General features: G+C 72.8%; 82 protein-coding genes and 2 pseudogenes. 30 read left to right on the forward strand and 54 right to left on the reverse strand.

What is annotated here, in order from left to right; all coding sequences use genetic code 11:
- Window positions 1–73: 73 nt before the first annotated feature.
- Complete coding sequence (locus AB0B76_RS25840) at window positions 74–463, reverse strand: hypothetical protein (RefSeq protein ID WP_360379910.1); 390 nt, start codon at window positions 461–463, stop codon at window positions 74–76.
- 119 nt (window positions 464–582) lie between these two features.
- Window positions 583–1,326 carry a hypothetical protein gene (locus AB0B76_RS25845; RefSeq protein WP_360379912.1) on the reverse strand — a complete coding sequence of 248 codons (744 nt, stop codon included), beginning with the start codon at window positions 1,324–1,326 and terminating at the stop codon, window positions 583–585.
- 64 nt (window positions 1,327–1,390) lie between these two features.
- Here AB0B76_RS25845 and AB0B76_RS25850 point away from each other — a divergent pair, with 64 nt between their 5' ends.
- Window positions 1,391–2,578 carry a DNA recombination protein RmuC gene (locus AB0B76_RS25850; protein ID WP_360379915.1) on the forward strand — a complete coding sequence of 396 codons (1,188 nt, stop codon included), beginning with the start codon at window positions 1,391–1,393 and terminating at the stop codon, window positions 2,576–2,578.
- Window positions 2,579–2,590: 12 nt separating this feature from the next.
- Here AB0B76_RS25850 and AB0B76_RS25855 read toward each other — a convergent pair whose 3' ends face one another.
- The 3 genes from AB0B76_RS25855 to AB0B76_RS25865 are packed head-to-tail and all read right to left on the reverse strand — an operon-like array spanning window position 2,591 to window position 6,659.
- A complete protein-coding gene (locus AB0B76_RS25855; RefSeq protein ID WP_360379918.1) occupies window positions 2,591–3,583 on the reverse strand; it encodes a 4-hydroxy-3-methylbut-2-enyl diphosphate reductase in 993 nt (330 codons plus the stop codon).
- Entirely contained in the window at window positions 3,580–5,904 is a 2,325-nt protein-coding gene (locus AB0B76_RS25860) for an ABC transporter permease (protein WP_360379921.1), read from the reverse strand. The genes AB0B76_RS25855 and AB0B76_RS25860 overlap by 4 nt, the downstream gene beginning before the upstream one ends.
- Window positions 5,901–6,659: an ABC transporter ATP-binding protein gene (locus AB0B76_RS25865; protein WP_360379923.1), complete on the reverse strand. Its 759-nt coding sequence runs from the start codon at window positions 6,657–6,659 to the stop codon at window positions 5,901–5,903. Before AB0B76_RS25865 ends, AB0B76_RS25860 begins: the two co-directional genes overlap by 4 nt.
- Window positions 6,660–6,769: 110 nt before the next feature.
- Between AB0B76_RS25865 and AB0B76_RS25870 the strand changes: the two genes are divergently transcribed.
- From AB0B76_RS25870 to AB0B76_RS25885, 4 genes are all read left to right on the forward strand, one after another.
- Window positions 6,770–8,008, forward strand: coding sequence for a sensor domain-containing protein (locus tag AB0B76_RS25870; protein WP_360379926.1), 1,239 nt, complete (start codon window positions 6,770–6,772; stop codon window positions 8,006–8,008).
- 19 nt (window positions 8,009–8,027) lie between these two features.
- A complete protein-coding gene (locus AB0B76_RS25875; protein ID WP_360379929.1) occupies window positions 8,028–8,669 on the forward strand; it encodes a response regulator transcription factor in 642 nt (213 codons plus the stop codon).
- A 9-nt stretch (window positions 8,670–8,678) separates the two neighbouring features.
- Complete coding sequence (gene xseA / locus AB0B76_RS25880; RefSeq protein WP_360379932.1) at window positions 8,679–9,890, forward strand: exodeoxyribonuclease VII large subunit; 1,212 nt, start codon at window positions 8,679–8,681, stop codon at window positions 9,888–9,890.
- A gap of 68 nt (window positions 9,891–9,958) precedes the next feature.
- A complete protein-coding gene (locus AB0B76_RS25885) occupies window positions 9,959–10,717 on the forward strand; it encodes a GNAT family N-acetyltransferase (protein ID WP_360379935.1) in 759 nt (252 codons plus the stop codon).
- A gap of 6 nt (window positions 10,718–10,723) precedes the next feature.
- On the opposite strand, the gene AB0B76_RS25890 is transcribed toward AB0B76_RS25885, so the two are convergent.
- Window positions 10,724–11,410, reverse strand: a complete 687-nt coding sequence (locus AB0B76_RS25890) for an SDR family NAD(P)-dependent oxidoreductase (RefSeq protein WP_360379938.1) — start codon at window positions 11,408–11,410, stop codon at window positions 10,724–10,726.
- Between the two features lie 108 nt (window positions 11,411–11,518).
- Between AB0B76_RS25890 and AB0B76_RS25895 the strand changes: the two genes are divergently transcribed.
- Window positions 11,519–12,127, forward strand: a complete 609-nt coding sequence (locus tag AB0B76_RS25895; RefSeq protein WP_360379940.1) for a TetR/AcrR family transcriptional regulator — start codon at window positions 11,519–11,521, stop codon at window positions 12,125–12,127.
- A 59-nt stretch (window positions 12,128–12,186) separates the two neighbouring features.
- On the forward strand, window positions 12,187–12,381 hold the full coding sequence (locus tag AB0B76_RS25900; protein WP_360380124.1) for an exodeoxyribonuclease VII small subunit: 195 nt from the start codon (window positions 12,187–12,189) through the stop codon (window positions 12,379–12,381).
- Here the strand turns inward: AB0B76_RS25900 and AB0B76_RS25905 are convergent.
- Window positions 12,378–13,076: a TetR/AcrR family transcriptional regulator gene (locus AB0B76_RS25905; RefSeq protein ID WP_360379943.1), complete on the reverse strand. Its 699-nt coding sequence runs from the start codon at window positions 13,074–13,076 to the stop codon at window positions 12,378–12,380. The genes AB0B76_RS25900 and AB0B76_RS25905 overlap by 4 nt on opposite strands.
- 117 nt (window positions 13,077–13,193) lie before the next feature.
- Here AB0B76_RS25905 and AB0B76_RS25910 point away from each other — a divergent pair, with 117 nt between their 5' ends.
- Window positions 13,194–14,084 carry an NAD-dependent epimerase gene (locus AB0B76_RS25910; RefSeq protein ID WP_360379946.1) on the forward strand — a complete coding sequence of 297 codons (891 nt, stop codon included), beginning with the start codon at window positions 13,194–13,196 and terminating at the stop codon, window positions 14,082–14,084.
- A gap of 51 nt (window positions 14,085–14,135) precedes the next feature.
- Here the strand turns inward: AB0B76_RS25910 and glpX are convergent, their stop codons facing one another.
- Window positions 14,136–15,122, reverse strand: a complete 987-nt coding sequence (glpX, locus tag AB0B76_RS25915; protein WP_360379949.1) for a class II fructose-bisphosphatase — start codon at window positions 15,120–15,122, stop codon at window positions 14,136–14,138.
- A gap of 95 nt (window positions 15,123–15,217) precedes the next feature.
- Between glpX and AB0B76_RS25920 the strand changes: the two genes are divergently transcribed.
- On the forward strand, window positions 15,218–15,745 hold the full coding sequence (locus AB0B76_RS25920) for a DUF4245 domain-containing protein (RefSeq protein WP_360379951.1): 528 nt from the start codon (window positions 15,218–15,220) through the stop codon (window positions 15,743–15,745).
- Here AB0B76_RS25920 and AB0B76_RS25925 read toward each other — a convergent pair.
- The 9 genes from AB0B76_RS25925 to AB0B76_RS25965 all read right to left on the reverse strand — a co-directional run bounded on the left by AB0B76_RS25925 (window position 15,735) and on the right by AB0B76_RS25965 (window position 24,595).
- Window positions 15,735–15,983 (reverse strand): ATP-binding protein, encoded by a 249-nt coding sequence (locus AB0B76_RS25925; protein ID WP_360379954.1) that lies wholly within the window; start codon window positions 15,981–15,983, stop codon window positions 15,735–15,737. The genes AB0B76_RS25920 and AB0B76_RS25925 overlap by 11 nt on opposite strands.
- Window positions 15,984–16,080: 97 nt before the next feature.
- Window positions 16,081–16,269 (reverse strand): hypothetical protein, encoded by a 189-nt coding sequence (locus AB0B76_RS25930; RefSeq protein WP_360379957.1) that lies wholly within the window; start codon window positions 16,267–16,269, stop codon window positions 16,081–16,083.
- A complete protein-coding gene (locus AB0B76_RS25935) occupies window positions 16,266–17,303 on the reverse strand; it encodes a CHASE domain-containing protein (protein ID WP_360379959.1) in 1,038 nt (345 codons plus the stop codon). Before AB0B76_RS25935 ends, AB0B76_RS25930 begins: the two co-directional genes overlap by 4 nt.
- Window positions 17,304–17,504: 201 nt before the next feature.
- Window positions 17,505–18,521 carry an NAD(P)/FAD-dependent oxidoreductase gene (locus AB0B76_RS25940; protein WP_360379962.1) on the reverse strand — a complete coding sequence of 339 codons (1,017 nt, stop codon included), beginning with the start codon at window positions 18,519–18,521 and terminating at the stop codon, window positions 17,505–17,507.
- A gap of 9 nt (window positions 18,522–18,530) precedes the next feature.
- A complete protein-coding gene (locus tag AB0B76_RS25945) occupies window positions 18,531–19,178 on the reverse strand; it encodes a rhomboid family intramembrane serine protease (protein ID WP_360379964.1) in 648 nt (215 codons plus the stop codon).
- A gap of 73 nt (window positions 19,179–19,251) precedes the next feature.
- Entirely contained in the window at window positions 19,252–19,944 is a 693-nt protein-coding gene (locus AB0B76_RS25950; RefSeq protein ID WP_360379966.1) for a lytic transglycosylase domain-containing protein, read from the reverse strand.
- A gap of 250 nt (window positions 19,945–20,194) precedes the next feature.
- On the reverse strand, window positions 20,195–21,475 hold the full coding sequence (locus AB0B76_RS25955; RefSeq protein ID WP_360380127.1) for a PhoH family protein: 1,281 nt from the start codon (window positions 21,473–21,475) through the stop codon (window positions 20,195–20,197).
- 403 nt (window positions 21,476–21,878) lie between these two features.
- The gene (locus tag AB0B76_RS25960; protein ID WP_360379969.1) at window positions 21,879–22,649 is read right to left on the reverse strand and encodes an isoprenyl transferase; all 771 of its coding nucleotides are present in this window, start codon (window positions 22,647–22,649) and stop codon (window positions 21,879–21,881) included.
- Window positions 22,650–22,768: 119 nt separating this feature from the next.
- Window positions 22,769–24,595, reverse strand: coding sequence for a phosphoenolpyruvate carboxykinase (GTP) (locus AB0B76_RS25965; RefSeq protein WP_360379972.1), 1,827 nt, complete (start codon window positions 24,593–24,595; stop codon window positions 22,769–22,771).
- A 277-nt stretch (window positions 24,596–24,872) separates the two neighbouring features.
- Between AB0B76_RS25965 and AB0B76_RS25970 the strand changes: the two genes are divergently transcribed.
- Both AB0B76_RS25970 and AB0B76_RS25975 read left to right on the forward strand, forming a co-directional pair.
- Entirely contained in the window at window positions 24,873–25,382 is a 510-nt protein-coding gene (locus tag AB0B76_RS25970; RefSeq protein ID WP_360379974.1) for a GtrA family protein, read from the forward strand.
- A gap of 62 nt (window positions 25,383–25,444) precedes the next feature.
- Window positions 25,445–26,071 (forward strand): GtrA family protein, encoded by a 627-nt coding sequence (locus AB0B76_RS25975; protein ID WP_360379977.1) that lies wholly within the window; start codon window positions 25,445–25,447, stop codon window positions 26,069–26,071.
- 21 nt (window positions 26,072–26,092) lie between these two features.
- Here the strand turns inward: AB0B76_RS25975 and AB0B76_RS25980 are convergent, their stop codons facing one another.
- Together AB0B76_RS25980 and AB0B76_RS25985 are read right to left on the reverse strand one after the other, a co-directional pair.
- Window positions 26,093–26,632, reverse strand: a complete 540-nt coding sequence (locus AB0B76_RS25980) for a PH domain-containing protein (protein ID WP_360379979.1) — start codon at window positions 26,630–26,632, stop codon at window positions 26,093–26,095.
- A gap of 99 nt (window positions 26,633–26,731) precedes the next feature.
- A complete protein-coding gene (locus AB0B76_RS25985; RefSeq protein ID WP_360380129.1) occupies window positions 26,732–27,556 on the reverse strand; it encodes a biotin--[acetyl-CoA-carboxylase] ligase in 825 nt (274 codons plus the stop codon).
- Window positions 27,557–27,599: 43 nt separating this feature from the next.
- Between AB0B76_RS25985 and AB0B76_RS25990 the strand changes: the two genes are divergently transcribed.
- On the forward strand, window positions 27,600–29,186 hold the full coding sequence (locus AB0B76_RS25990; RefSeq protein WP_360379981.1) for an acyl-CoA carboxylase subunit beta: 1,587 nt from the start codon (window positions 27,600–27,602) through the stop codon (window positions 29,184–29,186).
- A 2-nt stretch (window positions 29,187–29,188) separates the two neighbouring features.
- On the opposite strand, the gene AB0B76_RS25995 is transcribed toward AB0B76_RS25990, so the two are convergent.
- Together AB0B76_RS25995 and AB0B76_RS26000 are read right to left on the reverse strand one after the other, a co-directional pair.
- The gene (locus AB0B76_RS25995) at window positions 29,189–30,994 is read right to left on the reverse strand and encodes a serine/threonine-protein kinase (protein WP_360379984.1); all 1,806 of its coding nucleotides are present in this window, start codon (window positions 30,992–30,994) and stop codon (window positions 29,189–29,191) included.
- Between the two features lie 64 nt (window positions 30,995–31,058).
- On the reverse strand, window positions 31,059–33,191 hold the full coding sequence (locus AB0B76_RS26000) for a hypothetical protein (RefSeq protein ID WP_360379986.1): 2,133 nt from the start codon (window positions 33,189–33,191) through the stop codon (window positions 31,059–31,061).
- Between the two features lie 191 nt (window positions 33,192–33,382).
- On the opposite strand from AB0B76_RS26000, the gene AB0B76_RS26005 reads away from it, so the two are divergent.
- On the forward strand, window positions 33,383–33,553 hold the full coding sequence (locus AB0B76_RS26005) for an acyl-CoA carboxylase subunit epsilon (protein ID WP_360379988.1): 171 nt from the start codon (window positions 33,383–33,385) through the stop codon (window positions 33,551–33,553).
- A gap of 238 nt (window positions 33,554–33,791) precedes the next feature.
- On the opposite strand, the pseudogene AB0B76_RS26010 reads toward AB0B76_RS26005, so the two are convergent.
- Window positions 33,792–34,067, reverse strand: a pseudogene (locus tag AB0B76_RS26010) (MscL family protein); the annotation flags it as partial.
- A 27-nt stretch (window positions 34,068–34,094) separates the two neighbouring features.
- On the opposite strand from AB0B76_RS26010, the gene AB0B76_RS26015 reads away from it, so the two are divergent.
- On the forward strand, window positions 34,095–34,691 hold the full coding sequence (locus tag AB0B76_RS26015) for a nucleoside triphosphate pyrophosphatase (RefSeq protein ID WP_360379991.1): 597 nt from the start codon (window positions 34,095–34,097) through the stop codon (window positions 34,689–34,691).
- 12 nt (window positions 34,692–34,703) lie between these two features.
- Window positions 34,704–35,363 (forward strand): class I SAM-dependent methyltransferase, encoded by a 660-nt coding sequence (locus tag AB0B76_RS26020; protein WP_360379993.1) that lies wholly within the window; start codon window positions 34,704–34,706, stop codon window positions 35,361–35,363.
- A 3-nt stretch (window positions 35,364–35,366) separates the two neighbouring features.
- On the opposite strand, the gene AB0B76_RS26025 is transcribed toward AB0B76_RS26020, so the two are convergent.
- The 4 genes from AB0B76_RS26025 to AB0B76_RS26040 all read right to left on the reverse strand — a co-directional run bounded on the left by AB0B76_RS26025 (window position 35,367) and on the right by AB0B76_RS26040 (window position 39,053).
- The gene (locus AB0B76_RS26025; protein WP_360379996.1) at window positions 35,367–36,536 is read right to left on the reverse strand and encodes an MFS transporter; all 1,170 of its coding nucleotides are present in this window, start codon (window positions 36,534–36,536) and stop codon (window positions 35,367–35,369) included.
- A gap of 87 nt (window positions 36,537–36,623) precedes the next feature.
- Window positions 36,624–37,379 (reverse strand): ABC transporter permease, encoded by a 756-nt coding sequence (locus tag AB0B76_RS26030; protein WP_360379999.1) that lies wholly within the window; start codon window positions 37,377–37,379, stop codon window positions 36,624–36,626.
- Between the two features lie 3 nt (window positions 37,380–37,382).
- Window positions 37,383–38,336, reverse strand: a complete 954-nt coding sequence (locus AB0B76_RS26035; protein ID WP_360380002.1) for an ATP-binding cassette domain-containing protein — start codon at window positions 38,334–38,336, stop codon at window positions 37,383–37,385.
- An 81-nt stretch (window positions 38,337–38,417) separates the two neighbouring features.
- The gene (locus AB0B76_RS26040; RefSeq protein ID WP_360380005.1) at window positions 38,418–39,053 is read right to left on the reverse strand and encodes a PadR family transcriptional regulator; all 636 of its coding nucleotides are present in this window, start codon (window positions 39,051–39,053) and stop codon (window positions 38,418–38,420) included.
- Between the two features lie 89 nt (window positions 39,054–39,142).
- On the opposite strand from AB0B76_RS26040, the gene AB0B76_RS26045 reads away from it, so the two are divergent.
- Window positions 39,143–40,891 (forward strand): biotin carboxylase N-terminal domain-containing protein, encoded by a 1,749-nt coding sequence (locus tag AB0B76_RS26045; protein WP_360380008.1) that lies wholly within the window; start codon window positions 39,143–39,145, stop codon window positions 40,889–40,891.
- A gap of 9 nt (window positions 40,892–40,900) precedes the next feature.
- On the opposite strand, the gene AB0B76_RS26050 is transcribed toward AB0B76_RS26045, so the two are convergent.
- From AB0B76_RS26050 to thrS, 5 genes are all read right to left on the reverse strand, one after another.
- Window positions 40,901–41,239, reverse strand: a complete 339-nt coding sequence (locus tag AB0B76_RS26050) for a heavy metal-binding domain-containing protein (protein WP_360380011.1) — start codon at window positions 41,237–41,239, stop codon at window positions 40,901–40,903.
- A gap of 132 nt (window positions 41,240–41,371) precedes the next feature.
- The gene (locus AB0B76_RS26055) at window positions 41,372–42,448 is read right to left on the reverse strand and encodes a hypothetical protein (protein WP_360380013.1); all 1,077 of its coding nucleotides are present in this window, start codon (window positions 42,446–42,448) and stop codon (window positions 41,372–41,374) included.
- Entirely contained in the window at window positions 42,445–42,954 is a 510-nt protein-coding gene (locus AB0B76_RS26060; protein WP_360380016.1) for a SigE family RNA polymerase sigma factor, read from the reverse strand. The genes AB0B76_RS26055 and AB0B76_RS26060 overlap by 4 nt, the downstream gene beginning before the upstream one ends.
- 58 nt (window positions 42,955–43,012) lie before the next feature.
- Window positions 43,013–43,744: a DUF3152 domain-containing protein gene (locus AB0B76_RS26065; RefSeq protein WP_360380018.1), complete on the reverse strand. Its 732-nt coding sequence runs from the start codon at window positions 43,742–43,744 to the stop codon at window positions 43,013–43,015.
- Between the two features lie 14 nt (window positions 43,745–43,758).
- Window positions 43,759–45,024 (reverse strand): threonine--tRNA ligase, encoded by a 1,266-nt coding sequence (gene thrS / locus AB0B76_RS26070; RefSeq protein ID WP_360380020.1) that lies wholly within the window; start codon window positions 45,022–45,024, stop codon window positions 43,759–43,761.
- A gap of 152 nt (window positions 45,025–45,176) precedes the next feature.
- Here thrS and AB0B76_RS26075 point away from each other — a divergent pair, with 152 nt between their 5' ends.
- Together AB0B76_RS26075 and AB0B76_RS26080 are read left to right on the forward strand one after the other, a co-directional pair.
- A complete protein-coding gene (locus tag AB0B76_RS26075) occupies window positions 45,177–45,989 on the forward strand; it encodes a DNA-formamidopyrimidine glycosylase family protein (RefSeq protein ID WP_360380022.1) in 813 nt (270 codons plus the stop codon).
- On the forward strand, window positions 45,962–46,504 hold the full coding sequence (locus AB0B76_RS26080; protein ID WP_360380025.1) for a 2'-5' RNA ligase family protein: 543 nt from the start codon (window positions 45,962–45,964) through the stop codon (window positions 46,502–46,504). The genes AB0B76_RS26075 and AB0B76_RS26080 overlap by 28 nt, the downstream gene beginning before the upstream one ends.
- Here the strand turns inward: AB0B76_RS26080 and AB0B76_RS26085 are convergent.
- From AB0B76_RS26085 to AB0B76_RS26095, 3 genes are all read right to left on the reverse strand, one after another.
- A complete protein-coding gene (locus AB0B76_RS26085; protein ID WP_360380028.1) occupies window positions 46,471–47,193 on the reverse strand; it encodes a DUF4386 domain-containing protein in 723 nt (240 codons plus the stop codon). The two genes, AB0B76_RS26080 and AB0B76_RS26085, sit on opposite strands and share 34 nt — an antisense overlap.
- Before the next feature lie 146 nt (window positions 47,194–47,339).
- The gene (locus tag AB0B76_RS26090; RefSeq protein ID WP_360380029.1) at window positions 47,340–48,992 is read right to left on the reverse strand and encodes a cellulose binding domain-containing protein; all 1,653 of its coding nucleotides are present in this window, start codon (window positions 48,990–48,992) and stop codon (window positions 47,340–47,342) included.
- Window positions 48,993–49,110: 118 nt separating this feature from the next.
- Window positions 49,111–50,523, reverse strand: a complete 1,413-nt coding sequence (locus tag AB0B76_RS26095) for an NAD(P)H-quinone dehydrogenase (protein WP_360380030.1) — start codon at window positions 50,521–50,523, stop codon at window positions 49,111–49,113.
- 155 nt (window positions 50,524–50,678) lie between these two features.
- Between AB0B76_RS26095 and AB0B76_RS26100 the strand changes: the two genes are divergently transcribed.
- On the forward strand, window positions 50,679–51,137 hold the full coding sequence (locus AB0B76_RS26100; RefSeq protein WP_360380033.1) for a gamma-glutamylcyclotransferase family protein: 459 nt from the start codon (window positions 50,679–50,681) through the stop codon (window positions 51,135–51,137).
- A gap of 2 nt (window positions 51,138–51,139) precedes the next feature.
- Here the strand turns inward: AB0B76_RS26100 and AB0B76_RS26105 are convergent, their stop codons facing one another.
- From AB0B76_RS26105 to AB0B76_RS26120, 4 genes are all read right to left on the reverse strand, one after another.
- The gene (locus tag AB0B76_RS26105; protein WP_360380036.1) at window positions 51,140–52,048 is read right to left on the reverse strand and encodes a GNAT family N-acetyltransferase; all 909 of its coding nucleotides are present in this window, start codon (window positions 52,046–52,048) and stop codon (window positions 51,140–51,142) included.
- A gap of 9 nt (window positions 52,049–52,057) precedes the next feature.
- Entirely contained in the window at window positions 52,058–52,807 is a 750-nt protein-coding gene (locus tag AB0B76_RS26110; protein ID WP_360380039.1) for a hypothetical protein, read from the reverse strand.
- Between the two features lie 95 nt (window positions 52,808–52,902).
- Complete coding sequence (locus tag AB0B76_RS26115) at window positions 52,903–53,700, reverse strand: hypothetical protein (protein WP_360380042.1); 798 nt, start codon at window positions 53,698–53,700, stop codon at window positions 52,903–52,905.
- A gap of 67 nt (window positions 53,701–53,767) precedes the next feature.
- Window positions 53,768–54,400, reverse strand: coding sequence for an MBL fold metallo-hydrolase (locus AB0B76_RS26120; protein ID WP_360380044.1), 633 nt, complete (start codon window positions 54,398–54,400; stop codon window positions 53,768–53,770).
- Window positions 54,401–54,507: 107 nt separating this feature from the next.
- Here AB0B76_RS26120 and AB0B76_RS26125 point away from each other — a divergent pair, with 107 nt between their 5' ends.
- The gene (locus AB0B76_RS26125) at window positions 54,508–55,644 is read left to right on the forward strand and encodes a DUF4349 domain-containing protein (RefSeq protein ID WP_360380047.1); all 1,137 of its coding nucleotides are present in this window, start codon (window positions 54,508–54,510) and stop codon (window positions 55,642–55,644) included.
- Window positions 55,645–57,848: 2,204 nt separating this feature from the next.
- Here AB0B76_RS26125 and AB0B76_RS26130 read toward each other — a convergent pair.
- Entirely contained in the window at window positions 57,849–59,099 is a 1,251-nt protein-coding gene (locus AB0B76_RS26130; protein WP_360380131.1) for an amidohydrolase, read from the reverse strand.
- An 836-nt stretch (window positions 59,100–59,935) separates the two neighbouring features.
- Here AB0B76_RS26130 and AB0B76_RS26135 point away from each other — a divergent pair.
- Window positions 59,936–61,711, forward strand: coding sequence for a serine/threonine-protein kinase (locus AB0B76_RS26135; protein ID WP_360380050.1), 1,776 nt, complete (start codon window positions 59,936–59,938; stop codon window positions 61,709–61,711).
- A gap of 19 nt (window positions 61,712–61,730) precedes the next feature.
- Window positions 61,731–63,362 (forward strand): phospho-sugar mutase, encoded by a 1,632-nt coding sequence (locus AB0B76_RS26140; RefSeq protein ID WP_360380053.1) that lies wholly within the window; start codon window positions 61,731–61,733, stop codon window positions 63,360–63,362.
- On the opposite strand, the gene AB0B76_RS26145 is transcribed toward AB0B76_RS26140, so the two are convergent.
- Together AB0B76_RS26145 and upp are read right to left on the reverse strand one after the other, a co-directional pair.
- Window positions 63,357–63,572 (reverse strand): hypothetical protein, encoded by a 216-nt coding sequence (locus AB0B76_RS26145; RefSeq protein WP_360380056.1) that lies wholly within the window; start codon window positions 63,570–63,572, stop codon window positions 63,357–63,359. The genes AB0B76_RS26140 and AB0B76_RS26145 overlap by 6 nt on opposite strands.
- 96 nt (window positions 63,573–63,668) lie before the next feature.
- Window positions 63,669–64,310, reverse strand: a complete 642-nt coding sequence (gene upp / locus AB0B76_RS26150; RefSeq protein ID WP_360380058.1) for a uracil phosphoribosyltransferase — start codon at window positions 64,308–64,310, stop codon at window positions 63,669–63,671.
- A 25-nt stretch (window positions 64,311–64,335) separates the two neighbouring features.
- On the opposite strand from upp, the gene deoC reads away from it, so the two are divergent.
- From deoC to AB0B76_RS26175, 5 genes are all read left to right on the forward strand, one after another.
- Window positions 64,336–65,274 carry a deoxyribose-phosphate aldolase gene (deoC, locus tag AB0B76_RS26155; protein ID WP_360380061.1) on the forward strand — a complete coding sequence of 313 codons (939 nt, stop codon included), beginning with the start codon at window positions 64,336–64,338 and terminating at the stop codon, window positions 65,272–65,274.
- Between the two features lie 2 nt (window positions 65,275–65,276).
- Window positions 65,277–66,707 (forward strand): aldehyde dehydrogenase family protein, encoded by a 1,431-nt coding sequence (locus AB0B76_RS26160; protein WP_360380063.1) that lies wholly within the window; start codon window positions 65,277–65,279, stop codon window positions 66,705–66,707.
- A complete protein-coding gene (locus tag AB0B76_RS26165; protein WP_360380065.1) occupies window positions 66,697–67,554 on the forward strand; it encodes an aldehyde dehydrogenase family protein in 858 nt (285 codons plus the stop codon). Before AB0B76_RS26160 ends, AB0B76_RS26165 begins: the two co-directional genes overlap by 11 nt.
- Before the next feature lie 92 nt (window positions 67,555–67,646).
- A complete protein-coding gene (locus AB0B76_RS26170; RefSeq protein WP_360380067.1) occupies window positions 67,647–68,885 on the forward strand; it encodes a DNA primase in 1,239 nt (412 codons plus the stop codon).
- A 227-nt stretch (window positions 68,886–69,112) separates the two neighbouring features.
- The gene (locus AB0B76_RS26175) at window positions 69,113–72,571 is read left to right on the forward strand and encodes a hypothetical protein (RefSeq protein WP_360380070.1); all 3,459 of its coding nucleotides are present in this window, start codon (window positions 69,113–69,115) and stop codon (window positions 72,569–72,571) included.
- A gap of 291 nt (window positions 72,572–72,862) precedes the next feature.
- Here the strand turns inward: AB0B76_RS26175 and AB0B76_RS26180 are convergent, their stop codons facing one another.
- From AB0B76_RS26180 to AB0B76_RS26200, 5 genes are all read right to left on the reverse strand, one after another.
- Window positions 72,863–73,465 carry an ATP/GTP-binding protein gene (locus AB0B76_RS26180; protein ID WP_360380073.1) on the reverse strand — a complete coding sequence of 201 codons (603 nt, stop codon included), beginning with the start codon at window positions 73,463–73,465 and terminating at the stop codon, window positions 72,863–72,865.
- Window positions 73,446–73,823 (reverse strand): DUF742 domain-containing protein, encoded by a 378-nt coding sequence (locus AB0B76_RS26185; RefSeq protein ID WP_360380076.1) that lies wholly within the window; start codon window positions 73,821–73,823, stop codon window positions 73,446–73,448. Before AB0B76_RS26185 ends, AB0B76_RS26180 begins: the two co-directional genes overlap by 20 nt.
- 98 nt (window positions 73,824–73,921) lie before the next feature.
- Window positions 73,922–74,326, reverse strand: coding sequence for a roadblock/LC7 domain-containing protein (locus tag AB0B76_RS26190; RefSeq protein WP_033358336.1), 405 nt, complete (start codon window positions 74,324–74,326; stop codon window positions 73,922–73,924).
- Entirely contained in the window at window positions 74,323–77,916 is a 3,594-nt protein-coding gene (locus AB0B76_RS26195) for a nitrate- and nitrite sensing domain-containing protein (protein ID WP_360380081.1), read from the reverse strand. Before AB0B76_RS26195 ends, AB0B76_RS26190 begins: the two co-directional genes overlap by 4 nt.
- A gap of 324 nt (window positions 77,917–78,240) precedes the next feature.
- A complete protein-coding gene (locus AB0B76_RS26200; RefSeq protein ID WP_360380084.1) occupies window positions 78,241–79,332 on the reverse strand; it encodes an adenosine deaminase in 1,092 nt (363 codons plus the stop codon).
- 17 nt (window positions 79,333–79,349) lie between these two features.
- On the opposite strand from AB0B76_RS26200, the gene AB0B76_RS26205 reads away from it, so the two are divergent.
- A complete protein-coding gene (locus tag AB0B76_RS26205; protein ID WP_360380087.1) occupies window positions 79,350–80,171 on the forward strand; it encodes a putative RNA methyltransferase in 822 nt (273 codons plus the stop codon).
- On the opposite strand, the gene AB0B76_RS26210 is transcribed toward AB0B76_RS26205, so the two are convergent.
- From AB0B76_RS26210 to AB0B76_RS26245, 8 genes are all read right to left on the reverse strand, one after another.
- Window positions 80,168–80,848 carry a DUF4272 domain-containing protein gene (locus AB0B76_RS26210; protein WP_360380090.1) on the reverse strand — a complete coding sequence of 227 codons (681 nt, stop codon included), beginning with the start codon at window positions 80,846–80,848 and terminating at the stop codon, window positions 80,168–80,170. The two genes, AB0B76_RS26205 and AB0B76_RS26210, sit on opposite strands and share 4 nt — an antisense overlap.
- Before the next feature lie 37 nt (window positions 80,849–80,885).
- Window positions 80,886–82,163 carry a thymidine phosphorylase gene (locus AB0B76_RS26215; RefSeq protein ID WP_360380093.1) on the reverse strand — a complete coding sequence of 426 codons (1,278 nt, stop codon included), beginning with the start codon at window positions 82,161–82,163 and terminating at the stop codon, window positions 80,886–80,888.
- On the reverse strand, window positions 82,160–82,882 hold the full coding sequence (locus AB0B76_RS26220; protein WP_360380096.1) for a cytidine deaminase: 723 nt from the start codon (window positions 82,880–82,882) through the stop codon (window positions 82,160–82,162). Before AB0B76_RS26220 ends, AB0B76_RS26215 begins: the two co-directional genes overlap by 4 nt.
- A 7-nt stretch (window positions 82,883–82,889) precedes the next feature.
- Window positions 82,890–84,146, reverse strand: a complete 1,257-nt coding sequence (locus AB0B76_RS26225) for an ABC transporter permease (protein WP_360380098.1) — start codon at window positions 84,144–84,146, stop codon at window positions 82,890–82,892.
- Entirely contained in the window at window positions 84,143–85,318 is a 1,176-nt protein-coding gene (locus tag AB0B76_RS26230; RefSeq protein WP_360380101.1) for an ABC transporter permease, read from the reverse strand. Before AB0B76_RS26230 ends, AB0B76_RS26225 begins: the two co-directional genes overlap by 4 nt.
- A 168-nt stretch (window positions 85,319–85,486) precedes the next feature.
- Window positions 85,487–87,004 (reverse strand): ABC transporter ATP-binding protein, encoded by a 1,518-nt coding sequence (locus AB0B76_RS26235; protein ID WP_360380103.1) that lies wholly within the window; start codon window positions 87,002–87,004, stop codon window positions 85,487–85,489.
- 77 nt (window positions 87,005–87,081) lie between these two features.
- A complete protein-coding gene (locus tag AB0B76_RS26240; RefSeq protein ID WP_360380106.1) occupies window positions 87,082–88,140 on the reverse strand; it encodes a BMP family ABC transporter substrate-binding protein in 1,059 nt (352 codons plus the stop codon).
- A 190-nt stretch (window positions 88,141–88,330) separates the two neighbouring features.
- Window positions 88,331–88,678: a hypothetical protein gene (locus AB0B76_RS26245; RefSeq protein ID WP_360380109.1), complete on the reverse strand. Its 348-nt coding sequence runs from the start codon at window positions 88,676–88,678 to the stop codon at window positions 88,331–88,333.
- Between the two features lie 57 nt (window positions 88,679–88,735).
- Here AB0B76_RS26245 and AB0B76_RS26250 point away from each other — a divergent pair, with 57 nt between their 5' ends.
- Together AB0B76_RS26250 and AB0B76_RS26255 are read left to right on the forward strand one after the other, a co-directional pair.
- On the forward strand, window positions 88,736–89,650 hold the full coding sequence (locus AB0B76_RS26250; protein ID WP_360380112.1) for a MerR family transcriptional regulator: 915 nt from the start codon (window positions 88,736–88,738) through the stop codon (window positions 89,648–89,650).
- 10 nt (window positions 89,651–89,660) lie between these two features.
- Window positions 89,661–90,512 (forward strand): annotated as a pseudogene (locus AB0B76_RS26255) (alpha-amylase family glycosyl hydrolase); the annotation flags it as partial.
- Window positions 90,513–90,599 lie beyond the last annotated feature (87 nt).

A 90,599-nucleotide genomic window follows, 5' to 3' on the forward strand; every position in this document is an offset into this window, starting at 1 on the left:
TCCGCGCCGCGACTTATCGGATATTTCGGTTATGCCGGAATGTGCCCGACGCGACCAAGGCGGCCAGCAGACCTCAGCGGGCGGTGGCGATGACGCTCACCGGCGGGTCGCCGTGGCGGTACAGGGTGTCGACGACCACCCGCAGGCCCGGGTTCGCCAGCACGCGGTCGTAGCTGCGGTCCTTGATGCGATCGCGGTCGAACTCGATGCGGCCGGCGGCGCCCGGCTCGTACCGCACCCAGGTCTCCTCCCCGACCATGGGCCCGGCCGTCCCGCGGAGCTTGACCTTGATCGCGGCCTCGAACGAGGCGGCGTCGTCGGGGTACACGCGGACGCGCACCGTGTACCGCGCCGAGCGGGCGTGGCCGTGCCCGTCGACGTTCTGCAGGCCGAGGTCGACGTGCACGATCTCGCCGCGCGCGGTGATCGCCTGGGCGCCGGGCTTCCGGCCGAGTCCGAACATGGGCGCGACGCTAGAACCCCGCGGGCCGCGGCTCGATCATGTCCGCGACAGACGCGAGTCAGAGATCTTCCGAGCGAGCGCGGCGGCCCCGGGCGCGAGACCCGGGGCCGCCGGCCAGGTCAGAAGTCGCCGCCGAAGTCGCCGCCGTCGAAGCCGCCGCCGTCGTCCCAGCCGCCGCCGTCGCCACCGTCCCAGTCACCGCCGTCGCCGTCACCGCCGCCGTCGTCCATGGCCTGGTCGAAGCCCTGGTCGTACCCCTGGTCCTGGCCCTGGTCGAAGCCGGCGTTGTACGCCGCGTCGTAGCCGTGGTCGCCGAAGGAGTTGTCGAAGAGGGCGTCGAAGACCAGGACCGAGCCGATGCCCCACGCGCCGGCCACGAGGGCCGTCTTCCACCAGGGCTCGGAGTACCAGCCCGCGGGTACCCCGCGGCCGGCCACGGCGCCGCCGGGGTAGTAGTACGGCGTGCCGTTCGCCGGCTGGGGGCTGGCGCGGTACGAGTGGCCCTGGACGTTGACCTCGCGCTCCTTGGTGATCTGACCGGCCCGGGCGCCCGCGAGCGGGGGCAGGTCGGGGCCGGGGTCGAGGCCCATCGCCGTGCGGGCCGCGCGGATGTAGGCCAGGCCCTCGAGCGCGGTCTCGCGCGCGAGGTCGAACTGCTTGAGGCTTGTCGCGCGCTCGAGCTGCCCGCCTGAGGCGTTGTACCGCTCGCTCGCGTCCACCAGCGCCTGCTTGACCGCCGGCTGGTCGCCGGAGAGATTCATGAGCTGCCCACCGAGCCGCTCGTACCAGCGCAGGGCCTCCTCCCGCGCATCGGCCAGCTGCTGCGCCTCACGCTTCCTGCGCCCGAAGCCGAACACCGTCACCACTCCAACCAGGACGAGTAACCCATGCCTCCGACGGTACCGGTTTCTGTCATACCCCTACGGCATGCTGAATACCGTGGATCTCGTCCTCCTGATCATCGGTCTTCTGCTCGGTGCCGCGCTCGGCTGGTACGCCGCCCGGTCGCGCTCGGCCGTCGACCTGGCCAAGCTCGAGGCGACGCTGCAGGCCACCCGCGACGGGGAGGCGCGGCTGGAGTCCTCGCTGCGCGCGCTGACGCTCGAGGCCCGCGGGCAGACCCAGGACGCCGTGGCCGACGCGGTGGCGCCGCTCAACGAGGCGCTGCTGCGCTACGAGCGCCGGGTGGCGGAGCTGGAGCGCGACCGCGTGGGGGCCTACGAGTCGCTGCGCGAGCAGGTGCGCGCCATGCACGAGGTCTCCGGCGAGCTGCGCACCGAGACGCATCGCCTGGTCTCGGCCCTGCGCGCGCCCACGGTCCGCGGCCGCTGGGGCGAGCAGCAGCTGCGGCGGATCGTCGAGGCCGCGGGCATGCTCGAGCACTGCGACTTCGACGAGCAGGTCAGCGCCGCGACCGAGGACGGCGTCGTGCGCCCCGACCTGGTCGTGCGCCTGCACGGCGGGCGCCAGGTGGTCGTGGACGCGAAGGCGCCCCTGGAGGCGTACCTGTCGGCGCTGGAGTCCCCCGACGAGCAGAGCCGCACGGCCCGGCTCACCCAGCACGCCAAGCACGTGCGCGCCCACGTCGAGGCCCTCTCGGCCAAGTCCTACTGGACCGCGTTCGAGCCCGCCCCCGAGTTCGTGGTCCTGTTCGTGCCGGCCGACACGTTCCTCGACGCGGCGCTCCAGCACGACCCGGGCCTGCTCGACCACGCCTTCGCGCGGAACGTGATCCTCGCCACCCCGGCCACGCTCGTCGCCCTGCTGCGCACCGTCGCCTACGCGTGGCGCCAGGACTCCCTGACGACCAACGCCCTCGCGGTCCACCAGACGGGCCGCGAGCTGTACGCGCGGCTGAGCACCATGGGCGAGCACCTGGCGAAGGTCGGCACGTCCCTGGCGACGGCCGTGACGTCGTACAACCGGGCGGTCGGCTCCCTGGAGGGCCGTGTCCTGGTCAGCGCGCGCCGGCTCGCCGAGCTGGGCGTGAGCGGCGACGACCTGCCGGCCCCGCCCCAGGTCGAGGCCACCCCGCGCCAGCTGCAGGCCCCGGAGCTGGTCGACGACGAGTACGAGGCGCTGCTGGCGGCGCTGCGAGAGGAGCCGCCGAAATAACGCCGGAAAAGATCAGGAGAGGGTCTTGGCCACCTCGGCCGAGCGGGCCGCGGCCTGGGCCTTCATGTCGCGCTTGAGCTCCTGGGGCAGCGAGAAGACCAGCTTCTCCTGGGCCGTGGTGATCTCGGCCACGTCGGCGAAGCCGCGCTGGGCCAGGAAGTCGAGCACGTCCATCACCAGCTCCTCGGGGACCGAGGCGCCCGACGTCACGCCGACCGTGGTCGCGTCGGTGAGCCACTCGTCCTGGATCTCCGACGCGTAGTCGATCAGGTAGCCGGCCTTGGCCCCCGCGTCCACGGCGACCTCGCGCAGGCGCTGGGAGTTCGAGGAGTTCTGCGAGCCCACGACCAGGACGATGTCGCAGTTCGGGGCCATCGCCTTCACCGCGTCCTGGCGGTTGGACGTGGCGTAGCAGATGTCGTCGCTCGGCGGGGACATGAGCAGGGGCAGGCGCTGCTTGAGCCGCGCCACCGTCTCCAGCGTCTCGTCCACCGACAGCGTGGTCTGCGACAGCCAGACCACCTTCGCCGGGTCCCGGACGGTCACCTTGTCGGCGCCGTCCGGCCCGTCGACCAGCTGGATGTGGGCCGGGGCCTCGCCGGTGGTGCCGACGACCTCTTCGTGCCCCTCATGCCCGATGAGCAGGATGTCGTAGTCGTCCGCGGCGAAGCGGCGGGCCTCCTGGTGGACCTTCGTGACCAGCGGGCAGGTCGCGTCGATCGCGCGCAGGGAGCGGGCCTTGGCCTGGTCGTGCACCTCGGGGGCGACCCCGTGCGCGGAGAAGACCACGATCGCGCCCTCGGGCACCTCGTCGTTCTCGTCGACGAAGATCGCGCCCTTGCCCTGCAGCGTGCTGACCACGTGCTTGTTGTGCACGATCTCCTTGCGCACGTAGATCGGAGCGCCGTACAGCTTCAGCGCCTCCTCCACCGTCTGGACCGCACGGTCCACACCGGCGCAGTAGCCGCGGGGCTTGGCGAGCAGGACACGCTTCGAAGCAGTCACCCCGCCATGGTACGTGCCACCGCCCCGCCGCCCCGGGCCCGCAAAGTCGGCAGCACGGCCGCCAGCACCGCCAGAACTCCACACACGCTCACCACCGCCGCGAGCGTCCCCCACGGCATGACCAGCGTCACAGGCGCCCCGATCTCGTCCTGCAGCCCGGCCCGGCTCTCGAACAGCGCCGGCACGGCGACCGCCAGCCCGAGGAGCGACCCGACGAGCACGCAGAGCAACGCCTCGCTCACCACCACGCGCACGATCTGCCCGGTGGTCGCCCCCGTGCGGTGCAGGGTGTCGAACTCGGGGCGCCGCGCGTTCGTGGCCATGAGCAGCGTGTTGGCCACGGCGAGCCCGGTGTACCCGACCGAGATCGCCAGCAACACCCCCAGGAACAGGTCGATGAGGTCACCCTCCTCGGCCGCCTCCCGCTCCACGAACTGCCGCGCCGTCATCCGCACGGCGCCCGGCGCGGGGGCGAAGTCGCCCGCGAGGTACACCACATCGGTGAGGGCCGCCGGGTCGTGCGCGCGGACCAGATCCCGGGGAAGCTCGACGGACCCGACCCGGTCCGACACGGCGGCGACCGGCACCGCCACCACCGCCCCGTCGGCGAAGCGCAGGGGGACGGTCTGCCCCGCGGCCCAGCCGAGCTCGGGCGAGGCCACGAGACCGGCGGATCCCGGCACGCCACTCGCGACCAGGGGCCGCCCCGATTCCAGGTAGACGGTGCTGGTCAGCACGGACCGCCCCGGCTGGGCCCGCACCGCGGCCTCCGACAGCCCGGGGGTGTCGCCGGAGCGCGCGGCCACCGCCGACTCCGGGATCTTCGCGGTGTCCTCGATCCCGACCGCCGCGTCCGCCGTCTGGAACGTGCCCACGAGCAGCACCCCGAAGCCGACCGCGGCGAGCACGGGCGCCGCGGTCGAGGCCACCCGGCGGGCCGACACCCGCGCGCCCTCGCGCACCAGCAGGCCGGTCGGGCCGCGGCGGGCCGGCCAGGTGACCAGGCGCACGATCGGCACCACGAAAACCGGCGCGAGGAGGGCGGCCGCCACCAGCAGGACCATCGCCGAGCCCAGCACGATCGTGGGCTTCTGCTCGGCCGAGGACCCGGGCAGGAGCAGGGCCAGGCCGCCGCCGAGGGCGAGCAGCGCCAGGCCGGTGATCCACCGCGCGAGCGTCATCGGGCGCGGCTCGGCCGCGGCCACCCGCAGCGCCTCCAGCGCCGGCACCCGCGAGGCCCGGCGGGCCGACAGCCACACCCCGAGCCCGGCGACGACGAGCCCCACCGCGATCGCGGCGACGGGCGCCCACCAGGTGAACCCGACCCGGAACCCGGCCGGCTCCAGCCCGGTCGCCACGAACGGGCCGGCCGCCAGCGGGGCCAGCGCGACGCCGAGCAGCGCGCCCGGCACGCCGGCGCCGAGCGCGACCAGCAGGGCCTCGCCGAGCAGCATCCGGCGGACCTGGCCGGGCGTGGCCCCGACGGCCCGGAGCAGGCCGAGCTCGCGGCGGCGCTGGGCCGCCGAGAACGCGCACGTCGAGGCGACCACGAAGATCGCGACGAAGGTACCGACGAAGACCACGGCGATGATCAGCTGCGCGCCGATCCAGCGGGTGCGCTGATCGCTCTCGGGCTCGGCCGCGCCGCGGGCGTCGCCGGTCAGCGCCGTGCCGAGGCCGCCGAGCACCGCGGGGAGCCGGCCCGCCACCTCGGCCGCGCCGGCGCCCGGGGCCAGCCACAGCGCGATGAACCGCGGGCCGGCCGCGAGCCCGTCGGCGGTGGCCGGCGCGACGTAGAAGCCGGGCCGATCGCTGGTGCCGCTCACGGTCCACGTCGCCGGGCCGGCCGCGGTGAGCACCGGCAGCGCCGCGCCCACCGGCACCCCGAGCGCCGCGTCCACCACGACCTCGCCGGGGCGGGACGGCGCGGCGCCCGCGGTCAGGGCCGCGGTCCCGGCCCACGGCCGGCCGCTGTGCAGCGCCTCGCGCCGGTCCCCCACCGGCCGGCCGTCGACGATCCGCTGCACGTAGAAGGGCCGGTCGGGCACGGCCGCGGCGACCCCCGGCACCGCGGCCAGGTCGGTGGTGAGCCGGTCCAGCTCGCCGGCCGACCATGGGCGGAAGGTCGGGAAGCCCCCGTCGGGCGGGTCGTACCGCGGCGCCGCGACGATCACGGCCGCCCCGGCCAGCTCGCCGGGCACGCGCGGGCGCGCCGCGGCCCAGAGCGACAGGCTGCCCGCGAGCACCGCGACCCCGAGCAGCAGCGCGGCGAAGGTGCCGAGGAAAGAGCTCCAGCGGTACCGAATCATGGCCAGACTCATCGCGGGGCTCCGGTCTCCAGGTGGGCCATGCGGGCGGCGATCTGCTCCGCCCCGCGGGGCTCGCGCAGCTCGTCGACGATGCGCCCGTCGGCGAGGAACAGCACCCGGTCGGCGTGCGCGGCCGCGAGCGGGTCGTGGGTGACCATCACGACGGTCTGCGCGTGCCGGTCGACGGCGGTGCGCAGCAGCCGCAGCACCTCGCGCGACGACGTGTTGTCCAGCGCGCCGGTCGGCTCGTCGGCGAAGAGCACGGCGGGCGCGGTGACCAGCGCGCGGGCGATCGCCACCCGCTGCTGCTGGCCGCCGGAGAGCTCGCCCGGGCGGTGCCCGGCCCGATCGGCCAGCCCGACCTCGGCGAGCACCGCGGCGACCTGCCCGGCGGCGGCCCGGCGGCCGGCCAGGCGCAGCGGGAGCTCCACGTTCTGCTCGGCGCTGAGCGCGGCGACGAGGTTGAACGCCTGGAACACGAAGCCGACCCGGTCGCGCCGGAGCCGGGTGAGCGCCTTCTCCGACAGCGGGCCGAGGTCCACGCCGTCGATGAGCACCCGGCCCGCGGTGGCCCGGTCGAGCCCGGCCGCGCAGTGCAGCAGCGTCGACTTGCCGGAGCCGGACGGGCCCATGACCGCGGTGAAGCTGGCCGGGGCGAACCGGGCGGATACGTCGTCGAGGGCGGTCACCGCGTGCTCCCCCGCGCCGTAGCGCCGGGTCACGGACCACAGCTCGACCGCCTGATGGGTCTGCAGTGTCGTCGTCACGCCATTGATCGAAGCCGGTCGAGGCCGCCGGCACAGTCGCGCGGCGGTGAGATCTCCCGGTAACGCCAGCACTACCGCAACGGAGGCGCGCCGCCGGTACGGTCGGCAGCATGCAGCCCCGATCGGTCATGGATGCGCTGCGGCTGCCCCCGATGCGGTTCATCACGTCCTGGTGGCCGTGGCGGTCGCTGCTGTACCTCACCACCGGCGGCGCCGTCGGCCTGGCCGCGGGCGCGGTGCTGCTCGGGCTGCTGCTGGCCGGCGCGGCGCTGAGCCTGCTGGTCATCGGGCTGGCCGGCTTCCTGGCCGCGGCCCTGTCCGGCATCGTGGTCGCCCGCGTCGAGCGCCGGCGCCTGCGCATGGTCGACGACATCCGCCTGACCGACCCGCACCGCCGCCCCGACCGGCCCGGCCTGCGCCGCTGGGTCGCGACGCGGCTCGCCGAGCCGGCGACGTGGCGGGAGCTCGGCTACACGATGCTCATGGTCACGGCCCTGTGCTGGCTCGACGGGATGGTCGTGGCGCTGTGGTTCTGGATCGTGACCGCGCTCGTGGGCGGCCCGCTCTACATCCACGACGACACCCCGCTGTCGCTGACCCTCGCCGGCGCCGTCTTCGGCGTCATTCTCGGGATCGTCCTGCTGTACCCGCTGAGCGCCTGGGCCGCCGCCCGCGCCGCGATCACGCAGGCGGTGCTCGGCCCGCGGATGGAGACCAGCGCCGAGCTCACCGAGGTGGCCCGCTCCCGGGCCCGGCTCGTCGACGCCTTCGAGGTCGAGCGCCGGCGCATCGAGCGCGACCTGCACGACGGGGCGCAGCAGCGGCTCCTCGCGCTGAGCATGCAGCTCGGCCTGGCCCGGCTCGAGCTGCCGCCGGGCGCGCCGGGCGCGGAGCCGGTGGCCCGCGCGCACGAGCTCGCCAAGGAGGCGCTGACCGAGCTGCGCGAGCTCATTCGCGGGGTACACCCGAAGATCCTTTCCGACCGGGGACTGCACGCGGCCCTGCTGGAGGTGGCCGACCGCGCGCCGCTGCCCGTCGACGTCGAGGTCGCGCTGCCGGAGCGGCTGCCGGGGGCGGTGGAGGCGTGCGCGTACTTCGTCGTCGTCGAGGCCCTCGCCAACGTGGCCAAGCACAGCGCGGCGACGCGGGCACGGGTGGTCGCCTCGGTCTCCGGCGGCCGCCTCACAGTGCAGGTGCGCGACGACGGGCGGGGCGGGGCCGACCCGGCGCGCGGGAGCGGCCTGTCGGGGCTCGCCGACCGGGTCGCGGCCGGGGAGGGCACCGTGGCGCTGGCGAGTCCGGTGGGTGGGCCTACGGTGGTACACGTGGAGCTTCCTTGCGGTTCGTGACCGCCTCCGGAGAACCGTCTTGCGGGTCGTGATCGCCGAGGACGGCGTGCTCATCCGCGAGGGCATCGCCGGCCTGCTGCGCCGCTTCGGCCACGAGGTCGTCGCCGCCGTCGGTGACGCGGACGCACTGGTCGAGGCCGTGCGCGAGCACAGGCCCGGCCTCGTCGTCACCGACGTGCGGATGCCGCCCGGGTTCGGCGACGAGGGCCTGCAGGCCGCGATCCGGCTGCGCGCCGAGGACCCCGGGCTGCCCGTGCTGGTCCTCAGCCAGTACATCGAGCAGACCTACGCCGCCGAACTGCTCGAGTCGGGCCGCCGGGCGGGCGTCGGCTACCTGCTCAAGGACCGCATCGGCGACGTGGCCGAGTTCGCCGACGCCGTCGCCCGCGTCGCCGCCGGCCACACCGTCGTCGACCCGGAGGTGGTCGGGCAGCTGCTCGGCCGCCGCCGCGACCCGCTCGCCCGGCTCACCCCCCGCGAGCGCGAGGTGCTGGCGCTCATGGCCGAGGGCCGCTCGAACGCGGCGATCGCCCGGGCCCTGGTCGTGTCGGAGGCGGCCGTCGCCAAGCACATCAACGGCCTGCTCGCCAAGCTGGACCTGCCGCCCGACGACGACGTGCACCGCCGCGTCCGCGCGGTGCTGGCGTACCTGCGTGGTTAGGGTGTTGCGGTGACCGATGAGGCGTCGAGCAGTGAGAAGCCCTGGCCGGTCCGGGTCGTCAGCAACAAGATCGCGCAGTGGATCGGCCGGCTCGGCTGGATCTGGGTCGACGGGCAGGTCGCGCAGGTCACGCGGCGGCCCGGGACCAACACGGTCTTCCTCACGCTGCGCGACCCGTCGGCCGACCTCAGCCTGACCGTCACCACCAACCGCGACGTCGTCGACCTCGGCGCGCCCAACCTGACCGACGGCGCCCGGATCGTGGTCCACGCGAAGCCCGAGTTCTACGCCGCGCGCGGCTCGCTGAGCCTGCGCGCCGACGAGATCCGCCAGGTCGGCGTCGGTGAGCTGCTGGCCCGCCTGGAGCAGCTCAAGAAGCTGCTCGCCGCCGAGGGGCTCTTCGCCCGCGAGCGCAAGCGCCGGCTGCCGTTCCTGCCCCACCGCGTCGGCCTGATCACCGGCCGGGCCGGCGCGGCCGAGCGCGACGTGCTCACCAACGCACGGCGCCGCTGGCCGACCGTGGACTTCCGGGTGATAAACGTCGCGGTGCAGGGGCCGTCGGCGGTACCGCAGATCCTCGACGCCCTCGCCGTGCTCGACCGCGACGAGACGATCGACGTGATCGTCCTGGCCCGCGGCGGCGGCTCGATCGAGGACCTGCTCCCCTTCTCCGACGAGGCCCTGTGCCGCGCGGTGTTCGCCTGCCGCACGCCGGTCGTCTCGGCGATCGGCCACGAGACCGACGTGCCGCTGGTGGACTTCGTCGCCGACCTGCGCGCCTCGACCCCGACCGACGCGGCCAAGCGCATCGTGCCCGACCTGGCCGACGAGGTACGCCTCATCGGCCAGGCCAAGCAGCGCCTCGACCGCGCCCTGCGGGGCCGGCTGGACCGTGAGCAGCACCGCCTCGACGCGCTGCGCTCGCGGCCGTCGGTTGCGCGCCCGCTGACCATGGTCGAGACCCGGGCCGCCGACGTGTCCGCCCTGCGGGCCCGCGCGACCCGCAACCTCGTGCACCGCCTCGACCGGGCCGGCAGCGAGCTCGAGCACACCCTGGCCCGGCTGCGGACGCTGTCCCCGTTGGCGACGCTGCAGCGCGGGTACGCGATCGTCCAGCGCGCCGACGGCGCCGTCGTGCGCGCCCCGGCCGACGTGGCCGAGGGTGAGCGGCTGCGCATCCGGCTGGCCGAGGGCGAGCTGGGCGCGAACGCCGCCTCTTGACGTTTGCCATTTATGCGGGATGATGTCGTTCCGGCCAGTTTAGGACCGATTTCTCCGGAAGGAACGCTGTGTCCCGACGACTCCAGGACTACATGCTGGCCAGCGCCAAGAGCGGCCGCGAGGTGGTGCAGGCCGGCCCGTTCACGGTGACGATCACCGAGCACGACCCGAACGTGTACCTCAACTACGCCGTCCCGGCCCCCGGCGCCGACCCGGCCCCGGCCGACGTGGAGGCGCTGATCTCCGCGTTCACGAGCCGCGGCCGCACGCCCCGCCTGGAGTACCTGCCCGGCCTGGCCCCGGCGGTCGAGCCGGCCCTGCTCGCCGCGGGCTTCACGGTCGCCGACCGCCTGCCGCTCATGGAGTGCGGGCCGGACACCGCCACCGAGCAGCCCGTGCCGGCCGGCTTCGAGCTGGTGACCCCGACCACCGACGAGGAGATCGAGGCGATGCTCGCGGCCCAGCACGAGGCCTTCGGCGAGGCGCCCCCGACCGCGGCCCACGTCACCGCCACGCGCGCCAAGGCCGCGTCGGGCCAGATCCAGCTCCTGGCCCGCGAGACCGCGACGGGCGAGACGGCGGGCGGCGGGATCGCGGTGGCCGTGCGCGACGGGATCAGCGAGGTCGCCGGGATCGCGGTGCGGCCGCGGTACGAGCGCCGGGGCCTCGGCGCCACGCTCACCTCGCACCTGACCGGCGCCGCCTTCGCCGCGGGCGCGACCCTGGCCTTCCTCACGCCGGCCGGCGAGCCCCAGGAGCGCGTGTACGGGCGCGTAGGTTACCGGCGCGCGGGCGAGGTGCTGTTCCTGTCGTACTCCGCCACGTGAAGCGCGCTACCAGCTCAGCGCTCCGGACTCGTCGGTAAGGGTGCCGGTCGGGCCGTCCGCGCCGAGGGTGGCCAGGCGCACGACGGTCCGGGCGCTCTCCGCCACCGGCCGGCCGACCCCGAAGGCGGCCGTCATGTCGGTGGCGGTGGTGCCGGGCTCCAGGGCGTTGAACTTGATGCCCGGGTGGGCCTTGGCGTACTGGACGGTGAGCATCGTGGCCGCCGCCTTGGACGCCGAGTAGAGCGCCAGCGGCATGCCGAACTCCGGCCGGTCGGGGTTGTTCACCGCCCAGAACGAGCCGAGGCTGCTCGAGAGCGTGACCACCGTCGGGTTCGCCGACCGCCGCAGCAGGGGCAGCGCCGCCTCGGTGACGCGCACGATCCCCACCGCGTTGGTGTCGAACACGCGCAGCGCCGTCGGCCCGTCGATGACCCCGGCCCCGAGGATGCCCGCGTTGTTCACCAGGACGTCGAGCCGGCCCTCGGCCGCGTCGACGACCGCCAGCGCGGCGCGCACCGAGTCGTCGTCGGTCACGTCGAGCGGCACGAAGCGCGCCCCCAGCTCCGCGGCGGCCTTCTCGCCCCGCTCGGCGTCGCGGGCGCCGATGTACACGTCGTGGCCCAGCTCGAGCAGCTGCCGGGCGGTCTCGAAGCCGATGCCCTTGTTCGCGCCGGTGATCAGTGTGACGGTCATGCGTCGCCTCCATTTTGTACCGCTCGGTTGGAAATCCACCGTAGCAACTTTTGTACCGGACGGTTGGTGAGCCGGGTCACGATCTGTACCGAGCGGTAGGCTGGACCCATGAGCACCGAGACGCCCACCGTCGGACGACCGCGGGCCTTCGACGAGGAGACCGTCCTCGGCCGGGCCGCCGAGGTCTTCTGGCGCCACGGCTACGAGGGCGCGTCGCTGAGCGCCCTCACCGGCGCGATGGGCATCAACCGGCCGAGCCTGTACGCCGCGTTCGGCAGCAAGGAGCAGCTGTTCCAGCGCGCCTTCGCCCGCTACCACGAGGCCCAGGTGGCGACCGCTCGCGCCGCCCTCGACCGGCCCACCGCGTACGCCGCCGTCGAGGCCTTCCTGCGCTCCAGCGCCGACGGCCTCACCGCCGCCGACCACCCCGCGGGCTGCCTGTCCATCCAGGGCGGCCTCGCCTGCTCGCCGGAGAACACCCGCGTCTCCGAGATCCTGGCCGCCGGCCGGGCCGCCACCGAGTCCGCCCTCGAGGAACGGCTGTCCCGCGCGGCGCGGGAGGGCGACCTCCCGGACGGCGTCGACCCCCGGGCGCTGGCCCGGTTCGTGATGGCGCTCAGCGAGGGTCACGCGGTCCACGCCGCGGCCGGCGCGAGCCGCGAAGATCTCCAGGCCTCCGTCGACGTCGCCCTGCGCGCCGTCGCGCTCCGCCCCTGAGTGCCGTCGCGCTCCGTCGCGGAGCGTGTGCAAGGATCGACCACGTGAGCGAGCGGAAGATGGCCGAGCCGGGCTCGACGCTGACCTACGAGCAGGCGCGTGCCGAGCTGGCGACCGTCGTCGAGCGGCTGGAGTCGGGCGGCTCGACGCTGGAGGAGTCCCTGGCGCTGTGGGAGCGCGGCGAGGAGCTGGCGACGATCTGCCAGGGCTGGCTGGACACCGCCCGCGCGCGCCTGACCCCCACCGAGTCCTAGGCCGGAGCCTCCAGCCCGATGTACCGCGCGTGGGCGCGCATCTGGTGCTCGAAGAACTCGGCCGGGTGGTTGATCGTGTTGCTCAGCTGCCCGAAGATCTCGAAGCTCACCTGCCCGAAGAGCGCGACCCACGCCGAGAGCGCCCGCGCCAGGGTCGCCGCCGGCACGCCGGGCGCGATCGCCGCGCGGATGCGGTCCAGGTCGGCGACCGAGCCGGCCGGCGGGAGCCCGTCCTCGTTCGGCCGCAGGGCGCCGGCCTCACTCGCCGCCTGCAGGATGCCGCCGAGCACCGTCACCGCCCGGGTCGCCGCGGCCACGGTGTCCGCCGGGGCGCGGTAGCCGGGGACCGGGCTGCCGTAGATGAGCGCGTACTCGTGCGGGTGCTCGATCGCCCAGTCGCGCACGGCCCGGGCCAGGGCGAGCCAGCGCGCGGCGTGGGCTTCGGCCGGTACCGCCGCCACCGCCTTTTCCGCGCTGCCGCCGAGCGCGTTGTAGGCGTCCAGGATCAGGGCGGTCAGCAGGTCGTCGCGGCTCGGGAAGTAGCGGTAGATCGCCGAGCTCACCATGCCCAGGTCGCGGGCGACGGCGCGCAGTGACAGGTTGGCGCCGTCGGTGGCGAGGTGGCGGCGGGCGATCTCCTTGATCTCGTCCGTCATCTCGGCGCGGACGCGGGCCCTGATCGAGTTCGCCTTCATGTGTCCATCATGACACACGCTCCGGAACGAGAGCACTGCTCTTGCTTTTTCAGGTGCACCCGTCCTATGCTCCATTTCGAGAGCACTGCTCTCCAAGCGGAGCACTAGGAGGCTGTCATGCAGGTCATCGTCGGGTCGGGCTCGGTCGGCGGCGCGGTCGCGCTTGAGCTGGCCGGGGCCGGGGAGCGGGTCCGGATCGTCACGCGCAGCGGCAGCGGGCCCGAGCACCCGCTGATCGAGCGCGTCGCGGCGAACGCGAGCGACGCCGGCACCCTGGTGCGGATCTCGGAGGGCGCGAGCGTCGTGTACAACTGCGCGAACCCGCAGTACTTCGAGTGGCCGACCGCCTGGCCGCCGATGCACAACGCGATGCTCGAGGCGGCCCGGGCGCACGGGGCGGTGCTGGCGATCACGGCGCCGCTGTACGGGTACGGGCCCGTGGACCGCCCGATGACCGAGGACCTGCCGCTGGCCGCGCAGTTCGTCAAGGGCCGGGTGCGCGCGAAGATGTGGCTGGACACGCTCGCCTCGGGCGTCCGCGCGGTCGAGGTGCGCTCGTCGGACTGGATCGGGCCGAAGTACTCCCTGATCGACCAGGCCCTCCCGGCCATGCGCGCCGGGAAGACCGCCTGGCTGCCGGCCTCGGTGGATATGCCGCACACGTACACGTACACCGGCGACGCCGCCCACACGCTCGTCACCCTGGCCCGCGACCCGCGCGCGTGGGGCCGGGCCTGGCACACCCCCTCGGTGCCGGCGATGACCGCGCGGGAGCTGCTCACCCGGGTCGCGACCCTGGATGGGCTGGGAACGCCGAAGCTGCGGCGGTACCCGCGCCCGGTCGTGCGCGCGGCCGGGCTGTGGGACAAGTTCGCGCGGGAGTTCGAGGAGGTGCGCTACCAGCACGACCGCCCGTTCGTCATGGACTCCTCGCGCGTGACCGCCGAGTTCGGCCTGCACGCCACCCCGCTGGACGAGGCCATCCGCGAGACCCTCAAGCACGTCTAGCCGCGTCCGCGCGGGACGCCACCCGGCGCCCCGCGCGGAACCCCGGAAACCTCAGGAGAAGTCGACAAGCGAGTAGGCCCGCAGCTTCTCCAGGCGGTGGAACGAGTCGATCCACCGGATGGTGCCGGAGCGCGAGCGCATCACGATCGACTGGGTGTACGCGCCGCCCGCGCGGTAGCGCACGCCCTTCAGCAGGTCGCCGCTCGTCACCCCGGTCGCGCAGAAGAACATGTTGTCGCCGCTGACGAGGTCGTCGGTGTGCAGCACGCGCGAAAGGTCGTGGCCCGCGGCCAGGGCCTTCTCGCGCTCGGCGTCGTCGCGCGGCCACAGCTTGGCCTGGATCGCCCCGCCCATGCACTTGAGCGCGACGGCCGCCACGATCCCCTCCGGCGTGCCCCCGACGCCCATGAGCACGTCGGTCTCCGAGTTCTCGCGGGCCGCGCTGATCGCCCCCGCGATGTCGCCGTCGGAGATGAAGCTGATGCGGGCGCCGGTCTGCCGCACCTGCTGCACGAGCTCCTGGTGGCGCGGGCGGTCCAGGATGCAGACCGTCAGCTCGGAGACGCTGGAGCGCTTCACCCGGGCGATCCGGCGCAGGTTCTCCTCGACCCCGGCGTCGATGTCCACGACGTCCGCACAGTCGGGGCCCACCGCCAGCTTCTCCATGTAGAACACCGCGGACGGGTCGAACATCGCGCCCCGCTCGGCCACCGCCAGCACGGCGAGGGCGTTGGGCATGCCCTTGCTCATGAGCGTCGTGCCGTCGACGGGGTCGACCGCCACGTCGACCTCCGGGCCGGTGCCGTCGCCCACGCTCTCGCCGTTGTAGAGCATCGGCGCGTTGTCCTTCTCACCCTCGCCGATCACCACCGTGCCGCGCATGGGCAGCGAGTTGATCAGCAGGCGCATCGCGTCGACGGCCGCGCCGTCGCCGCCGTTCTTGTCGCCCCGGCCGACCCACCGGCCCGCGGCCATCGCCGCGGCCTCGGTGACCCGGACGAGGTCCAGGGCCAGGTTCCGGTCCATCTCACGACTCATACCGTGCACTCCTCGCGCCTCGTTGCGTGGGTGTGTCCATCACCACTGACCATCCTCGCAGCGATCCGGCCCGCACGACCTGTCAAGATGGTCACGTGGCAAGTACGACCGAGCAGCCCAAGGCGCCCAAGGCCCGCCGGCCCCGCGACATGGCGCTGTCGATGCTGGTCCTGATCGTGCCGGTGTTCCTCATCGTGGCCTTCTACCGGTACCTCGGCCACGAGACCCCGCCCACCGTCGACACCACCGAGGTCTACGCCTCGGTGCAGCGGGCCGGGAAGTTCCAGCCGCTGCGGCCCGAGGGCCTGCCCGACGGGTGGCGGATCGCCTCGGCCACGTTCACCGGCGGCGTGCTGCGCATCGGGGTGACCGCGCCCGACAACGGCGCCGTGCAGCTGGTCGAGGGCGCCGATCCGGCAACGGTACTCGTCCCCGCCATCGTCGGCGCCCACCCTCACGACGACGGGGAGACGACCATCGCCGGCCTGCAGTGGCACCGCTACTCCGAGGGTCGCCCGGGCGAGCGCGCGATCGTGCAGGAGAGCGGCGGCCGGACGGTGATCATCGTGGGCCAGGCCAAGGAGAGCCAGCTCGCCGAGCTGGCGACCCGCCTCAGAGCGTAGGCAGCGGCAGCCCGAAGCCGACCGTCGTCCCGCCGCCCTCGATCGAATCGAGGGCGACCCAACCGCCGTGCGCCTCGACGATCGCCTTCGCGATGGCCAGCCCCAGCCCGCTGCCCTTGATCGCGCGTCTCTGCGCGTCGGCGGTGCGGAAGAAGCGCAGGGTGAGCCGCAGCCCGGCGGTCTCGATCGCCGGGTGGATCGCCTCGGCGGCCGCGTCGACGAGCCCGCGCACGCGCACCCGGCCCCAGGTCGAGGGTGAGCGTGCCCGACTCGATGCGGGAGAACGTGAGCAGGTCCTCGATGAGGTCGAGGATCGCCTGCGCCGTCGGGTTCAGTCAGGCCGCGCGCCCCTCGCTGTCGATCACCGCCACGCCGTCGGCGATGGTGTCCATCACGCCGCTGAGCAGCGTCGCCTGCGTGCGGGCGGTGGCCCCGGCGACCCGCAGCTCGGCCGTGGCCTCCTCCACGCGCTCCTCGGCGCGGCGGCGGGACGTTGCCAGCCTGTACACCAGCAGCGCCGTCACGATCGTGAGCGCGACCCCGCCGAGGAACATGCCGTCGTCGAGGTGCCCGCCCCGACGAGCGTGCCGGAGTCGGCGGCCACCCGCGTCCGCCACTTCCGGTCGGCGACCTGCACCTCGGCCGTGTGGTGCAGGTCGGCCCGGCCGTCCCCGCGGTGGATCGCGGCGATCGTGCGCAGCTCCGTCCCGGCGTACGCGGCCAGGCTCACGTCGAGCAGGTCGCGCGCGGGCTGCAGCATCGTGTCGCCGAAGAAGTCCTGGACGCGCACGGTCAGCTGGAGGTACCCGCGCAGCGCCCCGGTCCGCCGCTCGATCACCCGCTGCACGAGCGCGACGGTCTGCGGCTGCGGGTCGTCGGTACTGGCCACGTCCCGCAGCGCCACGTACGGCTCCGACGCCGCCGGCAGCCCCGTCCGCTCGGCGCGCTCGACCGCGGCGCCGGCCTGCGGGGTCGCGGCCAGGTCGCGCCCCGCCCCCGGCCCGCCCGCCCCGCGCCCGCCGAGCGTGCGGGCCAGCACGGCGAAGTAGTGCACGGTGATGCCCGGCGCCGGGGCGAGGCTCAGGTCCGCCGCCCCGCGCTCGCGCCAGGCCGCCTGGGCCGCGTCGACGCCGGCGTCGGGCCACCGCCACCACGTAGTCGACGCCGGTGGCGCCGGGCAGCCACAGCCGGCCCAGCGGCTCGGTGGCGGTGGTGAAGGCCGCGGGGTCCGGCTCGGCCAGCGCCTCGAGCCCGCCCGCGACGAGCTGGAGCGCGTCGACGTACCGCTGGGTCGCCGAGCCGGCCGCGTCCTGCACGGCGGCGGTGCGCCGGTCGATGCCCTGGTCGGCGTTGTCCCGCTCGACGCGGTGGATGAGCAGCCCCGCGCCGCCGGACACCAGCAGGCCGAGGAGCACCACGCCGAGGACCTGCAAGCGGACGCCCACCACGCAATGTCCCATCGGCGGTGCGCCGCGGGGCTTGAGAAGTTGCCGTTCGAACGCGGTCCCGCCGCCGACGGGCCGACCGCCTCACCGCCGAACCACCCGTCCGAGCGCACCCCTTGCCGCCGAACCAGCCGACCTGGGCGTGTGGCCCGACCACTGCTACGTCGACCGCTCCACAGCCGAATAAGCCGTTCGGGTGCGGCCCGCCCGCGCGACGCCGGCCGTGCGTGCCCCTCACCGCCGATATGTCGGCCGCTTCGCGGCCGAACCGACCGACATATCGGATTTTTCGCCCGACAGGGTATTCGCGCCGATCAACCGTTGTCGGACGAGTGGCCGGGGAACAGGTGCGCGGCCGGATCGATGATCACGGCGGCGTTGTTCACCGCGGTCGCCGCCTCCCCGAAGCCCACCGCGATCAGGCGGACCTTCCCGCTGTACTCGCTGATGTCCCCGGCCGCGAAGACCCTCGGCAGGTTCGTCGCGGTCGTGCTGTCCACGCGGATGTGCCGCTTGGACAGCTCCAGCCCCCAGTCGACGAGCGGCCCGAGGTCGGCGGTGAACCCGAGCGCGGCCACCACGGTGTCGGCCGGCAGCGTGCGCACCTCGGCGCCGCGCACCGCCACGTCGACCCCGCTCACCCGGGCGTCCCCGTGCAGCTTGGTCACCTCGGCGTTGACCACGATCTCGATCGGCAGCGCCCGCACCCGGGCGACGGTCGAGGCGTGGGCGCGGAACTTGTCCCGCCGGTGCACGAGGGTGACCGAGCGGGTGATCGGCTGCAGCGCGAGCGCCCAGTCGAAGGCCGAGTCGCCGCCGCCGACGATGACGACGTCGTGGCCGGCGAGGTCGGCCAGGTGCGGTACGAAGAACACCAGCCCCTCGCCGGTGAAGCCCTCGGCCGCCGGGAGCGGGCGCGCGGTGAAGCTGCCCAGGCCGCCGGTGATGAGCACCGCCCCGCAGCGCAGCGACTCGCCCGAGGACAGCCCGAGCACCGGGCGGTCGTCCACATAGGACAGCTCGTCGGCCCGCACGCCCAGCAGGTACTCCGGGTTGAACTGGGCCGCCTGCTCGACGAGGTTCGCCACGAGGTCGCGACCGCGGATGCCCGGGAAGCCGGCCACGTCGAAGATCATCTTTTCCGGGTACATGGCGGTGACCTGGCCGCCGGGCTCCGGCAGCGCGTCGATCACCGCCGTCGACAGCCCGCGGAATCCCGCGTAATAGGCGGCGAAGAGCCCCGCCGGTCCCGCACCAACGATGGCGAGGTCAACTGAACGACACAGGCCTTGTCGGTCGAGACCCGATCGGCCGGCGCCGGCTTCCCGCATGCCATGACGCTACGACAGCTCCGGCCCCAGGGATAGGGGAACGGCGCGGGGGCGGCGCCGCCGGAAGAGAACCGCGGCGACCAGCCCGGCGAGGAACCCGCACAGGTGACCCTGCCACGACACCTCCGGGTCGCCGGGAAGCACGCCGAAGAGCTGCCAGCCGTAGAGGAGCCCGACGAGGAGGCCGACGCCGATGTACCACAGCCGCCGGCCGACCACTCCGCGCATGAGGATCACGCCGAGGTACCCGAAGATCACCGCACTCGCCCCGACCACGACCGTGTTCGCGTCGCCGAGGAACCAGACCCCGACCCCGGCCACGATCGCGATGAAGGCGGTCGTGATCCAGAACCGGGCGCCCCCGTCGGCGAGCACGAAGGTGCCCAGCAGGATCAGCGGGATGCTGTTACCGAGCACGTGGTCGAAGCTGGCGTGCAGGAACGGCGCGAAGACGATGCCGTCCAGCCCGTCGATGTGGTGCGGGCGGATGCCGCCCTCCTGGTCGAGCCGGTTGCCGCTGAGCTTGTCGAAGAACTCGATCAGGAACAGCACCGGCACGAACGCGCACATGGCCACGAAGGCCCGCCCGATGGAGGCGTAGAAGGCCTCGGTCCCGAAGCGCGTCGGGTCGGAGGCGCGGTCGTTGTCGGTGGCCACGCCCAAAGTGGTAGCAGAGACGCACCAGCGCCGCCACACGAGGAGCGTGTGACGGCGCCGGCGGCGGAAGGTTCTAGTACCAGCCGGAGGACTGGCTGTGCGACCAGGCGCCGCACGGAGTCTTGTACCGGCTCTTGATGTAGTTGAGGCCCCAGCGGATCTGCGTCTCGGGGTTGGTCTTCCAGTCGGCGCCGACGGAGGCCATCTTGCTGCCCGGGACCGCCTGCGGGATGCCGTACGCCCCGCTGCTGCCGTTGGAGGCACTGACGTTCCAGTGGCTCTCCTTGTCCCACAGCTTCTCCAGGCACGGCATCTGGTCGAGGCCGAAGCCGTAGCCGACGAGGACGGCGCAGCCGATCTTCTTGTTGCCCGAGTAGGCGTCGCACGAGCTCGGCACCGGGTACTTCGGGGCCGAGTTGGTCGGCGGCGCGCTGGTGCGCGTCTTGTTCCGGCTCGCCTCTTCCTCGGCCTTCTTGCGGGCCGCGTCGTCGGCGGCCTTGGCCTCCGCGGAGGCCTCCTCGGCGGCGGCCTGGGCCTTGGCCAGGGCGTCAGCCTCGGCGGCACTGCCCGGCGAGCGCGACGCGGACGGCGTCGCGGAGGACGAGGAGACGGGGAACGCGGCGGTGTCGGCAGCCTTGACGGCGCTGGCCGAGTCGTCGTCGTGCTGGGTCAGGCCGGCGATCACGAGGCCGCCGACGAGACCCGCGAGGATCACGAGGGCGAATACGGCTCGGATGGTGCCGACCCGGTGCCACAGCCGGATCACAGGGTCATCCATTCGTAGGGGACAGGAACCGGCGCCGCCCCTCGCGGAGCGGGCCCGGACGGGGTGTTACCCGCCGCCCGGACCCTTACGCACCGTGAGCGCCTGATGTCCACTTGCGTGGCGTCATGCGCTCGAAACCCACCATCGCCCAGCACGATCGCGGGTGAGAACCCGAACCGTACCTTCTGTGATCCTAATCACGCCGCAATTCGGACGGTTGTTGTCAAGTCCGGCTCGCGACCGCCGATGATCAGCGCTCGAACGGCAGGTCCTCCAGCAGATCGGTGACCACCTCGGCGATCGGAGAACGCTCCGAACGGGTGAGGGTGACGTGTGCGAAGAGCGGATGGCCCTTCAGTGCCTCGATGACCGCGGCGATGCCGTCGTGCCGGCCGACGCGCAGGTTGTCACGCTGAGCGACATCGTGGGTGAGGACCACCCGCGAGTTCATCCCGATGCGGGACAGCACCGTGAGCAGAACCCCTCGTTCGAGGGACTGGGCCTCGTCGACGATCACGAACGCGTCGTGCAGGCTCCGGCCCCGGATGTGGGTCAGCGGCAGCACCTCGAGCATGCCCCGCCCCGCGACCTCCTCCATCACGTTGTCGTGCACGAGCGCCCCGAGCGTGTCGAAGACGGCCTGCGCCCACGGCGACATCTTCTCGGCCTCGTTGCCGGGCAGGTAGCCCAGCTCCTGGCCGCCGACCGCGTACAGGGGCCGGAAGACGATGACCTTCTTGTGCTTGCGCCGCTCCATCACGGCGTCGAGCCCGGCGCACAGCGCCAGCGCCGACTTGCCCGTGCCGGCGCGCCCGCCCAGCGAGACGATCCCGATCGAGTCGTCGAGCAGCAGGTCCAGCGCCACGCGCTGCTCGGCCGAGCGCCCGCGCACGCCGAACGCCTCGCGGTCGCCCCGCACCAGCCGCACCGACTTGTCCGCCCCGACCCGGCCCAGCGCGGAGCCGTTCTGCGAGGTGAGCACGAGCCCGGTGTGCACCGGCAGGTCCCCGGCGCCGTCGAGGTCGAGGGCCTCCCCGGCGTACAGCTGCTTGACCTCGGCCTCGCTGACGCCCAGCTCGACCATGCCGGTCCAGCTGTGATCGGCGGCCGGGCCCGGCTGGTACTCGTCCGCGGCCAGGCCCACCGAGCCGGCCTTGACCCGCAGCGGCATGTCCTTCGTGACCAGCAGGACGTCCTTGCCCTCGGCCTGCAGCGCGAGCGCCACGGCGAGGATCCGGGCGTCGTCGGTGTCGGCCCGGAACCCGGCCGGCAGCACGTGCTGGTCGGCGTGGTTGAGCTCGACCCGCAGGGTGCCCCCGGCGTCGGTCAGCGGTAGCGGCTCGTCCAGGCGGCCGTGCTTGGCCCGCAGCTCGTCCAGGAAGCGCAGCGAACGCCGCGCGAAGTAGCCCAGCTCGGGGTGGTGCCGCTTACCCTCCAACTCGGAGATGACGACCAGCGGCAGGACGACGTCGTGCTCGCCGAAGCGCAGGAAGGCGCCCGGATCGGACAGCAGCACGGAGGTGTCGAGCACGAAGGTGCGCCGCGCGGGGACGGGAGTCTCCTCGGCCTTCTTCCGGGTTCGCCGGACGGCCTTGGCGAGCGGGGGCGCCACGGCTGGCGCCGGCTCCGCGGAGGTGGAGGAGGAGGATGCTGAGGGACTACGGCGAACGGTCACGGGATCTCCGGGGGCGGGCACCTCGCCGCCCGCACTCGCGTCCTCCGACGCCCGCACGGGGTCGGGTGCTTGGCCCCGTGGCTTCACATGCGTTCGCTCGGTCCGGGCCTCGGATGCCGGGGAAAACCCCCGCCACAGCAATGACGCTAACGGGTACCAGCAAAATCCACTAGATCAGCCAGCCTTTTCCCAGCCGATGGGGTCCGAACACCCGGCAAACAAAGAGCTGGCGCGGCCTGTGGAGGCCGCGCGCAGAAACTCAGGCGCCGTAGCGGCGCTGGCGGTTGGCGTACGAACGCAGGGCACGCAGGAAGTCGGTGCGGCGGAAGCTCGGCCAGTGCACGTCGCAGAAGTAGAACTCCGAGTGGGCGCTCTGCCAGAGCAGGAAGCCCGACAGCCGCTGCTCCCCCGACGTCCGGATGACCAGGTCGGGGTCGGGCAGGCCGCGCGTGTAGAGGTGGTCGGAGATGTGGTCGACGTCGAGGATCTCGGCGAGCTCCTCGATCGTCGTGCCGGCCTTCGCGTGCTCGTGCAGCAGGGAGCGCACGGCGTCGGCGATCTCACGGCGGCCGCCGTAGCCCACGGCCAGGGAGACCTGGGCGCCGCCGGTGCGCTCGACGGTCCGCTCCTGGGCCGCCTTGAGGGCCTGGGCGCTGGCCGCGGGCAGCAGGTCGAGCGCGCCCACGATGCGCAGCTGCCAGGGGTTGCGGTCGTCGGCCAGGTCGGCCGCCAGGCTCTCGATGATCTGCAGCAGCGGGTCGAGCTCCTGGGCCGGGCGCGACAGGTTGTCGGTGGACAACAGCCACAGGGTGACGTGCTTCACTCCGGCGCCGTCGCACCAGCGGAGGAGCTCCTTGATCCGCTCCGCGCCGACCCGGTGGCCGTCGTTGGGGTCGACGTACCCCATCTCCCGCGCCCAGCGCCGGTTGCCGTCGACGATGACGCCGACGTGGTGCGGTTTCGGCTTGCCGAGCAGCCTCCGGGCGAGACGCTTCTCGTACAACGAATAAACCACGTCACGCAGGCCCACGGCAGAGAAGACTAGCGACCCGGCGGGCGAAGCAACACCGCCAGCCGGGCACCGGACAGTACCGGTTCAATAAAGTCATGAGCGGCCGGTCACCCGACGAACCGGCCGCTCACCAGCGGCTACTCCTCGCCGAGGCGGGCCCGCAGCGCGTCGAGTTCGGCCCAGAGAACTCCTGGCAACTTCTCGCCGAACTGTTCGAACCACGCCTGGATCTGCGGCAGCTCCGCGCGCCACTCGGCGGCGTCGACGCGCAGCGCCGCGGCCACGTCGTCCTCGGTGAGGTCCAGGCCGGCCACGTCGAGCGCGCCCGGGGCCGGCACCGCGCCGATCGGCGTCTCGACCGCGGCGGCGGTGCCCTCGATGCGCTCGACCACCCACTTGAGCACCCGGGAGTTCTCGCCGAAGCCGGGCCAGAGGAACCGGCCGTCGTCGCCGCGGCGGAACCAGTTCACGTAGAAGATCCGGGGCAGCTTGGCGGCGTCGCCGTCCACGCCCTTGCCCATCTCGATCCAGTGGGCGAAGTAGTCGCCGGCGTGGTACCCGATGAAGGGCAGCATCGCCATCGGGTCGCGGCGCACCACGCCGACCTTGCCGACCGCCGCCGCCGTGGTCTCGCTCGACAGCGTGGCGCCGAGGTAGACGCCGTGCACCCAGTCGCGCGCCTCGGTGACGAGCGGCACGGTGGTCTTGCGCCGGCCGCCGAAGAGGATCGCGTCGATCGGCACGCCGCGCGGGTCGTCGTACTCGGGCGCCAGGATCGGGCACTGCGAGATCGGGGTGCAGAAGCGCGAGTTCGGGTGCGAGGAGAGCTCGCCGGAGTCCGGGGTCCAGTCCTGGCCGCGCCAGTCCGTCAGGTGCGCGGGCGGCTCGCCCATGCCCTCCCACCAGATGTCGCCGTCGTCGGTGAGCGCCACGTTGGTGAAGACCGAGTTGCCCCGCGCGAGGGTGCGCATCGCGTTCGGGTTGGTCTTCCAGTCGGTACCGGGGGCGACCCCGAACAGGCCGAACTCCGGGTTGACGGCGTAGAGGCGGCCGTCCTCGCCGAAGCGCATCCAGGCGATGTCGTCGCCGAGCGTCTCGACCTTCCAGCCCGGGACCGTCGGCTCCAGCATCGCCAGGTTGGTCTTGCCGCACGCGCTCGGGAACGCCGCGGCGATGTACTTGACCACGCCCTCGGGGCTGGTCAGCTTGAGGATGAGCATGTGCTCGGCGAGCCAGCCCTCGTCGCGTCCGATGACGCTGGCGATGCGCAGCGAGTAGCACTTCTTGCCCAGCAGCGAGTTTCCGCCGTATCCGGAGCCGAAGCTCCAGATCTCCCGGGTCTCGGGGAAGTGGGAGATGTACTTCGTGTCGTTGCACGGCCAGGCGACGTCCGCCTGCCCCTCCTCCAGCGGGGCGCCCACGGAGTGCAGGCAGGGCACGAATGACGCGCCGGAGCCCATCTTCTCCAGCACTGCGGCGCCCATCCGGGTCATGATCCGCATGGAGGCGACGACGTACGGCGAGTCGGTCAGCTCGACCCCGAACATCGGATTGTCGGCGGTGAGCGGGCCCATGCAGAACGGGATGACGTACATCGTCCGCCCCTGCATGCACCCGTCGTACAACTCGGTCATTCGCCGTTTCATCTCGTCCGGCGCCATCCAGTTGTTCGTCGGCCCCGCGTCGGCCTCGTCGGCCGAGCAGATGAACGTGCGCTCCTCGACCCGGGCCACGTCCGACGGGTCGGTGCGGGCCCAGAAGGAGTTCGGGCGGGCCTCGAGGCGGACCAGGGCCCCGCTTTCGACCAGCTCATCGGTCATGCGGCGCCACTCCGGCTCCGAACCGTCGCACCAGACGACGCGTTCGGGTCTCGTGAGCTCGGCGACCTCGCGGACCCAGGCGAGCAGCCGGGGGTGGTCGGTCGGCGCCTGATCCAGGCCGGGCACGGTAACCGGGGCAGACATGCGGTGACTCCTCGTTGGTCGGCGTTGACCTCGACCCGGCCGGACGGAGCGCCAGAAAACTGTGCGCAGCAGCGCGGCGCGCGATGGTGCAAGCGCGTCGTGAAAATCCGGCGGGTTTCTCCCAGCCTAGGCCCGCAGGCCGGGACCGGCATCGTGAGACCTTGTGAAAACCTGCACAAGAGCGGGAGACTTTCAAGCCCGTTCGCAGAATTGCGCGCGAACTTTTCGTTCAGCGCGCATTACTGCGCAAAGCCTCCGGTGGCTTACCCTTTCCTGCGTGACCGACCTGCAGTCGACGCCGCCGCCGCCCTCCCTCGTGCGCAAGCTCTACACCCGGTTCGAGGGCCTGGTGCGCGAGGTCGGCAAGTTCGGCACGATCGGCCTGATCACCTTCGTGATCGACACCGCCGTGTTCAACCTGCTGTGGGGGCCGCTCAACACGCTGGTCGCCGGCGCCATCTCGATGACCGTGGCGGCCACCTGCGCGTTCATCGGCAACCGCTTCTGGACCTGGCGCGACCGGGCCCGCACCGACCTGCGCCGCGAATACGCGCTGTACTTCCTGTTCAACCTCGTCGGCCTGCTGATCGCGCTGACCTGCCTCGGCGTGAGCCACTACGTGCTGGGCTTCACCAGCCAGCTCTCCGACAACATCGCCAAGAACGGGGTCGGGCTCGTCCTGGGCACCCTGTTCCGCTTCTGGTCGTACCGTCAGATCGTCTTCCGCAAGTCGCCGGACGACACCGCGAGCACCCCCGTCGTCACGGGGAGTGAGGCCGCGGGGTGACCTGTCCCCCACTCGACCTCGGGCCCGCGCGCGAATTTGGTCGCTTACCGTAAGGTTGGCCGGTGCGATTCGCCAGCAGACTCCGCGACCGCTTCCTCCCCGAGCGTTACCACTCGCTCGCGACGGAGCTGTTCAAGTTCGGCGCGGTCGGCTGCGTCAACACGGCCGTCGATTTCATCCTGGTCAACGCCCTGCTGTTCATCGGGCCGCTGAAGGCCAAGATCGTCGCGGTGGTCGTCGGCACGGTCGTGTCGTACCTGCTCAACCGCCAGTGGACCTACAAGGACCGCGACAGCGGGAGCGCGCGCCGGGAGTATGTGCTGTTCTTCGCGCTCAACGGCGTCGGCCTGCTCATCCAGGAGGCGGGCCTGGCCGTGGCGAAGTACGGCCTGCACTTCAGCGAGTCCAACCCCGACGACCGGCTGGCGTTCAACATCGCCAACGCCGCGGGCATCCTGCTGGCGACGTCGTTCCGCTTCTGGGCGTACCGGACCTGGGTGTTCACCCCGGGCAGCACCGAGGACCGCGAGATCGAGGCGCTCGAGGTGGCGTTCTCGGACAGCGTCCCCATCGCCCCCGACGAGCGGCAGATGGAGGAACTGGAGGCGGCCTTCGCGGACCCCGCGGCCGCCCCGCCGGCGCCCCGACCGGCCGCCGACGAGCTGGAGACCCCCGTCGCGAAGCGCTGACGGGGGCCGCCCGGCCGGGTCTCAGTCGTTCTTGATCTCGTTGACGAGGGCCTCGCGGTCGTCGTCGCCGAATGTGTGCTTCTGCCGGTCGGCGTCGACCAGCTCGTAGAGCATGCTCTGGGTCTTCTCGACCTGCGGCAGGTCGGTGAGCTGCACCTGGCCCCGCTCGCCGGCCGACTCGATGGTCAGCGTGCCGCAGCCCAGCATCCGCTCGAAGAGCGAGTGCGAGAACGACACGTCGTTGATCCGGCCCATCGGGATGTCGCGGCCACTGCGCGAGAAGACGCCGCTGCGCATGATCACCCGCTCGTTGGTGAACACGTAGTGCGTGGTCCGCCACCTGATCCACGGCCACACCGTGACCACCACGACGAGCACGAGGGCCACGCCGCCCACGATGAGCATCGGGATCAGGCCCCAGCCCGTGAAGATCGCCAGGACGACGACTGCCGCCACGGCCAGCACAAACCAGACCACCGGCAGGAACAACGCCTTCCAGTGGGGGTGCAGGTGCAGCACCACCTGCTCGTCCTTCGTCAGGACGCTTTCCGGGAACCCCACGCGAACCCCTCCTCGTTCATGAATGTCGAGGTGAGGCTAGACCCTGACCGCCACTCGGCGGCATTGCCTACCCAGCCGGATCCTGCCGTGCCGGACCGTCTAGGTGAGGCGCGCATGTACGACATCTCCGGCGGCGACCGAGTGCACAATCTGGTCGCGGCCCGTGACCTGCAGTCTTCCGTCGCCGTCCACGCCCGAGGCGAGCCCTTCGAGCGTCGTGCCCCCGGGCAGCTCCACGGTGACGCGGCGGCCGATGGTGCCGCAGTGGAAGACGTACGCCTCCCGCAGCCCCGAGGCCTCCGGGTCGCCGCCGTGCTCGGTGTAGCGGCCGTACCACTCCGCGACCGCCCGCAGCAGCGCCCGCAGCAGGGGGTCACGGTCCGTGGCGGCGGCCCCGCCCAGCGCGAGCGACGTGGCGTCGGGCCGGGGCAGCTCGTCCTCGCGCAGCGTGACGTTGAGGCCGATGCCGAGCACGACCGCGCCGTCGGCCGCCTCGGCGAGGATGCCGGCGGTCTTCCGGTCGCCCTTGAGCAGCAGATCGTTCGGCCATTTCAGGTACGCGTCGACGCGCGCCACCCGCCGCACGGCCTCCGCCAGCGCCACCCCGGCCAGCAGCGGCAGCCAGCCCAGCCGGGCCGGCGGCACGTCGGGGCGCAGCAGCACGCTCAGGGCGAGGCCGGCCCGCGGCGGCGACTGCCACTGCCGGCCCAGGCGCCCCCGGCCCGCGGTCTGCCGCTCGGCGACGATCACCAGGCCCTCGGCCGCGCCCTCCCGGGCGGCCGCGGCGGCATCGGCGTTGGTCGAGCCGGTCTCCTCGACGATGCGCAGGTCGCGCCAGAGGCCGCCCGGCACCAACAGGGCCCGGCGCAGGGCGGGTGCCCGCAGCGGCGGCCGTTCGAGGTCGGACCAGGCCCCGGTGGAAATGTTCACAGCTCGACCCTATGTCGGCGCGATTAAGCTGCCGAGAGTGACCACGAAGCAGGCGGACATCCACTCGACGGCGGGCAAGCTCGAGGATCTGCAGCGGCGCACCGACGAGGCGGTCCACGCCGGGTCGGCCCGCGCGGTGGAGAAGCAGCACTCCCGGGGCAAGAAGACCGCCCGCGAGCGCATCGACCTGCTGCTCGACCCCGGCTCGTTCGTCGAGCTCGACGAGCTGGCCCGGCACCGGTCCACCAACTTCGGGCTGGAGGGGACGCGGCCCTACGGCGACGGCGTGGTCACCGGCTACGGCACCGTCGACGGCCGCCAGGTGTGCGTGTTCGCCCAGGACTTCACCGTCTTCGGCGGCAGCCTCGGCGAGGTCTTCGGCGAGAAGATCGTCAAGGTCATGGACCTGGCGATGAAGATCGGCTGCCCGGTCGTGGGCATCAACGACTCCGGCGGCGCGCGCATCCAGGAGGGCGTGGTCTCCCTGGGGCTGTACGGCGAGATCTTCTTCCGCAACGTGCGCGCCTCGGGCGTCATCCCGCAGATCTCGCTGATCATGGGCCCGTGCGCGGGCGGCGCGGTGTACTCCCCTGCCGTCACCGACTTCACGGTCATGGTCGACCAGACCTCGCACATGTTCATCACCGGCCCCGACGTGATCAAGACGGTCACCGGCGAGGACATCGCCTTCGAGGAGCTCGGCGGGGCCCGCACGCACAACACGAAGTCGGGCAACGCGCACTACCTCGCGACCGACGAGGACGACGCGATCGACTACGTGCGGGCGCTGCTGTCCTACCTGCCGTCCAACAACATGGACGACGCGCCGGTGGTGGGCCCGGGCGAAGGGGCGCCCGGGGTGCTCGAGGTGACCGACGACGACCGCGCGCTCGACTCGCTGATCCCCGACTCGGCCAACCAGCCGTACGACATCCACGCCGTCATCGAGGCCGTCGTCGAGGACTTCCTCGAGGTCCAGCCGCTGTTCGCGCAGAACATCGTGGTCGGCTTCGGCCGCGTCGAGGGCCACCCGGTCGGCGTGGTCGCCAACCAGCCGATGCACTTCGCCGGCTGCCTCGACATCGACGCGTCGGAGAAGGCCGCCCGCTTCGTGCGCACCTGCGACGCCTTCAACATCCCGATCCTCACGTTCGTCGACGTGCCCGGGTTCCTGCCCGGGGCCAGCCAGGAGTGGGACGGCATCATCCGCCGCGGCGCGAAGCTGATCTACGCCTACGCCGAGGCGACGGTCCCGAAGGTCACGGTCATCACGCGCAAGGCCTACGGCGGCGCCTACGACGTGATGGGCTCCAAGCACCTCGGCGCCGACCTCAACTTCGCCTGGCCGACGGCGCAGATCGCGGTGATGGGGGCGCAGGGCGCGGTAAATATTCTGTACCGCCAGGAGCTGCGCGACGCCGAGGACCCGGCCGCGCTGCGGGCCGAGCTCGTGCAGGAGTACGAGGACACGCTGGCCAACCCCTACGTCGCGGCCGAGCGCGGTTACGTCGACGGGGTCATCCCGCCGTCCACCACCCGGGTCGAGATCGTGCGGGCGCTGCGGCTGCTGCGCACCAAGCGCGAGACGCTGCCGCCGAAGAAGCACGGCAACATTCCCCTGTAGGCCTACTCCGGCCGGGGCTGGAAGCTGCTCTTGATGAGGGCGTAGATGTTCTGGGCCGTGGCCTGGGTCCACATGTCGGCCGTGCACTCCCAGTAGATGGCCTGCCCGAGGTCGGGGCGGATCCGGCAGCCGAGGTTGGACACGTGCATGTGCCCCTGCGGGCTGTCGTACGTCCACTGCCAGTCGGCGCAGGCCTCGCCGAGGTACGTCACCGGCACGATCTTGAGCTTGTGGTAGTTCGGGTACATGTTGTCGGCCAGCCGCGCGGCCTCCTGCTGCTCCCAGTCCTTGACCGGGTCGCCCTTGAACGGCTTGTCGGTGGTGTCGATGCCGACCCGCATGCCGGGCACGATGTTGGACTCGTAGTAGACCATCGTGTCCGACGTCGGGTGCGGCTTGCGGCTCCAGCCGACCGGCAGGGCCAGCTTCCAGCCGAACTCGGGATCGGTGATCCACTCGAAGCCGTCCGGCAGCTGGATCTCGTCGCCGCCGATGTTGCCCCGCACGATCGGCGACCTGGTCGTGACCGCCGTCGCCGATGCCGGTTCCGAGGCCCGCGCGGACGCGGCCGGGAGTGCGGTGCCCTGCGGGCCGCCGGCGCCGCGGTCCCCCTCGTCGCCGGAGTCGGCCAGCAGCAGCACCGCGGTGACCACGAGGGCCACGACGGCCGCGGTCGCGGCGACCCAGCGCCAGGGCGACGTCCGGGGCACGGTGCGGTCCAGGTCGTCGTCGGCGGAGTGCAGCGGGACGAGCTGGTAGCCGTCGCTGTTGCTGTTGCTCGTCGCCGCCGGTCGCGGGCCGGGACCGAAGAACGAGACCAGGTCGGGCGAGACGTTCGCGGCGGCAGCGGGCTCCCGGCCGACCGGCGCGGCCGCGGGGGCGGCGGCCGCGACGGGGCGCAGGCTCCCGCCGGAGGTCGAGCCGGAGTGGCCCTCGCGCGAGCGGCGCGGCCGGGGCAGGGCGGGCATGCTCCACCAGGCGCGGCCCTCGCCCGACAGGGCGCGCTGGAGCAGCCGCTCGGTCTCGGCCGTCCCGGCCCGGGCCCGCGGGTCCTTGCGCAGCAGGGCGGCCAGCACCGGCTTCAGCACGCCGGCCCGGGCGGGCGGGTCGGGCTCCTCGGTGGCCAGGGCGGTCAGGGTGGCGTACGTCGTCGAGCGCGCGTACGGCGAGCGGCCCTCGACCGCGGCGTACAGCGTGGCGCCGAGCGACCACATGTCGGCCTCGGGGCCGGAGGTGCCCTCGCGGGCGCGCTCGGGCGAGATGTACTGCGGCGAGCCCAGGATCAGCCCCGGCCGGGTCACGGCGCCGTCGCCGCCCTCGAACACGGCCAGGCCGAAGTCGGTGAGCACCACCCGGCCGGTGTCGGCCAGCAGCACGTTGCCGGGCTTGACGTCGCGGTGCAGGACCCCGGCGGCGTGCGCGGCCCGCAGCGCGCTCAGCACGGCGAGGCCGATCCCGGCGACCCGCTCGGCCGGCAGCGGGCCGTCCTCGGTGATCACCTGGTGCAGCGAGCGGGACGGGACGTACTCCATCACGATCCACGGCGCCTGCTCGGTGTGTACCACGTCGTAGATCCGCACCACGTTGGCGTCGTTGAGCCGCGCCGCCGCCCGTGCCTCGCGCAGGGTGCGCATCCGCAGCTCGTCGCGCTCCTGCGGGGTCAGCCCCTCGGGCGGGATGACCTCCTTGACGGCCACGTCGCGGCGCAGCATCTCATCGCGGGCCAGCCAGACCCGGCCCATGCCGCCGGAGCCGAGCTGCTCGATCAAGCGGTAGCGCTCGGCGACCAAGACCCCGGGGTAGGTCATCACCAAGCAACGTACCCAACGCATGCACCTCCGAAAAACCCCGGTTCCGGTGAAGATCTCAAGGTCAGTCGGTGCGGGAGCGCAGCACCATGATGAGCAGGATCAGCAGACCGAGCCCGACGAGCCCGGCCCCGATGAGCGCGACCGGCAGAACCCGGACCGTGTCGAGGATCTTCTGCTGGGTCGGGCCCGCCGCGCCCGTGTCGAACGTGACGGTGACGACGACGGTGTACTCCTCCGTGTCCTGCGCGTTGTCCGCGCCGACCTGAACCACCCCGGGGATCGCCAGCGGCCCGCTGCCCGGGTTCGGGTCGACCGAGCCGGCGAACGAGACCTGCGCGTTCTTGGCCGCCGGGGCCTGCGGCGGCTGCACCGTGCACTTCGTCGGGCTCAGGAAGCCCAGCGGCGCCGGCAGCGAGGCCTCGCCGTTGTCGTCGCCGCCGAGCACGGCCCGGCCGCTCGAGCCGTCCTCGCAGTCGATGTCCACGACGAGCGCCCCGGCGCGTCCGGCCGCGCTCCCGGCGAAGCGCACGGTGAGCTGGAGCTGCCGGGCCGGCTCGAAGGTGTACGTGGCCGTGCACGTCGCGGCCGCGTCGGCCTTGCTCAGCGGTACCGCCGCCGCCGCACCCTCGTCGGTGCCGGACGACTGGCCGGGGTCGCAGGCGAACGAGCTCAGCCGCCAGCCGCCGTCCACCGTCGAGAGCGGCGCGATCGGCGTGACCAGGTATTCGGCGAACGTCAGCGACCCGGGCACGTCGCCCTGGGCCACCGCCGGCTCGCCCACCGCCGCCGTCGTCGCCACGCCGGACCAGCCGGCCAGGCCCTGCTTGCGCGGCGTGACCGCGAACGCGGCGGCCGCGGTGCCGCCGATGGTGACCGCGCGCAGCTCGATCGCGCCGGCCTTGCGGGTGACCCGCAGCGCGCAGTCGGTCGGGGTGGTCGACAGCGTGACGGTGACCGTCATCGCGTCGGGCTTGAGCTCCTGGTCGCCGCAGCCGACGCCGGCCAGGCTCCACGCGGCGGCGGCGTCGCCGGCCGGGGCGGTGAGCGTGACCGCGTAGGCGCCGGGCAGCAGCGTGCCGAGGTCGGCGCCGGTCGCGACGGACGCGGAGCCGTCGCCGGTGGCGGTGGCGCTCAGGTGCCGGGGCGGGCCGCCGGCCGGGTCGGCGACCGCGAGGTCGAAGGCGCCGCCGGCGGTGTCGGAGTACAGCCGCAGCGTCAGCCCGGGCGCGGCGGGCGGCGGCGTGAAGGTGAACGTGCACGTGACGACCTCGCCCGCGGCGAGCGTGACGGTCGCCGCGGCGGTCGGCACGTCGGTCGTGGTCAGGCTCCGCCCGGCGCCGGTCTTCGTGCAGTCGACGCCGGCGACGGTCCAGCCGGCCGGCGGGTGCGCCACGACGGTGCCCGGCGCGCCGCCCGCGCTGCGCACGAAGGTGGCGTCGGTCTTGGCGTCGATGTCGACCCGCCGCTGCGGGTTGTAGCTCGGGCTCGCGTCGAACGTGAAGCGCTGCGGGTAGCCGGGGCCGGTCGTGGTGCGGGCCCGCACGATGAGGGTGCCGGTCGGCTGGGCGCCCTTGACGTAGTACGCGTAGCAGAAGACGTGCCGCGCACCCGCCGGGAAGCCGACCCACTGCACGTTGGCGCCGGCGTGGCCGTCGATGCCGCAGCGCAGGACGCCGAAGCCGTAGCCGCCCGCGCCGGTCGGCAGCGGGTCGCCGGGGCTGCCGCCCTGCGCCCAGAGCTGGTGGCGGGCGGCCGCCTTGGCCTGCTCGTCGGTGAGCGTGACGGTGACCGCGCCGTCGATCGTCTGGCCGGACTTCTGCCCGGTGCGGCCGAGCAGCGCAGCGGCGGCCGCGGTCGGCCCCGAGCCGGTGGCCGGGGTCGTGACGGTCGACAGGGCGCCCTTCTTCTCGTGCCCGGCGCCGAGCGAGAACTGCCACCCGTTCAGCGGCGTGCAGCCGCCGGAGCTGGCCGCCTCGACGCCCGGGTCGACCTCGTCGCCGTCGTGGTACGCGCTGTCGCGCCCGGCCGGCGCCGCGCTCTCGGCGTTGTCGTCGCGCACCCGGTTGCCCATGACGCTCTGGTAGCTGTCGCAGGCCCGGGCCACGAAGGTGACCTGGTAGTGCAGGGACGCGGAGATCGAGGCGGGCGCCTCGCCCTCCCGCGCCGACGCCGGAGCGGCCGCGGTGACCAGCATAACAGCGACAATGATCGATATAGTCGCACAGACTTGGCGACCCAGGACGTTTGTCAATGCGTCCCCCAATTCGCCATCGACACGCGCTCCGTTGGGAACGAGTATGCGCCGATGAGGTGTGCGAATGCTCGCAGGACGGCAACGTTTCGCGAACGTATGCTGTCGGGACGCGATGTGTTCGGGAGGCTTACGTGGCCGAGGAGCCGCTGTTCAGGGTGGTACGCGGGGCGCCGACGGCCGAGGAGGTGGCCGCGATCGTGGGCGCGCTGTTCAGTCTCGCTCCCGCGCCGGCGGCCCCGGCTCGTCCGCGGTCACGGTGGGCGCTGAGCGCTCGTCCGGGTCAGCCTCGTCGCTGGCGCTGACCCCGCCGCTGGTGCCGCGCCGCCGCGGGATGGCGATCGGCGGCAGGGCCGGCCACCGGCGCGCCTCCCGCTCCAGCTGCAGCCGCTCCGCCGCCTGCGGGTCGGGCAGCTCGGTGACCAGCTGCTGGCCGCACGAGCGGCAGGTGAGCGCGGCCGTCGGGATGCGGTCGAGGCAGTACGGGCAGTTGCGCAGCTCCAGCGACCGGCCGCGGTCGACGCCGATGAGCGTCATGAACTTGATGACGACGAAGAGACCGACGGCGAGCAGCAGGAACTGGAGCAGGTCGTTGAGGAACGTGCCGTACCGGATCGGCGTGTGATGCACCGTGATCGCCAGGTTCTTGAAGTCCGGCTCGCCGGCCACGGCCGCGATGGCCTGCAGGAACAGGTTTGTCACGAACGACTGGACCAGGGTCGCGAACGCCGTGCCGATGATGAACCCCAGCGCCAGGTCGAGGACCGTGCCCCCGATGGCGATCGCCTTGAACTCCGCCCACAGCTTCCGCACGGACATAGATCGTAGTTCGCTAACGTTGCGGCCGTGAGAACGTTCATCCTCGCCTCGGCGAGCCCCGCGCGGCTGAAGCTGCTCGCCCAGGCCGGCATCGCGGCCACGACCGTCGTGAGCGGCGTCGACGAGTCCGTGGTCCAGGCCGGCGACGCCGGCACCCTGGCCGGCACGCTGGCCGGGATGAAGGCCCGCGCCGTGCTGCCCGCGGTCGCCGGCACCGACGCCCTGGTGCTCGGCTGCGACTCGGTGCTCGGCTTCGACGGCGAGATCCTGGGCAAGCCCGAGTCGGCCGCGGCGGCGACGGCCCGCTGGCAGGCGATGCGGGGCCGCTCGGGCGTGCTGTACACCGGGCACTGCCTGCTCGACGCGGCCACCGGCGCCGCGGCCGAGGAGGTCGTGGCCACGACTGTGCACTTCGCCGACCCGGACGACGACGAGATCGCCGCCTACGTGGCCACGGGCGAGCCGCTGGAGGTGGCGGGCTCCTTCACGATCGACGGCCGCGGCGGCGCGTTCGTCGCCGGCATCGAGGGCGACCACACGAACGTGGTGGGCCTGTCGGTGCCGACCCTGCGCCTCCTGCTGGCCCGGCTGGGCGTTCCGATCGTCTCCCTCTGGGACGCGTGACACTCTTTGGTCATGACCAAAGTGACGCTCGCGCTGACCCCGGCCCTCCAAGACTACGTGGTGGCCAACGGCAGCACCCCCGACGAGATCGTCCGCGACCTGATCGAGGAGACGGCCCGGGTCCTGCCGGCCGACCAGGGCATGCAGATCGCCGCGGAGCAGGCCGGCTTCATGACCCTGCTGACCCGCATCGTGGGCGCCCGCAACGCGGTCGAGATCGGGACGTTCACGGGGCTGTCGTCGATCGCGATCGCCCGCGGCCTGGCCGAGGGCGGCCGCCTCACGTGCTTCGACGTGTCGGACGAGTACACGAAGATCGCCCGCCGTTACTGGGACCGCGCGGGCCTGGCCGACCGGATCGAGCTGCGCATCGGCCCGGCGTCGCAGACCCTCTCGACGCTGCCGGCCGAGCCGCACCTGGACCTGGTCTTCATCGACGCCGACAAGACCGGCTACCTGGACTACTGGGAGCAGCTCGTGCCCCGCATGCGCCCGGGCGGCCTGATCCTCGTGGACAACGTCCTGCGCCACGGCCACATCGTCGACCCGGACCCGCGCGACGAGGGGACCGTGGCCATGGTCGAGTTCAACCGCCACGTCCTGGCCGACGCCCGGGTGGAGTCGGTACTGCTGCCGATCGCGGACGGCCTCACGATCGCCCGCCGGATCTAGGGGCTAGGCGGGGCTCGTCAGCGGCCGGGTGATCCGGTCCAGCCGCAGGACCGCCGCGGCCGAGAGGGCCACGAACACCGGCACCAGCAGGAACGCCGGGTGCGGGCCCACCCGGTCGGCCAGGGCGCCCAGCGCGAACGGGGCCAGGCCGAAGGAGACGCCGACCGCGGCGGACGCCCGGGCCGCGGCCAGGTCCGGCTGGCCGTCCGAGTGGGCCAGGGCCAGGCCGATGCCCAACGGGTAGTGCAGGCCCATGCCCGCGCCGCACACGCACAGGGCGGCCATGGCCAGCCACGGGGTGCTCGTCACCCAGAAGACCGCGAAGCCGGCCAGGCTCACGCCCAGCGCGGCCAGCAGCATGCGCGACGGGCGGAAACGGAGCAGGAGGCGGCCGCCGGCCAGGCGGCCCGCCACCATCCCGGCGATCAGGGCCGACACCGCCGCGGTGGCCACGCCCGCCGAGACGTGGGCGTGCTCGCGCAGGACGTCGCTGCCCCACAGCGTCAGGCAGATCTCGACCGAGCCGGTCGCGAAGAGGCTGGTCAGCGCCAGCCAGAACGCGACCGGCAGCCGGCGGTGGGCGACCGGCGGGGCGCCGAAGCCGGCGGGCTCCGGCGGGCGGACGCCGTGGGCCCGCGCGTACCAGGCGATGCCCAGCACCGGCACCACGACCACCGCGAGGCCGAGCCGCCAGCCCCAGCCGGCCGCGAAGGTCGCGCCCACCACGAGCGGCGCCACGAGGCCGAGCGCCGCCGCGGCCGCGTTCGCCTCGCTGATCGCGGCCGGGGCGGCGGTGCCGTGGTGGTCGGTGAGGCCGGCGTTTATGGCGTTGACCTCGAGCGCGGAGCCGGTGCTGGCCAGCGTGGCGAACGCGAGGGTCAGGGCGAGGTGGTGCGCGGTGTACATGCCGACGGCCGCGGTACTGATGCACGCGAGCCCGATCCAGATGAGCCGCCCGCGGCCGAGGCGGCGGGTCAGGCCCGGCAGCATCAGGCCGCCGACCACACCGCCGACCGCGAACGCGGTGCCGTGCAGCCCCGCGAGGGTGCGGCTGATGTGCAGCTCGTCCCGCAGGATCGGCGCGACCGGGCCGAAGCCGTAGAGGAAGTAGACCCACAGGGCGAGCTGGACGTACATGACCCAGGTGAGCCGATCACGAACGAGACGAGGCACGGCGCAAACGCTGTCACGCGCCTCACCGCCGCGGAAGGGTCCGCGACGGTGAGGCTCATTACCGGTACAGCCGAATCCGGCGCGATCTCAGCGAACGCCCTTGGCGAAGGCCCGCGACGCCCACACCACCGTGATCAGAGCCAGGCCGCCGATGACGACCGCGGCCTGCCAGACCGAGTCGGCGCCCGGGTGGCCGTCGAAGAGCGCGCGCACGCCGTCCACGGCCCAGGAGAACGGGTTCCAGTCGGCCACCGTCTTGAGCCACTTCGGGGCCCAGGTCAGCGGCAGGAGGATGCCCGCGGTGAGCAGCAGGGGCTGGGTGATGGTGTTCAGCAGCGGGGCCAGGGCGTCCTCGCTGCGCAGCTTGAGTGAGATCGCGTAGGAGAAGGCCGAGAGCATCAGCGAGATGACCGCCATCAGCGCGAACGCGCCGACCACGTCCAGGGCGTTCACGCGCAGGCCCACCGCGACCCCGATGAGCACGATCAGCAGGGCCTGGAACAGCAGCGACACCACGTCGCGCAGGGACCGGCCGATCAGCAGGGCGAAGCGGCTGACCGGGGTGACGCGGCTGCGCTCGATGACGCCGGCGCGCAGCTCGGCGATGAGGCCGAAGCCGGTGAACAGCGAGCCGAACATGGCCAGCAGGACCAGCAGGCCCGGGACGAACACCTGGTACGCCTCGGCGTTGGTCTGCACGCCCAGCGCCGGCTTGAGCAGCGGGGCGAAGAGCAGCAGGTAGAACAGGGGCTGAATGATGCCGACGATCAGCCAGACCGGGTTGCGCAGCATGAGCTGCATCTGGCGCTGGAAGACGAGCCACGTGTCGCGGAGGAACTTCATCGGTCAGCTCTCCCTCAGGGAACGGCCGGTCTTGGTGAGGAACACGTCGTCGAGGCTCGGGCGGTGCAGCTCCATCTCGCCGAGCGTCACGCCGGCGTGGTCGAGCAGGCGCAGGATGTGCGGGATGGCGGTGGCGCCGTCGGTGACGTACAGCCGCAGCCGGCCGTCCACGCGGTCGATGTTGCGCACGTAGTCCTGGTTGGCGAGCAGGCCCATCGCGGTCTCCGAGCTGCCGTTGACGCCGACGGTGACCACGTCGCCGGCCACCTCGCGCTTGAGGGCGTCGACGGTGCCCTCGGCGACGATCTCGCCGTTGTCCATGATCGCGATGCGGTCGCACAGGGCGTCGGCCTCGTCGAGGTAGTGCGTGGTGATGAAGACCGTCATGCCCTCGTCGCGCAGGCGGCGCACCTCGTCCCACATGTGGGCGCGGCTCTGCGGGTCGAGGCCGGTGGTCGGCTCGTCGAGGAAGACGATCCGCGGCTCGTGGATGATGCCGAGCGCGATGTCGACGCGGCGGCGCTGGCCGCCGGAGTAGGTCTTGCAGCGGCGGTCGGCGTACTCGCTCAGCTGGAACGCCGCCAGCGCCCGGGTCACGCGCCGGTGCGCCTCGGCCTTGCCGATGCCGTAGAAGCGCGCCTGGAGCACGAGCTCCTCGCGCGCGGTGCTCTCGTCCCACGTGCTGCCGCCCTGGGCGACGTAGCCGATGCGCCGGCGCACCTCGCCCGGGTCCTTGAGCAGGTCGGTCCCCGCGATGGTGGCCTCGCCCCCGTCGGGCGTGATGAGCGTGGCCAGCATGCGCAGCGTGGTGGTCTTGCCCGCGCCGTTGGGCCCGAGGAAGCCGTAGATCTCCCCCTCCTTGACGGAGAGGTCGACGCCGCGGACGGCCTCGACGACCTTCTTCTCCCGACCGGCGCGGGAGCGGAACGACTTGCGCAGGCCCCTCGTCTCGATCATGGTCCGTCCCCCTGTCTGAGTGTTCGCAGGGAGACAGTAACGCGATATAGTTTTATGGGTCAAGCTTGAGTATGTCGCGTACTACTCGTCCTCGTCGTCGACCGGCTCGCCGTACTCGGCCCGGATCGCCCGGCGCCACTCCTCGGCGCCGTGGCCCTCGGGGTGCTCGCTGTGGTGATCACCCTCGCCGGCCTCGATGCGGGCGGCGATGTCGTGGCACCAGCGGGCCTCGGCCTCGCAGCGCGCCATGGTGAGCTCGAACTGCCAGCCCACGTGCGGCGGCTTGTGCTCCATCCACTTGTCGGCATTGTCGCGATAGGACGTGACCCAGCCCTCGAGCAGCCGGGCCCGGGCCCGCAGCGCGCCGACCGCCTCCGCACGAGGCAGGCTGGGCAGGAACGCGAAGGCGGCCAGGAACGGGTCCTGCGGCTCCTGGTACTCCCACCAGTACCGCCGCAGCAGCGCCTGGTACTCGGCCGTGCCCGGCGTGGTGAGCCGGTAGAGGGTGCGCGCCGGCCGGTTGTTCACCTGCTCGGTCGCGACCTCCTCGAGCAGGCCCTCCTCGGTCATCTTCCGCAGCGCGTGGTAGATCGAGCCCGGCTGGACGTTGGCCCAGCTTTCGACGTTCCAGCTGGTCAGCTCCTTGCGGATGTCGTAGCCGTGCACCGGCTGGAGGTACGACACGAGGCCCAGGATCATCAGGCGCGTAGAGGACACGACATAAGCGTAATAGGAAAAGTTGACTAGTGCCGGGAGTGACTTTCTTGGCAACGGAAAGTGTCGGACCCTGGGCATAGACTGCCTGCGTGCGCAAGGTACTGATCGCCAACCGGGGCGAAATCGCCGTTCGGGTCATCCGGGCCTGCCGCGACGCGGGCCTGGCCAGCGTCGCCGTCTACGCCGACTCCGACCGCGACGCGCTGCACGCCCGGCTGGCCGACGAGGCCTACGCGCTCGGCGGCGACTCGGCCGCCGAGACCTACCTGCGCATCGACAAGCTCGTCGACGTGGCCGCGCGGGCGGGCGCCGACGCGGTGCACCCCGGCTACGGGTTCTTGTCCGAGAACGCGGACTTCGCCCAGGCCGTCATCGACGCCGGGCTCATCTGGATCGGGCCGAGCCCGCAGTCCATCCGCGACCTCGGCGACAAGGTCACCGCCCGGCACATCGCCCAGCGCGCCGGCGCCCCGCTCGTGCCGGGCACCCCCGAGCCGGTCGCCGACGCCGACGAGATCGTCGCGTTCGCGCGGGAGCACGGCCTGCCGGTGGCCATCAAGGCGGCCTTCGGCGGCGGCGGGCGCGGGCTCAAGGTGGCCCGCACGCTGGAGGAGATCCCGTCGCTGTTCGAGTCGGCCGTCCGCGAGGCGGTCGCCGCGTTCGGGCGCGGGGAGTGCTTCGCCGAGCGCTATCTCGACCGGCCCCGCCACGTCGAGGCGCAGGTGCTCGCCGACCAGCACGGCAACGTGATCGTGGTCGGCACCCGCGACTGCTCGCTGCAGCGGCGGCACCAGAAGCTCGTCGAGGAGGCGCCGGCGCCCTTCCTCACCGACGGCCAGCGCGCGCAGATCCACGAGTCGGCCAAGGCGATCTGCAAGGAGGCCGGATACCACGGGGCCGGGACGGTGGAGTACCTCGTCGGCAACGACGGCACCATCTCCTTCCTTGAGGTCAACACCCGGCTGCAGGTCGAGCACCCGGTCAGCGAGGAGACCACCGGCATCGACCTGGTGCGCGAGCAGTTCCGCGTCGCCGACGGCGAGAAGCTGCGCTTCGACGCCGACCCCGCCCCGCGCGGGCACGCGATCGAGTTCCGCATCAACGGCGAGGACCCCGGCCGCAACTTCCTGCCCGCCCCCGGCACCGTCACCGCGCTGGTCCTGCCGACCGGCCCGGGCGTGCGCGTCGACACCGGCATCGAGTCGGGCAGCGTCATCGGCGGCAACTTCGACTCGTTGCTGGCCAAGGTCGTCATCGTCGGCGAGACCCGCGCGCAGGCGATCGAGCGGGCCCGCCGGGCCCTCGACGAGATGGTCGTCGACGGCATGGCGACCGCGCTGACGTTCCACCGCAAGGTGCTGCGCGACCCGGCCTTCGCCGACGAGCCGTTCCGTGTGCACACCCGCTGGATCGAGACCGAGTGGGTAAACGACGTACCGGCCTTCGCCGCGCCGGCCGAGGCCGCCGCCGAGCCCGCCGCGCGCTCGACCGTGGTCGTCGAGGTCGGCGGCAAGCGGCTCGAGGTCTCGCTGCCCGGCGGGTTCGGGTCCGTCGGCCCGGCCGCGCCGGCCGCGGCCCCGCGCAAGCGCGCCGGCGCCAAGAAGGCCGGCGCGACGGCGAGCGGCGACGCGCTGACCAGCCCGATGCAGGGAACGATCGTGAAGATCGCGGTGGCCGAGGGGGACACCGTCGCCGAGGGCGACCCGATCGTGGTGCTCGAGGCGATGAAGATGGAGCAGCCGCTCAACGCGCACAAGGCCGGCGTGGTGACCGGGCTGGCGGCGGCGGTGGGCGAGGTCGTGTCGGCGGGCGCGGTCATCGCGGAGATCAAGTCGTAGGTCCCGCCCTCAGGCGGCGTGCGCTCCGTTGCGGACGTGGGCCGGGACGGCGACCACCGCGGTGCCGTAGGCGCACAGCTCCACCCACGTGTTCGTCACGTCCCGGTGGTCGAAGCGCATGCCGACGATGGCGCTGGCGCCCCGGTTCTCGGCCGCCTGCACCATCTGCCTCACCGCCCGGGCGCGGGTCTGCACCAGGAACTGCGACATGTCCTGCCCGGGCCCGCCCTCGGTCGAGCGCAGCCCGACCGCGAACGGGTTACGGGACGTGGCGACCACGCCGATCACCTCGCCGAGTACGGCGGTGATGTCGTAACCGGCAAGCCCTTCGGTCGTTACTACCAGCACGAAATCGATGGTATGCAGGGATATACTCCTTACGGGGCGATCTGGGCGAATCATCCGATATCTGACCCCGATTCGGGCGTCGGGTGGGGGCTCCCCATCCGGCGGCCGGTCCTAACCCCGTCACCCCCGAAATCAGCCCTGGCTCACCTGCGCGGACGGGCGCACCTCGATGCCGGCCGCGAAGCGCAGCAGTACGTCCGTCGGCAGCGCGGCCCGCGGGCCGATCTGCAGCAGCAGCGAGCGGCCGCCCTCGACCGGGACCTGGAGGAACTGCCCATCCGACGTCGTGGTGAGCCACCCCCGGCGGTCGCCCACGGTTACCGCGACGGTCTCCGGGCCGGCCAGCTTCGGCTCCACCCCCGCCGCCTCGTCCAGCTGTACGGCGATCTTGTCCACGAACGACTCGTCGGCCGCGACCCCGGGCGGGGCGAACGTCACCACCGCGTGGCTGATGTTGTCGACCGTCCAGCCACCCGGCATCACCTTGAACGAGAACGGCGCCTCGGCCTTGATCCCTCCGGGCGTGAATGCGCCGGCGTACGCGCTCAGCAGCGGCAACGCCACCGCCGCGTCGGCGTCGACGCGGAGCCAGGTGCGCGCCGCCGGGTGCCAGACGAGCGAGAGGCGCCGGCCCGTGTCCGGGTTCGCCGGGTCGTCGTCGGACCACGACCACTCGTACACCGTCGCCGCCTGCCCGCCGACCTTCGCCGGGCTCGCCTGCGCCTTCGAGGTCGGCCTCGCGGGCTCGGACTCGTAGGCCTTCACCGTCATCGGCGCGCCGGTCGGCAGGCTCTGCAGCAGCGTCGGGCGGCCGGCGGCCAGCATGACCATCGGGGGGCCGTACCCGTCCCCGGTCGGGGCCGAGAACGGGAACGCCACGGACCCCGGCACCGTGGCCGGCACGAGCGTGGCGGGCGCCGGGGCGCCGGCGAGCGTGGCGGAGCCGGCGGGCGACGGTACCGACGCGACGGGCGACGGCGGGGCCGCGACCGGCTCGGGCGCCGGGGCGCCGCGCAGGGCGAAGGGCACCGCGGCGCCGATCGCGACTAGGGCGGCCGCGCCCGAGGCGAGGGTCGCCAGCCGGGCCCGGCGGCCGCGGCGGGCCGACTCGGTGGTGACGGTGGTGAGCATCGACACGCCGGGCGGGGCGTCCCCGGCGAACTGGTGCAGGGCGTTGCGAAGCCGGTCCGCGACCTCGTCGTCGTTCATGATCTGCCTCCCGGCGTGGGGGCGGCCTGCCGGTCGTTCGCCAGGGCCGCCCGAAGCTTTTTCAGTGCGTGGAACGCGTGTACTCGAACGGTGGACTCGGCGCACCCGAGGAGCCGGGCGATCTCGGCGTCCGGCAGGTCCTCGTAGTAGCGCAGGACGACGACGGCGCGCGGCGAACGGGGCAGCGTGCGCAGCAGGGCCCACATCGCGTCGGCCTCGGCCACCCGGGCCGCCGCGTCGGCCGTCGCGAGCTCGGGGATGTCGGCGACGGGTCGTTCGGCGAACGAGCGGCGGCGGCGCCAGGAGAGGTACTGCCGCAGCATCGTCTTGCGCACGTAGGGCTCGGGCCCCTCAGCCCCCACGATGCCGGACCAGCGGCGATGGGCCCGCACGAGCGCCTCCTGCACGAGGTCCTCGGCGAGATGCCGGTCCCCGGTGAGCAGGTAGGCGAAGCGCAGCAGCGCCTGCGACCGCCCGAGCACGAACTCGGTGAACTCGACCTGCACGGACACCCTCCCCCGCCACGGCTCCACCCACGTAGACGAGGGATCACGGCCGTGGCGTTTACGGGTCCCGCGGAGTCGGGTCGTCGTACTGCCCGGAACGCCCCGAGTACTCCCGCCCGTCCGCGATCGGCCAGGCGTTGGCGACACAGCCGTGCAGGCCGAGCGTCTGCTGCTGCATGACCGGCGCGGGCCGGCCGGGGCCGGGGCACAGCTCGTGGCCGTGGTAGAGCCGGTGCCCGGTCTCGTGGTTGATCACGTACTGCCGGTAGGTCACCAGGTCGGAGCCGTAGTCCGGCACCCCGCGCACCCAGCGCGCCACGTTGATCACGACGCTGTTGCCGTTGCGGCAGCTGGTGTACCGGTCGTATGAGCTGCCGCACAGCCGGTCCCGCGTCGCCGGGGTGGCGAGGTAGATCGTGAAGTCGTAGCGGTCCCCGGCCCCGGCCCGGCCCAGCCGCCACTTGCCGGTGCCGGGCCAGCTGCGCGGGTCGGCGAAGACGGCCTCGACCGCCTCGGCGAACCCGGCGGCGGAGATACCGGTGATGTCGCGTTCGACGGCGATGCGGTAGGTCAGCAGCTGTCCCGCGGTACCGATGACGGGACCTCCGGCCGCGGCGATCTCATAGGCGCCACCGCCCTGCGCGGGATAGCCGATCTCGGGCACCCGGGCGGCGTGCCCCGCCACGGGCGGCGGCGAGCCCGGCGACGACGCGGAGGCGGCCGGGGCGGGGGGCGGGGCGGAGTAGGACGGGGGTGCGGAGCACGCGGCCAGCGCGAACACCGCACCCACGAGGCGAAGAACCTTCACACGGAGACAGACGGGGCCGGCACCCGCTCCTGTTTAGGCGCACGGCACTCGTTTTCCAGGCGGGCCAGGGCCGCCGGCACCGGCAGCACCTCGACCGCGCCGCCCCGGGAGCGCAGCGAGACGGTGCCCGCCGCCACCTCGTTCGCCCCGAGCACGGCCACGAAGGGCACCTTGCGCCGGGCGGCGTCGCGGATACGGGCGGAGAGGCTGCCGGCGTACGACTCCTCGATGCGCAGCCCGAGCGCCCGGGCGCGATCGGCGAACCCGCGCACATCGGCGTCCCCGACCGCCAGCACCTCCAGCTGGACCGGCGCGAACCAGGCCGGAAAGGCGCCGTCGTGGACCTCGATCAGCTGCGCGAAGAGCCGCTCCATGCTGCCGGCGGCGCTGCGGTGCACCATCACCGGCCGCTTCCGGGCCCCGTCCGCGTCCACATAGGACAGCTCGAAGCGGCGCGGCATGTAGTAGTCGACCTGGACGGTGGCGAGGGTGCTCTCCCGGCCGGCGTGGTCGAGCAGCTGGATGTCGATCTTCGGCCCGTAGAAGGCGGCCTCGCCCGGCCCGTCGACGTAGTCCACGCCCGCGGCCGCCAGCGCCCGGCGCAGCACCTCGGTCCCGCGCCGCCACATCTCAGGGTCGTCGACGTACTTCGGCCCGTCGCCGCGCAGCGACAGCCGCCACGACGACGGCGCGAAGCCGAGCGCCGCGTGCGCCTCCCGCATCACCCGCAGCGCCGCGACCACCTCGGCCTCGACCTGGTCCTCGGCGCAGAAGACGTGCCCGTCGTTGAGCGATATCGCGCGTACCCGCGACAGCCCGCCCAGCACCCCGGAGCGCTCGGCGCGGTACTGCCCGCCGATCTCGCCGATGCGCAGCGGCAGCTCGCGGTAGGAGCGCCCGCGCGCGGCGAACACCGCGATATGGTGCGGGCACAGGCTCGGCCGCAGCACGAGGGCGTTGTCGGCGTCGAGCTCCATCGGCGGGAACATGTCGTCGGCGTAGTGCGGCAGGTGCCCGGACCGGTGGTACATCTCGGCCTTGGCCAGCGGTGGGGAGTACACGTGCTGATAGCCGTGCCGGCGTTCCAGGTCGAGCAGGTAGTCCTCGACGGCGCGGCGGGCCGCGGCGCCCCGGGGCAGCCAGAGCGGCAGACCGGCGCCGACGAGCGGGTCGGAGTGGAACAGCTCGAGCTCGCGGCCGAGCTTGCGGTGGTCCTGCATGACGAACTCCTCAAATTGTTCGGAGCGTCGCCTCGGGCCCATGAAAAAGCTCCGGAGCGCATCGCTCCGGAGCCGGCTGAAATGGTCGATCAGCGCCGCCGGGCGATTCCCGGCGTCGTCGTGAACAGTGCGCTGCGACTCATGGCACCGAGAATAGCGCGCCGCGCGGCGAACGGGCCGGGTATAAATGCCCGGTGCCCGAAGGTCACACCATCCACCGACTGGCCGAGCGGCACCGCAAGCTGTTCGCGGGCCGCCCGGTCGCCGTCGCCAGCCCGCAGGGCCGCTTCGCCGCGGACGCCGGGCGCGTCGACGGCCACGTGCTGCAGGACACGTCCGCGCACGGCAAGCACCTGTTCCACCACTACGCGAACGGCGAGACGGTGCACGTGCACCTCGGGCTGTACGGCAAGTTCACCGACGGTTCCGGCCCGCCTCCCGCGCCCGTCGGCGAGGTCCGCATGCGCCTGGTGAACGGCGAGCACTGGCTCGACCTGCGCGGCCCGGCCGCCTGCGAGCGGCTCGACCCGGCCCGCCTGGACGCCCTGCACGCCCGCCTCGGCCCCGACCCGCTCGACGACGAGAGCGACGGCGGCCCGGCGTACGACATCGTCCGCACCTCCGGCCGGCCGCTCATGGCGCTGCTCATGGACCAGTCGGTGGTGGCCGGCGCCGGGCTCATCTACGTGACCGAGTCGCTGTTCCGGGCCGGCCTGCCGCCGACGACCCCGGGCACGAAGCTGAGCCGCCGAAAATGGAACGCCATCTGGCAGGACCTGCGAACCCTGATGCGCGCGGGCGTGACCGAGGGCCGCATCGACACCGTTCACAGTGCCCACACGCCGTCGGCGATGGGCCGCGCGCCGAGGGTGGACCGCCACGGCGGCGAGGTATACGTGTACCGCCGTACCGGCCAGCCGTGCCTGGTGTGCGGCTCCCGCGTGCGCACCGCCCTGCTCAACGCGCGCAACGCGTACTGGTGCCCACGCTGCCAACGGGCCCGCTGATGGTCGCGTCGGTCGAGATGTACCTGGACGAACGCGCGTCCCGGCGGGTCCGCGTGCTCTGGGACCAGCTGGAGGAGATGGGCGTGCAGTCGCTGCGCACCCCGCACGACGGCCGCCACCGCCCGCACGTGACCCTGGCGGTGGCGCGGCAGCTCGACCCGGACGCGGTGGCTTCGGCGCTTGCGGGCACCCGGGTCGCCGAGCCGCTGCGGCTGAACTTCCAGTACGCGGGCGTGTTCGTGGGTCGCGTGGTCTTCCTCGGGCCGGCCCCGACCCTTGAGCTGGTCGCGCACCAGGCGCGCATTCACGGGTTGCTGAGCGCGGCGGGGATGGCGTCACTGCCGCTGTACGAACCGGGCGCGTGGGTACCCCACTCAACGGTCTCGATGCGCGTGCCGCGCCCCCTGCTCACGGATGCGCTGCGCCGCTGCCTGGAGTCCTTGCCGATCGAGGCCACGGTGACCCGCGCGGCGGTGGCCGACTACGCGCGGGACATCTTCCACGAGATTCCGTGAGTCCCGACTCCCTTGAACAGCAGCCACCCGCCCGCGATCACCTCGAAGAAGAAGGCCGGCAGGTACTGGATCATCACGCCCCCGGCGGCGTCCCCGGCATCGGAAAGAACGATAGTGGCGAGGTTCCCGGCCGCCATCACGGCATAGGCCAGAACCCCCCAGGCGGACAGGGCGCGGGGAATGTAGTTCGACCGGAACAACAGATAGGCGAACACGCCGTTTCCCAGCGCGAGAAAGACCAGCCCGAGGTTGAAACCCGCGGCATGCGCGCCGACGTACGTGTTCGCCAACGCCTGGAGCTGGTCCGGGCTGAGCGCTCCGGCATTGCCGGCCCCACTGAGGACCGACGATGCCGCGAGGAAACTGAGCCCGTTCACGGCCATGATCGTCGACTGCGCGGTTCGCCACAGCAGGGCGAGCAGGGCAAGACCCGGATTCACCTTCTTGAGCAGCAGGTAGAAGGCCACGGCCATCACGATGTCGGCGGCGAAAATGAGGACGTCGGCGGCGATGGCGATGCGGAACAACCGCTCCGACGCCACGATGTTGCGGGCCGTCGCGGCGGCATCGCCGGCCACGATGATCCGGCCGGGCACATAGGCCTGCGAGAAGAATCCGGCCGCCATCAGGAGCAGTAGCACGAATCCGGCCACTCGGGCCGCGGTGCGCTGAGAACTGTCGATCGTCATGGCACGATCCTGCGGCGGGGGCGGCGGTGGCGTATCCGGCCACGGGCCGGATACGCACCAGCCAATAGTCGGGGGACGATGCCGTACTTTGGTCGGGAGAAACGACGGCGGCCGCCCTCGGCACGGGCGGCCGCCGTTTCCCGTGGCTATACCTTGGTGCAGGTCGTTCCGTTCAGGGTGAACTGGGCCGGCACCGCATTGGTCCCGCTGTACGCCCCCTGGAACCCGAACTGCGCATTGCCGCCCCCCGGAATGGTGGCGTTGTACGACATGTTCACCGCGGTCACCGCCGAGCCCGACTGCGTGACCGTCGCGTTCCAGGCGTTGCTCACCGTCTGGTTCCCCCCGAACGTCCACTTCAGGGTCCAGCCGGTGATCGGGGCCGTGCCGGCGTTCGTCACCGTCACGTTCGCCGTGAAGCCGCTGCCCCAGTCGTTGAGGCTGTACCCGACCCGGCAGCCGGTGCCCGAAGAGGGCGAGGACGAGGCCGACCGCGAGGTCGACGCCGACGGGGAAGCCGACCGCGAGGCCGAGGCCGACGGGGAAGCCGACCGGGAGGCCGAGGCCGACGGGCTGGTCGAGATCGGGGGGTTGCCGCCGCTCTTCGACACCATGAACGCCGAGTGGGACTTGAACACCGACATCTCCGGTGCGCCGTGCTTGACGCTGTAGTTGTCGCCGCCCGCCTGGGCGTCCGGGTTCCACCAGAAGGCGCTGCCGTCCGCGTCCTGGGTCTGCAGGTCGTTGAAGATGGACGTCCACCAGGTGCTGCGGTCCACGCCCATGGTGTTGAACTCGCCGAGGAAGAACGGCTTGCCGACCACCGTGTGCGAGTCGGAAAGCCAGGCGTTGATGAGCGTGATCGTCTGGGCCAGGGTGAGGTTGGCCCAGCCCTCGTTCGGGTACGGGTGCGCCGAGGTGAAGTCGATGTACGGCGACTGCTGGATGGCGACGAACGGGTTGCCCTCGTCACCGCCGAAGCCGTACTTCGTGCCGTGGCCCTCCAGGCCGGCGTCGACCATGTGGTTGCCGTCGATGCCCTTGATGTAGGAGGCCATGGTGTCGACCCACTTGCGCAGCGTCGTGCCGTTGACGTTCTCCGCGGTGCCCTGGCCCTCGTACCGCGGCTCGTTCATCAGTTCCCACGCGAACACCGCCGGGTCGTCCTTGTACTTGACGCCCGTGTAGTGGTTGGTGCGGTTGAGCGCGTACGACACATAGTTCTTGTACTGCGTGAAGCAGCCCGGGCACGCGGTCTCGTTGAAGAACCGCCAGCGGTTGGCCTGGCCGGTCGGCAGGCCCTCCCACGACAGGCGCGTGTCGATGCCGCCGTACGCCTCCCAGTAGTTCTCGAAGACCGGGATCACCCGGATGTTGTGCTGGGCGGCCGAGTAGAGGATGTAGTCGAACTCGGCGAACTGCTGGTCGCTGTAGACGCCCTTGCTGGGCTCGAAGCCGTGCCACGTCTCGTGGTCGAACATCCACGTGCGCAGGACCGTGACCCCGTCGGCGGCCATCTCGGCCATGTGGTTGTCGATGCGGGCCTTGTCCATCCACTGGGTCTCGGTGTCGCCGTAGCTGCCCCCGTAGGTGAAGGTGTCGTAGACGTTGGTGCCGGCGAAGTAGTACGTGTGGCCGCCCAGGCAGAAGTGGATGCCGCAGCGGCTGACGAAGCCGGCGGTGGCGGCGGACGCCTGGACAAGAGGCAACGCGACCGCCGCGGCGAGCACGGCGGCACAGGCCGCGACGACGAGCGCGAACCGGCGCCGGCCGGCCCGCGCGAAACGGGACTGAAGCATGGGGGTGCGCCTCCTGGCGTGGGGCTACTGAACCGCTTCAGTAGGCCCCGCCGGGCGACCGGCGTCAACGCGCGGCCGAAACAAGGCGCGCTGCCCGGCGCTGGAGCTGAAAGTTACGTCAGTCCTCGTCGTGCTGCATGAGCTGACGCGCGGCCTCGGAGATCGAGCCCGAGATCGACGGGTAGATCGTGATGGTGTGGGCGAGCTGGTCGACGCTCAGGTGGTTCTCCACCGCCATCGCGATCGGCATGATCAGCTCGCTCGCCTTCGGGGCGACCACGACGCCGCCGACCACGAGGCCCGAGGCCGGGCGGCAGAAGATCTTCACGAAGCCGTCGTCGAGGCCGTCCATCTTGGCCCGGGCGTTGCCGGCCAGGGGCAGCATCACCGCGCGGGCCGGCACCTTGCCGCTGTCGATGTCGGACTGGGTGATGCCCACCGACGCCAGCTCCGGGTCGGTGAACACGTTCGCGGCGACCGTGCGCAGCTTCAGCGGGGCCACCGCCTCGCCCAGCGCGTGCCACATCGCGATGCGGCCCTGCATCGCCGCGACGCTGGCCAGCGGGAGCAGGCCGGTGCAGTCGCCGGCCGCGTAGATGCCGGGCACGTTGGTGCGCGAGACCCGGTCCACCGTCACGTAGCCGCCCGCGGCGACCTCCACGCCGTACTCGGGCAGGCCGAGGGCGGCCGTCTGCGGTACCGAACCCACGCACATCAGCACGTGGGAGCCCGTGACGACCCGGCCGTCGGCGAGCTCGACCTCGACCCCGCCGGCGGTGCGGCGCGCGGCCGACGCGCGGGAGTTGTTGAGGATCGTCATGCCGCGGGCGCGAAAGACGCGCTCGATCGCCATGGCGGCGTCGGGGTCCTCGTGCGGCATGACGCGGTCGCGGCTGGAGACGAGGGTGACGTCGACGCCCATGGCCAGGTACGCCGAGGCGAACTCGGCCCCGGTCACACCCGAGCCGACCACGATGAGCTTCTCGGGGAGCGCCGGCAGGTCGTACACCTGCCGCCAGTCGAGGATCCGCTCGCCGTCCGGCGCCGCGGACGCGAGCACCCGCGGGGTCGCGCCGGTGGCGATCAGCACCGTGGAGGCGGCGATCACATACGGAGCGTCACCGTCGGCCGGCGTCACCCGGACCGCGTGAGTGTGACCCAGCGTGTCCTCACCGAGGCGCGCTGTGCCCGTGATGAACTCCACACCGGCCTTGACCAGCTTGGCGTGGATGTCGCCGGACTGCGCGTGGGCAAGGCGCTTGACCCGCTGGTGTACCGCGGGCCCGTCCACCCGCACGTCGGGCCCGGCGGGGCCGATCACCCCGAACGCCTCGGTGTCCAGATGCGCGGTGACCACGGAGGAGCTGGCGATGAAGGTCTTGCTGGGCACGCAGTCGTGCAGCACACAGGCGCCGCCGGCCCCCTCGGCCTCGACGATTGTCACCTGCGCGTCCAGCTGCGCGGCGACCAGGGCCGCCTCGTAGCCCGCCGGGCCCCCTCCGATGATCACGATCCGGCCCACGCCAGCCACCCCTCCTCGGCTTTCCTGCCCGTATTCTCCCTCGCCGCACCGGCCGGCCCGCGGCGGGCCACCCGGTCGGCCCATGCCGCGCCGACGAGTGGATCCGAATCCGACACGCTCTGCAGTATTCTCTCGCGCGCCCGGTCGGGTTTATCGTCATCGCCGTGCGTCATTACGCCGCGTATGGCTCGAACCTGGACCCTGCCCGCATGCGGGCCTACTGTCCGTATTCACCGATGATCGGGATCGGCTGGCTCGAGGGCTGGCGCCTGACCTTCGCCGGGGAGGACGTCCTCGGCTGGGAGGGCTCGGTCACCACGATCGTCGAGGCGTCGCCGGGCGACCGGGTCTTCGTCGCGCTGTACGACGTGCACCCCAACGACGAGAAGCAGCTCGACGAGGTCGAGGGGGCGCTGGCGGGCACCTACCGCAAGCTCCACCTGCGCGTGGCCACCCTGGACGGCGAGGAGACCGCCTGGGTCTACGTGTTCAACGGCTACGAGGGCGGGCTGCCCACCGCGTGGTACCTCGCCGAGATCGCCAACGCCGCGGCCAAGGCCGGCGCGCCGGCCGACTACCTCGAGTCCCTGCGCGCGCACCCCACCAAGACCGCGATGCCGTAGGCCTAACCCGTCCGCTCGTACATGTCCGCGGCGAACGCCACGGTCATGCCCACGCTCGTGTACAGGTGGTACGCCCCGGTCGGGTTGGTGAGGTCGACGCCCAGCCCGGCCGTCGTGCGGCCCTTCGCCGCGTAGATGGCGAAGGCCGCCCGCAGCAGCGCGCCGCCGATCCCGGCCCCGCGGTGCCCGCGCAGCACGGCGAGGTTCTTCACCCAGCCCTCGCCCCGCTCGACGCCCTGGTCCGCGGACTGCAGCACGCCCACGATCGCCCCGTCCGCCTCGGCCACGAGCCACTCGTCCCGGCTCACCGACGGCAGGGCGGCCAGCGCGGCCAGCCAGTCCGGGTAGGACGTCGCCACGAAGTCGGGCGTGTCGGCAAAAGCCGTCTGCAGTACCTCATGAAAGCGCGGCAGCTCCTCCTCGCGCACGGCCCGCACGCCGAAGCCCGGCGCGGGCGGCCGCTCGTCGCCGGTCAGCACCCGGGTCATGCGGGCGTGACGCTTGCGGAAGACGAACCCGCGGGCGGTCAGCGCCTCGACGTAGGCGGTCTCGCTCGGCACGACCCCGGCGCGCACGATCCGCCGGCCGCGCTCGGCGATCCGGGCCAGGGCCAGGTCGAGCAGCGGCCCGAACGCGGGCCGGCCCGCCGTCGGCACCGCGTAGACCTCGACGTTGTCGCGCTCGCCGCGTTCGGGGTTGTCGACGTACGCCCACGCCAGCGCGGTCCCGTCCGGCCCGAACGCCAGCCAGGCGTCGACGGCCGGGTCCAGATGCGGGGCCGTGAGGGTCGCGACCACCTCCTCCTCGGTCCAGTCGGGCTCGCCGACGGACGCGATGTCGCTCGCCCTGGTGATGGACAGGATGGCCGCCACGTCACGCAGCGAGCACCCTCGAACGGTCCAGCCCTCCATCGGAGCAACCTAGCCCGGCGAGGCCTCTTCGACCGACTGCACCGCCGCCTCCAGCAGGTTCACCAGTTCGATGCGCTCGGCCGGGGACAGGGACTTGAACGCCTCCCCCGCGATCCGGTCCGTCAGCGCCTCAGCCCAGCTGCGCCGGCGGACCAGGGGCTCGAACGGCGGGAACGGCGGCTGCCAGCCGAACGCGGTCGCCTCGGCCTCGCCGTCCGGGCCGGAGACGATCGCCTCCAGCGGGGTGAGCCCGCTGGCCCGGATCGCCAGCAGGTGGGCGGCGCCGCGGTGCTCGCGCAGCAGGTGGGCCAGGACGGCGGCCCGGGCCCCCGGCGAGTCGTCCGGCAGCGGCATGGCGCGCCAGGCGGCGAAGAGCGGCATGCCCGCGGTCTCGGCGCTGACCACCACCCGCTCGGCCAGCTCGACGAGCTTGGGCAGCGCGTAGAAGCTCTCGAGGTGCTCGCGGCCCCAGCGGCAGCACTCGTCGAGGTTGTCGGCGGCGACCTGCTCCGGCGGGGCGACCTTGCGGGCCGCGTCCCAGCCGTCCTGCACCGCCTCCGGGGCGATGAAGCCCAGGGCCGCGGCGACCGTGTCGGCGCGCACGTCACCCAGGGCGCCACCGCGGCCGGCCACGTAGAAGGCCCAGCCGGTGAGGCCGATCTGACGCGCGCGGCGCATGGTCTTGGGGTCGTCGCTGAAGGCGCCGCCCAGCACCAGCACCGCCTGCTTCGCCGCGGCGGCCGCCTGCTCGGGAGTCACCCGGGTCATTCTGCCCTCCCGCACGGATCACGGTGAAGGCACTCGTTCGAGCACTAACCATGTGCGCGAACGGACGAAGAGTTCGTCTCGATGGATTACCCCAGATCGGTGAGGGCGTCCTGGGCGATCCGCACCCGCTTCTCGGCCTGTTTGACGGCCTTCTCGGCGGCGGCGACGGCCCGTTCGGCCTCGGCCTTGGCGTTCTCGGCGTCGGCGACCTGCTGCAGGGCGGTCATGAGCTCCTTTCGCGCCTGCTTCACCAGCCGGGCGTGCTCCTCCTCGGCCCGGCGCCGCTCCTCCTCGCGCCGCCGCGCCTCGGCCCGCCGCTCCTTCTCGCTCTCGTCCGGGGCCGAGCGGATCGGCGTGACCGTGGCCGAGGGCGGGGCGCCGCCCTGCACCAGGCGCAGGCTGGGGCGGGGGGTCTCGCCGAAGCCGGTGTACTCCAGCGCCTTGGTGAGCCGCCCCGCGCGCACCTCGGCCGCCGCCTCGGTGTCGGCGAGCGCGGCGGCGAACGTCGCCTCCACCTCGGTCACGGGGAGGTTCCCGCCCGGGCCGCGCCCGGCCAGCCGTACCGCCTCCCGGGCCAGGGCCGCGACCGTGCTGCGGCGGCGCACCGACAGCTCCCGCAGGTCGGCGCCGCGCAGCTCGCGCTGGGCGGCGCGCAGCTGCTCGGCCAGCTCCAGCAGCTCCGCGACGAGGTCGGGGCGCTCGTGGGCGAGCCGGTTGACGAGCCAGGCCGCGACGGTGGGCTTGCGCAGCTTGCCGATCGCCCCGGCCAGCGCGGTGTCGCGGGCCGAGCGGGCCTTGGCGACCGCCTCGCCGCGCAGCGCGATGAAGTCCTCCGGCGGTGCGGAGTACAGCCGGGCCACCACCGCGGCGAGGGCATCTGCCATAGGGCGAGGTTAAGGCCTGTTTCATCACTGGGCCGGCCGCAGCCCCGCCCCAGTGATGAAACAGGCCTCAGATGGTCTGGCCGGGTTCCAGGCGCGTGTAGTGCGTGCCGGACAGGCGCGTCATGTGGCCGGTGACCATCTGCTGGCCGGCGTCCACCAGCAGGCTGTCGTGCAGGGCGAAGGCGCGCTCCGGCTTGACCGCCCGCGCGAAGTCGATCGACTCGGCCAGCTTCAGCCACGGCGCCGAGACGGGCACGAAGAGCGTCGCGATCTCCTCGTCGGGCACGTGGAACGAGTCGCCCGGGTGGTAGATCGGGCCGCCGGGCGCGTCGATGACGAAGCCGACGTTGACGATCTGCGGGATGTCGGGGTGGATGACCGCGTGCCGCCCTCCGTGCGCGCGCACCGTCATCCCGGCCGCGACGAAGATGTCACCCGGGTTGACCGCGAAGACGTCGGCGTCGAGGTCGGTCAGCTGCGCCTCGACGTCGGGGTGGGTGTGCACGGTCAGCTCGCGCTGGGCCGCCGCCGCGGCGCGCAGCTTGTCGAGATCCACGTGGTCCATGTGCTCGTGGGTGATGAGCACGGCGTCGGCGCCCTCGAGGGCCTCCGACTCGCTGAAGACCCCGGGGTCGATCACCAGCACCCCGCCGCTGTGCTCGAGACGAAGACAGGCGTGCGTGTACTTCGTGATGCGCATCCGGTGACCTCCTCGTGGCGGAACTGTGACCCGGGCTGGCGGAACGGCGGCGCCCCGGCCCGCGTCGGACCGGCACTACCTTCACCGGACCCTACCCAGGAGGCGTCATGTCAGTCAGGCGCACGACCGCGTTCCTCGCGGCCGCCGGCGCGTTGGTCCTCGCGCTGAGCGGGTGCGGCTCCGATTCGAGCGACGCACCGAGCAGTAGCAGCAACAAGGAGGCCGCCGGGCCCGCCGTGGCGCCGGGGCAGGAGAACGCCGCGGGGGCCGCCGCCGACTCCGCCAAGGACCAGGCCCAGGCCCAGGGCCAGGCCCAGGCCCAGGGCCAGGCCCAGGGCCAGGGCCAGGCCCAGCAGAAGATCCCCGACAACCTCGACGCCACCAACCGGTCGATCATCTACTCGGGCACCATGACGGTGCAGGTCAAGGACGTCAACGCCGCGGCCACGCAGGCGATCGCGTTCGCCACGGGGGCGGGCGGGTTCGTCGGCGGCGACAACCGGCACATCGACGGGCAGAGCTCGACCGCGACAATCACGCTGCGGGTGCCGGCCGCGAAGTTCCAGGACACCCTCGACCAGCTCAAGGGCATCGGCGACGAGAAGAACCGGCAGGTCTCCGCGCAGGACGTCACCGACCAGGTCGTCGACGTCGAGTCGCGGATCATCACGGCGCAGGCCAGCGTCGACCGCATCCGGGCGCTGCTGGCCAAGGCGCAGACGATCGGCGAGATCACGTCGGTGGAGGCGGAGCTGTCCCGGCGCGAGGCCGACCTCGAGTCGCTGCAGGCCCGCAAGCGCAAGCTGGACGGGCTGACCGCGCTGTCCACCATCACGCTGGTGCTGCAGGGCCCGGAGGCGCCCGCGGTGTCCGAAGAGGACACCGGGATCCTGGTCGGCCTGCGGCACGGCTGGGACGCGTTCGTCGCGTCGCTGCGGGTGGCGCTGACCGTCCTCGGCTGGCTGCTGCCGTGGCTGGTCTTCATCGGCCTGCCGATCTGGCTGGTGGTGTGGCTCCTCAAGCGGTACCGCCGAAGCCACCCGCTCCCCGTCCGGCCGCCGCTCGCCGTCCCGGCCGGCGCGGGCCCTATGTATCCGCCGCCGATGCCGCCGCACCCTCGGCCGATGCCGCCGATGCCGGCCCCGGTCCAGCGTCCCCCCGCGGCGGCGGAGGCGCCGCACCGGGAGGCGCCGGAGACGGCGTCGAAGGACGCCGGGGAGCCAGATCCGCCACGAGAGCCCTGACCACCGCACCGAACTCCGGCCGCAGCTGGTAGCCGGAGTGGCCGTCGACCTTGGGGTACACCGTGTCGCCGGGCGGGATCGCGAAGCCCGGCGGATCGACGAGGCGCACGTCGCGCGCAGCCGGCGACTGCACGGGCCCGCCGATCGGATCGGTGTCCCGCCAGAGGTTGACCCAACGGGGGGTGTGCTGACCCGGCTCCGGCTCCACCGGAGCTCCGGGCCGGGTCAGCACCGCGCCCACCTCGGCGAGCACGTCGTCGCCGAGGTACGCGGGGAAGAACCGGGCGTACAACCGGCGCAACGGCGAGCCGTAGGTCAGCAGGGCCGTGCGCGCCTGCGCCTCCGGCGGCATCTGCAGCACCGTCGCGGCCACGAGCACGCTGCCCTGGCTGTGCCCGGAGAGGATCACGCCGCCCTGCTCGGCGGCGAGCCAGGAGCCGCGCCGGGCCAGCTCCGGCACCACGCGCTCGGCGTAGCAGGGCGGGGCGAGCGGGTGCGCGGCGCGGGGCCAGAACGTGCCCAGGTCCCACAGCACGCCGACGATCCGCCGGAAGCGCTGGTACCGGTAGGCCAGCACGCCGATGAGCACGAGCGCGAACGCGGAGAAGCCGATGAGGTACGTCCCGAGGTTGACCGCGAACGAGATGACCTCGGCGCCGGTCGAGCCGGACGGGAACAGGCTGATCGGGCGGCGCGCGGCGATCGCGAAGCCCGTGGCGGCCACGGCGGCCAGCGCCGCGGGGATGAACACCCACACGAGCATCCGTCCGATGTGGTCGGTGACGAGCGCGTCGGCGACGGCGCGGTCGACGTGCCCGGCCCGGGCCGCGTCCCGATCGCGCCCGCCGCGGAAGTCGGCGTCGGTGACGACGCGGGCGTACCGCCGCAGCCGCCGCACCAGCGGGAGCCCGCCGGCCACCGCGACGATCACGGTGAGCAGGAGCAGCAGCACGAACCCGGCCGCGGCCCACTCGTAGGCCGGCGGCGGCTGCAGCGGCTGCCAGGCGGCGTAGTCGGCCGAGGAGGGGCGCGCGCGGCGGTCGAGGAAGTCGGCGGCCCGGTAGGCCAGGCCGGCGGAGAACGCGACCGCGACGCCGAGCCCGGCGCTGGCGATGAGCGGCCCGGCGAGGCCCTGCAGGAACGTGCCGTGCGGGCGGCTGGCCAGCACCACGGCGCCGAGCACGAGCAGGAGCACGACCTGCGCCGCGAACAGCCCGGTGATGGTGCCGCCGAGCACCGGCAGCCGGCCGCCGGCCGTCCACGGGTCGCGGGGCAGCAGCGCGTAGACCAGCACGAGCGCGGTGAGACCGACGGCGGCGTGGCTCAGCAGCCGGGTGCCCGGACGGGCCCAGTGGGCCGGGTTGTCGCGGTCGACGACGGGGCGCACGGCCACCGCGACGACGCACAGCACGAGGATGAGCGCGGTCAGCGCGGCGAGCACCAGGCCGGGCCCGCGCCAGCCGTGCGGGAGCAGGTTGCTCAGCAGGATCGCGTCCAGCGTCGCGAACGCGAAGGCGATGTGCAGGGAGCGGAGCCGGCCGACGAGCGGTTTGCCGTTCCAGAAGCACGGGTGGGCCAGCCCGTCGCCGTCGCCCTCGGTCTGGGCGGGGAAGGCCTCGTACCGCGCCCACGTCCGCCGCCCCAGGAACCACAGGAACGCGATGGCCAGCACCGGCCCGAGCGCGGCGAGCGCCATCCGCCGGCCGGTGGTGGCGAAGAACCCGTCGGCGAAGAGCGCGAGGTAGCCGCGCCCCTCGAGACAGCGGGGCAGGCTCGCGCACTGCCAGCCGACCAGGTCGACCGCGACCTCGGTGAACGACAGCACGAAGGAGCCGGTCATCGACAGGGCGTAGACGCGCACCAGGGCGCGGATCGCGGCCCGCGGGCCCGGCCGGGTGGCCGGGCGCAGCCACAGCGCGACGTTGGCGAACATGAACGGCAGCAGCAACAGCCACAGCGCCCGGGCGGCGGCCCCGGCGGTGAGGTTGCCCCAGCGGTACGCCTCCAGCGTGGCGCCGCCGGGACCGGTGATCGCGCCGTACTCGGCGCGCGGGCGGAAGAAGCCCGCATCGGTGTCCCCGGCGACCCGGCGCAGCAGCGGCCGGTCCAGCACGTCCTCGGCCGGGGAGCCGGTGACGCCGTGCACGCGCAGCTCAGTGACCACGCCTCGGTTTACCAGACATGGACAGTCTTAGAAAGGACGCTCAGAACGCGCCGGCGCTCAGCGCGGCCAATGCCGTGTGGACCATGATCCGCACGCCGTGGCCGATCGCCCGCTCGTCGACGTCGAAGGCCGACTGGTGGATGTCGAACTTCGTCTCCGAGCCGGGGATGCCGGTGCCGAGCCGGATCATCGAGCCGGGCACGTTCTCCAGGTAGAAGGCGAAGTCCTCGCCGCCCATGCTGATCTCGGCCTCGACCACGCGGTCGGGGCCCAGGGCGGCGCCGGCCGCGCCCGCGATGATCGCGGTGGCGAGCCGGTCGTTGACCACGGGCGGAACGCCGCGGGTGTACGTCACCTCGACGTCGGCCCCGGTGGGCGCGATGACGTCGTGGACGAGCTTGGTGACCAGTTCCGGCAGGTCGCGCCAGGCCTCGCGGCTGAGCACGCGGATCGTGCCGCGGGCCATGCCTTCGATCGGGATGGCGTTGGCGGCCTCGCCGGCCCGCACCGCGCCCCACACCATCGACACCCCGGCCCGCGCGTCGAGCTTGCGGTCCAGCAGCGACGGCACGTCGACCAGGATGCGGCCGAGCGCGTGCACGAGGTCGGCGGTCAGGTGCGGGCGGGCGGTGTGCCCGCCGCGGCCGCTGAGCCGGACCTCGATCTTGTCGGCGGCCGCGGTGAACGGCCCGGAGCGCACGCCGACCAGGCCGACGGGCAGCTGGGGCGCGCAGTGCAGGGCGAAGATCGCGGCGACCTCGTCGAGCGCGCCGGCCGCGATGACCTCGGGCGCGCCGCCCGGCATGGTCTCCTCGGCCGGCTGGAACAGCAGCCGGACCCGGCCGGGCAGCTCGCCGCGCTCGGCCAGCTGGGCCAGCGCGAGGCCGACACCGAGCAGGATCGTGGTGTGCACGTCGTGGCCGCAGGCGTGGCAGACGTTGTCGACGGTCGAGCGGTACGGCACGTCCTTGGTGTCGGGCAGCGGCAGCGCGTCGAGGTCGGCGCGCAGCGCGATGACGCTGTCGCCACGGCCGATGTCGCACATCAGGCCGTTGCCCTTGGGCAGCAGGCGGGGCGAGAGCCCGGCGCGGGTGAGCTCGCGGGCGATCAGCGCCGCGGTCTCGAACTCCTGGCCGGACAGCTCCGGGTGGGCGTGGATGTGACGACGGATCGCTACGAGCTCGGCACCGCGGGACGCAAGCCAGCGGTCGAGCTGTCCGGGCAGCGGATCGGCTCCGGGTGGGGTCTCGGGCCAGCCCTCGGACAGCCGCTCGGCCCTCGACGACGTCAACCTGCCAACCGGGCGCGCCGCCGTGGCGGCGGTCTCGGTCAGCGTCAGCGCTCTCGTCACGGTGAGTTCTCTATTTCGGTCTAAAGGAGCGGCCCGCCCCATGCGTGCCATGGACAGACTAACCGGGTCAAGGTGACGGAGCGCAACATCATTCTCGTGATGCCGGAATAGCTGAGCGTCACTTAACCGCTGCTAAAGGCGCCGAACAGCAGAGGCCACCTCACCCCCTCTAACGCGTGACCGGCGCCACGGTCACGCGGTGTCGCGACAAGTTTTCGCGCCGATGCCGTGAGTTGCGTCGCCACTGTTCAACACACAGTGACGGAAGACGTCGCAGGGTGGCATGACCCCGAAACCCGGCGACGCACCCCTCGTCCGACTACCGGCCGGCGGAGTTCAGAATCCAGGAAAGCCGAGTCGCCGATGTTCCCGAATGGTTTCCGTCACCTGCCTAGACGCTCCATCCGCCTGTTCAGGTTCCCCGGATGAACGAATTCAATCCTGCAACCGTCCGCAGGGCTACATGGCCAGTACGGTCCGTTGTCTTCGGGTCACGGTACGGTGAAGGACCGGACCCCACCTTTCGTCGGCGGCCAAGAACACGCAAGATAGTGGGGCGAGAAGTCAACCTCCCCTCTCCCCATGACGGTTAACTGCCTGTGACTCAGCTTCCGACGTGGCATGGCGAGCCCCTGCCACCCACCGGTGCTCTGGCCTCGGCCGGAGCCGGGCGCGAACCTGCGCGCGGCCCCGACTCCACCTCCAACGGACCCGCCTCGCCACGCGAGCCCGGCTCGACCGCTCCCCCGGTTCCGGGGCAGCGCGCCGCGCCCGGTGTGGTGATCGGCGGGCGCTACGCCCTGCGCACCGCCATCGGTCACGGCGGCATGGGCACCGTCTGGCGCGCCAGCGACACGCTGCTGCGCCGCGACGTGGCGGTCAAGGAGGTGATCCTCCCGCCCGGCCTCGCCCCGAGCGACCGCGACTCGATGTACCAGCGGACCCTGCGCGAGGCCCGTGCGGCCGCCGCGCTCTCCCACCCCGCGGTGGTACAGGTGTACGACGTCGTGACCGAGGCCGGCCGCCCGTGGATCGTCATGGAGCTGCTCCAGGCGCGCAGCCTCGCCGAGATGATCGTCGAGGACGGCCCGCTCGCGGCCCGGGCGGTCGCCAAGATCGGCATCGCGCTGCTCGGCGCGCTCGAGGTGGCCCACGCCGCCGGGGTGCTGCACCGCGACGTCAAGCCGGCCAACGTGCTCATCTGCGGCGACGGCCGGTGCGTGCTCACCGACTTCGGCGTGGCTCGCATGCCCACCGACAGCGAGCTCACGACGCCCGGCATGGTGCTGGGCTCCCCGCACTTCATCTCGCCCGAGCGCGCCATCGGGGCCAAGTTCGGGCCCCCGAGCGACCTGTTCTCGCTCGGCGTCACGCTGTACACCGCCGTCGAGGGCCGGCCGCCGTTCGACAAGCGCGACCCGTTCGAGACCATGCGGGCCGTCGTCGAGGAGCCGCCGGCGCAGTCGATGCGCGCCGGGCCGCTGGCCGGGGTGCTCTACGGGCTGCTGGAGAAGGATCCGGCCCGCCGCTGGAACGTCGAGACGGCCCGGGCCGTCCTGCGCGACCTGCTCGCGGGCCCGCTGGCCAGCAACGCGCCGGCGCACATGACCGACCCCTACGCGGTGGTCCGCCCGGCCCACCAGCCGACGATGGTCCACCCGCAGCAGCCGACCGGCCAGATCGGCGGGCGGGCCATGATGGCGCCCGGCGAGACGGTCAGCGGGGCGCTGCGGCGGATGAGCTCGGGCGCGCCCGCCCAGGGCGGCCCGCACGAGGTCGAGCTGGAGCGCACCGGCGCCGAGACGTACAACGCCTACGGGCCCGAGTACGCCCAGGACGACTGGGCCCAGGGCCCGACCACGTCCACCCCGCCCGGCTCCGGCCGGACCTTCGGCGCTGGCGCGAGCGGGCTCACCGCGCGGGTCAAGGCCGCCCCGAGCTGGATGAAGGCGGGGGTCGCGGCCGCGGTCGTGCTCGTGCTGTTCCTCGGCATCGGCGCCGCGGCGGGGCTGTTCTCCGGCGACGGCGGCGACAAGGGCGGGGCGCCCAGCGCGCGCGGCTCCAGCGCCCCGGCCGGCCCGTCGTTCGAGGTGGAGCCGTTCATCCATCCGGGCGGCATCACGGTCAGCGTGCCGAAGGGCTGGACGAAGAAGCAGCAGGGCGCCGCCGCCGCGCCGTACTTCGACATCACCGACCCGACCGACGCCAACCGCCGCATCCGGGTCAACATCGAGAAGGCCTCGGCCAGCCCGCAGGCGTTCCTGGAGTCCGCCGAGAAGCGGCTGCAGACCACGCCCAGCAGCTGCGAGACGCCGTACAGCCGGGTCGGCCTCAACGCCGGCAAGCTCGACGGGCAGACGTCGGCGGTCCTGGAGTACACCTGCGGCTCCGGCGAGCACCTGCGCCACGCGCTGTGGGACGCGGTCGTGGTCAACGGCAAGGCCTACCACTTCTTCGTGACGGTGCCCGACGCCCGGTTCACCGAGAGCAAGGCGATCTTCGAGCAGATGGTCGCCAGCTTCAAGCTCACTACGGCGACGACCGGCGGCTGAGCCGTGTTATGAAAGGCAGATGACCTCCCCCCTACGCTCGGTCGCCGAGGCCTGGCTCGCCGATGATCCCGACCCGGCGAGCCGGGACGAGCTGCAGGCCGTCCTCCACGACGAGACCGAGCTGGCGGACCGGTTCGCGGGCCCGCTGCGCTTCGGCACCGCGGGCCTCCGCGGGCCGCTGCGGGCCGGGCCGAACGGGATGAACCTCGCGGTCGTGCGCGGCGCGGCGGCCGGCCTGGTGCGCTGGCTCGCCGCGCAGAGCCCTGCCCCCAGCGGGGGCCCCCACGCCCCCGACGAGCGGCCCCTGGTCATCGGGTACGACGCCCGGCACGGCTCGCACGCCTTCGCCGTCGAGACCGCCCGGGTCGCCACCGGCGCCGGCCGCCGCGCGCTGCTCATGCCCCGGCCCCTGCCGACCCCGGTGCTCGCCTTCGCCGTGCGCCACCACGGGGCGGCCGCGGGGGTCATGGTCACCGCCAGCCACAACCCGCCGCAGGACAACGGCTACAAGGTGTACCTCGCCGACGGCGCCCAGCTCGTCCCGCCCGCCGACGCCGGGATCGAGCACGCGATCCGTGCGGTGGGCCCGCTCGCCGACGTGCCGCTCGGCCCGCCGGGCGAGGTCCTCGACGAGCGGATCGTGCGCGAGTACGTCGACGCCGCGCTCGGCGTCATCGACCCCGAGGTGCCGCGGGACCTGGCGGTCGCGTACACCCCGATGCACGGCGTCGGCCGGGAGGTCTTCGCGGCCACGCTCGCCGCGGCCGGCTACCCGGAGCCGTTCGTCGTCGCCGAGCAGGCCGAGCCCGACCCCGAGTTCCCGACCGTGGCCTTCCCCAACCCGGAGGAGCCCGGCGCCACCGACCTGCTGCTGGCGCTGGCCGCGCGGGAGGGCGCCGACATCGCCATCGCCAACGACCCCGACGCCGACCGGTGCGCGGTCGCCTACGCCGCCGGCGGGGTCTGGCGGCAGCTGCGCGGCGACGAGGTCGGGGTGCTGCTGGCCGACCACCTCATGCGCCGCGGGGTCCGCGGCCGCTACGCGACCACGATCGTCTCCTCCAGCCTCCTGTCCCGCCTGTGCGCGGACCGGGGGCTGCCCTACGGCGAGACGCTCACCGGCTTCAAGTGGATCGTGCGGGCCGGGGACGACCTGGTGTACGGCTACGAGGAGGCCCTGGGCTACTGCGTCGCCCCCGGGATGGTGCTCGACAAGGACGGCATCACCGCCGCGCTGCTGGTCTGCGAGCTCGCCGCCGGGCTCAAGGCCGAGCTGCGCACGCTGGGCGACCGGCTCGACGAGCTGGCGCTGCGCTACGGGGTGCACGCCACCGACCAGCTCTCGGTGCGCGTCGAGGACCTCAACGAGATCGCGGAGATGATGGCCACGATCCGCTCCCGCCCGCCGGCCGAGCTGCTCGACGAGGCGGTGACCGCGGTCGAGGACCGGCTGCCCGAGTCCGACGTGCTCATCCTGCGCGCCGGCACCACCCGCGTCGTGGTCCGGCCCTCGGGGACGGAGCCGAAGCTGAAGGCGTACCTCGAGGTCGTCGAGCCCGTCGCCGGCGGCGACATCGCCGGGGCCCGGGAGCGCGCGTCCGCCGCGCTCGCCGCCCTGCGCACCCAGACCGCGGAGGCGCTCGGCCTATAGCGTCACCGAGAAGAGCTGGGACTCGGAGCAGCCCGCAGCCGGGCACGAGCTCGGGTCGACGACGCAGCGCCGCGGGCTGAGCCCCTGGCGGGCGTCGGCCTCGCGGATCCCCGCCACCGGCTCCCGCAGCGTCGCCGAGGCGACAGCGCCTGAGCCGGCCAGGGCCAGGAGCACCGCGGCCAGCAGCATCAGGTCTTTTCGGTACCCCATCGCCGGTCAACGTAAGGCCGGCCCCGTTCACCCTTTCAAGGGCGAGGCCGCCGTAACCCCTCGTTACGGCGACCTTTCTTAAGCAAGGTTTTAAGTTCAGGCGTCGCCGAAGCGGGGCATGCCGCCGAACTGGCGGTCGCCCGCGTCGCCCAGGCCCGGGACGATGAACATGTGCTCGTTGAGCCGCTCGTCGATCGCCGCGGTGACCAGGCGCATCGGCAGGCCGCTGTTGGCCAGCCGCTCGATGCCGGCCGGGGCGGCCAGCACACACAGCACCGTGATGTCGGTCGCACCCCGGTCGACCAGCAGGCGCACGCAGTGCTCCAGCGAGCCGCCGGTGGCCAGCATCGGGTCGAGGACCAGGACCGGGATGCCGGACAGGTCGCGGGGCAGCGACTCCATGTAGGCGCGCGGCTCGTAGGTGTGCTCGTCGCGCGCCAGCCCCACGAACCCCATGGACGACTCCGGCAGCAGCCCCAGGGCGGCGTCGGACATGCCCAGCCCGGCCCGCAGCACCGGCACGAGCAGCGGCGGGCGGGCCAGCCGGGTGCCCTCGGCGGTCGCGACCGGCGTCTTCACCGGGAACTGCTCGGTGGCGAACGAGCGTGCCGCCTCGTACACGAGCATCGTCGTGAGCTCGTGCAACGCGGCACGGAACGCCCCGTTGTCGGTGCGTTCGTCGCGCATCGCGGTCAGTCGCGACTTGGCCAGGGGGTGATCCACCACGAGTACGTCCACGATGCGAGAGCCTAGTATTTTCCCCATGAGCCTCACCGCCGAGGTCACGCCGCGTTCACAAGGCGCGCTGCGGACCTTCTTGCACGGCCTGCCGGGAGTCGACCAGGTCGGCGCCGAGCAGCGCGCCGCGATGCTGGGCACCCGGTCGATCAAGACCACGGCCAAGGCCCAGGCCATCGACCTGGCGATCCGCATGGTCGACCTGACCACGCTGGAGGGCTCGGACACGCCGGGCAAGGTGCGCGCCCTGTGCGCCAAGGCGGTGCGCCCCGACCCGGCCGACGCGAGCTGCCCGAGCGCGGCGGCCATCTGCGTGTACCCCGCGATGATCGCCGGGGCCGCGGCGGCCCTGCGCGGCTCGAAGGTCCACCTGGCCAGCGTGGCCACCGCCTTCCCCTCCGGCCAGGCCCCGCTCGCGGTGAAGCTGGCCGACACGCGCGCCGCGGTCGCCGACGGCGCCGACGAGATCGACATGGTGATCTCCCGCGGCGCGTTCCTGTCCGGCCGCTACGCCGAGGTGCACGACGAGATCGCGGCGGTCAAGGAGGCCTGCGGCCCGGCCCACCTCAAGGTCATCCTCGAGACCGGGGAGCTGGCCACCCTCGACAACGTGCGCCGCGCCTCCTGGCTGGCGATGCTGGCCGGCGCCGACTTCATCAAGACCTCCACCGGCAAGATCCAGCCCGCGGCGACCCTGCCGGTGACGCTGGTGATGCTGGAGGCGGTGCGCGACTTCCGGGCCGAGACCGGGCGGGTCATCGGCGTGAAGCCGGCCGGGGGCATCCGGACCGCCAAGGACGCCATCAAGTACCTCGTGCTGGTCAACGAGACCGCGGGGCCCGACTGGCTGGACCCCGACCGGTTCCGCTTCGGCGCGTCCACGCTGCTCAACGACCTGCTCATGCAGCGCACCAAGCTCGCCACCGGCCACTACAGCGGCCCCGACTACTTCACCCTGGACTAGCGATGGAATTCTCTTACGCCCCCGCGCCCGAGTCGCGCGCCATCGTCGACATCGCCTCGTCCTACGGCCTGTTCATCGGCGGCGAGTTCGTCGACGGCAAGGGCGAGCCGTTCAAGTCGATCAACCCGGCCAGCGAGGAGACCCTCGCCGAGATCGCGTGCGCCGACGCGGCCGACGTCGACGCCGCCGTGAACGCCGCCCGGCACGCCTACGACAAGGTGTGGGGCCCGATGCCCGGGCGGGAGCGGGCGAAGTACCTCTTCCGCATCGCCCGGATCATCCAGGAGCGCGGCCGCGAGCTGGCGGTGCTGGAGTCGCTGGACAACGGCAAGCCGATCCGCGAGTCGCGCGACGTGGACATCCCGCTCGTCGCCGCGCACTTCTTCTACTACGCGGGGTGGGCCGACAAGCTGCCGTACGCGGGCTTCGGCCCCGACCCGCGCCCGCTGGGCGTTGCCGGCCAGGTCATCCCGTGGAACTTTCCGCTGCTCATGCTCGCGTGGAAGATCGCCCCGGCGCTGGCCGCGGGCAACACGGTCGTGCTCAAGCCGGCCGAGACCACGCCGCTGACCGCGCTGCTGTTCGCCGAGATCTGCCGCCAGGCCGAGCTGCCGCCGGGCGTGGTCAACATCATCACCGGGGCGGGCGAGACCGGCCGGCTGCTGGTCGAGCACCCGGGCGTCGACAAGGTCGCCTTCACCGGGTCGACCGAGGTCGGGCGGGCGATCGCGCGGGCGGTGGCCGGCACCGGGAAGCGGCTCACGCTGGAGCTGGGCGGGAAGGCCGCGAACATCGTCTTCGACGACGCGGCGCTGGACCAGGCGGTCGAGGGCGTCGTCAACGGCATCTTCTTCAACCAGGGCCACGTGTGCTGCGCGGGCTCGCGGCTGCTGCTGCAGGAGTCGGTGGCCGAGGAGTTCCTCGCCTCCCTCAAGCGCCGCATGGCGCAGCTGCGCGTCGGCGACCCGCTGGACAAGAACACCGACGTCGGCGCGGTCAACTCGGCGGCCCAGCTGGCCCGCATCCGGGAGCTGTCGCAGGTCGGCGAGCAGGAGGGGGCCGAGCGCTGGTCGGCCCCCTGCGAGCTGCCCGACCGCGGCTTCTGGTTCGCTCCGACGATCTTCACCGGCGTCACCCAGGCGCACCGGATCGCCCGCGAGGAGATCTTCGGGCCGGTCCTGTCGGTGCTGACGTTCCGCACGCCGGACGAGGCGGTGGAGAAGGCCAACAACACGCCGTACGGGCTCTCGGCCGGCGTCTGGACCGAGAAGGGCTCGCGCATCCTGCAGATCGCGGACCGGCTCCGGGCCGGCGTCGTGTGGGCCAACACGTTCAACAAGTTCGACCCGACCTCACCCTTCGGCGGGTACAAGGAGTCGGGCTACGGCCGCGAGGGCGGCCGGCACGGGCTGGAGGCCTACCTTGAGCACTGAAGGCCGTCTGGCCGTCCGCAAGACGTACAAGCTGTACATCGGGGGCGCGTTCCCCCGCAGCGAGTCGGGGAGGTCCTACCAGGTGCAGTCGGCCTCGGGCGAGTTCCTCGCCAACGCCGCGCTCGGCTCCCGCAAGGACGTCCGCGACGCCGTGAAGGCGGCCCGGGCGGCCGTGGCGAAGTGGTCGGGGGCGACCGCGTACAACCGCGGGCAGATCCTCTACCGGGTCGCGGAGATGCTGGAGGGGCGCCGCTCGCAGTTCGTCGAGGAGGTCGCCGCGGCCGAGGGGGCCGGCGCCGACGTCGTCGACGCGGCCATCGACCGCTGGGTCTGGTACGCCGGCTGGGCCGACAAGATCGCCCAGGTCCACGGCGGGGCCAACCCGGTCGCCGGGCCCTACTTCAACCTCTCCGCCCCGGAGCCGACCGGCGTCGTCGGGGTCGTCGCCCCCGCCGACTCCTCGCTGCTGGGGCTGGTCAGCGTGATCGCGCCCGCGATCGTGACCGGCAACACGGTCGTCGTGCTCGCCGCGCCCGAGCGCCCGCTGCCGGCCGTCACCCTGGCCGAGGTGCTCGCCACCTCCGACCTGCCCGGGGGCGTGGTCAACCTGCTCACCGGCTCGGTCGCCGAGATGGCGCCCTGGCTCGCCGCGCACATGGACGTCAACGCCATCGACCTGACCGGTGTGACAGACCCCACACTCGCGAAGGAGTTGGAAGCGGCCGCGGCGGAAAACCTGAAGCGGGTGATCCGACCGAGCACTCCGGACTGGGGCGCCGATCCCGGCGTTTCGCGCATGCTCTCGCTCCTGGAGATCAAGACGGTCTGGCACCCCAAGGGGGTCTGACCGCCGCAGACGGTGCACACTAGGGTGTTTTGTGCGCGAGGCCACACAGGCCCTGATGTGCCCGCACGCCGAGCCCGACTACGGAGGTCACAGTGGCCCGCCAGTCTCCCTCTTCCCGGCCCGCGTCGTCGCGCCCAGCGGCATCGCGCAATGCACCGCGCAAGGCCGCGCCGGCCGCGGCGCCCGCCGCGCCCGCGGCCGAGCCGGTCGAGGAGGAAGTGGACGCCGTCGAGCCGATCGACGACGAGGTCGACACCGTCGAGGACGCCGACGCCGCGGACGCGGACGCCGACGCCGACGCCGCCGACGATGCCGAGGACGACGAGGACGACGCCGACCTCGACGAGGACGACGTCGACGAGGAGGACGGCGCCGGCGAGCGCTCGGCCCTGGCCGACGCGATGTGGAACGACGTGCGCGTCGAGCCCGTCGAGATCGCGCTGCCCAAGGGGGTCGGCTACACGCTGCGGGCCTACCGGCTCAACACCGAGCTGACCCCGACCGAGGTCGACGAGGAGGAGGACGACTTCGCGATCCTCCACCGGCGCCCGCAGGAGGACGAGGACGACGACCGGGTCGTGATCCTCGAGAACGCGGAGCTGTTCGAGGACGAGCCGGAGCCGGCCGTCGTGGAAGCTTCATCGAAGACCGACAAGAAGAAGCCCGCGCGGAAGGATGCCGCGGACTCCGACGATTCGGACGACTCGGACCGCGACGAGGCCGCGGAGCTGGACGAGGACTCCGACAAGTCGGACGAAGACGACGCCGACGATGTCGACGCCGAGGCCGACGCCGAGGCCGAGGACGAAGAGGAAGAAGAGGAGGAGGAGGAAGCCGAGCCCGAGGAGGTTCCGGCGTTCCTCTCCCACCGCGGCAAGCTGCTGCTCTTCCGCTCCGCCGAGGGCCTGGTCGAGTTCGTCCAGACCGACGCCGCCGAGCACGACCTGACCCAGCTCGACACCTGGGAGAGCCTCAAGAAGCGGATCACGGTCGCGGCCGTCGTGCCCTCCGACGAGAACCGCTACGAGCTCGACCTCGTGGTGGAGAACCTCCGCGGCGGCCAGGACGCCTGGGACTCCGAGCTGCTGCTCGGCGCGGGCGAGGTGGCACGTGACCTTGCTTACGCTCTGCGCCTCGAAGCGGTCCGCACGGCGCTCTCCCCCGGCTCCCCCCTCGACGACCTCGACGAGGGCCTGCGAGCTGCGGCGTCGGGCGGCGTAGGCGGATTCTTCGCCAAGCGCCGGCTCAAGAAAATCGGGGCACAACAGGCAGCACTCGGCTGGCGGACGATTATCGGCAAAATTTCTGCCGCCGTGGACTGGCGTGATTGATTTGTGACCGACAGGATCTAAGCCGTGGGCATTTCGGCACGGCGACCCGGCCCCTAGCCGGACGGGTGTGGCGGTGGACGACGATCAGCCAACGGGGTATTCAGCCGTTTCGGCTGATCGCGTCACCGGCCGGCAACCTGTTCACTAGAGGTCGTTCAGTTTGACCTGCAGTAACACGACGGCGGGGCGCCGGGACAGTCTCCGCCGATGTGACGAAAGCTCAACTAATGTCCCGAGAGGAGGACGACGCGGTGGCGCTCGTTCGGGTGTACTGCGGTTTGGCGTCGGCTGACCCCGCCGAGCCGCAGTCGGGTTCCGACATCTGGTTGACCGTCGCGGTCGTCGACGACGCCGGCCGACTCATCGACATCTGCGAGGTGAGCGACGACGCCGGCGGTTACGCCGAGCTCAGCGCTCTGCTGGCGCAGCGCTCCGGCGGCACCTCCGCCGTGGCGGTCGCGGCCGAGAGCGACGACCACGTCGTCACCCAGCTGCTCACCGCGGCGGGCCGCAACCTCGCGTTCACCGACGACGACTCGGCCGACGACTACGCCGAGCGCTTCGCCGACGACGAGTCGCCGGAGGAGATCCAGTCCAACGCCGCCGAGCGCCGCGCGGTCGGCCTCGCCCGGGCCCTGCAGGCCGGCGTCCTCTCCGCGGTCGGCCAGAGCCCGCCGCGCGACATGCTGCCGCTCAAGCCGGTGCTCTCCGCGCACGCCGCGGTCGTCTCCGGCCGGCAGAGCGCCGCGGCCACGCTGCGCGAGGTGCTCCGCGAGCTCTACCCCGCGGCCCTGCGCGCCTACCCGGACCCGGCCGAGTCGATCCCGCTGGCCATCCTCGACGCGCTGCCCGAGCCGGGGATACTCGGCGGCGGCGCCACCGGCCGCAAGGGCGACCAGGCGGTCGTCGCCGAGCTCGCCAAGGCCGGGGTCGCCGACGCCGTCACGCTGGGCGAGGCGATCACCGCACTGCGTGTCGCGATCGCCGAGACCCCCCGCCGCACCGGCGTCAACCGGGCCATGACCACCGCGGTCGCCGAGACCATCCGGCAGTCCGTCGCGGCCGTGCGGGCCGGCGACGCCGCGGCCAACGCGCTCGTCGCGGTGCTCGCCGACAAGATGAGCCCGGCCGGCCACCGCACGCTGCCCAACCGGCAGCGCCCGGCCACGCCGCTGAGCCCGGCCGCGCCGCTCAACCAGTCGGTCCCCGCGAGCGCGTCGCCGCTGACCCCGGCGACCCCGCTGCGCCCGGCCGCCGTCCAGGACAACGCGCCGTCCCGCTCGCGGGCCGCCGCCGCCAACGCCCGGCCGGCCGCCGTGGCGAGCGAGGCGGCGCCCACCCGCTCCCGCGCCGCGACCCGGGCCGCCGAGGCCGCGAGCCGCGCCGCCGAGGTGGCCCGCGCCGAGGAGTCGGCCACCGCCCGGGCCGTCGGCGGCCGCCGCCGCGCCCAGAACGCGCCGGTCATGCCGTCGCAGGCCCAGCCGCCCGTCGTGTCCGCGCCCCCGGCGACCGTCGGGTCCGCCGCCGCCGTCGTCTCCGGACCTCCGGCCGGGCTCTCCACGCCGCCGGTCGTCTCCACGCCGCCCGGCTACGTGCCGTCGGCCCCGCCCGCCTACGGATCGGTCCCATCGGCGCCGCCGGTGTACGGCTCGGTCCCGTCGGGCCCGCCGGCCTACGGTTCGGTCCCGTCCGGGCCGCCGGCCTACGGTTCGATCTCGTCGGCCCCGCCGGCGTACGGGGTTCCCTCGGCCCCGCCGGTGACGTCGACCCCGCCCGGCTACGCGCCGGGCTCGCACGCCGCCCAGCCGCCGTACCAGCCGGCCGCCTACCAGGCGCCCGCGCCGATGTACGCGCCCGCGCCGCCCGTGCCCCCGACGTACCAGGGCCAGACGCCGTCGTACCAGGGCCAGGCGCCGACCCCGGCCTCGATGCAGTCGATCCCGGTGCCGCTGCAGGCGGCCCCGCCGCAGCCCCGGCCCGTCGCGCCGCTGCCGGTGGCCCCGGCCCCGGTCGCGCCGCCGCCGGTCGCGCCGACCCCGGTGATCCCGCCGCAGCCGACGTCGTCGTCGAACGAGCCGCAGTTCACGTCGCTCATGCCGCCCCCGCCGCCGGGCATCGCCCCGCTGATCGGGGGGCACGAGCCGCCGCGCTTCGACTCCTTCGGCTACGACCCGCTCTCCGCCCCCTCGCCCGTCCCGCCGGCCGCGCCGGTGACCCCGGCCGCGCCCACCTCGGGCGGCGCGTTCGACAGCGGCGTGCGGCTGAGCGACCTCAGCGCGCTGGGCGAGCCCCCGACGCTGGACGCCGCGAGCGCGCGCTGGCCGCTCAGCCCGGCGGACGCGCCCACCACGGAGACCTCGGCCTACAAGTTCGGCGCGGACCCGCTCGCCTCCTCCTCGGAGCTGAGCAGCCTGCCGCGGCTGAGCGACATCCCGCAGCCGCCGGACTTCTCGGCGCTGGACGCGGCGCTCGAGTCCACCTCGGGCTCGCTGAGCGCGTCCGGCACCAGGTCCCGCGGCACGGACGCCGCCCCCATGCCGCGGCGCGGGTCGGAGACGGCCGACGCGCTGAGCGCGTTCGGCTCCGGCGAGTTCCCGCCGCTCAACGGCGAGCGCTCGACCCGGTCCCGGGCCGATTCCACGGCCGACGGGCTGTCCCGGGCCGAGCGGCGCGCCGAGCGCGACCGGGCCGAGCAGGCGGCCGCCCAGACCCACGCCGGGTCGCGGCACGCCGAGCACGGCCAGGACGCCGAGCCGGCCCGCAGCGAGCGGTCCCGCACGGAGGTCCCGCGTTCGGAGCGTTCGCGCACCGAGATCCCGCGCTCCGAGCGGTCCCGGACCGAGATTCCCCGCACCGAGCGGTCCCGGACCGAGATCCCGCGCAGCGAGCGGGCCCGGACCGCCGAGCGCCACGTCGAGCTGCCCCGCCAGCGCGAGGGCCGCGTGCCCCCGCCGTGGCAGACCGGCGAGCTGCCGGTCGAGGCCGGCGGCCTGCGTCTCGTCGAGCCGGCCCCGGTGGCCGACCCGGCGCTCACGAGCGGCTACCCGGTCGACGAGCTCAGCGGGGAGTACAGCGGCGAGTTCCGCTTCGAGCCCCCGGCCCTGCGCCTGGTCGACTCGGACCGTCCGGCGGAGCGTGCCACCGCGCGCAGCACCGGCACGGGCGCCGGCCGCAGCCGCCGCGCCCCGGCCGCCGAGCGCGACGCCGGCAAGCCCGCCGACGAGGGCGACGGCGACCTGCTGATCTTCGCGGCCGCCCGCTCGGCCTGGTTCACCGACTGGGACGCCGACGCCGACGCCGAGTCCACCAGCGAGGCCGAGCGTCCGAACCCGAGCTGGGAGAACTCGAACGACACGGCGTGGCAGGCGGCCCAGCGGGCCAGCGCGCCGGAGATCGGCGACGAGACCCGCTCCGGCCTCCCGCGCCGCGTCCCACAGCAGAACCTGGTGCCCGGGTCCCCGGTCAACGCCAACCCGGAGCGGCCGCTGCGCATCGTGCGCGACGCCGCCCAGATCGCCGCGCACACGACCGGCTACTTCCGCGGCTGGCGCCGCGGGCAGGAGGTCGGCGGCTTCTCGGTCGGCGGCCGCCCGGGCCGCGAGTCGGCGGGCGGCTGGGACTTCAGCCGCGAGGCGAGCCGGGACTACCAGGAGCGCGAGTACGAGTACCGCTCCGCCCGCCGCTAGCGCATCGAGCACGTCGAGGGCCGCCCGGGTCAGCCGGGGCGGCCCTCGCTGTTTGCCGGTGCATTGACGGCCCTGTGCGGGCCGTGGGCGGGCCGGGAGCGCCCGGTGCGGTAGCGAGTACACCCAGGGGGTCCGCAGCGCTCAGCGGGGCCGGAAACGGAAACCGCCGCGTTCCGCACTCGGGGCGCAACGCAGCGTGATCCCCGGCAACGCAAACGCGCACCGGGCGTCCCTCACGGGGGCTCGGTGCGCGTCTGTGGCTGAGTGGGTGCAGCTGTTGTCGTACCGGCGCTACGCCGGCGCGGTCGCACGGCTTCGGCGCATCGACAGCACGTACTCCACCAGGGAGATGAGCACGTTCTTGGTCGACTCCCGCGAGCGCGCGTCGCACGACACGACGGGCACGTCGCTCGAGACCGCGAGCGCCTCCCGCACGTCGTCGGCGTTGTGGTACTGCACGCCGTCGAAGCAGTTGATGGCCACCAGGTACGGCAGCCGCCGGTGCTCGAAGAAGTCGATCGCGGCGAAGCAGTCGGCCAGGCGCCGGGTGTCCACCATGACGACCGCCCCGATGGCGCCCCGCACGAGCTCGTCCCACATGAACCAGAAACGGGTCTGGCCCGGGGTGCCGAACAGGTACAGGATCAGGTCACGGTCGATCGAGATACGACCGAAGTCCATCGCGACCGTGGTCGTGGTCTTGCCGGGCACGTTGCGGGTGTCATCGACCCCGACACCGGCGGAGGTCATGATGGCCTCGGTGGTCAGCGGCGTGATCTCCGAGACCGAGCCGACCAGTGTGGTCTTGCCCACGCCGAAACCGCCGGCGATGACGATCTTCGCTGACGTGACCCGCCCTGGGCGGTGCGCCACGTCAGAGCCTCCGAAGTCCACTCAGCACCCTCTCAAGCAGTTCTGTGCCCACCGACTCGTTTTCGTCGAGCGAGGCCGGCTCGTACACCGCGACCAGTCCATCGGCAGCCATGTCCGCCACGATGACGCGGGCGACACCCAGCGGGAGCTGCATGCGCGCCGCGATCTCGGCCAGAGACTGCAGGCGACCGTCGCAAAGCGTTGAAATGTATTGCTGCTCCTGGCCGTGAGCACCACCCGGCCGGGTATTGGCCGCCCGGCCACGCACGGTGGTCTCGACCAGCGCCTCGATCGCGATTTCCAGCTTGGGCCGGGTGCGACCTCGGGTGACGGCGTACGGCCTTACCAACGCGCCCGTTGGCTCATCGCGTTCGGCCATGTTCGCCGTTCACCTCCTCACTCGTCGGGCCTCGTAAGCAGCCAATGAGTACGTCGTTGGTACAGCTAAGAGATATTGCTCTGTCACCTGGTTCAGCTTCAGCCGAGCATCGAGGCCGTCGGGCGAGGCGGCGGCGTGAGCGCGTCACCGACCCGGTCGACCAGCAATGCCATTTCGTAGCCGACCTGACCGACGTCGCACGCGCGGGCCGCGAGGACCGCGAACGACGAACCGTCGGAGATCGACATGAGAAACAGGAAGCCGTTGTCCATTTCGACGACAGTCTGCAACACGGCCCCGCCCTCGAAGCAGCGGGACGCGCCCTGCGTCAAGCTCACCAGACCGGACGCGATCGCGGCCAGCTGATCACCGCGGTCGCGGGGCAGGTCGCGAGAAGCAGCCAGCAGCAGACCGTCCGCCGAGACGGCGACCGCGTGGGCGACCCCCGGCACTCGGTCCGCGAAGTTGGCGAGCAGCCAACCGAGATCCTGCGTAGATGTCATGCCTCGTGCTCCTTGCCAACCTGCGAGTTTTGAGGCCCGGCCGAAGTCGGCTCCGGGGTTTTCGAGTCGTCGGACCGCGTGCGGCCCCGCTGAACGCCTCGGTGATACGCCGACAACAGACCGCGCACGGACTCCGGCGTCCGCTTGTGCGCAACGGCGGTGTTCTTCTCAACACCACCTGGAACCAGCTGCGACATCGGCACGCGCTTGGGCAAACCCATGTCGGTCGTCGTGAATTCCTGCGCCTCGGCGATTGCCGCTGCCGCTTGCCATCCTTCGTCTGCCGCAGTGTGCCAGTTTACTGTCGAACCGCTCGACGCCCGGTCGGCCGAACCTCGCGAAGGTTCACCCGGAGTGCGGGTTTCAAATCGCTGCGGCGGGACGTATGGGGACGGCGCCTCACTGTAGGTGACCTCGACCGGCCGAGGGCCGGCCGAGGGCGGCTGAGCTGCCGCCGGAGCCGGAGCCGGAGCGGCGGCCGGGGGCGTCAGGTCTTCCAGGGGCTGGCGCTTGGTCGTGAACCAGGCGGACTCCAGCTCCCGGAAGATCGGCAACTCCATCGTCTCGTCGACGAAGCGCTGCCGGGAATCAGGGGCTTCGCTCTCGCTCGGCGCCGGGTCCCAGTCGAGCCGGACGCGCGGAATCTCCGCGGTCATGTCGACGGGCGCGTACGGCTCCGGCTGCGGCGCGGGCCGCTGCGGCGGCTGGGCGTCGGCCGGGGGCCACGGCGACGGCGGAGCGGCGGGCGCGGGCATGCCCGAGCCGGCCGGGGCGTCGTCGTAGGCGCCGGGGAAGCCGGGGCGCTGCCGCGGGATCGGGCCGCCCGCCTCTTCGGCGTCGCCGTTCTCGCCGTCGGCGGGCCAGGTGTCGTTGGCCCGGCGCTGGGGCAGCGGGTTGAGCCCGCCCGGGCCGCCGGGCGCGTCGTCGCGGTCGCGCCGGTAGGCCTCTTCGCCGCCGGCGTCGCTGACGTCGCCGGCGCCGGTGAGGTCGGACCAGGCAGGCAGGTTGCGACCGCCGCCACGCTCGGCCGGGCCGCGCTCCGCGCCGAGGCCGTTGCGGCCGCCGGCGTCGTGCTCGGGGTCACGGCCGAAGCCGCTCCCGTCGCGCCGGAAGCCGCCCGTGTCGCCACGGCGGAAGCCACCGGTGTCCCCGGTGTCGCCCCGGCGGAAGCCGCCGGGGTCGCCCGTGTCGCCGCGGCGGAAGCCGTCGGTGTCGCCGCGCCGGAAGCCGCCGGTGTCCCCGGTGTCGCCGCGGCGGAACCCGTCGGTGTCCCCGCGCCGGAAGCCGCCGGTGTCCTCGCCGCCGAAGCCGCCGCCACCGGGCGGGAGCGTCGGGCGGGCCGGGGGCGCGGGCGGGGCAGGGCGCGGCGGGGCGCCGTTGGCGAAGCCGTTGACGGTCGGGCGCTCGCCGGTGCCGCCGCCGTTGCTGCGGTCGGGGCGGTCGCCGCCGAAGAGGCCACTGCTGGTCAGTGTGCCGAAGCGCGGGCCGCCGCCGTTGCCGGGGCCGCCACCGGGGCCCGTGCCGGCGCCCGCGAAGCCGCCGCCCAGACCGCCGGGCGTCGGACCGCTCTCCAGCGCCAGGGGCGAGGCGAGCGGGGAACGCGGCGCGGGGGTCGACGGGATCGGCCGGGCCTGCACGACGTCGTTGGGGCCCACGGCGGGCATGCCGGCGGTCGGCATCCCCGCGGCCGCGCGCCCGGAGAGCGCCCGCGGCACGAGCACGCCGGCCGGCAGCGTCATGTCGGCGATGGTGCCGCGCTCGCGCGCCGCCCGCAGCTCGACCTTGACGCCGTGGCGGGCCGCCAGCCGGGCGACCACGACCAGGCCCATCATCCGGGAGACGGCCACGTCGACCATCGGCGGATTGGCGAGCCGGTCGTTGAGCTCGGCGAGCTGCTCGGGCGAGATGCCGATGCCGTGGTCCTCGACCAGCAGCACGGCGCGGTCGCCGACGCGGCGGGCCTCGACGATGACGGCCGAGTCCGGCGGCGAGAACGCCGTCGCGTTGTCCAGCAGCTCGGCGACCAGGTGGACCATGTCGTTGACCGAGTGCGCCGAGATCTCGATGTCCCGGTCGATCATGCCGAACTCGATGCGCGTGTAGTGCTCGACCTCGGACTGCGCGGCGCGCAGCACGTCCATCAGCGGGGCCGGCTCGCGCTGGATGCGCGTGGAGTCGGCGCCCGCGAGGACCAGGAGGTTCTCGTCGTTACGGCGCATCCGGGTGGCCAGGTGGTCGAGCTGGAAGAGCTCGGCCAGGCGGTCCGGGTCCTCCTCGCCGCGCTCCAGCCGGTCGAGGTGGCCGATGAGCCGGTCGACCAGGATCTGGGAGCGGCGGGCGAGGTTGACGAACATGGTCGCGACGCTGGCCCGCAGTGCGGCCTGCTCGGCGGCGGTGCGGACGGCCTCGAGGTGGACGGCGTTGAACGCCTCGGCCACCTGGCCGAACTCGTCGCGGCTGCGGATCGGCAGTGGTTCGGCGATCTGCAGGGCCAGTTGGTGCGGCGACATCTGGGTGGCCAGCGCCGGGTCACGCAGTCGTTGCACCGCCTGGGGCAGGCCGAACTGCGCGACCGTGAGCGCGCCGTGGCGCAGTTCGCGCAGCGAGCGGGCCATCGACCGGGCCACGATCCAGGCGAAGAGGATCGCCAGCAGCAGCATGCCGAGCAGCGCGCCGGCGGTGACGAGCACCCGGCGCTGCAGGTCGTTGCGGGCCGTGGTGGCGCTGTCGATGTTGTGGTCGTCGAACTCGATCTCGATGCCCCGCAGCAGGTTCGCCTTGTTGATCATGGCGTTGTCCCACGCGGTGGCGGTGAAGATGTCGCCCGGCAGCTGCTCGGTGGTCAGCGGGCCCAGCACACCCTCGAAGGTGGAGGCCTCTTTGAGGTCCGAGCCGGACCGCTTCTTGTCGAACAGGTCGCGGTGCCAGGGCTGGGAGTTGGTGCGGAACTGCTCCTCGGCCTGGTCCTGGCCGGTCAGCGCGGACTGGAACTCCTTGCGCAGCTGCGGCGTGAAGGCCCTCGTCGTGAGCGCCCGGATGCCGACGACCCGCTCCAGGGCCACCTGCTCCTTCATCTCCGAGATGGCGGCCGCGGCGCGCATGTCGGCGCCCAGCGACGGGTTGTTCGACAGCTCGGCCGCGCTGTCGCGGATGCTGAGCAGGTCGTCGATCAGCGACTTGTACCGGGCCACCACGGTGCTGGCCAGGATCTCCTTGCTGCCCTCGGTGATCTGCTTGCGCATGCCGGGCAGGTCCTGCAGCTGCGTGTCGATCGTGGCGAGCTGCTTGCGGAAGTCCTCGGGCGGGTCGGCCAGGCCGGACCGGGTGAGCCGGTAGTCCTTGCTGGCGTCGTCGCTCTTCTGGGTCTGCCGCTCGAAGATGCTGCGGGCCTCGACGGCCGCGTCGGTGTTGAGCTGGCCGAGCAGCATGGCCGCGTTGGCCCGCTCGTTCTGCAGCTCGTGCACGAGGGCGGAGGCCTGGGCGGAGAGCCCGGAGAGTGTGCGGGCCCGGTCGGCGTCGTTCGCCTCACCGATGTTGCCGACGAGACCGTTCGTGCCGACCACGATCGTCGCGATGATCGGAACGATCATGATGAGACCGAGCTTGGACCAGATCGGCAGGTCTCGGAGCCGGCCGATCGGGAAACGCAGACGCGACGAGACCGGCTCGTGCGTCGATGGCCGTTTGCTCACTTCACCGCCCTCCGAACCGGCGCCTTGTGAAACAGCAGGCACCCGCGACCGGCCGACCCTACTGGGCCAGACCTCCGAGATTCCACCATGTCCCGTGCCAAGAAGAAAGCCCAGGTCTGCCGCTGCGCTTTATGTGTAAGACTGAAGAGAATGTCCATTTTGAAGGCATTTATACCGAACACTCACCTAGCTCCGGATCATGGCCGGTGACAAATCCGGACATCACGTGAGCTTGGCGTATGCCGGTTTGATGACGTCGTTGATCAGGGCGAGCCGCTCGTCGAACGGAATGAACGCGCTCTTCATCGCATTTACCGTGAACCACTGCAATTCCGCCCAGCCGTAACCGAACGCCTCCACCAGCAAAGCCATCTCGCGCGACATGCTCGTGCCGCTCATGAGCCGGTTGTCGGTGTTGACGGTGACGCGGAAGCGCAGGTCACGCAGCAGACCGATCGGGTGCTCGCGGATCGAGGGGGCCGCGCCGGTCTGCACGTTGGAGGACGGGCACAGCTCCAGCGGAATGCGCTTGTCGCGAACATATGCGGCCAGACGGCCCAGCGCGCTGCCGGTGCCCTCGGCGCCGATGTCGTCGACGATGCGCACGCCGTGCCCGAGCCGGTCCGCGCCGCACCACTGCAGCGCCTGCCAGATGGACGGCAGGCCGAACGCCTCTCCGGCGTGAATGGTGAAATGTGAGTTCTCGCGCTGGAGGTACTCGAAGGCGTCCAGGTGGCGCGTGGGCGGGAAGCCGGCCTCGGCCCCGGCGATGTCGAAGCCGACGACGCCGGCGTCGCGGTACCGGATGGAGAGCTCGGCGATCTCCATCGAGCGCGCCGCGTGGCGCATCGCCGTGAGCAGGGTCCCGACGCGGATCGGGGTGCCCAGCGCGGCCGCCTCGGCCGAGCCGGCCCGGAACCCGTCCAGCACCGCCTCGACGACCTCGGGCAGGGTCAGCCCCGCCTCGAGGTGCTGCTCGGGCGCGAAGCGGACCTCGGCGTACACCACCCCGTCCGCGGACAGGTCGAGCGCGCACTCGCGGGCGACCCGGTGCAGCGCGTCGGCGGTCTGCATCACCGCGACGGTGTGGGCGAACGTGGTCAGGTACCGCTCCAGCGACCCCGAGTCCGCGGCCGCGACGAACCACTCGCCCAGGCCCTCGGGCGTGGCCGCCGGCAGTTCGTGGCCGATCCCGGCCGCGAGGTCGAGGATCGTCGCGGGGCGCAGACCCCCGTCGAGGTGGTCGTGGAGCAGGGCCTTGGGCGCGCGACGGATCTCGTCGAGGGTAGGGGCCGCCGAAGAAGGGATAGCCATGCAACGACACTAGTGGTGTGCAACCCGCCGTCGTCACACATCTGCGCTGTCCCGTGTGCCGCGCCCCCCTCGCCCGCGCCGGCACAGCGCTGCGGTGCCCGCAGGGGCACTCGTTCGACGTCGCCCGGCAGGGGTACGTCGACCTGACCGCCGGCCGGCCCGCCAAGGGCGACACCGCGGACATGGTCGCGGCCCGGGAGTCGCTGCTGGCCGCCGGGCACTTCGGCGCCCTGACCGCGGCCGTGGCCGAGCTTGTCGCGCACGAGCGGCCGGGCCTGGTCGTGGAGGTCGGCGCCGGCACCGCGCACTACCTGGCCGCCGCGATCCGCTCCGGCGGCGACGGGCTCGCGGTCGACACCTCCAAGCCGGCGCTGCGCCGGGCCGCCCGGGCCCACGAGCGCATCGGGGCCGTCCGCGCCGACATCTGGCACGGCCTGCCCGTCGCCGACCACGCCGCCGCCGTCGTCCTCGACGTCTTCGCGCCCCGCTCCGGGGCCGAGTTCGCGCGCGTCCTGCGCCCGGGCGGCGCCCTGGTGGTGGCCACCCCGGCCGCCGGTCACCTGGCCGAGCTCGTCGACGCCCTCGGCCTGATCCGCGTCGACCCGGCCAAGCGCGAGCGGCTGCGGAAAAGCCTGGACCCGTGGTTCGTACCGGCCGGCGAGCACCGCGTCCACGCCCCGCTCGCCCTCACGCGCGCCGACGCCCACGCCCTCGTCGGGATGGGCCCGAGCGCATGGCACACCGACCCGGACGCGATCCGGGCCGCGCTGGAGGGGATGCCGGAGCCGGTCGCCGCCACGCTCGACGTCGACCTCACCGTGTGGCGCGCTCGTACCTAGGTCGAGAGGTCCACCTGCCCCCAGCCCGGGGGCGCGCCGTGGTACGGCCCGGCGAACACCACCGCCCACTCCAGGGCCCACCGCCGCTGCCCCGCCGCGCTCGCGTCCAGCTGCCCCGGCAGCGGCAGCCCCCGCCGTTCGCACTCCCGCAGCGCCCAGTCCAGGCAGTAATACAGGTCCAGCTGCCGGGCCGCCTCGAGCGCCGAGCGCGGGGCGGCCAGGGTGCGCCGGCGCCAGGTGTCGAAGCTCTCGCCCTGGGCCAGGTTGGGCAGCCGCTCCATGAGCCCCTCGGCCGCGCCCCACAGCGGGTCGAGGTCCATCGCGATGCCCAGCAGCCAGGCCAGCGTGAAGAGGGCCTCGACGTGCCGGGCGAACGCGCGCTCGTCGCCGTCGGCCTCGGCGACGAACCGCCATTCCTCCGGCGTGAGCCACTCGACCAGGCGCGCCTCGGCCAGCCACTGCACGCCGAGCTCGGGCGGCAGGCCCCAGGCCCGGGCCAGCACGACGTTCAGGCAGGCGGCCCGGGCCTCGATCGAGGGGCCGGGGCGCAGGTCGACCTGGTCCCCCGGCTCCCAGATCAGCGGGAAGTCGGGCGGGGGGAGGGGGAGCCGCAGGCGGTGCAGCTCCTCGAGGCTCGCCTCCCGCACCCGCTGCGGGTCCGGCGCCGTGGTGCTCATCCGCGCACAATAACCAACCGTTCGGACAGTCTTTCCATCAGGAGATCCGGTCGAGGATGAGGGGCCGCTTGGGCGGGGGCGACGCGGCGAGCGTGACCGCCCCGCGGGCCACCTCCAGCGCCGCCGGCAGCTTCGCGGCGTCCTCCGCCCGCAGCTCCATGAGTACGTCGCCGGCGTGCACGGGGTCGCCCGGCCGGCGGTGCAGGATGATCCCGGCGGAGGCGCTGACCGGGTCCTCCTTGCGGGCGCGGCCGGCTCCGAGGCGCCAGGCGGCCACGCCGACCGCGTACGCGTCGAGGCCCGACACGAACCCGTCGGCCGCCGCGGTGATCGTCTCGACCTCGTTGGCCACCGGCAGCGGGGCGTCCGGGTCGCCGCCCTGCGCCCGCACCAGGGCCCGCCACGAGTCCATCGCGCGGCCGTCGGCGATCGCCTGCTGCGGGTCGGCGTCGCCCAGGCCGACCGCGTCGAGCATCTCCCGGGCCAGGGCCAGGGTGAGCGCGACGACGTCCTGCGGCCCGCCGCCGGCCAGCACCTCCAGCGACTCCTCGACCTCGACGGAGTGCCCGACGGCGCGGCCCAGCGGCGTGTGCATGTCGGTGAGCAGCGCGACCGTGGTCACGCCGTGCGCCTTGCCCAGCTCCACCATGGTGCGGGCCAGCTCCCGGGCGTCGGCGACCTCGCGCATGAACGCGCCCGAGCCGAACTTCACGTCGAGGATCAGCGCCGACGTGCCCTCGGCGATCTTCTTGCTCATGATCGAGCTCGCGATCAGCGGGATCGCCTCGACCGTGCCGGTGACGTCCCGCAGCGCGTAGAGCTTGCGGTCGGCCGGGGCCAGGCCCTCGCCGGCGGCGCAGATCGCCGCGCCGACCGTGCGCAGCTGCTCGGTGAACTCGTCGTTGGACAGCTTCGTGCCGAAGCCGCGGATCGACTCGAGCTTGTCCAGCGTGCCGCCGGTGTGGCCGAGCCCCCGGCCGGACAGCTGCGGTACCGCCGCGCCGCACGCGGCCACGAGCGGCGTCAGCGGCAGCGTGATCTTGTCGCCGACCCCGCCGGTGGAGTGCTTGTCGACGGTCGGGCGCCCGACCTGGGACAGGTCCAGCCGCTCCCCCGAGGCGATCATGGCCGCGGTCCAGCGGGCGATCTCCCTCGGCGTCATGCCGTTGAGCAGGATGGCCATCGCCAGCGCCGACATCTGCTCGTCGGCGACCTCACCGCGGGTGTAGGCGGCGACGACCCAGTCGATCTGCTCGTCGCTCAGCACGCCCTTGTCGCGCTTGGCGCGGATGACGTCCACGGCCGCGAAGCTCATCGGCTGCTCCAGTCCTGTTCGATGCCGGCCGGGCGCGGGGTGTCCCCGGCCCAGCTCGCGGTGCCCTGCGCGTCGACGACGATCACGCGGGGGGTTCGGATACGGCCCCAGTCGACCGCCTCGGCCGCCGTGGCGAAGATCGGGCCCTCCTCCAGGATGCCCACCGGCTCGTCCTCACCGGTGCCGGACGAGCGTTCCCAGTACGACGTCCAGACCTGCCGCCCGTCGGCGATGTCCGGGTGCACGAAGACCGTGCCGCTGCCGACCTTGAGCGCGAGCGCGGCCGGGACCGTGGGGTTGAGGTCGACCTCGCGCTCCTGGATCCGCACGAGGTCGGTGTCGTCGAAGGCGTACGGCAGCAGCGCCGACATCGGCAGCGGCCCGCTCGCGTGGTCGATCAGCAGCGCGGCGCCGCCGTGCTCCCACAGCAGCTGCCGGCAGCGCCCGCACGGCATGAGCGGGCGGCCGTCGGCGTCCACGCAGGCCAGCGCGACCAGCCGGCCGCCGCCGGTCACCTGCAGGCTCGACACCAGACCGCACTCGGCGCACAGGCCGAGGCCGTAGGAGGCGTTCTCCACGTTGCACCCGACGACGACCCGGCCGTCGTCGACGAGCGCGGCGGCCCCGACCGGGAACTTCGAGTAGGGCGCGTACGCCCTTTCCATGGCCGAGACCGCCGCGCTGCGCAGCGCATCCCAATCAACCGGTACAGAGTTCACAAGACCATCATCCGCCGCGGCGATAGGGCTTGCCGTCGGCCGCGGGCATCCGCAACCGCTGGGCGGCGAGGGCGAGCACCACGAGCACGGTGATGTACGGCGCGGCCTGCACGAGCGCCGTGGGGATCTTGTCGACGGTGAAGTACAGGACGTAGGACAGGATGCCGAGCACGCCCGCGGCCACTCCGACCACGGTGTTGCGGCGCACGAACTCCCACACCGCCAGGGCCAGCAGCAGCGCGCCGACGAGGATCAGCAGCGCGTGCACCGACTCCGAGCCGCGGCGCAGCTGCAGCGCGTCGGTGTAGCCGAACAGCGAGGCGCCCAGCGCCAGCCCGCCCGGCCGCCAGTTGCCGAAGATCATCGCGGCGAGGCCGATGTACCCGCGACCGCCCGTCTGCCCCTCGCGGAAGATCACGGAGCTGACCGTCGACAGGTACACGCCGCCGAGGCCGGCCATCGCGCCCGAGATGACGACGCCGTAGTACTTGTACTTGTAGACGTTGATGCCGAGGCTCTCGGCCGCCCGCGGGTCCTCGCCGACCGAGCGCACGCGCAGGCCGAACGGGCTGCGCCACAGCACCAGCCAGGTCCCGATGATCAGCAGCACCGCGAGCACGGTCACGAGCGACACGTCCACGAGCAGGCCGCGCAGCACGCCCGCGAGGTCGCTGACGAGGAACCAGTGGTGCTTCTCCAGGCTCGCCAGCCGATCGACGAACGGCACCGAGACCCGCGGGACGGTCTGGTCGGGCTTGAGCGCGGGCGACTGGGTCGCGCCGGCGCTGCCCCACACGATGAAGGAGAGGTACCGCGTGATGCCCGGCGCCAGCAGCGTGATCGCCACACCGGAGATGATGTGGTCGACGCCGAAGGTCACCGTGGCCAGCGCGTGCAGCAGGCCGCCGAGCGCGCCGCCGGCGATGCCGATCAGCAGCCCGACCCAGGGCCCGTAGTTCAGGCTCCCCCACGCGCCGAACCAGGTGCCGAGGATCATCTGCCCCTCGAGGCCGATGTTCACGACGCCGGCCCGCTCCGACCACAGCCCGCCGAGGCCGGCGAGCCCGATCGGCACCGCCGCCTGCAGCGCGGCCTGGATGGCGCCCTGCGAGGTGACGTCGTCGGCCCCGGTGAGCAGGTGGACCAGGGACAGGCCGATCAGCGTGCCCGCGACGATGAGCAGGATCCGGGCGGTACTCATGCGACGCCGCTTCGGTGCGGCCGGCTCCGCCGCGACGGCGGAGAGCATCGCGTCGGTGCTCACTTGGACTCCTCCGTTACGGGGGCCAGCGGGGCGGAGCCCGCCGGGGCCGCGGTGGCGGCGCCGACCCGCTGCTGCTGCGCGCGCCGGCCGATGCGGTTGGCCAGCTCGTAGGCGACGACCACGGACAGCACGGCGACGCCCTGCATGATCACCACGATCTCTTTCGGGATGCCGTCGAGGTCGAGGATGAGCTGGGAGCGGGCCAGGAAGCCCCACAGGATCGCGCCCAGGGCCATGCCGACCGGGTGGTTGCGGCCCAGCAGCGCGACCGCGATGCCGGTGAAGCCGATGCCGCCGAAGCCCTCGGTGTAGGTGTGCGTCTCGCCGAGCATGCGGGGCAGGTTGACCAGGCCGCCGATGGCACCCGAGATGATCATCGCGGTGATGACCATCCGCTTGGCGCTCACGCCGCTGGCCGTGGCCGCGAACGGGTTGTAGCCGGTGGCCCGCAGGTCGAAGCCGAAGCGGGTGCGGTTGACGGTGAACCAGTACACGACACCCAGCGCCGCGGCGATGGCCAGGAAGCCCAGCACCTTCTGGTCGGTGCCGGAGACGATCGGCAGGCCGGGCATCCAGGAGTTCTCGGGGAGTACGCCGGTGGTCTTGATCTGCGCGCCGGGCTGCTGCACGCCCCAGTGCTCGTTGAGCAGCCAGGTCACCACCTGGCCGGCGATCGCGTTGAGCATCAGCGTGGAGATGACCTCGCTGACCCCGCGCTGGGTCTTGAGCAGCGCGGCGATCGAGGCCCAGATCGCGCCGACGATGGCGGCGACCACGATGATCAGCACGATCCGCAGCGTGCCGGGCAGCCAGCTCATGAAGGAGGCGCTGGCCAGGGCCCCGGCCATGAACGCGCCGATCTTCGACTGGCCCTCGACGCCGATGTTGAACAGGCCCATCTTGAAGCCGATGGCCACGGCCACGGCGGCGATGTAGTACTCGCTGGCCTTGTTCAGGATCTCCACGATCGAGTCCGGCTGCGTGCCGAAGTCGAGCATGTCGCTGAAGGCCTGGCCCGCGTCCTTACCGGTCAGCTTCAGCGCGAGCCAGGAGATCGCCGCGGCCAGCAGCAGCGCCGCGACCGGCGCGATGAGCTGCGGCAGGAGCTTCGCCGGGTCGACGCGGCGCCAGAACGGCGGCGGGGAGGCGGCGGTGATGGTTCCCGCGCTCACGCCGACACCTCCGCAAGCTCCGATGCCTGCGCCGGATCACTGCACCTCTGGTGAGCGGCCACTCCACTTCGTTGCGTACCGCTCACGCCGTCACCTCCGCAAGCTCCGGTGCCGACGCCGGATCACTGCACCTCTGGTGAGCGGCCACTCCACTTCGTTGCGTACCGCTCACGAAGCCTCCTCGGTCGTGGCGCCGGTCATGGCGACGCCCAGCTGTTCGGGGGTGACGGTCGCCGGGTCGGCGTCGGCCACCAGCCGCCCACCGTAGATGACCTTGAGCGAGTCGGACAGGCCGATGAGCTCGTCGAGGTCGGCCGAGATCAGCAGCACGCCCATGCCGGCGATGCGGGCGCTGCGGATGTGGTCCCAGATCGCGGCCTGGGCGCCGACGTCGACCCCGCGGGTCGGGTGGGCCGCGATGAGCACCTTCGGCTCGTGGCTCATCTCCCGGCCGACGATGAGCTTCTGCTGGTTGCCGCCGGAGAGGGCCAGGGCGGCCACGTCGATGCTGGGGGTGCGCACGTCGTACTGCTCGACGATCCGCTGCGTGTCGCGCCGGGCCCCGCCGACGTCGATCAGGAAGCCCCGCGCGTTGGGCCGCTCGGTCTGGTGGCCCAGGATGCGGTTCTCCCACAGCGGCGCGTCCAGCAGCAGGCCCTGGCGGTGCCGGTCCTCGGGCACGTAGCCGATGCCGGCCTCGCGGCGGCGCCGGGTGGACCAGGAGGAGACGTCGTCGCCGCCGAGGCGGATGGTGCCGGTCGCCGCGCGCATGCCGAGGATGGCCTCGGCGAGCTCGGCCTGGCCGTTGCCCTCGACGCCGGCGATGCCGACGACCTCGCCGCGGTGGATGGTGAAGGTCGCGTTGTTCACGACCGGGCGGCCCTCGGCGCCGAGGACCGTGAGCCCCTCGACGACCAGGGCGGGCTCGTCGGTCACGGTGGACTCGCGCGCCTCCGGGCTGGGCAGCTCGCTGCCGACCATGAGGGTGGCCAGCTGGCGGGCGGACACGTCGGCCGGCTTGACCGAGGCGACGGTCGTGCCGCGGCGGATGACCGTGATGTCGTCGGCGACCGCGCGCACCTCGTCGAGCTTGTGCGAGATGAACAGGACCGTGAGGCCCTCGCGGATGAGCTCGCGGAGGTTGCCGAAGAGCTCGTCGACCTCCTGCGGGACGAGTACCGCGGTCGGCTCGTCGAGGATCAGGATCCGGGCGCCGCGGTAGAGCACCTTGAGGATCTCCACGCGCTGCCGGTCGCCGACCCCGAGGTGCTCCACCAGCTCGTCCGGGCGTACGCCCAGGCCGTACCGCTGCGAAATCTCGTTGATCTTGGCTTTGGCCTTCGACCCGATGCCGTAGAGCTTCTCGGCCCCGAGCACCACGTTCTCGGTCACGGTGAAGTTGTCGGCGAGCATGAAGTGCTGGTGCACCATGCCGATGCCGGCCGCGATGGCGCCCTGCGGCGAGGAGAACCGGACCGGGCTCCCGTCGACGATGATCTCGCCCTCGTCAGGCGGCTGCATGCCGTACAGGATCTTCATCAGGGTCGACTTGCCGGCACCGTTCTCACCGACGATCGCGTGGATCGTGCCCTTGCGCACGGTGAGGTTGACGTCGGAGTTGGCCACAACGCCGGGGAACCGCTTCGTGATCCCCTTCAGCTCGACGGCGGATGGTTCCGCGGTCATCCAGGCTCCCTAAAGATGAGGCGGGGGACCGGATCACAGTCCCCCGCCGAGCACCCGATGTCTACTACGAGAACCTACTACTTGGTAGGAACGACGACCTTGCCCGACGCGATGTCGGCCTTGGCCGCCTCCAGCTTGTCCTTGATGTCGTCGACCTTGCCACCGGACGTGGCGTAGCCCACGCCGTCGACCTTGAGGTCGAAGACGGTCGCGCCGGCCGTGAACTTGCCGTCGGCGTAGTCCTTGACGAAGTTGAACACCGCGTTGTCGACCCGCTTGAGCATCGAGGTCATGATGACCGGCTTGAGCGAGGCGTCACTGACGGTGTTGTACTGGTCCGAGTCGACGCCGATGGCCAGGGCCTTCTTGTCCTTGGCGGCCTCGAAGACGCCGGAGCCGGAGCCGCCGGCCGCCGCGTAGACGATGTCCGCACCCTGGTCGTACATGCCGCTCGCGGCGGTCTTGCCGCCGGCCGGGTCGTTGAAGCCCTTGCAGGCGTCGGCCGGGGTCGACAGGTAGTTCGTCAGCACCTTGATGTCGGCCTTGGTGGCCTTGGCGCCGGCGGTGAAGCCCGCCTCGAACTTCTTGATCAGGTCGACCTGGCAGCCGCCGATGAAGCCGACGGTGCCCTTCGTGGTCTTCAGGGCCGCGGCGACGCCGACCAGGTAGGAGCCCTGCTCCTCGGCGAAGGTCAGGTCGGCCACGTTGTCGGCCTTGGTCGCGCCGTCCACGATCGCGAACTTCGTGTTCGGGCAGTCCTTGGCCGCACGGGCGAGCGGGCCGTTCGCGGCGTCGGCACCGTCGTAGACGAAGCCCACGGCGATGACCGGGTTGTAGCCGCTGGTGCAGAGCAGCTTGAGCCGCGAGTACTTGTCGTTCTCGCTCTCGCCGGCGACCGCGGCCAGGTCCTTGACCTCGAGGTTGAGGTCGCTCTTGACCTTGTCCAGGCCCGCGGCGGCGGAGTCGTTGAACGACTTGTCGCCCCGGCCGCCGATGTCGAAGGCGAGACCGACCTTGACGCTCTTCTTCGCGGGCGGTGCGCTGCTGCCGTCCCCCGCGCTGTTCTTGTCATCACCGCAAGCGGTAATGGTGCCCAACGCGACAAACGCCACCGCGGCGGCCGCGAGAACCTTCATCCCACGCACTTGGCGCAAGACGGTCTCCCTTCCCAATGCACCGCCGGAACGCGGTGAACCCAACGGCGGGAGCGTACGCCCTCGCCGGTGCTGAACCACCGTTCGCTGCCGGGTTGGGAGGAGTGCGTTATAGGGCCGTGACGTGCCGACGGCGCTCCCGCCTCGTGGGATCGATCTTGTAACCTCCCAGTTACCGCCAAAACACGGCAACCGCGGCGTTAGCGATCGTTAACCCGACCAAAGCGAGGAAATGGCCGCGGTTGACCTCGTCCCGCTTACGGGAGAAGAAGGCCATGACGAAAATCATGAGCCCGATCACGAGCTTCACCGCGAGCTTGGCCGTCGGCGGCTCGTGATCCCCGCCGCCGCGCAGCGGAGCGGCGAGCCCGAGGCCGGTCACCACCTGGACGATCGCGCCCCAGAGCATGGCCTGGTTGACGCGCAGCTTGCCCGTGAGGTACTGCGCGATCGATCCGCCCAGCAGCATCGCGAAGCCGATCAGGTGCAGAAACAGGAGGATGAGCCGCAAAGGTTCCACCCGCGCAAGGTAGCGGCCGGTTGACTCTCCCCCAACTGGAGGGTCGACCATTCCCGTATGAACATAGGCGAGCTGTCGCGCCTGACGGGCCTGCCGGTCAAGACGATCCGGTACTACTCCGACGTCGGCCTGGTGCCGGAGGCCGAGCGGTCGCAGGCCGGGTACCGCCGCTACGACCACGGCTCGATCGTGCGCCTCGAGTTCGTCCGCACGCTGCGCGAGCTGGGCCTGGACCTGGCCACCATCCGCCAGGTGCTCGACCGCGGGGCGGACCTGCGCGAGGTGGCCGCGGCGCACGCCTCCGCCCTGGGCATCCAGATCCGGGTCCTGCGCCTGCGCCGGGCCGCCCTGCGCGCGGTGGCGGGCCGCGACTCCAGCCCGGCCGACCTGGAGCGCCTGGCCCGGATCGCGCAGGCGAGCGCGGACGAGCGCCGGCGGATCATCGACGAGTTCTTCGACAGCATCTTCGCGGGCGTGAACGAGACCGCGGAGTCGCAGGAGTTCGCCGCGGGCATGCGCAGCGTGTCGGCGGACCTGCCGGACGAGCCGACCGATGCGCAGGTGGACGCCTGGATCGAGCTGGCCGAGATGCTGCGCGCGCCGGACTTCCGCGCGCGCCTGCGGGAGATGGGGCGGCGCAGCTTCGCCCCCGGCGCCCGGCGGATCGTCCCGACCGGCCCGGCCGACCTGAAGTGGTTCATCGACCTCGTCGCCGAGGCGCAGGACCGGGGCTCGCCCGCGCCGGCGGCCGTGGTGGACGAGGTGATGCGGCGGTGGTCCGCGGCGGCCGGCCGGCCCGATGACGCGGACCTGCGACGCGAGGTGGCGGAGGCGATCGAGCTGTCGATCGAGCCGCGGGCGGAGCGGTACTGGCAGCTGATGGCCGTGATCAACGGCTGGCCCCCGATCCCGTCGACCATGCATCGCTGGGCGTGGTTCCTTTCGGCCCTGCGGGCCACGCCGTCCCGGTAGCGTTGATCAGGTGGAGTGGTGGCGGACCGCGGTCATCTATCAGATCTACCCGCGCAGCTTCGCCGACTCCGACGGCGACGGGGTCGGCGACCTGCCGGGCATCACGGCCCGCCTGCCGCACCTGGCCGACCTGGGCGTGGACGCCCTGTGGCTGTCCCCCTTCTACCGATCCCCCATGGTCGACGGCGGCTACGACGTGTCCGACTACCGCGACGTCGACCCGGTCTTCGGCACCCTGGCCGACTTCGACGCCCTGCTCGCCGAGGCCCACCGCCTGGGCCTCCGGGTGATCGTCGACATCGTCCCGAACCACACCTCGTCGGCCCATCCGTGGTTCGCCGAGGGCCGGCGGGACCGCTACGTGTTCCGCTCCACCGATGAGCGGCCCAACGGCTGGCGGTCCCTGTTCGGCGGCCCGGCGTGGACCCAGGTGTCCGACGGCTCCTGGTACCTGCACTGCTTCGACTCCACCCAACCCGACCTGAACTGGGACAATCCGGAGGTCCGGGCCGAGTTCGACGACATCCTGCGGTTCTGGCTGGACCGCGGCGTCGACGGCTTCCGCGTGGACGTCGCCCACGGCCTGGTCAAACCGGACCTCGCGGAGGTGTCGATCTTCGACCAGGACCGGGTGCACGACATCTACCGCGGCTGGCGCAAGATCCTGGACTCGTACCCGGGCGAGCGCATGGCCGTCGCCGAGGTCTTCGACACCGAGCCGGCCCGGGTCGCGCGGTACGTGGCCGCGGACGAGCTGCACCAGGCGTTCAACTTCGACTTCCTCGACGCCCCCTGGGACCCCGCCGAGCTGCGGCGGATCATCGAGGCCTCGCTGGCTGCGGCGGCCGAGGTGGGCGCGCCCCCGGCGTGGAACGCCTCGACGACGTAGCGGCGGGCCTCGGCCCGCAGCTCCCGCTGCCAGGCGGTCGCGGCGGGCCCGCGCCAGTGC

The sequence above is a fragment of the Dactylosporangium sp. NPDC049140 genome (assembly GCF_040648435.1).

Coding starts and splice junctions, on each gene's coding strand:
- AB0B76_RS25840 (WP_360379910.1), bottom strand. CDS start 463: ATGTTCGGACTCGGCCGGAAGCCCGGCGCCCAGGCGATCACCGCGCGC.
- AB0B76_RS25850 (WP_360379915.1), top strand. CDS start 1,391: ATGCTGAATACCGTGGATCTCGTCCTCCTGATCATCGGTCTTCTGCTC.
- AB0B76_RS25860 (WP_360379921.1), bottom strand. CDS start 5,904: ATGAGTCTGGCCATGATTCGGTACCGCTGGAGCTCTTTCCTCGGCACC.
- AB0B76_RS25870 (WP_360379926.1), top strand. CDS start 6,770: ATGCAGCCCCGATCGGTCATGGATGCGCTGCGGCTGCCCCCGATGCGG.
- AB0B76_RS25890 (WP_360379938.1), bottom strand. CDS start 11,410: ATGACCGTCACACTGATCACCGGCGCGAACAAGGGCATCGGCTTCGAG.
- AB0B76_RS25895 (WP_360379940.1), top strand. CDS start 11,519: ATGAGCACCGAGACGCCCACCGTCGGACGACCGCGGGCCTTCGACGAG.
- AB0B76_RS25900 (WP_360380124.1), top strand. CDS start 12,187: ATGGCCGAGCCGGGCTCGACGCTGACCTACGAGCAGGCGCGTGCCGAG.
- AB0B76_RS25905 (WP_360379943.1), bottom strand. CDS start 13,076: ATGAAGGCGAACTCGATCAGGGCCCGCGTCCGCGCCGAGATGACGGAC.
- AB0B76_RS25910 (WP_360379946.1), top strand. CDS start 13,194: ATGCAGGTCATCGTCGGGTCGGGCTCGGTCGGCGGCGCGGTCGCGCTT.
- glpX (WP_360379949.1), bottom strand. CDS start 15,122: ATGAGTCGTGAGATGGACCGGAACCTGGCCCTGGACCTCGTCCGGGTC.
- AB0B76_RS25940 (WP_360379962.1), bottom strand. CDS start 18,521: ATGCGGGAAGCCGGCGCCGGCCGATCGGGTCTCGACCGACAAGGCCTG.
- AB0B76_RS25965 (WP_360379972.1), bottom strand. CDS start 24,595: ATGTCTGCCCCGGTTACCGTGCCCGGCCTGGATCAGGCGCCGACCGAC.
- AB0B76_RS25995 (WP_360379984.1), bottom strand. CDS start 30,994: ATGACCTACCCCGGGGTCTTGGTCGCCGAGCGCTACCGCTTGATCGAG.
- AB0B76_RS26000 (WP_360379986.1), bottom strand. CDS start 33,191: ATGCTGGTCACCGCGGCCGCTCCGGCGTCGGCGCGGGAGGGCGAGGCG.
- AB0B76_RS26020 (WP_360379993.1), top strand. CDS start 34,704: ATGACCAAAGTGACGCTCGCGCTGACCCCGGCCCTCCAAGACTACGTG.
- AB0B76_RS26030 (WP_360379999.1), bottom strand. CDS start 37,379: ATGAAGTTCCTCCGCGACACGTGGCTCGTCTTCCAGCGCCAGATGCAG.
- AB0B76_RS26035 (WP_360380002.1), bottom strand. CDS start 38,336: ATGATCGAGACGAGGGGCCTGCGCAAGTCGTTCCGCTCCCGCGCCGGT.
- AB0B76_RS26055 (WP_360380013.1), bottom strand. CDS start 42,448: ATGAACGACGACGAGGTCGCGGACCGGCTTCGCAACGCCCTGCACCAG.
- thrS (WP_360380020.1), bottom strand. CDS start 45,024: ATGGGCCCGAGGCGACGCTCCGAACAATTTGAGGAGTTCGTCATGCAG.
- AB0B76_RS26085 (WP_360380028.1), bottom strand. CDS start 47,193: ATGACGATCGACAGTTCTCAGCGCACCGCGGCCCGAGTGGCCGGATTC.
- AB0B76_RS26090 (WP_360380029.1), bottom strand. CDS start 48,992: ATGCTTCAGTCCCGTTTCGCGCGGGCCGGCCGGCGCCGGTTCGCGCTC.
- AB0B76_RS26105 (WP_360380036.1), bottom strand. CDS start 52,048: ATGGAGGGCTGGACCGTTCGAGGGTGCTCGCTGCGTGACGTGGCGGCC.
- AB0B76_RS26115 (WP_360380042.1), bottom strand. CDS start 53,700: ATGGCAGATGCCCTCGCCGCGGTGGTGGCCCGGCTGTACTCCGCACCG.
- AB0B76_RS26120 (WP_360380044.1), bottom strand. CDS start 54,400: ATGCGCATCACGAAGTACACGCACGCCTGTCTTCGTCTCGAGCACAGC.
- AB0B76_RS26125 (WP_360380047.1), top strand. CDS start 54,508: ATGTCAGTCAGGCGCACGACCGCGTTCCTCGCGGCCGCCGGCGCGTTG.
- AB0B76_RS26140 (WP_360380053.1), top strand. CDS start 61,731: ATGACCTCCCCCCTACGCTCGGTCGCCGAGGCCTGGCTCGCCGATGAT.
- AB0B76_RS26145 (WP_360380056.1), bottom strand. CDS start 63,572: ATGGGGTACCGAAAAGACCTGATGCTGCTGGCCGCGGTGCTCCTGGCC.
- deoC (WP_360380061.1), top strand. CDS start 64,336: ATGAGCCTCACCGCCGAGGTCACGCCGCGTTCACAAGGCGCGCTGCGG.
- AB0B76_RS26160 (WP_360380063.1), top strand. CDS start 65,277: ATGGAATTCTCTTACGCCCCCGCGCCCGAGTCGCGCGCCATCGTCGAC.
- AB0B76_RS26175 (WP_360380070.1), top strand. CDS start 69,113: ATGTCCCGAGAGGAGGACGACGCGGTGGCGCTCGTTCGGGTGTACTGC.
- AB0B76_RS26185 (WP_360380076.1), bottom strand. CDS start 73,823: ATGGCCGAACGCGATGAGCCAACGGGCGCGTTGGTAAGGCCGTACGCC.
- AB0B76_RS26190 (WP_033358336.1), bottom strand. CDS start 74,326: ATGACATCTACGCAGGATCTCGGTTGGCTGCTCGCCAACTTCGCGGAC.
- AB0B76_RS26195 (WP_360380081.1), bottom strand. CDS start 77,916: ATGATCGTTCCGATCATCGCGACGATCGTGGTCGGCACGAACGGTCTC.
- AB0B76_RS26200 (WP_360380084.1), bottom strand. CDS start 79,332: ATGGCTATCCCTTCTTCGGCGGCCCCTACCCTCGACGAGATCCGTCGC.
- AB0B76_RS26210 (WP_360380090.1), bottom strand. CDS start 80,848: ATGAGCACCACGGCGCCGGACCCGCAGCGGGTGCGGGAGGCGAGCCTC.
- AB0B76_RS26215 (WP_360380093.1), bottom strand. CDS start 82,163: ATGAGCTTCGCGGCCGTGGACGTCATCCGCGCCAAGCGCGACAAGGGC.
- AB0B76_RS26235 (WP_360380103.1), bottom strand. CDS start 87,004: ATGACCGCGGAACCATCCGCCGTCGAGCTGAAGGGGATCACGAAGCGG.
- AB0B76_RS26240 (WP_360380106.1), bottom strand. CDS start 88,140: ATGAAGGTTCTCGCGGCCGCCGCGGTGGCGTTTGTCGCGTTGGGCACC.
- AB0B76_RS26250 (WP_360380112.1), top strand. CDS start 88,736: ATGAACATAGGCGAGCTGTCGCGCCTGACGGGCCTGCCGGTCAAGACG.